90 protein-coding genes, 1 tRNA gene and 2 rRNA genes (1 of these 93 running past the window's edge) are annotated in these 115,343 nt (G+C 63.7%); 41 read left to right on the top strand and 52 right to left on the bottom strand.

All coding sequences use genetic code 11. The features are described from left to right. Window positions 1–316 carry the 3' portion of a lipoprotein LpqH gene (locus DR039_RS04200; RefSeq protein WP_170166845.1) on the top strand. 98 nt of this gene lie to the left of the window's left edge, so 316 of the gene's 414 nt are visible here — the last part of the coding sequence; its start codon lies off the left edge, out of view; it ends in the stop codon at window positions 314–316. Window positions 317–405: 89 nt separating this feature from the next. On the opposite strand, the gene DR039_RS04195 is transcribed toward DR039_RS04200, so the two are convergent. Further along, on the bottom strand, window positions 406–1,377 hold the full coding sequence (locus tag DR039_RS04195) for a diaminopimelate dehydrogenase (protein WP_111836163.1): 972 nt from the start codon (window positions 1,375–1,377) through the stop codon (window positions 406–408). 468 nt (window positions 1,378–1,845) lie between these two features. Here DR039_RS04195 and DR039_RS04185 point away from each other — a divergent pair, with 468 nt between their 5' ends. Together DR039_RS04185 and DR039_RS04180 are read left to right on the top strand one after the other, a co-directional pair. After that, a complete protein-coding gene (locus DR039_RS04185; protein WP_111836161.1) occupies window positions 1,846–2,712 on the top strand; it encodes a sunset domain-containing protein in 867 nt (288 codons plus the stop codon). A gap of 180 nt (window positions 2,713–2,892) precedes the next feature. Next, complete coding sequence (locus DR039_RS04180; protein WP_111836392.1) at window positions 2,893–3,780, top strand: VOC family protein; 888 nt, start codon at window positions 2,893–2,895, stop codon at window positions 3,778–3,780. Between the two features lie 205 nt (window positions 3,781–3,985). Here DR039_RS04180 and DR039_RS04175 read toward each other — a convergent pair whose 3' ends face one another. The 7 genes from DR039_RS04175 to DR039_RS11760 all read right to left on the bottom strand — a co-directional run bounded on the left by DR039_RS04175 (window position 3,986) and on the right by DR039_RS11760 (window position 7,669). Then, a complete protein-coding gene (locus DR039_RS04175) occupies window positions 3,986–4,177 on the bottom strand; it encodes a YegP family protein (protein WP_111836160.1) in 192 nt (63 codons plus the stop codon). A 538-nt stretch (window positions 4,178–4,715) separates the two neighbouring features. Next, complete coding sequence (locus DR039_RS04170) at window positions 4,716–4,985, bottom strand: hypothetical protein (RefSeq protein ID WP_111836159.1); 270 nt, start codon at window positions 4,983–4,985, stop codon at window positions 4,716–4,718. 197 nt (window positions 4,986–5,182) lie between these two features. Beyond that, complete coding sequence (locus tag DR039_RS04165) at window positions 5,183–5,713, bottom strand: GNAT family N-acetyltransferase (protein WP_111836158.1); 531 nt, start codon at window positions 5,711–5,713, stop codon at window positions 5,183–5,185. Window positions 5,714–5,982: 269 nt separating this feature from the next. Then, window positions 5,983–6,249 (bottom strand): Txe/YoeB family addiction module toxin, encoded by a 267-nt coding sequence (locus DR039_RS04160; RefSeq protein ID WP_111836157.1) that lies wholly within the window; start codon window positions 6,247–6,249, stop codon window positions 5,983–5,985. Further along, a complete protein-coding gene (locus tag DR039_RS04155) occupies window positions 6,246–6,488 on the bottom strand; it encodes a type II toxin-antitoxin system Phd/YefM family antitoxin (RefSeq protein WP_111836156.1) in 243 nt (80 codons plus the stop codon). The genes DR039_RS04160 and DR039_RS04155 overlap by 4 nt, the downstream gene beginning before the upstream one ends. Before the next feature lie 519 nt (window positions 6,489–7,007). Next, on the bottom strand, window positions 7,008–7,409 hold the full coding sequence (locus DR039_RS04150) for a type II toxin-antitoxin system VapC family toxin (protein WP_111836155.1): 402 nt from the start codon (window positions 7,407–7,409) through the stop codon (window positions 7,008–7,010). Continuing rightward, a complete protein-coding gene (locus tag DR039_RS11760) occupies window positions 7,409–7,669 on the bottom strand; it encodes a type II toxin-antitoxin system Phd/YefM family antitoxin (RefSeq protein ID WP_407641275.1) in 261 nt (86 codons plus the stop codon). The genes DR039_RS04150 and DR039_RS11760 overlap by 1 nt, the downstream gene beginning before the upstream one ends. A gap of 683 nt (window positions 7,670–8,352) precedes the next feature. Between DR039_RS11760 and DR039_RS04140 the strand changes: the two genes are divergently transcribed. Continuing rightward, complete coding sequence (locus DR039_RS04140; RefSeq protein WP_111836154.1) at window positions 8,353–9,744, top strand: ATP-binding protein; 1,392 nt, start codon at window positions 8,353–8,355, stop codon at window positions 9,742–9,744. A 300-nt stretch (window positions 9,745–10,044) separates the two neighbouring features. Further along, window positions 10,045–10,671 (top strand): hypothetical protein, encoded by a 627-nt coding sequence (locus tag DR039_RS04135; protein ID WP_126622177.1) that lies wholly within the window; start codon window positions 10,045–10,047, stop codon window positions 10,669–10,671. 188 nt (window positions 10,672–10,859) lie between these two features. On the opposite strand, the gene DR039_RS11495 is transcribed toward DR039_RS04135, so the two are convergent. The 4 genes from DR039_RS11495 to ychF form a co-directional block, all read right to left on the bottom strand. Then, a complete protein-coding gene (locus DR039_RS11495; RefSeq protein ID WP_197719053.1) occupies window positions 10,860–11,492 on the bottom strand; it encodes a hypothetical protein in 633 nt (210 codons plus the stop codon). 115 nt (window positions 11,493–11,607) lie between these two features. Next, on the bottom strand, window positions 11,608–11,934 hold the full coding sequence (locus DR039_RS11490; protein WP_197719052.1) for a hypothetical protein: 327 nt from the start codon (window positions 11,932–11,934) through the stop codon (window positions 11,608–11,610). A gap of 169 nt (window positions 11,935–12,103) precedes the next feature. Continuing rightward, window positions 12,104–14,155: an ATP-binding protein gene (locus DR039_RS04125; protein ID WP_111836152.1), complete on the bottom strand. Its 2,052-nt coding sequence runs from the start codon at window positions 14,153–14,155 to the stop codon at window positions 12,104–12,106. A gap of 341 nt (window positions 14,156–14,496) precedes the next feature. Next, the gene (gene ychF / locus DR039_RS04115) at window positions 14,497–15,600 is read right to left on the bottom strand and encodes a redox-regulated ATPase YchF (RefSeq protein WP_111836151.1); all 1,104 of its coding nucleotides are present in this window, start codon (window positions 15,598–15,600) and stop codon (window positions 14,497–14,499) included. A gap of 147 nt (window positions 15,601–15,747) precedes the next feature. Here ychF and DR039_RS04110 point away from each other — a divergent pair, with 147 nt between their 5' ends. Together DR039_RS04110 and DR039_RS04105 are read left to right on the top strand one after the other, a co-directional pair. Further along, a complete protein-coding gene (locus tag DR039_RS04110) occupies window positions 15,748–16,956 on the top strand; it encodes a DNA recombination protein RmuC (RefSeq protein WP_111836150.1) in 1,209 nt (402 codons plus the stop codon). 452 nt (window positions 16,957–17,408) lie between these two features. Continuing rightward, window positions 17,409–18,080, top strand: a complete 672-nt coding sequence (locus tag DR039_RS04105) for a hypothetical protein (protein WP_229116786.1) — start codon at window positions 17,409–17,411, stop codon at window positions 18,078–18,080. Window positions 18,081–18,250: 170 nt separating this feature from the next. Here the strand turns inward: DR039_RS04105 and DR039_RS04100 are convergent, their stop codons facing one another. Next, window positions 18,251–19,309 (bottom strand): 4-hydroxy-3-methylbut-2-enyl diphosphate reductase, encoded by a 1,059-nt coding sequence (locus tag DR039_RS04100; RefSeq protein WP_111836149.1) that lies wholly within the window; start codon window positions 19,307–19,309, stop codon window positions 18,251–18,253. A gap of 58 nt (window positions 19,310–19,367) precedes the next feature. Between DR039_RS04100 and xseA the strand changes: the two genes are divergently transcribed. The 3 genes from xseA (at window position 19,368) to DR039_RS04085 (ending at window position 22,149) form a co-directional block, all read left to right on the top strand. Continuing rightward, complete coding sequence (xseA, locus tag DR039_RS04095) at window positions 19,368–20,657, top strand: exodeoxyribonuclease VII large subunit (RefSeq protein ID WP_407641271.1); 1,290 nt, start codon at window positions 19,368–19,370, stop codon at window positions 20,655–20,657. Between the two features lie 147 nt (window positions 20,658–20,804). Further along, complete coding sequence (locus DR039_RS04090; protein WP_172458355.1) at window positions 20,805–21,080, top strand: exodeoxyribonuclease VII small subunit; 276 nt, start codon at window positions 20,805–20,807, stop codon at window positions 21,078–21,080. A gap of 112 nt (window positions 21,081–21,192) precedes the next feature. Continuing rightward, a complete protein-coding gene (locus DR039_RS04085) occupies window positions 21,193–22,149 on the top strand; it encodes a carbohydrate kinase family protein (RefSeq protein WP_111836146.1) in 957 nt (318 codons plus the stop codon). Between the two features lie 16 nt (window positions 22,150–22,165). Here the strand turns inward: DR039_RS04085 and DR039_RS04080 are convergent, their stop codons facing one another. Both DR039_RS04080 and DR039_RS04075 read right to left on the bottom strand, forming a co-directional pair. After that, window positions 22,166–23,479: a PhoH family protein gene (locus DR039_RS04080; protein WP_111836145.1), complete on the bottom strand. Its 1,314-nt coding sequence runs from the start codon at window positions 23,477–23,479 to the stop codon at window positions 22,166–22,168. 148 nt (window positions 23,480–23,627) lie between these two features. Beyond that, window positions 23,628–24,410, bottom strand: a complete 783-nt coding sequence (locus tag DR039_RS04075) for an isoprenyl transferase (RefSeq protein ID WP_111836144.1) — start codon at window positions 24,408–24,410, stop codon at window positions 23,628–23,630. Between the two features lie 367 nt (window positions 24,411–24,777). Between DR039_RS04075 and trhA the strand changes: the two genes are divergently transcribed. From trhA to msrA, 4 genes are all read left to right on the top strand, one after another. After that, window positions 24,778–25,491: a PAQR family membrane homeostasis protein TrhA gene (trhA, locus tag DR039_RS04070; RefSeq protein WP_229116785.1), complete on the top strand. Its 714-nt coding sequence runs from the start codon at window positions 24,778–24,780 to the stop codon at window positions 25,489–25,491. An 80-nt stretch (window positions 25,492–25,571) separates the two neighbouring features. Further along, a complete protein-coding gene (locus DR039_RS04065) occupies window positions 25,572–26,759 on the top strand; it encodes a PPK2 family polyphosphate kinase (RefSeq protein WP_111836142.1) in 1,188 nt (395 codons plus the stop codon). Between the two features lie 227 nt (window positions 26,760–26,986). Continuing rightward, window positions 26,987–27,487, top strand: a complete 501-nt coding sequence (locus DR039_RS04060) for a GreA/GreB family elongation factor (RefSeq protein WP_111836141.1) — start codon at window positions 26,987–26,989, stop codon at window positions 27,485–27,487. Between the two features lie 85 nt (window positions 27,488–27,572). Continuing rightward, window positions 27,573–28,316 (top strand): peptide-methionine (S)-S-oxide reductase MsrA, encoded by a 744-nt coding sequence (msrA, locus tag DR039_RS04055; protein WP_111836140.1) that lies wholly within the window; start codon window positions 27,573–27,575, stop codon window positions 28,314–28,316. 192 nt (window positions 28,317–28,508) lie between these two features. Here msrA and DR039_RS11640 read toward each other — a convergent pair whose 3' ends face one another. Continuing rightward, window positions 28,509–28,643 (bottom strand): hypothetical protein, encoded by a 135-nt coding sequence (locus DR039_RS11640; protein ID WP_267489821.1) that lies wholly within the window; start codon window positions 28,641–28,643, stop codon window positions 28,509–28,511. 987 nt (window positions 28,644–29,630) lie between these two features. On the opposite strand from DR039_RS11640, the gene DR039_RS04050 reads away from it, so the two are divergent. From DR039_RS04050 to DR039_RS04035, 6 genes are all read left to right on the top strand, one after another. Then, window positions 29,631–30,080 carry a hypothetical protein gene (locus tag DR039_RS04050; RefSeq protein ID WP_111836139.1) on the top strand — a complete coding sequence of 150 codons (450 nt, stop codon included), beginning with the start codon at window positions 29,631–29,633 and terminating at the stop codon, window positions 30,078–30,080. A gap of 550 nt (window positions 30,081–30,630) precedes the next feature. Then, the gene (locus tag DR039_RS04045) at window positions 30,631–32,658 is read left to right on the top strand and encodes a DUF6571 family protein (protein ID WP_318268904.1); all 2,028 of its coding nucleotides are present in this window, start codon (window positions 30,631–30,633) and stop codon (window positions 32,656–32,658) included. A 44-nt stretch (window positions 32,659–32,702) separates the two neighbouring features. Next, on the top strand, window positions 32,703–33,269 hold the full coding sequence (locus DR039_RS11070; protein WP_126622173.1) for a hypothetical protein: 567 nt from the start codon (window positions 32,703–32,705) through the stop codon (window positions 33,267–33,269). A 163-nt stretch (window positions 33,270–33,432) separates the two neighbouring features. After that, window positions 33,433–34,005, top strand: coding sequence for a hypothetical protein (locus DR039_RS04040; RefSeq protein ID WP_126622172.1), 573 nt, complete (start codon window positions 33,433–33,435; stop codon window positions 34,003–34,005). Between the two features lie 163 nt (window positions 34,006–34,168). Further along, complete coding sequence (locus DR039_RS11065; protein ID WP_126622170.1) at window positions 34,169–34,825, top strand: hypothetical protein; 657 nt, start codon at window positions 34,169–34,171, stop codon at window positions 34,823–34,825. 31 nt (window positions 34,826–34,856) lie between these two features. Beyond that, on the top strand, window positions 34,857–36,680 hold the full coding sequence (locus DR039_RS04035) for an ABC-ATPase domain-containing protein (RefSeq protein ID WP_111836136.1): 1,824 nt from the start codon (window positions 34,857–34,859) through the stop codon (window positions 36,678–36,680). Between the two features lie 223 nt (window positions 36,681–36,903). Here the strand turns inward: DR039_RS04035 and DR039_RS04030 are convergent, their stop codons facing one another. The 5 genes from DR039_RS04030 to DR039_RS04005 all read right to left on the bottom strand — a co-directional run bounded on the left by DR039_RS04030 (window position 36,904) and on the right by DR039_RS04005 (window position 42,967). Further along, window positions 36,904–37,461, bottom strand: coding sequence for an NADPH-dependent FMN reductase (locus DR039_RS04030; RefSeq protein ID WP_111836135.1), 558 nt, complete (start codon window positions 37,459–37,461; stop codon window positions 36,904–36,906). A 144-nt stretch (window positions 37,462–37,605) separates the two neighbouring features. Beyond that, window positions 37,606–39,120, bottom strand: a complete 1,515-nt coding sequence (ilvA, locus tag DR039_RS04025) for a threonine ammonia-lyase, biosynthetic (RefSeq protein ID WP_229116828.1) — start codon at window positions 39,118–39,120, stop codon at window positions 37,606–37,608. A 176-nt stretch (window positions 39,121–39,296) separates the two neighbouring features. Further along, window positions 39,297–41,183 (bottom strand): dihydroxy-acid dehydratase, encoded by a 1,887-nt coding sequence (gene ilvD / locus DR039_RS04020; protein WP_111836133.1) that lies wholly within the window; start codon window positions 41,181–41,183, stop codon window positions 39,297–39,299. Window positions 41,184–41,483: 300 nt separating this feature from the next. Further along, the gene (locus tag DR039_RS04010; RefSeq protein ID WP_111836131.1) at window positions 41,484–41,891 is read right to left on the bottom strand and encodes an FKBP-type peptidyl-prolyl cis-trans isomerase; all 408 of its coding nucleotides are present in this window, start codon (window positions 41,889–41,891) and stop codon (window positions 41,484–41,486) included. 113 nt (window positions 41,892–42,004) lie between these two features. Continuing rightward, complete coding sequence (locus DR039_RS04005; RefSeq protein WP_111836130.1) at window positions 42,005–42,967, bottom strand: Bax inhibitor-1/YccA family protein; 963 nt, start codon at window positions 42,965–42,967, stop codon at window positions 42,005–42,007. Between the two features lie 287 nt (window positions 42,968–43,254). On the opposite strand from DR039_RS04005, the gene DR039_RS04000 reads away from it, so the two are divergent. The 4 genes from DR039_RS04000 (at window position 43,255) to DR039_RS03985 (ending at window position 47,498) form a co-directional block, all read left to right on the top strand. Continuing rightward, window positions 43,255–44,190: an ABC transporter ATP-binding protein gene (locus DR039_RS04000; protein WP_111836129.1), complete on the top strand. Its 936-nt coding sequence runs from the start codon at window positions 43,255–43,257 to the stop codon at window positions 44,188–44,190. Window positions 44,191–44,232: 42 nt separating this feature from the next. Then, complete coding sequence (locus DR039_RS03995; protein WP_111836128.1) at window positions 44,233–45,093, top strand: ABC transporter permease subunit; 861 nt, start codon at window positions 44,233–44,235, stop codon at window positions 45,091–45,093. Between the two features lie 102 nt (window positions 45,094–45,195). Next, entirely contained in the window at window positions 45,196–46,785 is a 1,590-nt protein-coding gene (locus DR039_RS03990) for a sensor histidine kinase (RefSeq protein ID WP_229116827.1), read from the top strand. Then, complete coding sequence (locus DR039_RS03985; RefSeq protein WP_267489823.1) at window positions 46,782–47,498, top strand: response regulator; 717 nt, start codon at window positions 46,782–46,784, stop codon at window positions 47,496–47,498. The genes DR039_RS03990 and DR039_RS03985 overlap by 4 nt, the downstream gene beginning before the upstream one ends. Here the strand turns inward: DR039_RS03985 and pth are convergent. The 9 genes from pth to mfd all read right to left on the bottom strand — a co-directional run bounded on the left by pth (window position 47,495) and on the right by mfd (window position 58,235). Then, window positions 47,495–48,085, bottom strand: a complete 591-nt coding sequence (pth, locus tag DR039_RS03980) for an aminoacyl-tRNA hydrolase (RefSeq protein WP_111836126.1) — start codon at window positions 48,083–48,085, stop codon at window positions 47,495–47,497. The two genes, DR039_RS03985 and pth, sit on opposite strands and share 4 nt — an antisense overlap. A 31-nt stretch (window positions 48,086–48,116) precedes the next feature. Then, complete coding sequence (locus tag DR039_RS03975; protein ID WP_111836125.1) at window positions 48,117–48,737, bottom strand: 50S ribosomal protein L25/general stress protein Ctc; 621 nt, start codon at window positions 48,735–48,737, stop codon at window positions 48,117–48,119. Between the two features lie 185 nt (window positions 48,738–48,922). Next, window positions 48,923–49,837 carry a type I 3-dehydroquinate dehydratase gene (aroD, locus tag DR039_RS03970; RefSeq protein WP_170166844.1) on the bottom strand — a complete coding sequence of 305 codons (915 nt, stop codon included), beginning with the start codon at window positions 49,835–49,837 and terminating at the stop codon, window positions 48,923–48,925. A 1-nt stretch (window position 49,838) separates the two neighbouring features. After that, window positions 49,839–50,801 (bottom strand): Ppx/GppA phosphatase family protein, encoded by a 963-nt coding sequence (locus DR039_RS03965; RefSeq protein ID WP_111836123.1) that lies wholly within the window; start codon window positions 50,799–50,801, stop codon window positions 49,839–49,841. 24 nt (window positions 50,802–50,825) lie between these two features. Further along, entirely contained in the window at window positions 50,826–51,371 is a 546-nt protein-coding gene (locus tag DR039_RS03960) for a DUF501 domain-containing protein (RefSeq protein WP_111836122.1), read from the bottom strand. After that, complete coding sequence (locus DR039_RS03955; RefSeq protein ID WP_111836121.1) at window positions 51,368–52,090, bottom strand: FtsB family cell division protein; 723 nt, start codon at window positions 52,088–52,090, stop codon at window positions 51,368–51,370. The genes DR039_RS03960 and DR039_RS03955 overlap by 4 nt, the downstream gene beginning before the upstream one ends. A 180-nt stretch (window positions 52,091–52,270) precedes the next feature. Continuing rightward, complete coding sequence (gene eno / locus DR039_RS03950; RefSeq protein ID WP_111836120.1) at window positions 52,271–53,557, bottom strand: phosphopyruvate hydratase; 1,287 nt, start codon at window positions 53,555–53,557, stop codon at window positions 52,271–52,273. Window positions 53,558–53,698: 141 nt separating this feature from the next. Then, entirely contained in the window at window positions 53,699–54,268 is a 570-nt protein-coding gene (locus DR039_RS03945) for a hypothetical protein (protein ID WP_111836119.1), read from the bottom strand. A 196-nt stretch (window positions 54,269–54,464) separates the two neighbouring features. Continuing rightward, the gene (gene mfd / locus DR039_RS03940) at window positions 54,465–58,235 is read right to left on the bottom strand and encodes a transcription-repair coupling factor (protein ID WP_111836118.1); all 3,771 of its coding nucleotides are present in this window, start codon (window positions 58,233–58,235) and stop codon (window positions 54,465–54,467) included. Window positions 58,236–58,360: 125 nt separating this feature from the next. Between mfd and DR039_RS03935 the strand changes: the two genes are divergently transcribed. Continuing rightward, window positions 58,361–58,978: a Wzz/FepE/Etk N-terminal domain-containing protein gene (locus tag DR039_RS03935; RefSeq protein WP_170166843.1), complete on the top strand. Its 618-nt coding sequence runs from the start codon at window positions 58,361–58,363 to the stop codon at window positions 58,976–58,978. Window positions 58,979–59,064: 86 nt separating this feature from the next. Then, the gene (locus DR039_RS03930) at window positions 59,065–60,330 is read left to right on the top strand and encodes a hypothetical protein (RefSeq protein WP_111836116.1); all 1,266 of its coding nucleotides are present in this window, start codon (window positions 59,065–59,067) and stop codon (window positions 60,328–60,330) included. Window positions 60,331–60,344: 14 nt separating this feature from the next. Here the strand turns inward: DR039_RS03930 and DR039_RS03925 are convergent, their stop codons facing one another. The 3 genes from DR039_RS03925 to DR039_RS03915 all read right to left on the bottom strand — a co-directional run bounded on the left by DR039_RS03925 (window position 60,345) and on the right by DR039_RS03915 (window position 65,624). Next, window positions 60,345–61,331: a glycosyltransferase family 2 protein gene (locus DR039_RS03925; RefSeq protein WP_111836115.1), complete on the bottom strand. Its 987-nt coding sequence runs from the start codon at window positions 61,329–61,331 to the stop codon at window positions 60,345–60,347. 140 nt (window positions 61,332–61,471) lie between these two features. Further along, complete coding sequence (locus tag DR039_RS03920; protein WP_170166842.1) at window positions 61,472–64,738, bottom strand: LamG-like jellyroll fold domain-containing protein; 3,267 nt, start codon at window positions 64,736–64,738, stop codon at window positions 61,472–61,474. A gap of 205 nt (window positions 64,739–64,943) precedes the next feature. After that, window positions 64,944–65,624: a hypothetical protein gene (locus DR039_RS03915; protein ID WP_126622166.1), complete on the bottom strand. Its 681-nt coding sequence runs from the start codon at window positions 65,622–65,624 to the stop codon at window positions 64,944–64,946. 138 nt (window positions 65,625–65,762) lie between these two features. Here DR039_RS03915 and DR039_RS03910 point away from each other — a divergent pair, with 138 nt between their 5' ends. Together DR039_RS03910 and DR039_RS03905 are read left to right on the top strand one after the other, a co-directional pair. Next, entirely contained in the window at window positions 65,763–66,929 is a 1,167-nt protein-coding gene (locus tag DR039_RS03910) for a DUF1972 domain-containing protein (protein ID WP_111836112.1), read from the top strand. After that, the gene (locus DR039_RS03905; RefSeq protein ID WP_111836111.1) at window positions 66,926–68,065 is read left to right on the top strand and encodes a glycosyltransferase family 4 protein; all 1,140 of its coding nucleotides are present in this window, start codon (window positions 66,926–66,928) and stop codon (window positions 68,063–68,065) included. The genes DR039_RS03910 and DR039_RS03905 overlap by 4 nt, the downstream gene beginning before the upstream one ends. Here the strand turns inward: DR039_RS03905 and DR039_RS03900 are convergent. After that, the gene (locus DR039_RS03900) at window positions 68,062–69,402 is read right to left on the bottom strand and encodes an MATE family efflux transporter (RefSeq protein WP_229116784.1); all 1,341 of its coding nucleotides are present in this window, start codon (window positions 69,400–69,402) and stop codon (window positions 68,062–68,064) included. The two genes, DR039_RS03905 and DR039_RS03900, sit on opposite strands and share 4 nt — an antisense overlap. A gap of 470 nt (window positions 69,403–69,872) precedes the next feature. On the opposite strand from DR039_RS03900, the gene DR039_RS03895 reads away from it, so the two are divergent. Beyond that, on the top strand, window positions 69,873–71,351 hold the full coding sequence (locus tag DR039_RS03895; RefSeq protein ID WP_111836110.1) for a sugar transferase: 1,479 nt from the start codon (window positions 69,873–69,875) through the stop codon (window positions 71,349–71,351). Further along, window positions 71,351–71,803: an adenylyltransferase/cytidyltransferase family protein gene (locus DR039_RS03890; RefSeq protein WP_229116783.1), complete on the top strand. Its 453-nt coding sequence runs from the start codon at window positions 71,351–71,353 to the stop codon at window positions 71,801–71,803. The genes DR039_RS03895 and DR039_RS03890 overlap by 1 nt, the downstream gene beginning before the upstream one ends. A 195-nt stretch (window positions 71,804–71,998) precedes the next feature. Here the strand turns inward: DR039_RS03890 and DR039_RS03885 are convergent, their stop codons facing one another. The 4 genes from DR039_RS03885 to DR039_RS03870 all read right to left on the bottom strand — a co-directional run bounded on the left by DR039_RS03885 (window position 71,999) and on the right by DR039_RS03870 (window position 77,277). After that, window positions 71,999–74,812: a helix-turn-helix transcriptional regulator gene (locus DR039_RS03885; RefSeq protein ID WP_170166841.1), complete on the bottom strand. Its 2,814-nt coding sequence runs from the start codon at window positions 74,810–74,812 to the stop codon at window positions 71,999–72,001. A gap of 237 nt (window positions 74,813–75,049) precedes the next feature. Next, window positions 75,050–76,033 (bottom strand): ribose-phosphate diphosphokinase, encoded by a 984-nt coding sequence (locus DR039_RS03880; protein WP_111836108.1) that lies wholly within the window; start codon window positions 76,031–76,033, stop codon window positions 75,050–75,052. A 99-nt stretch (window positions 76,034–76,132) separates the two neighbouring features. Next, entirely contained in the window at window positions 76,133–77,083 is a 951-nt protein-coding gene (locus tag DR039_RS03875; RefSeq protein ID WP_407641274.1) for a bifunctional UDP-N-acetylglucosamine diphosphorylase/glucosamine-1-phosphate N-acetyltransferase GlmU, read from the bottom strand. A gap of 122 nt (window positions 77,084–77,205) precedes the next feature. Continuing rightward, window positions 77,206–77,277, bottom strand: a tRNA-Gln gene (locus DR039_RS03870). Window positions 77,278–77,472: 195 nt separating this feature from the next. Between DR039_RS03870 and DR039_RS03865 the strand changes: the two genes are divergently transcribed. The 8 genes from DR039_RS03865 (at window position 77,473) to DR039_RS03830 (ending at window position 93,554) form a co-directional block, all read left to right on the top strand. Next, entirely contained in the window at window positions 77,473–78,837 is a 1,365-nt protein-coding gene (locus DR039_RS03865) for a glycerophosphodiester phosphodiesterase (RefSeq protein ID WP_111836106.1), read from the top strand. Next, window positions 78,834–79,343 (top strand): hypothetical protein, encoded by a 510-nt coding sequence (locus tag DR039_RS03860; protein ID WP_111836105.1) that lies wholly within the window; start codon window positions 78,834–78,836, stop codon window positions 79,341–79,343. The genes DR039_RS03865 and DR039_RS03860 overlap by 4 nt, the downstream gene beginning before the upstream one ends. A 123-nt stretch (window positions 79,344–79,466) precedes the next feature. Then, complete coding sequence (locus DR039_RS03855) at window positions 79,467–80,129, top strand: TetR/AcrR family transcriptional regulator (RefSeq protein WP_111836104.1); 663 nt, start codon at window positions 79,467–79,469, stop codon at window positions 80,127–80,129. A gap of 158 nt (window positions 80,130–80,287) precedes the next feature. Continuing rightward, entirely contained in the window at window positions 80,288–86,293 is a 6,006-nt protein-coding gene (locus DR039_RS03850; protein WP_111836103.1) for a fibronectin type III domain-containing protein, read from the top strand. A 174-nt stretch (window positions 86,294–86,467) separates the two neighbouring features. Continuing rightward, complete coding sequence (locus DR039_RS03845) at window positions 86,468–87,433, top strand: AAA family ATPase (protein WP_111836102.1); 966 nt, start codon at window positions 86,468–86,470, stop codon at window positions 87,431–87,433. Window positions 87,434–87,490: 57 nt separating this feature from the next. Next, the gene (locus DR039_RS03840) at window positions 87,491–88,765 is read left to right on the top strand and encodes a DUF58 domain-containing protein (RefSeq protein ID WP_229116781.1); all 1,275 of its coding nucleotides are present in this window, start codon (window positions 87,491–87,493) and stop codon (window positions 88,763–88,765) included. Next, window positions 88,762–91,038: a transglutaminase-like domain-containing protein gene (locus DR039_RS03835; RefSeq protein ID WP_111836101.1), complete on the top strand. Its 2,277-nt coding sequence runs from the start codon at window positions 88,762–88,764 to the stop codon at window positions 91,036–91,038. The genes DR039_RS03840 and DR039_RS03835 overlap by 4 nt, the downstream gene beginning before the upstream one ends. Window positions 91,039–91,043: 5 nt before the next feature. After that, window positions 91,044–93,554, top strand: a complete 2,511-nt coding sequence (locus tag DR039_RS03830) for an RDD family protein (protein WP_170166840.1) — start codon at window positions 91,044–91,046, stop codon at window positions 93,552–93,554. A gap of 93 nt (window positions 93,555–93,647) precedes the next feature. On the opposite strand, the gene DR039_RS03825 is transcribed toward DR039_RS03830, so the two are convergent. The 11 genes from DR039_RS03825 to metG form a co-directional block, all read right to left on the bottom strand. After that, window positions 93,648–95,210, bottom strand: a complete 1,563-nt coding sequence (locus DR039_RS03825; RefSeq protein ID WP_111836099.1) for a serine/threonine-protein kinase — start codon at window positions 95,208–95,210, stop codon at window positions 93,648–93,650. Continuing rightward, window positions 95,207–97,450, bottom strand: a complete 2,244-nt coding sequence (locus DR039_RS03820; RefSeq protein WP_111836098.1) for an FHA domain-containing protein — start codon at window positions 97,448–97,450, stop codon at window positions 95,207–95,209. The genes DR039_RS03825 and DR039_RS03820 overlap by 4 nt, the downstream gene beginning before the upstream one ends. A gap of 195 nt (window positions 97,451–97,645) precedes the next feature. Continuing rightward, on the bottom strand, window positions 97,646–98,131 hold the full coding sequence (locus tag DR039_RS03815) for a hypothetical protein (RefSeq protein ID WP_111836097.1): 486 nt from the start codon (window positions 98,129–98,131) through the stop codon (window positions 97,646–97,648). 202 nt (window positions 98,132–98,333) lie between these two features. Further along, window positions 98,334–100,235, bottom strand: coding sequence for an ABC-F family ATP-binding cassette domain-containing protein (locus DR039_RS03810; protein WP_111836096.1), 1,902 nt, complete (start codon window positions 100,233–100,235; stop codon window positions 98,334–98,336). Beyond that, window positions 100,235–101,221 (bottom strand): 4-(cytidine 5'-diphospho)-2-C-methyl-D-erythritol kinase, encoded by a 987-nt coding sequence (locus DR039_RS03805; protein ID WP_111836095.1) that lies wholly within the window; start codon window positions 101,219–101,221, stop codon window positions 100,235–100,237. The genes DR039_RS03810 and DR039_RS03805 overlap by 1 nt, the downstream gene beginning before the upstream one ends. Then, on the bottom strand, window positions 101,218–102,192 hold the full coding sequence (gene rsmA / locus DR039_RS03800; RefSeq protein ID WP_111836094.1) for a 16S rRNA (adenine(1518)-N(6)/adenine(1519)-N(6))-dimethyltransferase RsmA: 975 nt from the start codon (window positions 102,190–102,192) through the stop codon (window positions 101,218–101,220). The genes DR039_RS03805 and rsmA overlap by 4 nt, the downstream gene beginning before the upstream one ends. An 88-nt stretch (window positions 102,193–102,280) precedes the next feature. After that, a complete protein-coding gene (locus DR039_RS11485; RefSeq protein ID WP_111836093.1) occupies window positions 102,281–103,225 on the bottom strand; it encodes a resuscitation-promoting factor in 945 nt (314 codons plus the stop codon). A gap of 133 nt (window positions 103,226–103,358) precedes the next feature. After that, window positions 103,359–104,504: an aggregation-promoting factor C-terminal-like domain-containing protein gene (locus DR039_RS03790; protein WP_229116780.1), complete on the bottom strand. Its 1,146-nt coding sequence runs from the start codon at window positions 104,502–104,504 to the stop codon at window positions 103,359–103,361. Between the two features lie 134 nt (window positions 104,505–104,638). Then, window positions 104,639–105,706, bottom strand: coding sequence for an aggregation-promoting factor C-terminal-like domain-containing protein (locus tag DR039_RS03785; RefSeq protein ID WP_111836092.1), 1,068 nt, complete (start codon window positions 105,704–105,706; stop codon window positions 104,639–104,641). Window positions 105,707–105,862: 156 nt separating this feature from the next. Further along, window positions 105,863–106,801 (bottom strand): TatD family hydrolase, encoded by a 939-nt coding sequence (locus tag DR039_RS03780; RefSeq protein WP_111836091.1) that lies wholly within the window; start codon window positions 106,799–106,801, stop codon window positions 105,863–105,865. 70 nt (window positions 106,802–106,871) lie between these two features. Beyond that, window positions 106,872–108,713, bottom strand: coding sequence for a methionine--tRNA ligase (metG, locus tag DR039_RS03775; protein WP_111836090.1), 1,842 nt, complete (start codon window positions 108,711–108,713; stop codon window positions 106,872–106,874). Window positions 108,714–108,834: 121 nt separating this feature from the next. On the opposite strand from metG, the gene DR039_RS03770 reads away from it, so the two are divergent. Next, window positions 108,835–109,434, top strand: coding sequence for a hypothetical protein (locus DR039_RS03770; protein ID WP_111836089.1), 600 nt, complete (start codon window positions 108,835–108,837; stop codon window positions 109,432–109,434). A gap of 247 nt (window positions 109,435–109,681) precedes the next feature. Next, entirely contained in the window at window positions 109,682–110,491 is an 810-nt protein-coding gene (locus tag DR039_RS03765; protein WP_111836088.1) for a hypothetical protein, read from the top strand. 74 nt (window positions 110,492–110,565) lie between these two features. On the opposite strand, the gene rsmI is transcribed toward DR039_RS03765, so the two are convergent. Further along, window positions 110,566–111,462, bottom strand: coding sequence for a 16S rRNA (cytidine(1402)-2'-O)-methyltransferase (gene rsmI, locus DR039_RS03760; protein WP_111836087.1), 897 nt, complete (start codon window positions 111,460–111,462; stop codon window positions 110,566–110,568). Between the two features lie 137 nt (window positions 111,463–111,599). Here rsmI and DR039_RS03755 point away from each other — a divergent pair, with 137 nt between their 5' ends. Continuing rightward, window positions 111,600–113,570 (top strand): dolichyl-phosphate-mannose--protein mannosyltransferase, encoded by a 1,971-nt coding sequence (locus DR039_RS03755; protein WP_111836086.1) that lies wholly within the window; start codon window positions 111,600–111,602, stop codon window positions 113,568–113,570. Window positions 113,571–113,888: 318 nt separating this feature from the next. Here DR039_RS03755 and rrf read toward each other — a convergent pair. Continuing rightward, window positions 113,889–114,005 (bottom strand): 5S ribosomal RNA (gene rrf, locus DR039_RS03750). 141 nt (window positions 114,006–114,146) lie between these two features. Continuing rightward, window positions 114,147–115,343, bottom strand: a 23S ribosomal RNA gene (locus DR039_RS03745); the annotation flags it as partial.

The following is a 115,343-nucleotide window of genomic DNA, read 5'->3' as shown; positions in this document are numbered from 1 at the left end:
AGAGATAAAGATGGATGCACCAAGCGTCGCTTGCCTGGAGCAGGACGGCGCAACCAGCATCGCCGCCACCCAAGCCAGTAGTGACCTCAGTCAGCTGAACGCCGCCAGCCTCGTCGTTGACGCCGATGGCAAGGCCGGACTCGTCCACCTCCGCAATGGCGACCTAGTTCTCAGCTATATCGCAGGCGGTGGCACGGGCAGTGCGGAGCTGAGTGTTGACGGCAAGAACTACACCGTCAAAGGCGAAGCGCCCGTGCAGGGTGCAGGAGCCGAGAGCGAGCTCAAATCCTATGAGCTCAAGTTCACCTGCCCCTGAGGCCGCGCCCGCGTGCTCCTGAATGCATCGTGCCCCCGTCCCAGCAATTAGCTAGGGCGGGGGCGCGACGTGCAGCAGGCCTTAGTGACTCACAGGTAGTGGGCGCGCAGTTCCTCAGGGCTCTTAGCGGAGAGCTCAGCCAGCGTCACGTCAAAGACGGTAATGGCGCCTTTCTGTCCGCTGGCGGCCTTGCGGGCCACGGCGCGGCCCATCGCGGCGACGACGGAGCCGGTGAACTCCGGATTAGAGTCCAGGGCCAGCTCAAAGTTGATGGTCTCAGCCACCCCTCCAGAGGTGTGTCCGCGGCGAATCACCGTGCCGCCGTGGGGAATGCCCGCGTACTTGGCGGCCATTTCTTCGGCACTGATGAAGTTGACGGTGGTGTCGTAGTCGGCAAAGTAGTTAGGCATGGCCTTGATCTCGGCTTCAATGCGGGCCTGGTCTGCCCCCTCAGCAGCCACCACGTAGCAGTCGCGAGTGTGCATGGAGCGGGTGCTCAGCTCGACGTCGTCGCCGTGCTTTACGGCGGCCACGGTGGCGGGCACGGGCAAGGTGAACTGTTTGGCATCTACGACGCCGTCGATCCGGCGCAGGGCGTCAGAGTGTCCTTGAGAGACGCCGGGGCCCCAGAAGGTGGTGACGGTGGAATCCGGCAGGACGGCCTCCCCCAGGACACGCAGCATGGAGAACAGGCCCGGGTCCCAGCCGGTGGAGATTAGGCAGACGTGGCCAGCAGCCTGGGCAGCGGCATCAACGGCGGCGAAGTACTCCGGGATCTTGGCGTGGGTGTCAAAAGAGTCCACGGTGTTGAAGAAGGCGGCGGCTTGCGGGCCCTGTTCCACCAGGTCGGTGGCGGAGCCGCCACAGTTCAGGCAGACGTCAACCTTGCCCACCCAGGCGGTCATATCTTCTATATGGGCCACGGGAGCACCCTTGGTGGTGACGGTGGCAGGGTCGCGGCGAGTAAAGACGACGACGAGTTCCATGTCCTCGTTCTTGCTGACCGCCTGCTCGGCGCCGCGGCCAAGGTTGCCGTAGCCATTGATTGCGACCCTGATCATGAGACCTCCTGGGTTGATGTGCTTCCGCGCTTATCTGCTTATCTGCCTATCTTGCCGCCCAGATGGTGCTTGGCGCGCCCCTCATCTCAGCGAGCGGACTAGCGCTTGGACTTTGGCCCTTGGGCCTTGGGCCTTGGGCCTTGGGCCTTGGGCCTTGGGCCTTGGGCCTTGGGCCTTGGGAATAGTGAAGCAGAACCTCCCCTCTAGCTAGCCGGCCTGTTGCCGGATAGAGTGGCGAGCGTTCATCGTCGATGACAATGTGCTTGTGTACACCAGAGTTGACAGAACTCCTGTGATTGCATAAATCGCAGCACCGCTCGACTGGAGAAACACCTTGAGACATCTTCGTAAGGCCGCATTCAGTGTCCTGGCTAGCGTGGCGCTACTGGGGGTCACCGCTGCTCCTGCAGCCGCAGACAATACCCCCGCCCCAAACTGACTGCCGAGGCAAGCGCATCCGCTTTCCCCTTGGCACAGCCCATCCCGCGCGAGACCGCAACCGCAGCACCAGCCACGTCCGTTAAGGGCTGGAAGCTGTCCGGCGGGCAATGGTTCTATTACCGCGATGGCGTCAAGCAGACCTCAACTTGGATTGAGGATGGCGGCCACCACTATTACCTCGGCGCTACTGGCGCAATGACGGTGGGATGGACCAAGATCGACAGCGTTTGGTTCTACTTCGAGGGCAATGGCGCCGTGCAGACCAGTCGTTGGCTCAATTCCGGTAATACTTGGTACTACCTGGGTGCCGACGGCGCAATGTTGCAAGACGAGTGGAAAGCTGACGCAGGCAAGTGGTACTACCTGACCGCCAACGGCGCGATGGCTACTGCATGGGCCGCAGATGGCGCCACCTGGTACTACTTTGATGGCCGCGGCGTCATGCAGACCGACCGCTGGATGAGCTCCGGCGGCACCTGGTACTACCTGGGCGGCAATGGCGCCATGTTGGAGAACCGCTGGCTGGCCGACGGCGGCAAGTGGTACTACCTGACCGCTAACGGCGCGATGGTAACCGGCTGGTTTGAAGACGGCGCTAACTGGTACTACTTCAACGGTTCCGGCGCGATGGTTACGAACACTTGGGTTGGTGACTACTACCTGCAGAGTTCTGGCGTCATGGCGGCCAAGGCAGTTGGCGGTAAGCAGGCGGGAGTGCAGCCCAGCGGCAGCGCCTGCCCCACTTGGGCACCGGTAAAGGGCAACCAGAACGGCCGAGGTGAGTGGATCTACCACTCCCCAGGTCAGCGGGCCTACAACCAGACCAAGCCTGAGGAGTGCTTCGCTGACGGGGCCCAGGCGCAGCGCGCCGGCTATCGCGCCGCTCAGAACTAACAGCGCACGGAAAGGCCCTAATCCCGCTGCGGGCTTGCTGGTGGGGGTGCGGAGCAGAAGGCTCCGCACCCCCATCGACGTCTGTAAGCAGGAGCCGGTGAGTGAGGCCGGTAAGCAGAGGCTTGCAGTGAGCAGGCGGCTACCCGCAGGAGCAGTGTGGCCTCCGCTACGCTGCCAACCATGATCTCTACAAACTTTTGGTGCACAGGTGACGTCGACGAGGCCGCGGAATTGTACCTGCGGGCCTTCCGGCAGGCCGAGGTGGTCACTCACGTGGACTACCCCAATTCCGGTCTGCCCGACTTCCTGGAACGCTTTGCGGGCACCACCATGCAGGTGGAGTTAGAGCTGCATGGGCAGCGGATTGGTCTGACCAATGCTGGGACGGACGTAGCCCCTTCCCCTGCCATCTCCTTACTGCTGAACTTCGATCCGGCGGTGTTCCCGGACGCGTGTGAGTATCTGGATCAGGTTTGGGCGGTGCTCAGTGAGGGCGCGACGGTGCGCATGGATCTGGGTGAGTACCCGCACTCGCCGCACTACGGTTGGTTGCAGGACCGTTTTGGGCTGAGCTGGCAACTGATGCTCACCAATCCCGACGGCGATCCCGCGCCCTTTGTGGTGCCCAATGTGCTTTTCACGGAGCCTGTGCTTTGGCAAGCGGGGGTGGCTTTAGAGGAGTGGGTGGCTGCGATCCCGGGGAGCCAGGTGTTACATCGCCAGCCCTGGGCTGGTCCGGGTGCGCCAGAGGGAGCGGTGGCTTTTGCAGACGCGCTGCTAGGTGGGACGCATTTCAGTGTCATGGATTCTGGTCCGGGGCACAGTTTTGAGTTCACTGCGGGTTCGTCCTTTGTGGTGCACTGTGCGGACCAGGCGGAGATTGACCGGGTGTGGCAGGCCTTGAGCGCGGTACCGGAGGCGGAGCGCTGCGGCTGGTTGGTGGACCGCTTTGGGGTGAGTTGGCAGGTGCTGCCTGCCAATCTGGCGGAGTTGTTGCAGCGCGAGGGCGCCTACGAGCGGCTGCTCGGGATGCGGAGCATTGAGATCGCGGAGCTTGAGCGCCTTTAGCGGTGGTCGACGGCGTCGGTGCGCGGTGCGAGCCGTGGTCGCTGGCTAGTGGGGGCTAGGTGCGGGGCGCCGAAGCTTGTGGGGCGGTCGGGTTCTGGGAGCGCAGGGGTTCTGGTGCTGCTGGGCGCGGCGGGCTGAGGTAAGCATCGGGGGCACGGAAGGTTTATTCCGTGCCCCCGATGCTTCGCTTGTGTGCCTGGGTTTCTCAGGCTGGGTTCTCCGTGAGATCTTTGAGAGTGGCCTCTGCGGCTGCCCGCTGCACCGCCTTGGTGCCTTTGACTGCTGCGGCTTTGCTCTCGTAGGCCTGGCCGGTGGCCACGACCTCACCATTGCCTGCTTTCAGGCGGAAGCGGAACTTACCGCTGCTGTCTTCGTAGACCTCGAACTTTCCCGGCATTAGTAGCCCCTCTCGTAGTCGGCAGACTTAAAACCAGTATGACACCGAGCGGGGCGGCATTAAAGGATTTGGGCCAGAGCGCCCGGTTGGCTGCATGCCTCCCGGCTGCCCGGCCAGAGCTGTAAGGACAGGTCGCTTCAGGTGCGGCATGAAGCCGCCATACCCGATCCCACAAGTAGAAAACCCTGGTTTTCCAATGAAAACGTCGGGAAACCTGCCCTAGAACCAAGTCTCCTTGTCGACGACGCGGAGCTGTATGAGCGTGGGCCAGCCGAAAGCTGTCACCCCTTGGCGCCTGAGCATCTGTCGACGTCATCGACACATCCTCGGGACATGTCGAAATTTTGTCGTTTTTTCGACACGTTCTGACGCTCGCACCACCGGGGCAGGACTCAGCAGGCCAATGCCGTCAGACGTTAAACCGGAACTCGCCGACCTTGGGCACGTAGACGGTCTTGTCCTTCCAATCAGCAGCATCGGAGGCGACAATGACACCGTCGTTCTTCGTCATGACGATGGAGTTCAGGTTCGCATTCTTCTAAGCATTGGTCTTCTTGGCGTCGCCGACACTGGCCTTGGAGTCCTCAAGATCGACGTAGGGGTTCTCATACATGCCGGACTGGATGAGCCAGGCCAGGTTGCGAACAGTGGAGTCGGTCAGGCGCCAGTCTTCCCACGTGTCCAGGGGCCCGTTGCCGTTCATGTCCTTGAACGCAAGGGTCCGTCCGCCGGCTTCGACGTCGATGAGTGTGAAGGCGTTCTCCCCTGCCGCAAGGGACAGGGTCTTGCCGTCACCGGGGTTGTCCACGATGGTGAAAGTGGCGGTGCCGTAGGTGGCTTCGCTTGTCGTGTAGGTGTCGCCCGTGTTGCCGGAGGCAGCGGTGCTAGCGGACTGATCCGTGCCTGTGTTTGTGCAGGCGCCGAGGACGAGGGCGCCTCAGCCAGAACTCACATGGATGCGAAGCGCGTAGAACAGAGCTCGAAGGGAAGGGCGCCCTCATTTGCTCAGAGAGCCTTCTCGAAGCGGAACATGTAGTCAGGTTCCTCGCCCGCCTCCCGAGATTTGTGCGGTTCGGGGTGCCCCGGATGAAAGAACTCAACGATGTGGAAGCCGCACTTGTTCACATAGAAGTGAATGTTCCGCTTCTCGAAGTACAGGGTAACCGTCTCCCACAAGCGGACGGAAGGGTAACGTCTCTCGACCGCACACCAAGCAGCCTGGCCGATCCCCTTGCCTTGCGAGGGTTCATCGAGGAAGAACAGGTCAAGGCTGCCTCGTTCCCCGCCCTCGTCGAAGGACAGGACCATCCCTCCCACCGACACACCCTCGTGCATGACCTGGAGGACCTGCGCGCGCGGTGCCCGAAAAGAATCCTCGATGTCCTCGTCGGACGGGATCGGTTCGGACTCATCCCATCCCAATTCCGCGACGGCCGCCGTCAAGAAGGACCTTTGGAGACGCCTCTTGAACTCATCGAGCTCATCTTCTGCGGCAACCCGGAGAATGACCTCCGGCAATCCTGTTGCAATACTCATCGCTCAAGACTATCCGACACAAACGGGCCGTTCTTGAGATGTTGCAGGGGACTCTCTTGTCAGTTGCTGCTCTACGGTCCAACCAGTGCCAGTGGAATCACTGCCACGGCGTCCGAGCGCCGGTAAGTGAGCTCCTTTGTGTGTTTACTGAATTCCTGGTGGCACAGGCAGTCGGGGCAACTGGCCCCAGAGTCGAGTGGGATCCGTATGAGGTCATCACCCCCGATGGCACGACCATCGAATGACCAAACTAGTTCGCTCCAATCCCCTCATTCGTAGTGTGTCCACATACGAAGGACGTGAACGACGTTTTCGTCAGCAAGAACTTCATAGACCAGCCTGTGCTGGATGTTGATGCGGCGCGAATAGCAGCCAGCCAAGTCGCCGACCAGTTTCTCGAACCGAGGCGGCGCACGGAAGGGGTCCTCCTCAATGACGGCAAGGAGCATCTGCGCTTTGGCCTTCAAACCTGCTCCAGCAAGCTTCTTTGCATCTTTCTGAGCCTGGCGTGAGTAGACGATCTTCCACCCACTCACCAGTCGAGCACCTCCGAACCAGCATCCACACCTTCAGCGCGAGCAGTTCGAATGGACTCTGTCATTCCCGGAATCGACACGAGGAAGAGGGTCTCCTGAATCGCTCGCCAATCGTCCTCACCCACCAGGACTGCGTTTCCCCTCTGACCTGTGATCGTCAAAGGTTGTGCATCTTCGTTGACCTGGTCGATCAAGCGATACAGGTTCGCACGGGCAGATGTGACACTGACAGCAACCATCGCTCTCACCTCCACACTGAGCGTACGCTATCCCGTACGCAAGGGCAATGGATATTGTAGAACTTGCAGAGCCCACCGTTGCGAGGCTCAAGGAGGCGCTGCGAGGCGCCGACCAAGCGTTCACGCCCCGCCCTCGTCAGAACGAGGACGCCGCCAGCAGATCTACCGCCCACCCCCTGCTGACTGAGGTCTACAGTCGCCTTACGGCCGTCGCGAGGGAGGGGCAGCCGACTCAGGGCGTTGGCGTCGGCGCAGCCCCAGTGCCTGGGTTGAATGCCAGCAGAAGACGCGTACCCATCCACCCGCAAGGACCATATCCCCTGTGCACTCAGCAACCACACCGAGAATGGATTACATGCTCAGCCCAGCCCATACAAGCGTCGGAGAATCAGGATCAACAGGCATAACCTGCGCCCCTTCGGAGCACAGCTGCGTCAAAAAGATCCTCAGCGAATAACATGCGGCCAGTATCCCAGCACGCGCATTCTGGAACGCCTTGGTCGCGCATTCGGAACGCTCTCAAACGATGACACTCGGGGCGATAACGTCGAGCCCAATGGATCGAGCCGCGTCGGCGAGTGGACGATCGCAGGTCAGGATCGCATCCACATTGAGCCGGATGGCGGCTTCCAAGTGCAGCGCATCGAGAGTGCGCAGGTAGGTCATGGGAAGGAATCCAGCACTGCGATACACGGCGCGATCCAACGCAGCCAAGGAGACCCCGTCGAGGAGGCTTGTCACATCCCTTTGGTCTAGACCCTCACGAACTGCCAGTCGGCGCAGTTCAACCTCGAGAAGATCCGACGACACCAGCGTTGCAGAGGTCCCGTCCAGCCACTCAAGGAGAGCATCACTTTCTGGCTGTTCGACCAGCAAGGCCCCAAGTGCAGAGGTGTCAACATAAACAAGGCGATCAGCCATCACAGACGGTCCTCCCGCAACTCCTCGAGAGTCTCCGGCAGAGGTACGTGTATCGCTTTCCTGGTAATTCCAAGCTCGCGCCAACCGCCGCGACGTCGCGCCGATCTCACGATCACAAGACCAGGTTGGGGAGCTTCCAAAGGAACAAGGCGCCCAACTGATTGCCCCTTGTTCGTGAGGACAAAGGAGTGACCTTCACTCACCGCTCGCAGGACACGGCCAGATTCGTTGCGCAATTCCCTTTGTGACAGGTGCTCCATAGGCGGGTTCACAAGACTCATGCACATGAGCGCAGCACGAGTGCTACCCACGAGGAATCGCGTACCAAGGTCACAGAGCTACCCCCTCCAGCCCCCCTCCAACCTGACTTGACTCATTCTTAGTCAGGTTCTTGCGGCTTCGATGACTGCGCTCACGCGCGGGGATAGTGGCTGAAAGGGCGGCCCGTTGCTACCTGAAGCGAATGTGCGGTAGCACTTGAGAGGATGTACCAGGCGTCACCCGAACCTCACCCCCGTGGGTAATCGAGATCATGCGAGTAGGGAACCGCTCGTTCAGAGGAGCTTTGCCATATCCTCTTTCATGCGCTCTCATGCAGCGTAGAAGAATCTGCCAAGGAAGTAGTCACCCCTCTAGGCCAGGAACCCCCTCTTATCTCAACCTCATGCGCAGAGATTGCGATCCTCGTTCAACTCAGAGTTATCGCATGCAGCTTCTGACATAAATGCCAGGCCTGCAGCTAGTCGAACCTCACCTAATTCTCTTCTTAATACTCATAGAGCTCATGTCTTACCTCCAGGCCTCAGACGTTAAACCGGAACTCGACCGGGTTCTACGACCAATTGTTTCCTGGGGGTGGTTCCACCCGACCAGTCCGATCCCTATTCACGCGTCATGACCCCACGCTCACTGACAACTACTGGAACACTGTTACAGTAGAACTATGAGTTCAAAGGATGTCAACACGGCCTTAGGCAAGCCTGCTGCCCAAGCTGTCGCCGCACTCCTGTCTCTTGACGAGGACCAGTGGTTCGAACGCAAGTCTGGGCGCGCAGCGGTCAAAGACTTGGCACGCCCTATGGTGGCCTTCGCCAATGCCGAGGGCGGCACCTTGGCGATCGGGCTCAGCAACGGACAGATCGATGGAGTGTCACAGCAAGCGGAGAACGAGATCCGACAAGCCCCCATTGATTTCACCGTGCCACCGGTGCGAGCACAGGTCACACGCTTGGACGTCGATGACAAGGCCGTCCTGATCGTCCACGTCGATCCGGGCGACACCATCCACACGACCAAGTCGGGGGACTGCTACTTGCGTATCGGCGATGAATCACGCCGTCTGTCCCTCGCGGAACAGCAAGAACTCGCCTATGACAGGGGCAGCCAGACGTTCGAGGCAACCCCTGCCGATCTCACCGTCAACGATCTTGACGAGACGCTCATGAACTCCTATCGAGTTGCCATCGGCTCGTCCAGCAATGTCGAAATGCTGCATGCTCGCGATCTGCTCAACCGTCGCGGGCAGGTGACGGCCGCCGCTACTCTGCTCTTCGATACTCGCCCGCAGCGAGACTTCCCCAGCGCCTACATTCGAGTCCTCAAGTATGACGATGACGAGCGAGGTGTCGGGTCGGAGATGACCCTCCTCGACGATGTTCGCATCGAAGGCCCGCTCCCCCAGCAGATAGTCGAAGCCGCTGCCGCCGTCGAGCGTCTCACTCCTGCACCGCAGCAACTGACGGAGAGCGGACGCTTCGAACGGGTGCCCATCATCCCCCGCGACGCCTGGCTGGAGGGCGTCGTAAACGCCGTCGTCCACCGCTCCTACAGCATGATGGGCGATCACATCCGTGTTGAGATCTTCCCGCACCGCATCGAGATCACCTCACCCGGACGGTTCCCCGGCTTCGCCGACACCTCCTCACCGTTGACCATCTCGCGCTATGCACGAAATCCACGCATCGCCCGGGTGTGCGCAGACATGGGTATTACGCGAGAACTCGGCGAGGGGATCAAGCGCATCTTCCATGAGATGCACCGACGAGGGCTGGCTAATCCCATCTACCGGCAAAGCGCTTCCTCGGTCACACTCACATTGAAGGCCTCCGACGCCGTGGCCCCCGCAGTGCTCGATGGGCTGACCAAGAGCGCGCGTGTAGTCCTCGACGTTCTACGCCTTCAGAACCGCCCCTTGGGAACTGGGCAGGTCGCAGAACTTGCCGGTATCGCGCGCCCGACAGCGAAGCGTGCCCTGGAGTCGCTGTTGGAGGCCGATCTGGTGCGCTGGGACGGCAAGTCCGACCACGATCCTCGCGCCTCCTGGAGGCTCCTCTGAGCTACTGCAACACATGTTCCAGTAAATGTTCCAGTGGATGTCGCAGTACGGAGCAACCGCCGGTCAGAGCAACACGCTGAACCTGAACCCCACGACGTCGATAACGGACCAAGTTCAAACTGACCCACAGACCTTTTCGCCTTGTTACGCACATCGTAAAGGTCACTGCCCGTCCACGTGGGAGGAGACATAGGAGGAGATACTGGAGCCATGGACAGACAACTCGAAGCCGCCGGACGGCTCCCTCGACAGCCAAAGCCGATACCGCCAGGCAGCTCAGCGACGAGGCTCCCGGACCTGATGCCACCGCGCGAGCGACTCGACGAGCTCCGGCGTCGGCACCTCGATGTCGCAGCACTGACATTCTCCGTGGACGAGGGACGGCTGTACCAGACGGACTTCCTAGTCACGTCGATGGTCCAGCGCAGCTATGGCGTCGTGGACGCCTTGATCGATGCCGTCGACTCCTACAACATCCACGCCGCCGCTCCCCTGCTACGGTTGCAGCTTGACACGCTGTTTCGCGCCCACTACGCCGCCCGCTGCGCTAACGCCGATGAACTATCCAAGGCGCTTCTACGAGGTGAGGAGTTCCGCAAGTTGAAGGACTCCGAGGGCAAGAAGCTCAGCGACGGACGACTGAAGGATCTGGCCGCAGCAGCCCATCCTTGGGCGCCAGACGTCTACGACAAGACCTCAGGATGGGTGCACTTCTCCCTTAATCACATGATCACGACAGTGCAGAGCTCCGGGGAACGCTCGCTCCTCATGAGCGTGCCCCTACAGCCCCACGTGATTCCAGAGTCTCTGTGGCACGAGGTCTACGCCGCCTCGATCCGGGCAACCGAGGAACTCTTCGAATATGTGCGCGCATGGGCCGCATGCAAAGGCATGCCGTCAGGCGAGTTCAGAGAGTTGCCGATGTGACAGGCAGTTCTCAGCCGAGGTCTATCTGTATAACGAGATCGCCGAACTACGGAAAGCGAACATAATCCCCCAGACTGCGACTGTGATTTCATAAAGAAACTCGACCGCCCGTACCCGCTTTATTTCGGTTCTTCGACGAGTATCGGGGTTGTTTCGGGGTCGAACTCATCTGTCGAGTCATCCGACCGCTAGTTCAAGACGTCTCTCACGTCGCGGCTATCGGGCTGCCGTCGACCACGCCCCGTCGGCGACATGAGCCGATCGACGTAGCCGATGAGACTGGTGATCAGCATGAGCACCTGGACACAGTTGCGCTTACTGAACTGACGCGCGGAGACACCGTGCACGCTCGCGTGACGCGAATAGTAGTTCGGCACCTTGTCGCCCCTGTCCTTCCAGAACTGCTCGTGGGCGTTCCAGATCGGCAGCCAGACCATCGCCTCGTGGACGCCCATCTCGTCGATGACGTCCGGCACGTCCGCGCCCTTCTTCCGATTCGTAATGAGTCGTCGGACGGCCTGGTAGGGGTAGAAGCGGTAGATGAGCGTATCGAGCGTGACAGTGAACATCGCCTGGGCCGACCGGAAGTGTCCAGAACGCATCGCGCCGAGCCCATCTAATACGAACTTCAGCTCGTCGCCGATCACGTTGCGTTCTGCCTGCTCAAGTACGGTAGCGCAGTCGTCGGTGATCGACTCGTAACAGTCACCCAGCACCCGTCGACGGCCCGAGCGGCCCTGTGCCCGGAGCAGGCGGAGCGCTGTGCGGCCACGAGGCACCAGGTAGAGCGGGATACCCTCCTGTTCGAGGAACTCGTGCACTTGATAGGCATTGATCTCGTCTGCGTAGCTCCTTAGATTAGGCGGGAGGAGCGCACGGTTGAACCCGCGCAGTATCTGCGAATTGAGGAGGGGCTTTAGAAAGACGCGTAGCCCATCAAGCATCGCCGGAATACTGGCTCGCGATCTGCTTGATCGCTGAGGCGTCTCCAACGCTCTTAAACGCCGGGAAGTCGATCACCGGAATCGTGAACGTCGGCAGGCTCGCCACGATCGACGCCACCTGCGCTTGGATCAGCTCATTGTACGGCTCGAGCGCATTCTTGATCAGCGCGTCGTAGTCAGGCAGCACCGACTTCATCTGCTCCTGAAGGCGTCGATTCAGCGGCTCCATGGTGTCCCACGCGTACGCTGAGGTGTCCGGCAGCATCGCCTTCATACGTTCTCGGATGGGCGCCAGCATCTTCGAGACGGCGACGTTCATGCTGGGCGACAAGGACTGCGCGAACCCTTCCGGCAGCCGAAAGTTGACCGTGGGTGATGAGAGACTGCGTCCTGGTTCGGAGCCCCCCACACTGTCGACCTGCGAGTCTCCTCACCGACTACCTGCCAAGACCCCTCCTCGAGGTCTTCGTCATCGAGCGTCATCTCATCTAGCTCGACGGCAGGCCGAGCTTATCGAAGAAGGCACGGTTGCGCTCCGTCGCGGCGTTGACGAGCCGATCGAAGCTCATGACCTCGACGTAGGCCTTGTATGGTTCGATGAAGCCGAAGTATCCCATTCCGTCATGGGTCATGGTCAATCCAGACAGCTTGCATCGGCTGACCATCGTCGGGGTGAGGTCCGCAACGATATAGCAGAAGGCCGGTGGGTCATCTGCCGAAGGAATCAGTCTCCCCGTAGCCGTCTTGGCGTCTCCGGCTCGGACTCTCGCGACGTAATCCAGGCACTGCTCGATGGGGTTCTTGCCCTCAGTCGCGTCGTCACGCATTGGCCGCTTAAGCTCGACGATGACGATCGACTGTAGGGGCAGCTTTTTGCCCTCGGCGGTGAGCACCGGAGAATCTGGCTCGATGACGCGTGTCGCGAGCACGTCGGGCCTCTTCATCGAATCGTCATCCGCGATGGCGATGCTTTTGAACGCCTTATCGGAGGCGAGGTAGTCGTGGAACACGAGCCGCTCGTCGATAATCCAGAGGTTGGAGGCGTCATCGCCGACCTCTGTCGACTCCTTCCGCATTGGGAAGAGCAGGTTGTGGATGGATTCCTCCCGGGCATACTTCCCGTCGCTGTCGGCCTGGATCAGCTTGTCAAGGATGTCAAGCGTTGTCCGTCGCCGGAAAACATAGTTCGCCAGGTCCGACTGGTTGAGATCCTTCACCGTCTCCAAGTACCTGGCGAGACGCTCGTCGTATTCCTCAGGCTTGTCCCCAGACGACTCTGTGAAGACGGCCTGACCCTCGGCAAGGACGTCCGCCTCGATCTTCTGGCTGCAGCGATGAAGCTCGATCTCCAAGTCCTGATCCTTGATCGACGGGTCGATGGCGATGCCGAGCGACTCGATCCGTTTGATCAGCGGACGATACTTTGGGGCCTTGGTGCTGACGTATCGTTGCATCCGCTCGAGGCCCGCCTGCTGGGCGGACGCCAGTGGCTCCGCGAGGCTCCGGGCGATCTCCGCGAACACGCCCTTCTTGATGTCGTCGAGCGACGGCTCGTCGATCAGGGTGTCCCCGGTAACTCGCTCGGGAAGATCGAAGTCCGTGCGATCAGAGCGGACATGATCGTCTAGGAACGTCGACGACAAGTAGCACACATATGTGAACTCAGCCGATGTCTCGTCCTTCAGCCGACCATACAGCCCTGGCACCTTGCCAGCGATGCTCTCATCCTTGACCACGCGGTTCGCCGCGCACCAGTGCAGCCGGGGGCTGGAGTTGCGCGCTGACGACTTGAGTCGAAGCCCAAGCAAGTCAAACTTCTCCCCCTTGATCTCCAGCGTCGCCAGCGTCGTCTCCGAATATCCCGAGTCGTCGAGCAACTCTCTTAGCGAGATCGGCTCGCCGTCGTCGTCCGAGACGATTACATCCGGCGCTCCGCCAGGACGGAGGAAGTACCAGATGCAGTGCTCGAAAACTTCACGAGAGATGGCTTCCACAGTCTTCGCAGCGCTCTGCTGGTAGGGTTTCTTGAATCCGGTCAGGCGCACTACCGTGCCGGCGTCGACGATGCCCTCAGGGGCGGGGTCCTGTTCGACCTCGCGCGCCACTGAGAACCTGAACTGTCGTCCCTGGAGCGAGCCAGTATCGTCGCGATACGCACTCCGGACCTCAACACGGTCGAACGCCTTGAGCCACAGGAGCCTGCCGACCCCGCGGCACCCGAGCCCGGACTTGAAGTCGCTGTCGAGAGTCTCAAAGGATGCCATGTTCTCCGGGGTGAAGCCGACGCCGTTGTCCTCGACGCTGAAGCCGACGATCGGCTTCAGCGGCACACGCCCCGGTCCTGATGGTGAGAGGTCGAACGCCTCTTGAGGCGCTCGCTCAATCCGCACCCTCACCAAACCGCGCTCAACATCGTCTCCATAACGGGCGTCGATCGCCTGGATGCCGTTGACGACCGCTTCTAGGAGAGGCAGCAGAGCGTGGGTCTTGGGTAGAGTGGTGTTCTGAACTCGACCAGCCAGAGATGTCCTCAACGCCATAGATTCTCCTCCACGTCGACACCCCGAACATTAGAAGGGACCACTGACATTGAGCGCGCGCCGACCGGATCAGTAGTCACTGGCCAGATCCGACTCGTACAGTGCCCTGGCATTTTCAGAGCCGCGGATAGCCTCTCGGACGCGTGGCTTCGTGATGTCGAGGACGCGGAGTGCATCGCCTGTCTCGGCGACGGACTCGACACGGCGGAAGTCATTGGCGAAGCGATCTCGGCTTCCTGGTCAGCGCCAAGTTTCGCGTCCGCCTTGCGCGCTTGCCACAGCAGTTCCGTCAGTCTCGACACGGACAGTGCTCCTTCGTCTTCATCCGCAGTGCGCCCAGGTTATTTCTTATTTCCAGACGTCAGCCCCGTTCGGAACTCGACTACGTCGCCGTCTTGCATGACGTAGTCCTTGCCTTCCATGCGCATTTTGCCGTGGGCGCGCGCCTCAGCGATGCTGCCCTGCGCCATCAGCTCATCAAAAGAGATGATCTCAGCTTTGATAAAGCCTCGCTCAAAGTCCGTGTGAATGACCCCGGCAGCCTGCGGCGCAGTCCAGCCCTTGCGAATGGTCCAGGCCCGCGACTCCTTCTCCCCCGCCGTCAGATAGGTCTGCAACCCCAGGGTGTCAAAGCCAACCCGCGCCAGCTTGTCTAGCCCAGCCTCTGCCTGCCCGTTTTCGTGCAGCATCTCTGCCGCCTCCTCAGGCTCAAGCTCCACCAACTCGGCCTCAAACTGCGCATCCAGGAAGATCGCCTCCGCCGGTGCCACCAGCTTCCGCAACTCCGCCTGCTTAGCGTCGTCGTTCATCCCGGCGTCATCCATATTGAACACGTAGATGAAAGGCTTGGTGGTCATCAACTGGAAGGAACGCAGTGCCTCCGCATCCAGGCCCTGCTTCTCCGCCACGGCGGACAGCAGCGTGCCCTCCTCCAGGATCGCGAGCGCGGCCTTCGCCGTCTCCAGCACGGAAGCGTCTACCTTCTTGCCGCGCACCTCCTTTTCCAGCCGCGGGATGGCCTTTTCCAGGGTCTGAATATCGGCCAACACCAGCTCGGTGGCGATGGTCTCAATGTCACTGGCAGGCTCCACCTTGCCGTCCACATGCACGACGTCGGGGTCATCGAAGGCGCGCGTCACCATGCAGATCGCATCGGCCTCACGGATATTGGCCAGGAACTGGTTGCCCAGGCCCTCGCCTTCACTGGCGCCACGCACAATCCCAGCAATGTCCACAAATGACACGGTGGCGGGCACCGTCTTGACCGAGTGGAACACCTCCGCGAGGCGGTCCAGCCGCGGGTCAGGCAGCGGCACGATTCCGATATTCGGCTCAATGGTGGCGAAGGGGTAATTCGCCGCGAGCACGGTTGCGCGAGTAAGGGCGTTGAACAAGGTGGACTTGCCGACGTTAGGCAGTCCGACGATTCCGATAGTAAGAGCCACGCGCTGAGTCTAGACGCAGCCACCGACACCCACCGGTGCACAGCATCGCCACGACGGCAGATGGCGTGCCCCAGCGATCCCGGTGAGCGCGCCACGAGTCAGAGAGTGTCAGCGATTCATGTCAGACCCTTGTGCCACTGTTGCTTCATGGCATCTGTCTCGCCTTATGTGCTGCTTCTCGTAGGTATCGTCCTGGGCCTGGCTTCCGGGCTGGGCCTGGGTTACACCCTGGCGGTCTTACGCACCACCTCAGCCCGCGTCTCCTGGCGCGATGAGGTGGCTTCCTTGCGTTCCGACGCCGCCGCCTGGCAGGCGCGTGCAGAGGAGTTGGAAGAGCGAGCGCAACTAGCCGAAGAACGCAATGACCGGGACGGCTCCGTGCTGCGGGCACTGGCCCCGGTGCGCTCACAGCTAGAACAGGTGGGGGCCAAAGTTGAGCAAATGGAACGCTCACGCGCCAAGCAGCACGCCACGCTCACTGAGCAGCTGCGGACTGCCGCCCTGGCTGAGAAGGAGCTCAGCCGGACCACGGCCAATCTGGAAGGTGCCTTGCGCTCCCGCTCTGCGCGCGGCCTGTGGGGTGAGGTGGAATTGGCGCGGATCCTGGAGGCTTCCGGGATGCTCCCGCATATCGACTTCTCGGAGCAAAAGCGCATCGGAGCGCTGCGCAAGGATGCGGAGGCGGCGCGGCCGGACGCGATCATCCACCTACCTGGGGGCGCACATCTGGCTCTCGACGCAAAGGTGCCGCTGGACTCCTACCTCAAGGCCTGCACGCAGGCGGACCAAGGTGGAGCCGCTGAGGAGCAGCGCCTCCAGCTGCTGCAGGCGCATGCCAAAGCCTTGCGTTCCCATGTGGATGCCTTGGCAGCCCGCCACTACGAGCGCGCCCTCCCCTCCTCCCCCGAACTGGTGGTGCTCTTCGTCCCCGCTGAACCTGTACTGGCTGCCGCCCTGGAGGCCGACCCCACGCTGCTGGAACACGCCCTGGGGCTCGGCGTCGCCCTGACCTCGCCAGCATCACTGCTGGCCTTACTGCGCACCTGCGCCACCGCCTGGGCCCGCACCGCCGTCAATGACGACGCCGCCGCGCTGCTGGAACTAGGTCGCACACTTTACGAGCGCCTAGCTGTGGTGGCACGCCACGCGGACCAGCTGGGCATGGCACTTCAGCGCAGCGTGCAGGCATACAACCGGATGGCTGGGTCTATGGAGTCCCGCTTACTGGTTACCGCTAGATCCTTCACTGCACTGGCCCAAGACCTACCTGAGCTGCGCGAAGTCAGTCCTGACGCCGCACAGCTCCGCCAGTTCTCTGCCCCGGAGCTGAGTCAGAGTCAAGCACCTCAGGCTTAACCATCAAACACTCACCCCGCTAGCAAGCACACCGCCCACAGCGGTGCCATACAGATCAGGGTCAGCGCTACCATCCCGGAAGCCTGCGCAACCCTACTTTCGTCCGCCGGTCAATATCGGCTGGCCGGATAGCCCAGCCGAGTCAGGGCCTTCACCAGGCTGAGCTCGGCAGATTTGCGCGGCACTCAGCGGATCAAGCCCACACGCCCCCGGTGAAGCGCATGCGGCTTTGCCGCAAGCTTCCAGCGCCACCCACATAACCGCATTGCGCCGCAATGACACCCGCACACAGGAAACCGAGACTTCTTCGTTATCTCAGTAATCACCACGATTCACGAGTTACTAGAACCGCACTTTTCCAGCAATGCGGTCGATAAGCGGTAGGTACCGCAACTTGGCCGAACTAGTGTGATGGTCGAATCAACAACTACTGATTAGGAGGTTCAGGGCAAATGTCCATCAGCGCACCGACCCTCGACCGCGTACCTCGCGGCCTGTTCGGAAGCTCCGCCCCTGAGGCCCCGACGGAGACCCGCTCCGTGCTCGATCGTCTTCGGTCCCTGGCTACTGAGCAGCAGCGTCTCCAGGACGCGCTCCAGGTCCTGCGCAATGAGCGTGACCGTTTGATCCTGAAGGGCCTGTCCTTCGGCGTCAGCTCATCCGAGCTCGCCAACACCTCTCACCTGACCGGAGCCCGCGTGCGCGCCATCGCCGACGCTGCAGCCGCCTCCTCCGCTCGTGAGCGTGTCTCCCAGGCCGTCGCTGGCCTAGTGGCCCACGAACCGCCCATGTGCACCACCTACGGTGCTCTGGCCGACGCCGTCGGCATCGGCTCCGCCAAGGGGGTGGCCTCCTCCCTGGCCACCAACCCTGACGTCACTGGCCGTGAGGGCGCCCGCGTCCTCCTGCTGCGTTGGGCCACCCCGGCGCTCGGCGGCTATGTGATCCCCGAGCACGAGCCGGCCTGGCAGACCCAGGGGGACGACACCGCCTCCCGTCTGGAGTGCCTGCAGGCTGAGGGCCTGGTCATCCAGGTTCACTCCCCTGAGGGCCCGGTCTGGGTTGTGCCCTTCGAACGCGTCTGCGCAGACCCGCGCCGCCTCATCTCGCTGATCAACAAGTAATCAGCACACCAACAACGCAGCGCCGTCGACCTCAAATGGCCGACGGCGCTGCCGTATCTACAAGGCACTAACTAAGCACTGAGCCGCAAAACAACCACGAACGCAACTAAGCACCGCAAACCCAGCCGCTCAACACCAAAGGTGCAAGAACCTCAAGCGCAGGCAGACACTCAGCAGGTGTGGTCGGCGGCAGGTTCACGCCGTCCGTGCTCCGGGGCGACCCCACCAGCCGCAGCCATCAGGTCAGCGCGCAGGTTCTTAGGCAGGGAGAAGGCGATTTTCTCCGTGGCCGTGACGACCTCTTCTACGTCATCGAATCCCAGTTCACCCAGGCGCGCCACCACCTCACGCACCAAAATCTCTGGGACAGAGGCACCACTGGTCAGGCCCACCGTATTCGCGTCCGCCACCCAAGCCGGATCGATCTCACTGGCGTAATCCACCCGATAGGAGGCCCCTGCGCCAGCCTCTAACCCAACCTCCTTGAGCCGCACAGAATTGGAGGAGTTACCCGAGCCCACCACGATCAACACGTCGCAGCGCGCAGCCATGGCCTTCACCGCCCCCTGACGGTTCTGGGTGGCATAGCAGATGTCATCCCCCGGCGGGTCGCTCAGATGCGGGAAGCGCTCACGCAGCAGCCGCACTGTCTCCAGGGTCTCGTCCACGCTGAGGGTGGTCTGGCTGATCCACACCACCTTCTTCGGGTCGCGCACCGTCACCTGAGCCACCTCATGGGGGCCATTAACCACCTGAATATGCTCGGGAGCTTCCCCCTGAGTCCCCTCCACCTCCTCATGGCCGGTGTGCCCCACCAGGATGATGTCGTAGTCCTCCTTGGCAAAACGCACCGCCTGTTTGTGCACCTTGGTGACCAGCGGGCAGGTGGCGTCAATGGTCTGTAGGTGGCGGACCGCAGCCTGAGCATGCACCGCCGGGGAGACGCCGTGGGCGGAAAAGACCACGCGGGCCCCCTCCGGCACCTCATCGGTCTCTGAAACGAAGATGGCGCCCCGCTGGGACAGGGCCTCCACCACGTATTTGTTGTGCACGATCTCCTTGCGCACGTAGATGGGCGCGCCATAGTGAGCCAGGGCCTGTTCGACGGCGTCAACCGCCCGGTCCACGCCCGCGCAGTAGCCGCGGGGCGCCGCCAGAAGCAGCTTCTTGCCGGTGGAGCCAGGGGGCTGGCTGGAGTCGTCGCGGGCAGCGGGAACCGTCTCAGTCACGCCCCCAACTGTGCCACAGGGCGCACGCCTGCCCCACCGGCATGGCACAGTGTTCCCCGTGACAACAGCTGCCCCACCACTCTCGGCACCCGGCCCGGAACTGCCTCAGCTGGCGCGGGAAACCACCCCGGAGCGGCCCTGGCCACTGCGGTTGCTGTCCACCAAGATCAGCGAGTACGTGGACAAGATGACGGGTGTCTGGGTTGAAGGACAGGTGGTGCAATTCAACCGGCGGCCCGGCTCAGGCATGCAGTATCTGACGCTGCGGGACACCGACGAAGACATGTCCATGTCCGTTTCCCTGTTCACCCGCGAACTGGCGGCCATTGAAGCCCGCACCGGGACGCAGTTGCTGGAGGGGGCGCGCGTGGTGGTGCACGCCAAGCCCCGCTTCTGGACGCGGCGGGGCAGTCTGGACCTGCGCGCGGATGACATTCGCCCCGTTGGTGTAGGCGATCTGCTGGCCCGCATTGAGCAGCTGCGGCGGGTGCTGGCCGCTGAAGGACTGTTTGACGCGAACCGCAAACAGCGCCTGCCTTTCCTGCCACGCACGGTAGGCCTGATTTGTGGGCGCAATGCCAAGGCCAAAGACGACGTGCTGGTCAACGCGCGCCTGCGCTGGCCAGGTCTGCCTTTTGCGGTGCGTGAGGTGGCGGTGCAGGGCGCGGCGGCGGTGCGGGAAGTGGCTGCCGCAATCGCTGAGCTCGACGCCGATCCCGCCGTCGACGTGATTGTGGTGACCCGCGGTGGCGGTGCGGTGGAGGACCTGCTGCCTTTCTCCGACGAGGGCTTAGTGCGGGCGGCTGCACGCTGCCGCACCCCGTTGGTGTCTGCGATCGGGCATGAGACGGACTGTCCACTGCTGGATTTAGTGGCCGACTATCGGGCTTCTACACCAACGGACGCGGCTCGCCGCATCGTGCCGGATCTGGCGGAGGAGATGGAGCGCCTAGATTCGGCCCGCGAGCGCATGCGTTTGGTGCTGACGACGCGCCTGCAAGCTGAGCAGCGCGGCTTGGATGAGGTGCGTGCCCGCCCGGTGATGACCAACCCGGCGGTAATGGTGCGTGATCGGCTGGCGGAGTTAGAGCAGGCGCGTGAGCGTTTGCGGCGGGCACTGGCCAACGGCCTCACTTTGGCGGAGGCGCAGCTGGCGGCGGAGCGGGCTAGGTTGACGGCGCTGTCGCCTCAGGGGGTGCTGGACCGAGGCTATGCGATCCTGCGCTTGCCCGGGGGGCAGGTCATTAAAAGCGCGCAGGACCTCAAGAAAGGTGACCTGATTGAGGGTGTGCTGGCCTCGGGCCGCATGGTGGCGCAGGTGGTCGGAGCTACCAAGCCCAAGAATTAGGCCTAGACCTGTCTCCTCTGCCGGGTATTTGGCCTCCAGAGCTGCCGAATTGCGCGGGCGGTGTGCTCATCCCGCTGCCTCAGCACGAAAACGCAATACTCACTGCCAGGCTCACGCAGTGGCGGAGTCCGTGGGACAATTCCCGCCATGACCAGGCCCGCAAGCCCAAGTTCAGCCATGCCCAGCCCTAGCTCAGCCACACCCGCAGACAACTCTGATGTCGCCGCCCTTAGCTATGAGCAAGCCCGTGAGGAGTTGGTGGGGGTGGTCCAGCGCCTGGAGAACGGGCAGGTTCCCTTGGAAGAGTCGCTAGCCCTGTGGGAGCGCGGTGAAGCCCTAGCTGCCCGCTGCCAGGACTGGTTGGACCAGGCCCGCGCCCGCCTCGACGCCGTCGTCAACAATCAGACCCCATCACAAGGCTGAGCAGCTAGCCTCAGAGTCCATGCCGGGTCTGAGCGCCGGACCTCAGCTTCCCCCGCCCCCTTGGCCGCCACGCCTCACCCACCCTGCCACGTTTTTCACCAAGGAGCCCCAAATGCCCACAGCACCCGGCCCAGCAGGACGCGCCCTCGTCATCGGGGAGGCGTTGGTGGATATCGTCGTCAACCCTGACTCTGAGCCCGTGGAGATCCCCGGTGGTTCCCCCGCCAATGTGGCCTTGGGGCTGGCACGGCTTGGCCGGGAGGTGGAGTTGGACTGCTGGATCGGCCAGGATCCGCGCGGCCAAGCTATCCGCAGCCATCTGGAGGCGGACGGCGTCCGGCTTACCTCTGGTGCTGACGGCGCCGCTCACACCAGCACCGCGCGAGCTGTGATTGGTGCAGACCGCGCCGCCACCTATCACTTTGAGTTGGACTGGAACCCGCCCTTCCCCCAGCCCACGCCTGGCGCTACTCCGCTCCTGGTGCACACTGGTTCAATCGCCGCCGTGCTGGAGCCGGGCTGCGCCACTGTGGCGCAAGTACTGGCCGAGTACCGGCCCACCTCCACCACCTGCTATGACCCCAATGCTCGCCCCCAGCTCATGGGCAGCCCCGAGCAGGCGCGCCTCACGGTGGAGCGCCTGGTGGCCCTCTCTGACTTGGTGAAGTGCTCCGATGAGGACCTGGCCTGGTTCTACGGCCTAGACCAGCATGACGATGCCGCCATTGAGGCCGTGCTGAGCAATTGGCTACAGATCGGCCCAGCGGTGGTGGTGGTGACCCGTGGCAAGCGCGGTGCGCTGGCTCTGGCGTCCTCTGGGGCGCGCGTGGAGGTTCCCGCCGACCCTGCCGTCGTTGTAGCGGACACGGTGGGCGCTGGGGACTCCTTCATGGGGGGCCTGGAGGATGGCCTGTGGTCGGAGGGCCTGGTGGGCGGTGCGCAGCGCGCAGCCCTCCGGGAGATTGATTCCGCCACTTTGGAACGGGTGGTGCGGCACGCCTCCGCAATCGCGGACATCACCGTCTCCCGCAAGGGCGCCAACCCGCCCACCCGCGCCGAACTGGGCTGAGCCCCGCCCCTAGCCGTCAGTACTGCGGCACTTCGTCAAGCATTTTGGTGACCAGCTCAGCGATCTCGGAGCGCTCAGTGCGCACTAGGTCAATATGGGCGAACAGGTCTTTGCCTTTAAGAGACTCCACCACGCTGGCCACGCCATCCCAGCGGCCCACACGCAAATTGTCACGCTGGGCGACGTCGTGAGTGAGCACCACTTTGGCGTTGTGTCCGATGCGAGATAGCACCGTCAGCAGCACGCCGCGCTCCAGGGACTGCGCCTCATCCACGATCACAAAGGCGTCGTGCAAGGAGCGGCCCCGAATGTGGGTTAGCGGCAACACTTCCAGCTGTCCCAGGCTCACCACCCGGTCCACCCGCTCCTTGGGCACCACCGAGCACAGGGTGTCAAAAACGGCCTCCCCCCAAGGCTGCATCTTCTCCTCAGTGTCCCCCGGCAGGAAGCCGAGGGTCTGCCCACCAACGGCGTACAGAGGCCGGAAGACCATTACTTTGCGCTGCTCACGCCGGCTCACCACCGCTTCCAGCCCAGCTGCAAGCGCCAGCGCGGATTTGCCGGTTCCGGCGCGCCCACCCAGGGACACGATGCCGATATCCGGGTTGAGCAGGTGGTCGATGGCCACGCGCTGCTCAGCGCTGCGCCCACGCACCCCAAAGATTTCCCGATCCTGAGCCACGAGTCGCAGCTCGCCGTCGACGATGGTGGCCAGGGCGGAACCGCGCGGGGAACTGAGGGTGGCGCCAGTGTGGGCGGGCTGGCCGCTGAGCGCGGTGACGGATTCGAGAGTTACCAGCCCCTCAATACCCAGGCGCTCCTTACCCCACAGGGCAGACATTTCCTCCTCGGTTAGGGAGGCCTGAACCATGCCGGTATAGACCTCCTCACTGGCCAGCTCGTGGCGATACTCGTCAGCGGCCAAACCCACGGAAGCCGCTTTGATACGCATGGGCAGGTCCTTGGACACGACGATGACCTCCGCGCCACCGTTGGCCAGGGTGACGGCGGCGGACAGGATGCGAGTGTCGTTGTCCCCCAAGCGCATACCTGCCGGCAGGACCTGGTCGTCTGAGCCATTGAGTTCTACGCGCAGGGTGCCGCCTTGCTCGTTGAGGGGGATAGGCCGGTCTAGGCGGCCGTGTTGGGCGCGCAGGGAGTCCAGGAGGCGCAGCGCAGAGCGGGCGAAGTAGCCAAGCTCAGGGTGGTGGCGTTTGCCCTCCAGCTCCGTGATGACCACCACCGGCAGGACGACGGCGTGTTCAGCGAAGCGCCGGATGGCGTGCGGGTCAGACAGGAGGACGGAGGTGTCCAGGACGTAGGTGCGCATGGCGCCGCTTCTCCCCGAGGGCCTGTGGCGGTCGCCCCGGCGGCGTCCGCCTGGTACTAGCGACTTTACGACCAATGGAGCTGACCGCGGGCGGACTCGGCGGCCAGTCTGAGGATCGGGCGGGAAGGCGCTGCGCCGCTAACCTGCCTCAGCGCCCCATGCGGCGGTCACGCTGCCCGTAGTCACGCAGGGCGCGCAGGAAGTCGATGCGGCGGAAGGCTGGCCAGTTGACTTCGCAGAAGTAGAACTCTGAGTGCACTGACTGCCAGAGCAGAAATCCGGAGAGGCGTTGCTCCCCGGAGGTGCGGATGACCAGGTCGGGGTCGGGCTGCCCCTTGGTGTAGAGGTGGGCGGTGATGTCTTCCTCAGACAGGCTGGCGGCGACCTCTTCCAGGCTCTGCCCGGCGGCGGCGCGCTCGCGCAGGAGGTCACGCACGGCGTCGGCGATTTCTTGGCGTCCGCCGTAACCGACGGCGATATTGACCTTGACGCGGGTGTCGTCTTGCCCCGGGGTGGTGGGCCGGTCGGTGGAGGCGGCGGCTTGGGCTAGGCGGGTGGCGACGTCGTCGGGAAGCAGTTCGGTGGCGCCAACGATGCGCAGGTTCCAACGGCCACTTGAGGCTAGGCCGTCGATGGCGTCGGCAATGATTTTGAGCAGGGGGGCTAGTTCGGCGGGGTCGCGGGCGAGGTTGTCGGTGCTGAGCAGCCAGAGGGTGACGATGCGGACGCCAACGTCTTCCGCCCAGCTGAGGAACTCAGAGATTTTGTCTGCGCCGCGTTTGTGGCCTTGGGAGGCGCCCATACCAACGGAGCGAGCCCAGCGGCGGTTGCCGTCCAGGATGACGCCGACGTGCCGGGGCACGCTAGTGGGGTCGAGCTGTCCGGCTAGGCGGCGTTCGTAGATCTCATAGATGAGGTTGTCTCTGGCCATTTCGCCTCCGTTCTGCTCGCGTGCCGCTGGGGTGGCCGACCCGGGGTAAGTCCGCCAGGTGTCAAAGGTAGCGCTCAGGTGGGCGGCGGCGCAGTTTAAAAGCAGTCAAAAAGCGGTGACCGCTAGGGCGCTGTTGCCGACGGCGTCGCCAGGGTGCTGGGAGGTGGGCGCGATGCGCGTGGCCCGTGAGGACAGTAGGGGTAACGGCGGGCCGAAGCGCACGGTGACCGAGCGCACTGCCAATACCGAGCTTGGGTATTGGCGACACCACCCAACCTACGGTAGCGTAACTTACGCGACCGTAGGTTATGCCCTGAGGCCACGCAGGCGCTTAGGAGCTCAAACTCAGGAGCTGCAGAGGAGCACCATGACCGTCCGCACCCTGTTCTCCGGCAACCCGCCCGATTTCCTCAAGACTCCACCCAAGCCTCCGGGCTTCACCCGCCCTAAGCTGCGCGGCTGGATCCACACCATCACTGCCCCGCTAGCCATTGCGGCTGGCATCGCCTTGACGATCCTCGCCTACCATCAGCGCGGCAGTCTCCTAGCCTGGGCCTGCGCGATCTATCTGAGCTGCTCCGCCCTGCTCTTCGTGAACTCCGGCGTCTACCACCTGTGCAAGGGACGCACCCCCAAGCGTTTCACCGACGTGCTCCAGCACATCGACCACGCTAATATCTATCTGCTGATTGGCGGCACCTACACCCCCTTGGCGGTAGCCCTGCTCAGCCCGCTATGGGCCACGATCTTGCTGGTGGTGGTTTGGGCCGGCGCCATTGTGGGAATCGCTGCCCGGTTTATCTGGCCACGCACCCCCCGCTGGTTGGGCGCCGTTATTTATGTGGCCCTAGGTTGGGTGGCCCTGGCCTTCCTACCGCAGTTCTGGATCGCCGGCGGCCCCGCGATCGTGCTGCTGCTGGTGGCTGGAGGGGTGCTTTACACGGTCGGCGCGGTGGTCTTTGCGCGCCAGATGCCGGACCCCAACCCGCTGGTCTTTGGCTTTCACGAGATCTTCCATGCCTTCACCGTGGTGGCCTGGGCTTGCCACTGCCTGGCCTGCTACCTGGCGGTTTTGAGCTAAAGCTGCTGCGTCAGGCGGATGCCCGGCTACCCTTGAACTAAGCGTGCACGCACCCCACTTGAGCCAAGGAATGAACACCCATGTCCAAGCAAAGCAAGAAGTCCAAGCAGGCCGACAAGCTCAGCAAGGCTGAGCGCAAGGCCGCTAAAGCCGCCAAGAAGGCTGCTAAGCAGGCCGCCAAAGCGGCCAAGGCTGCACTTAGCCCCAGCTGCTGGACTGCTGACCCTCGCGAGCTGCTGCGAGTCGGTGAGGGCTTCCAGTTGGCCTCCCTCAACCGCGCTGACGCTCCCGGCTGGGACGGTGGTGAGGAGGAAGCACTCGCCTACACCGAGGCCATTACCCCCTTGCTTTCCGAACTCCAGGAGCGCCTCTACGCCGCCTCCAAGGAAGGTTCCACCCGCCGCGTGCTGGTGGTGGCTCAGGGCCTAGACACGGCTGGCAAGGGTGGGATTGCTCGGCACGTGATGGCGCTGGTGGACCCCCAGGGTGTGAGCCTGATGGCCTTCAAGGCACCCACCGAGGAGGAGAAGAGCCACGACTTCCTGTGGCGCATCTGGAAGGCGATGCCCACCGCCGGAAAGATCGGACTCTTTGACCGCTCTCACTATGAGGACATCCTGGTGCCCGGCGTAAACGGTCAGCTGGACGACGCCGCCTTTGACGAGCGCGTGTCCCAGATTCACGATTTTGAGAAGCAGTTGATCGAGCAGGGCACTGCCATCATCAAGGTGGCACTCATGGTCTCCTACGAGGAGCAGGGCCTGCGGCTGCTGGAGCGCGTGGACCGCCCGGACAAGCGCTGGAAGTACTCCCCCGGAGACATGGATACGCGCGCCAAGTGGTTTGACTTCCAGGGCATTTACCAGCGGATGCTCACCGCTACTTCCTTCCCGGAGGCTCCCTGGTACGTCGTGCCCGCAGACAACAAGTGGTATGCGCGCTTGTCCGTCACGGAGATGCTGCTGCGGGAGCTCGCGGAGATGGATATTGACTGGCCTGCCGCCAAATTCGACGTCGCCACTGAGCGCGAGCGCGTCCGCGCCACTGTGAGCGCTGAGGCTCTGGCCGAATACGACCAGAAGATCGGTGACAAGCTGCGCCGGGTGGCGCGCCACGAGGCTGAGCACGATGCCACCACCCAGGCGCTTTCTTCTGCAGACAGCGCCGATCGCGCAGCCGAGGAGACGGCGGAACAGACGGCTGAAGACCAGCGTCTGGCCGACCCGCTCCTAGCCCCGACTCCGGCCACGGTGGAGGAGGGTCGCTGAGGCTGCGGTGCCGGCGCCGTCAGGCTATGGGCCTTAGGCAATGGGCATCCCTGCGCTTCCACTAGCAGCGGATCGCGCGTGAACCTGCTTGGCCAAAGCAGCCCCGCCGGTAGACTCCCGCTTCATATGGCCGCTGGCCGCCAATGATGGTGGCCTGCGGCGGCACTGTTTTAGCCTGCTAAGCAGGCCCCGACGTCGGCGCCGCCGGCACAGCCCAAGGAGGACAAATGGCTACGGAGAACCCTGAGGTCACTGAGCAGGGAACTTGGCTCACCCAGGAGGCCTTCGACCGCCTGACCGCCGAACTGGAGCGCCGTAAGACCACTGACCGCAAGGAGCTCGCCCAGCGGGTGGAGGCAGCACGGCAGGAGGGCGACCTGCGCGAGAATGCTGGCTACCACGCCGCCCGTGAGGAAGCGGGGCTCAACGAGGCACGCATCAACCAGCTGGAGGCCCTGCTGGAGACGGCGCAGATCGGCACGGCAGCTGCGGATGGCTCTGTATCTGCCGGGACGATCGTGACCGCCAAGGTCAATGGCAAGGAGCAGACTTTCGCGCTGGGTGGTCAGGAGATCACCGCGGATGTGCCTGAAGGGGTGAAGGTCTTCTCTCCTGATGCTCCCCTGGGCCGCGCGCTCATGGGCCACAAGGCTGGGAAGAAGGTCAGCTACGAGGCCCCAAACGGCAAGCGGCTCACGGCGGAGATCATCCAGGTCAAGCCGATCTGAGCTGGGCGCGGCGCGGTTTTATTCCCTTCACGCTGCCGGCTGAGTGGGCTGTTTGGCGCCTGCTCAGCCGGTAGCGTCTGCGCGCATGAATACCAGCAGCAGCAACCACGTATCCCCCGCTTCCAGCCAACCTCTGCGCAGCACCGCCCTGCCGGGCATCACTTTTAGCCGCCTGCCTAACCCGGGCATCCACCCGGTGTTGGGCACAGCGATTGATGGTCCGTGGCCACAGGGCGCCCAGATTATCTACCTGGCGGCGGGCTGCTTCTGGGGTGTGGAGCGGATCTTCTGGCGGCAAGAAGGGGTGCTGTCCACGGCGGTGGGCTACATGGGTGGCAACACTCCTAATCCTTCCTATGAAGAGGTGTGCACGGGAGCTACCGGTCATGCTGAGGCGGTGCGGGTGGTCTTTGACCCGGCGGTGGTTGGCGCTGGCGGGGAGGCACTGCTGCGGGTGTTTTGGGAGAACCACGATTCCACACAGCTGAATCGGCATGGCAACGACGTCGGCACGCAGTATCGCTCCGCGGTGTGGACGACGACGCCGGAGCAGGCCGCTGCGGCCCACGCCATCCGGGAGGCCTTCCAGGGTGAGCTGACGCGCTTGGGGCGGGGCACCTGCGTGACCACCATTGACGAGGCGAGTGCGGCCTACGCGGAGTTTGGGGGCCCGTTCTACCTGGCGGAGGACTACCACCAGGCTTATCTACACAAGCACCCACGCGGTTACTGCAACCACGGCCCCAACGGGGTGACCTGCCCGGTGGGGATCGTAAACCTGCCGCCCCAGGTGGAGGTGCTGCCACCTAAGGCCGTCCCGGGCGCCTGAGTGACTCGCGGGGTGGGGGTGGTGTTGGGGGTGGGTGGGTTGTTAGTCTGGGTGGGTTCCTGGTTGTTTTGTGTTGGGGTTTGTTTTGATGCGTTCTTCTCGTGTACGTGGGCTGATGGGTTTGTGTGCTTGTGCTGTTTTGCTTGCGGGGTGTGGGACTAAGCAGCCTGTGGCTGGCTCTAGTGTGCCGCCTTATACCGCCCAGCCCAGCACCTCGGCCTCGGCTAGTGCTTCACCTACAGCCTCTGCCTCAGCTTCGGCTTCGACTGGTGAGGTGCCGTTTACGGCTGAAGACTTGTCAGACCTGGCCAATGACTTCCAAGTCACGGCTGTACCCCAGGGCCTGGACGCCACCTCACAACAGGTAGTCCGCAGCTACATAACCTTCCAACGGGAGGGGTGGAAACTATCCTCTGGAAAATCTAAGGACCGAAGCTCATATCTAGCCAACACCAGCGGCAAGGAACTTCAAAAGGGAGATGCATTCCGAGCTAGGTTGGATAGCAAAGGCTGGCATCTTGGCGGACGCTATTCCACGAAGGTTATGTCGGTTTATAGTTCTAGCGGTATTACAGCAACCGTAGAAGCATGCCAAGACCAGCGGCAAATATCCTACCTGGATGCTGGCGGGACTGATGTGACGGAGGATGGCTCTCGCCATGCTTTCCATAAGGTTTATGTGCTGGAGAGGTCTGAGACGGGGTGGCAGGTAACTGAAGGTCAGATTTCGGGGACAGACGATTGCACAGACTAAACAGGCCATGGGCCACACCGATAATTTTAGCTGGCGCATTATTACTCCCCGGCATATCAACCCCCGCCCACGCACATGGCACTCACGACGAGGTGGTTCCGCCGGTTTCTTCTGGTGGGTTTGTTAGTGGGCAAGAAGTGGTAGCGGTTGCGGTTGATAGTGTGGCGGTTGATGGGGCTCCTGGGGTTGTGGGGCAGGTGGGTGTTAGCTCTCAGGGGGTGGATGTGCATCCGGTGTGTTGGTGGCAGCGTGGTCGCAATGGGGCGCAAATGGCTCAGTGGATTGAGTCTGGAGCTTTGGACGCTTTGAATGCTGATGGCACCACTCGTTCGGACACCGACAAAGCGTTTGTGGGGTGGGATTCTCATCGTGATGACACGGGTGGATATTGGTGGCACACGACGTGTTCAAGAACGTATTTCACCGGCACGCAGCAGGAGTATCAAGACTATGTGCGTGCTTTTGAAGCTGGTGGCACTAACCGGTTCTTACCCCAAGGCCAAACTCCCCCACTCGCACCACTACCAGGCAAAGTAATAGCCCAGGCAGTACGACGGGCTATGCACCTGCCTTCCCCACAGATCAACACCAGCCCAAAACTAGGAGCCAACGGCGCCACAGTAGTGGGCTTAGACACCTGGGTGTGGGCCACTGAAGCCACCGTGCGTTCAGCTTCAGTTAACGCCTCAGTGGGCTCAACCAGCGTCAGCGTGCAAGTAACAGCCAGCGGGCTGCATCTGTCCGCTCCAGACGCAGCCTCCTCCTGCACCGGATGGGGCAGCCCCTGGATACCTGGAGTCAGCAAAGAAGGCGCCACTGACTGCATGACTCGCTTTACTCGCTCCAGCGCACACCTAGGCGGCACCACCCCACTAAAGATCGCAGTCTCCTACAAAGTCTCATGGACCAGCAACGACGGCACCAACGGCCAACTAGACAACATCGAAACCACCAACACCACAAACCTACCCGTAGCCGAAATCCAAACCATCAACATCCCAACAAACTAAAACAACCCCAAACCACCCAAACTACAACCCAAGATCCATGCGCTTTGGCTCTTTGGCGGCTACTTTCGTGTATCGTTCTTGTGTGTGATCTAGCTTGCGACCACCTTGGGTCGCGGCGTCAAGCCTGATGTCCCTGGAGGTTGAGTTTTGTCTCGACGTCGTTTTCGTTTCTGCTTATCAGATGGCGGTGGCTCAAAGGGGCTTCCGCGCCACCTTTTTGTGGGTCATGGTTGCTCGGACTATTCTCCCAGTGCGTCGAAGGTTGATAACTGCAAGCTAGAGGATTTGCGGGAGGTTCGTAGGCAGGTTTCTTGGGCCGAGCTTGCTCTCGGTACGGGAGCCGCTGATGCCGGCACTCAGACGAACGCCGCAAAGTTGACTAGTGGCCTTGGTGGTGACGGGTCTGTGTGGCGTTCACCCCTGGCTAAGGATTTGGCCACGAGCCTGCAGACGTCCATCAAGTCAGTTGATGACGGTTTTAAGAGCGAGGGAGTTTGGTTGGACAGTCTCATTGACAAGGAGCCTGAGAAGGTAGAGTTCACTGACCCGCGTGCCAAGTCGAGAGGGTGAGCTGGTAGTGACTCTAGTTGCATTGGACCCAGATGCGGTTCAGAAGTTGATTAACGGCTTAAATAGTTATAGGGACCGTGCTGAGAGTGAGCGCAAGTCTATAGTCTCTTGTCGAGATCGGCAAGGCTGGTCGGTGTCCTTGTTGTACGTTCCTGCGACAGTAACCAATGCCCTTAGCGTGTTGGATTCGCGTATTGAAGAATTGAAGAAACGTTTAGCGGCAGCTAAAGCCGCTAACGAGGGCGGAATTACTTCTAAGACACCCGATGGTTGGATTCAGTATTATATCCCGGACGGGGAGAATGACACTGTAGATAATGCCACCAAGTATAATCAGGTTGATAAAGTCAATAAGGCTCGTCAGGATGCGGCAGATCTAAAGAACGGTAGTTCTTCACGATCCGCTGATCAGGTGTATCAGGCCATGGCCGCCCATGAGGGCGACCCGGTGTATGCGGCTGCGTTCTGTAAAGCCTACGGGGTAGCCAATATGCTGGAAACTCCCGCCGATAGTGATTCGGATGCAGCATCTCGAAGGAAGATGCTGTGGCGTTTTTCCCGAATATGGAAGGACGCTTCTGAATCTGCCGCATACTCTTTGAGCACTGATATCGATCAAGCGGTTCGCGCCAGCTCTTCAGGTCCGCGCGCGACGGTTATGGATGCGATCCTCACTGCATCTAATCCTGCCGATGGTGCACATACGGTGTTCGGCAAGGACTTCCTGATTGACTTGGCGGAAAAAGTTGAGGACATTGAACCGGGTTTAGAAACCTCATTTGATCCTTATACCGGTGAAGGCAATCAAATCAGGATTAACCCGGGTGTATTGGCAGGTTACACCAAGGATCCTTTAGCTGCCGTATTACACGCGATGGGCTATAATCCTGAGGCCGCCCTTGACTACCTGGCTCCACCGGATCCGGAAACCTTGACCATGGACGGCAGCCAGGAACGCGACGATCAGTGGGCTCCTAGCAATAAGGCTCTGAAGCGCTTGGAGATGCTTAGATCCCGAGCCTGGGGGCCAGTTGCTATGAACGGCTTGACTGCCGTATTCGCTGCTGCCTCCTCTCAGCGGGCTGTGCCCGATCCAGCCAGCGGCACCGTGCGGGCGCTGGGCAATGACAGAGACGAGCGGGCCTCCTGGGCCACCGGACAGGGCCTAAAGATTATAGCGAAGCAGGACTTTCCCACAAACAAGGATGCCGCCGGGAACATAGGAGTCTTGTTAGGCAACTGCGGCCAAGAAATAATCGCACTTGTAGCCGGCGAAAAGCTTATGACAGATGAGAGCAATCCGGCAAGCCCAGTTCCATTAGTCCCTAATGGCGAAGATTACGCGGAAGTAAGATATTCGTTGGCCGAGTTATTTTATAAAGCCTCGGATTCACCAGATGCTGCACCAAAGGTCGTTCAGGGCGTCACTACCTACACTGTAAGCAGTGCCACCAACATCTCCGATCCTGAGCCTAATGATCGACTGAAAAAGATAGCCCGAAGGTATGACAGAGCGGCTGACGTCTTGAAGCTAATGGATGACATCGACAAAGACAATACAGCCTTACGGCAGCGCTATAACGGGGCACTTGCCGCCACACAGGCATTATCAACAGTTCCAGTAGCTGGGACTGCTTTCGCGCTGCTGAATGCAGGATTGACCCTTAGCGGTGAACCGCAGCCCGATTCTGCAATAAACCTAAACGACTTCCCTAATGGACCCGAAGGTCTCATCGCGGCATTCATGACCAACATGATTCACGCCAACCTGGTAGACCCTCCAGAGGGGGAACCGTTCTACCATCCAGACTCACAGGTTATCTCTATAGAGAATAAGGATAAATTGGAAGCATTCAGAACCTGGGCGAGCGGCATATACACCGTGGGTGGGAGTCGGGTGCCGGACGATGTCGCTCAAACTATGAGCAAACTCGGCTCAAGCCCAACTGTAAATAAGTATACTTCCGCAAATACTTTCAAGAATTACTATGGGGGTGAGGACTGGTGAGGCCTAGTTGGCGCAGGTCGCTGAGTCTGGTGTTGGTGCCAGCTGTGCTATTCAGTCTATCTGGTTGTGGACTATGGGGCTCTGGTGAAGAGGATTCTGTACCGCAGACTTTCTGTTACGACCTTGACAAAACCACTGTAGAGACCATCACCGGATATCACGTATTCGTAGTCACGAACACAAAATTATCTCCACCACCGCACTTTGACCAAGTTTATGGCTGCATTATTGCCTTAAAAGAATTTGGCAATATCCGAATCTCCTACAACCCAGAGCCAACCTTTTATAATTCTTGGTCAGATTTTCTGGACGCGAGAGAAGCTCGCGAGAAATGGTCTAAGGATAAAACTTTCGAGGAACTAGACCTAGGTTTAGAAGGCGTAGCCTACTATCACTCATACGATTCAATACTGGCCGATGCGGCTTGGTTTGCGCCTAACAACTCCACCCTACAAGTTGAGCTCATAAGTAATGACGTCCCCAACCTCACGGAAACAGAGGTAAGGAAAGTCGTGGTAGGCATAATGCGCTACGTCTCCAGCATCTATCCCAAGACCTTCCCACCACCACCAACACCTACACAATCAGCCACACCCACCCTACAACCATGACCTCAATACGCATTAAGAGAGCAAACCAGATCGGGAGTGAGCGCGGCTCGTTCCCGATAGACTCCGGTTTCTCTTGGACGGAAGATTTTAAGAAAGCCTATGGGGGTGAGAACTGGTGAGGCTGGGTTGGCACAGGTCGCCGAGTCTGGTGTTGGTGCCAGCTGTGCTATTTGGTCTGTCTGGGTGCGGGCTATGGGGCTCTGATGAAGAGGATTCTGTTCCGCAGACTTTCTGTCATGGTCTTGACAAAACCACTGTAGAGACCATCGCTGGACATCCCGTATCTGTAGTCTCGAACGAAGAGGTCTATCCACCTCCCGACTTCACCCAAGATTACGGTTGTGGCATTTACTTCAAAGAGTTTGGTTTCATTAAGATTTCTTATCACCCCTACCCAAAGTTCTACGATTTCTATAAAGGCTTTCTTGACAAGGCCAAGATTCGCGAACAATGGTCTAAAGATAAAACTTTCGAGGAACTCGACCTAGGCCTAGAAGGCGTAGCCTACTACCACTCCTATGGTTCCTTACTAGCCGACGCGGCCTGGTTTGCTCCCAACAACTCCACCCTACAAGTTGAGCTCTCCGACTACGACGTCCCCAACCTTACCGAAGCAGAGGTAAGGAAAGCTGTGGTAGGCATAATGCGCTACATCTCCAGCATCTACCCCAAGGATTTTCCACCACCCTCACCTCCACAATCAACTACACCCAGCCCCCAAGCCACGCAGCCATGACCTCAACGCGCATTAAGAGAGAAAACCAGCCCGGGAGTGAGCGTGGCTCGTTCCCGGTCAACGCCGCTTTCTCTTCGGCGGAGGATTTCAAGAATTACTATGGGGGTGAGGACTGGTGAGGCCTAGCTGGCGCAGGTCGCTGAGTCTGGTGTTGGCGCCAGCTGTGCTATTCAGTCTATCTGGGTGCGGGCTATGGGGCTCTGATGAAGAGGATTCTGTACCGCAGACTTTCTGTCATGGTCTTGACAAAACCACTGTAGAGACCGTCACCGGACATCTCATATTTTTAGTTGCAAATGAGGAAGTCTCACCACCGCCACACTTTGATCAAGTTTACGGCTGCTTTATTGACTTAAAAGAGTTTGGCAATATCCGAATCTCCTACAACCCGGAGCCTACCTTTTATAATTCTTGGTCAGGTTTTCTGGATGCTACCGAAGCTCGCGAGAAATGGTCTAAAGACAAGACTTTCGAGGAACTCGACCTAGGTCTAGAAGGCGTAGCCTACTACCACTCCTACGGTTCCTTACTAGCCGACGCGGCCTGGTTTGCTCCCAACAACTCCACCCTACAAGTTGAACTCATCAGTAACGACGTCCCCAATCTCACTGAAACAGAGGTGAGGAAAGTTGTGGTAGGTATGATGCGCTACGTCTCCAGCGTCTATCCCAAGACCTTCCCACCACCACCAACACCTACACAATCCGCCACACCCAGCCCCCAAGCCACGCAGCCATGCCCCCGCAGCCCACACTCACCTAGTGCCACACCTACCGAGGCAAGCCAGCGGCCCAAGAGCGCACTTGGCTCGTCCTGTTAATCGGCAGACTCGTCTGTGTCAGGATCAGCCCATGAATCAGCGTGAATCGCGGTCGGGTGGCCGCAGCAGCTATCGGGGGCCGGGGCGCCCGCACCGGGACTATAACGACGAGCCGCGCCACGGTGCCCTGGCCGATCTAATCGGTCACCTGCATGCCCTGGACAACCGCTCCTACGCCGCCTATCGCGCCATCGTGGGCCGCTACGAGGCGCCAGAGGGCTGGGTCCTGCACATTGATCGGGTCCAGCCTGACCCCTATGCCCCACCCACCGCAGCGCACGTGGACGCGCCTGTAGACCCGACCCTCCTGCCGGAACTGAAGGCACTGCTGGATGAAGCGCTCCTGGAGACAGCGGATCGGCGTCTGGCGGTCAGTGACTTCCTGGTCCGTGAGCTGCACGCAGGTTTCAAGGGCACAGCCCTCTCCATTGCCGCACCCGGGCAGGAAATTTTGGAGCGCTCCGCCGTAGTTCTGCGCCCCAGCGCCGCCTGGTCCCCAGATTCGCCGGGCACCTCCAACCAGCCCACCAACTGGACCATTGAGCTGCGCCTGCGCATCAGCTTGCCAGCACAGGGCCGCTCCATCCAGGGGCACGAGGCCGCACGGATCATCGGCCGCGACCTAGTGCGTGAACTCGGCACAGCCCTGGACCTGCGCGGCGAGCGGCTAGAACGCCTGCGCGCCCACGTCGCCGCCCTGGAGGACCACCGGGCCTTAACCGCCGCGCTAAAGGCCCAGCAGTGGGTGGCGTTCCTGGCTGACGGATCTTTGCTGCCGCGCCGCTCCGGCGTCTCCGACGAGCCCATGCGCGCGGGCGCCGTCGCCCTTAAATCCCCAGACTCCCTGGCCGCCACCGTCACCCTCCCCCACGCGGGTCAGGTACGTGGTACCGCCATCGGGCCAGGCGTGACGCTGATCGTTGGCGGCGGTTACCACGGCAAATCCACCTTGCTCAGCGCCATCACCCGGGGCGTCTACCCGCATGTGCCCGGAGATGGCCGCGAGCTGGTAGCGACCGTCCCCGACGCCGTCAAAGTGCGCGCAGCCGACGGCCGCGCAGTCACCGGCGTGGACCTAAGCCCCTTCATCTCGCACCTGCCTGGCGGGCGGGACACCCGCGCCTTTTCCACAGGCAATGCCTCCGGCTCCACCTCTCAGGCCGCCAGCATCGTGGAGGCCGTGGAGGCCGGGGCCTCCGCCTTACTGCTCGACGAGGACACCTGCGCCACCAACCTGCTGATCCGTGACTCGCGCATGCGCGCCCTGGTGGCCGCCGAACGTGAACCCATCACCCCTCTGGTGGACCGAATTGGGGCGTTGGCACGGGAGCAGGGTGTGTCCACACTGCTGGTCATGGGTGGCTCCGGGGACTACCTGGACGTGGCTGACCGAGTCCTGCTCATGGATGCCTACCACCTGCTGGATGTCACCGACCGGGCCGCGCAGGTCGCTGCCGAGCACCCCCGCGAGACCACTGCCCTGCCGGATTTCCCGCAGGCGGAGGCGCGGATACCTTTGCCGCTGGCAGAGCGAAGCCGGCGCGGCCCAGTGCGCACGCGCTCGCGCGGCACCGTCGCCCTGGTGATTGACCGCGAGGAAGTCGACGTCAGTGACGTGTCTGGGGTGGTGGACCCCGGGCAAGCCGAGGCGCTTGCGCATGCCCTGAGGGCCTTGTTGGAGCAGCGCTTCGACGGCGTCTCCCCGCTGCCTGAATGCCTGGCTGACCTGGAAGAGCTGCTGGATGAGGAGGGCCTAGACGCCCTAGATGGGCGCCGCCCAGCCTTCTTGGTGCGGCCCCGGATGGTGGATGTTGCGGCGGCGGTAAATCGCTACCGCTCCCTGGCTCTGGCTTAACTTCGCGGCACTGGCGGCAGTCCACGACGCCCGCTAAGCAGCGCCCTGCACTGCCAGCCCCTCGCCCTGCCGACGCCGTCAGGCCCACAGCCCGCACCGCCGCTAAGGCCCCAGAAACGACGGCAGACCCGCCAGCCCACGGTGGTGGGTGGCGGGCCTGCGACGTCGTCGCCAGGCAAATGCTGTGGCCAAATGGCCTGGCGGAGCCGTGAGGCGCGGGACCTCAGCGCATAGTGGCCAGGGCGCGGTCCTGGGCCAGGATCGCCTGGACCATGGCGGGGACCTCGTCCTCGTGGAAGGCTGCGGGCTTGAAGACGCTCATGTTCTCGAAGTCGCTGGCCAGGTGCAGGTTGATCTCCGGGCGCACCACGCCGGTGGTGAAGTTGGCGAAGATGTCACGCATATGCGCAATCTGGCGGTGGCCAGAGGAGAAGGAGTAGCCCACCAGGCCGATAGCGCGGTTAGCCAGGACGGAGGGGGTGATGAAGTCGATGGCGTTCTTCAAGGCGCCGGAGACGGAGAAGTTGTACTCCGGGCTGACAAAGATGAAGGCGTCAAAACCGGCCAGGGCCTGGTTCCAGGCGACGGCGGCCGGGTCCTTGGCGGGGGCAAAAGCCGGGGCCATCTCCTCTGCGAAGAACGGCAGGTTGAAGCTGGCGATGTCCAGGATGCTGGCCTCCACGCCCTCCACGGTGTTGGCCTTAGCGGCCACCCACTCGGCTACTCCCGCGCCAGCGCGGTTGGGGCGGACAGAGCCGAGGACGACGGCGATCTTGGTCATGTGTTCTCCTGTGTGGGTCGAAAACGAACTTACTTGATTCGTTAACTACTTTAGGGCAAAAGCCCCAAACTCGCCAGCATCAGCCCACATGCCGCCCCTCACACCCCGCCTCAGCGAGCCAGGAACACCAGCCTCCAGAGAGGCTCAGCGAGCCAAGAAGAACCGGGCAGAGGGGTCATCCGTCTCCTCGCGGTAGGCATAGCCCAGGCGATCCATATGCGCCGTCAGCTCTCCCTCCGGTTCCCCCGCGCGCATCTCAAAGGCCGTCAGGATGCGGCCATAGTCGGCGCCGTCAGTGCGGTAGTGGAACAGGGTGATATTCCAGCGCGTCCCCAGCACCTCCAGGAAGCGGGTCAGCGCGCCCGGCGCCTCCGGGAACTCCAGACTAAACAGCCGCTCGGTCAAGTTTTCCGGCGCACGCCCACCAATCATTGAACGCACATGCACCTTGGCCAGCTCATCCTCCGTCAAGTCCACGACGTCGTAACCAGCCGCCTCCAGGTCCGCCACGATCTCGCAGCGTTCCTCCCGACCACCGGTGAGCCGCACCCCCACGAAGATCCGGGCGGGAGCTTCCGGCGCAGCCGAGGCAGACACCCGGTAGTTGAATTCGGTGACTGCACGCCCACCCAGCACGCGCGCAAAGCGCAGGAAGGCCCCCTGTTCCTCCGGGATCGTTACCCCCAAGATCGCCTCACGCTGTTCACCCAGCTCTGAGCGCTCAGAGATGTAGCGCAGCTGGTGGAAATTGAGGTTCGCCCCGCTCAGCACACAGGCGAGCCGCTCCCCGCTCAGCCCATGGGCCGCAACATACTGTTTCAGCCCCGCCAGCGCGATGGCTCCGCTGGGCTCGGGCACCGCCCGCAGGTCCTCAAAGAGGTCGCGCACAGCGGCACTGGTCTCATCCGAAGAGACGGTGACGACGTCGTCAAGCAGCTCGGCACACAGCCGGAAGGTCTCATCCCCGATGCGCCGCACGGCCACACCTTCTGCGAAGAGCCCCACGCGGTCCAGGGTTACGGGTTGGCCAGCCGCAATCGCAGCAGTAAGGCAGGCGGATTCCTCATGTTCCACGCCAATGACCTGCACCTGCGGCATGAGTTGTTTGCTGAGCACAGCAATCCCGGCTACCAGGCCACCACCGCCTACGGGCACAAAAATGCGATCCAACTCCGCGTCCTGCTGGATAATCTCCATGCCGATGGTGCCTTGCCCCGCAATGACGCGCGGATCGTCAAAGGGCGCGATGTAAGTAAGAGCGAGTTCTTCAGCTAGGCGGAGGGCTTCAGCCTTGGCGGCGTCAAAGTTCTCCCCGTGTAGCAGCACTTCCCCACCGAGCGCGCGCACGGCGTCGACCTTAATCTGGGGGGTGACGGTGGGCATGACGATCACTGAACGCACCCCCGAGATGGCGGCGGAGCGAGCTACTCCCTGGGCGTGATTGCCTGCAGAGGCGGTGACGACGCCGCGAGCGCGCGCCTCCTGCGGCAGGTTGCGCATGGCGTTGTAGGCGCCGCGAATCTTGAAGGAGTGGACGGCTTGTAGATCCTCGCGCTTAACCTCGACTGTATTCCCCAGCCGGGCAGAAAGCGTGGGCATGACCTCCAACGGCGTGTGCTCGGCGGCCTCGTAGACGGGGGCGCGCAGGATGGCCCGCAGATAGGTGGCGTTGTCCCAGGTGCTATCCCCAGCTGGGCCTGTGGCGCCGTTGACCGGAGCCGCGGGGCCATCGCTGGGCGAGCGGGTTTCGGCGGGCTTAGTTGACTGACCGTCGGTGGCAGGCTGATTCACGCGGTCAGCCTAGAGGAGCCGACGCCGCCTGTGGGCCAAGCACTTCAGTAGCGGGGCAGCAGGCTGGTGTCCCGCACCGCGCCTAGGTCCGCACTGGTGGCGAGCATGGCGTAGGCGCGTAGCGCGGCACTGACCTTGCGGGGCCGCTCCACATGCGGCGACCAGGCTGCGTCACCGCGGGCTTCCTCGGCGGCTCGTCGCCGGGCGATCTCCGCCTCATCCACCATGAGTTCAATGCGCCGTGCGGGAATATCTATCTCGATCCGGTCGCCAGTGCGCACTAGCCCGATCAGGCCACCGGCGGCAGCCTCCGGGGAGACATGCCCGATGGATAGCCCGGAGGTCCCGCCGGAGAAACGCCCATCCGTGAGCAGGGCACACTCCTTACCCAGGTGCATCGACTTGATGTAGGTGGTGGGGTACAGCATCTCCTGCATGCCCGGCCCGCCGCGCGGCCCCTCATGGTTAATGACGACGACGTCACCCGCCTGCACCTTCCCGCCTAGGATTCCTTCCACCGCGTCCTCCTGCGACTCAAAGACCACGGCAGACCCAGCGAAGGTGAGGATGGAGGCGTCCACCCCTGCGGTTTTTACGATGCAGCCTTTCTCAGCGATATTGCCGAAGAGCACGGCCAGGCCGCCGTCGGCGGAAAAAGCGTGGGCACGGTCGCGGATAGCGCCGGTGGCCCGGTCAGTATCGAGTGACTCCCAGCGGGAGGACTGAGAGAACATCTCAGTGGTGCGCACTCCGGCGGGGGCGGCCAAGTAGCGGGTGCGGATGGCCTCGGTGACCTCGGAGCCAGGCGCACCGTCGGCACCGGGGCGGGCAATGTCATAGGCGGACAAGGCTTGCGCGAGAGTGCCGCGCAGGACATTGCGAGTGCTGGTGTCCAGTAGGCCGCAGCGGTCCAACTCACCGAGGATCCCCATAATGCCGCCGGCGCGATGCACGTCCTCCACGTGGACGAGATTGGTGGAGGGAGCCACTTTGCACAGCTGTGGGACCAGGCGGGAGAGGCGATCAATGTCAGCCATATGGAAGTCCACGCCGGCCTCCTGGGCGGCGGCCAGCAGGTGCAGAACGGTGTTGGTGGAGCCGCCCATGGCGATATCCAGGCTCATGGCGTTCTCGAAGGCCGCCTTGGTGGCGATGGCACGTGGCAGGACACTCGGATCGTCCTGCTCGTAGTAGGCCTTAGTAATGGCGACGATCTGGCGACCGGCCTCTCGGAACAGTTCGCCACGATCGGAATGAGTGGCCAGGAGCGTGCCGTTCATGGGCAGAGCCAGACCGAGGGCTTCAGTCAGGCAGTTCATGGAGTTAGCCGTGAACATGCCGGAGCAGGAGCCGCAGGTGGGGCAGGCTAGGCGCTCAATGGCGCTAATGGTCTCCTCAGTGACGGTGGGGTCTGCGGCGTCCATCATGGCGTCGATGAGGTCCAGTTTGCGGCTGGTGCCGTCGGCGGCGGTGAGCTTGCCGGATTCCATGGGGCCGCCAGAGATGAAGATCGTGGGGATGTTCAGGCGCAGGGAGGCCATGAGCATGCCGGGGGTGATCTTGTCGCAGTTGGAAATGCAGACCAGGGCGTCAGCGCAGTGCGCGGAGGCCATGTACTCCACCGAATCGGCAATCAGGTCGCGGCTGGGCAGGGAGTAGAGCATGCCGTCATGCCCCATGGCGATGCCATCATCCACGGCAATGGTGTTGAACTCTTTGGCGATACCACCTGCAGCCTCAATCTGTTCAGCCACTAGGCGGCCAACGTCGCGCAGGCCTACGTGCCCGGGGACGAACTGGGTGAAGGAGTTGGCGACTGCAATGATGGGTTTACCGAAGTCCTCGTCTTTAACACCGGTGGCGCGCCACAGGGCACGGGCACCCGCCATATTGCGGCCAGTGGTGGAAGTGGCACTGCGGTACTGCGGCATCTGGGCTCCTTGGGAATGCGTGACGGCATCTGCCGAGACGGTTCATGCCTCAGGTTAGCGGGCAGCACGTCATCTCCGCGGCGCTGCACACTGGGCGGTGGCACAAAATGCAGCAATTTCAAGCCCAGCTGCCCTACCAGCCACTTCCCTACCTGAGCGAAACCTTGATATTGCAACACTTCGACCGCGTCCTTACGATCGCCCCACCAGTGTCATTGCTGAAAGTGCTGCATTTCTGGACAACTTGCGCCCAATGAGCGCAGAAAACCCGCGGCCGATGTAGCCGCGGGTTTTCGGTGCTCACATAACGCCGAGGATCTCCGTGACGAAGACAAGCGTGTCCCCGCCCTTGATACCGGCCTGCGGGACGCCACGGTCCCCGTAACCCAACTCAGCGGGAATGGACAGCAGCACACGACTGCCTACCCGCTGCCCCACCAGCCCGTCATCCCAGCCGCGGATCACCATGCCCACACCAACCTGGAAGTTCAAGGGCTGGCCACGGTCATAGGAATTGTCAAAGACATTGCCGTTCCAGGTCTGCCCCAGGTAGTGGCACACAATCGTGTCACCGGCCTCAACCTCCTGACCGGTCCCGGCGTCAAGCACCTGGACCTGCAGGCCCTCAGGAGCCTCATCGGCAGGGAAAGTCAGTACGGGCTTGGTGCCCTTGGCGCCTGCAACGGTCGGCATATTCGCGTTAATCATGCCCCCAGGCTACGGGAGTGAAAGCGCCTGCCACCACTGTGACGCCGTGTGGCGCGTCAGTGGTGGCAGGCGAAGCTTGGGATATCAGTGCCCGGAGCTAAGTCCCGGCAGCCTCAGTCCTCTCGGAAAATGGCCAGGATGCGCAGGAACTCCACGTACATCCACACGATGGTCAGCACCAGGCCGAAAGCACCCGCCCAGGCGTAGCGGGTGGGCAAGCCCTGCTCCACCCCACACTGGATGGCGTCAAAGTCCAGCACCAGGCTCAGGGCCGCCATCACCACGGCCAGCAGGCCGATTACCAGTCCCAGCGGAATGCCGGCAATGGTGATGCCGCGCAGCCCCCACGGATCGGTGACTACACCCGTGAGCATCAGCCCAAAGTTAACCAGGGAGAACACCAAGTAACCGCCCATGGCGATCAGCAGAATCTTGCTGGCCTTGGCGGAGAGGCGGAATCCGGCCCGGGAGTAGGCTAGGAGCATCACCCCAAAGGTGGCGGCAGTGGCCAGCACAGCCTGCAAAACAATGCCGGGGTAGGCCCGCTCCATAATGGCGGAGAAACCTCCCAGCATGGCTCCTTCAAAGACGGCGTAGATCATGATGAGCACCGGGCTGGGCTCACGCTTGAAGGTGTTCACCAGTCCCAGAATCAGCGCGCCGATTGCGCCAATTGCCACGGCTCCTGCACCCAGGCCAGCCAGCCTGGTGTCAGTGGTGGAGACCAGCGACCAGGTCACGGCACCAACCGCCAAGATCACGGCGAAGATACCTGCGGTGCGCATAACGACGTCGTCTATGGTCATCCGCCCCCGGTCTACGTTGGCGGCCGACGGGGCGGCGTACTGCTGCTCCAGGGCGCTGAGCTGCTCGGAGCCCACCTCGGCATAGCCCTGGGAGGGTGCCTGCATAGTCTGCGTGCCGTAGGCCCCGTACTGCGGATATTGGTTCATCGGGGCGGCCTGCCCGTACTGCCCTACCTGATAACCGGGCATGGTCGGGTAGCCAGCAGGCGTGGTGGGCGCTGCAGCGCGGCCATTAAAAGCCGGGTTCTTGCTGAAGAAGGGGTTGGACATCTGCTCTCCAATTCCGTGTTCGGCCAGGGGCACCAGTGGAACAAGCCCATTGTGCCAGGCATTCCCGACGCGGAGTCGAGCCCCTGGAGGCTTCCGGACCTGAGCCAAAGCTTATCAGCAGATAACCGCGGCTCCCTCCTCCCAGAGGATGAGCCTCCCTCCACCTGACGGGTCCTGCCGGGGCCGCGCCGATCTCATCTGCAAGGCCGATCCTCCCCGCATAGCCAGCTACCTACTATTTCTGCGTAACCCAGGCGGATATCGCCTAAATCTTGAAAGGCCCGACCGTGATCGAAGCAGTTGACCTCACAAAGCACTACGGCAGCAAAGTCGCCGTAGACCACATCTCCTTCACCGTGCAGCCGGGCACCGTCACCGGCTTCCTGGGCCCCAACGGCGCCGGCAAATCCACCACCATGCGTATGATCATGGACCTAGACACGCCTACTTCCGGCTCTGTCAAGGTCAATGGTCGCCCCTACCGCGCCCTCAAAGCACCTCTGTGTGAAGTTGGCGCTCTGCTGGACGCCAAGGGCCTGCACGGATCCCGTTCCGCCCGCGCCCACCTGACTCAGCTGGCAGTTTCCAACGGCATCCCCACCCGGCGCGTAGGTGAGGTTTTGGAGATCACTGGCCTGACCAGCGTGGCCAAGAAGCGGGTCAAGGACTTCTCCCTGGGCATGGGGCAGCGTCTAGGTATGGCTGCCGCCATGCTGGGGGACCCACAGGTATTGATCTTTGACGAGCCCGTCAACGGCCTAGACCCGGAGGGTGTGAAGTGGGTCCGCGAGACCTGCCGCGACCTGGCCGCCCAGGGCCGCACGGTGTTCATCTCCTCCCACCTGATGAGCGAGATGGCCCTCACCGCAGACCACTTGCTGGTGATTGGCCGCGGGCGCATTCTCACGCAGGGACCGGTGGCGGACGTGATCTCGTCGGCCACCACCGACCGGGTGCGCGTTGCTTCCCCCAATGCAACCGACCTGGCCTCCGCCCTGGCTGCGCGCAATATTCAGGCCACCGTAACCGGCCCCGGCGTCATGGAAACGACGGCGGCGAGCGCTGCGCAGGTTGGCGAAGCCGCCGCTGCCGCCGGAGTGGTGCTGCACGAACTGACCACCGTCAAGTCTTCCCTGGAAGAGGCCTACCTGGAGTTGACCGCTGGCGAGGTGGAGTACACCACCGGAAGGGTGGGCGAGCCCACGCCCGCTAACCGCGCCTGACCCTCGCCACTATTGACCTTTAGCCAGAAAGAAGACAGAGCCATGACTACTTCCACTGCATCTCCCGTACCAGTCCCTTCCACCAAGGGGTCAAAGGGCCGCCTGCGCATCGAAGGCCACCAGACCTTCCTGCGCGCCGTGCACGCCGAGTGGGTGAAGCTCCGCACCCTGCCCTCCACCTGGATCACCGCTGTCATCGCGGTGGCCATCACGGTGCTCTTTGGTGCCGGTGCGGCTATCGGCTATGGCACCTCGTCGGAGCCTGAGCTCATGCGCGCCGCAAAGCACATGATCGTGGCGGGGTCTGCCTTTGGGCAGATCGTCTCGGCCGTCCTGGGAGCCCTGATTATTACTGGTGAGTACTCCTCCGGACAGATCCGCTCCTCCCTAGCTGCAGTGCCCTCCCGCGGACGTCTGCTAGCTGCCAAGACACTTGTGGCCAGCTTCCTGGCCTTTGTGGTGGGAGCCCTGTCCGCCTTGCTGTCCTGGGCGGTCTCCGCGCCCTTCATAAAAGACAATGCTGGCTCGCTGGCGGACCTTGAGTACCTGGGCTACGTCTGGGGCACCGGCCTGAGCTTCGTCACCATCACGCTTATGGCACTCGGTCTCGGCTTCCTCATGCGCAGCACCGCTGGCTCCATCACCGTGGTCATGGTCCTCATGTTCGTGGTGATCATTCCGCTCGCGATCATGGCAGAGAAGTGGAAATGGGCCTCGAACCTCCCGGGTCTCCTGCCTTCAAAGGTCGCCCAGGCGGTTGCCGACCCCTTCAGCCTCAGCCACACCTGGGGTGGCGATGGGATGTCGTTCCTAACCCACACGCAGGCCGTACTCGTATGCGTCGCCTGGGCAGTGGTGCCGCTCCTGATCAGCTGGGTGGTATTCCGCCGCCGCGACGCCTGACAGCTGAGTAGAACTCGGCAGCAACGGTGGGGCCTGGCACATACTGCCAGGCCCCACCGTCGTACATTCGCCCCAGTTTCCGGTTCAATAGCCGGTGTGAGCATGCCTGAGGAGCACATTGACCATGCGAGGACGACCGTGAGTGTCCCGGTGGGGATCATGCGGGCGCTCGCTTGGCGAGACGCCCACCCGACAGTGGCTGATGTCAGCGTTTCCCTAGGGGCCATGCTCCTGGGCTGCCCGCTGGGCCTGATCCTGTTTCCAGCCGATCTCCCCTCTAACCCAGCCCTGTGGGTTGGAGTTGCACTAGCGGCCTGCACGGTCGGCCTCGCACTGGTATTCCGCCACCGTTCCCCCGTCTCCGTATGGGCGGTGGTGACCCTGACCATGCCAGCGGCAGTGCTCGTGACGGCCCGGCAGTTAGAGCTCAACAGCGAGCAAGCCAGGTACATGTTCAGCCTGCTCACCGGTCTGACCTTGCTGGCCGTTCCCCTGACAATCGGCGCCCTGGCGGCACGCCGAGATATGCGCCTATGCGTGGGCGCCTACCTCGTATCAACCATGCTAGCGGTGGCTACCGAGACTGCCGTATACCCACTGCATAACCTGCGGGCCAGGCTCCTGGCAGCCCTGCCCTTTGCGGTGATCAACCTGCTGGGATTGCTGGTAGGCACCCTGCTGCGCGTGCAACGCCAGAACTTGGCTGAGGTACGGGCCAGCGCCGCCAGGTCGGTCCTGGCTAGCGAGCAGCGGGCACTGCTAGCCGCCGCCAGCGAACGCAGCCGCATAGCCCGGGAAATGCACGACGTCATCGCCCACTCCCTGACGGTGATGATCACTATGGCCGACGGCGCCACCGCCACAATCGACCGCAACCCCCAGATGACCAAAGAGGCGCTCAAGGTCCTAGCGGAGACAGGCCGCTCTGCCCTAGCTGACACCCGTCGTCTAGTTGGGGTGCTACGCGAGGACCCGAGCACCTCCGCCGTCGACACCCCAACCGCAGACGCCGCTGACGCCGCACCCCGCCTGGCAGGCTTCACCGCGGCGGCTCTCTCTGGCAGCCCGGCAAGCACCCCAGGCCGGAAACGCAGCGGCACCTCTGGCCGTGAAGCACGGGATGAAGGCCCCAAGGTGCGTGATCTGCCAGTGCCTGAGTTCGCCCCGCCTGGCACCGTCGTGCCCGTGGAACCTTCTGCCCGTATCGCCGACCTGCGCGCCGCCGCCACTGCTGCCAAAGATGCCTCCGCCGATGCCACTCCCACCGCCCCCGCCCCCGAGTCAGGGGATCTAGAGGTGCTGGTGCAGCGCTTCAAAACCGCTGGAGTCCCCATTACCTACACCTGGAATGGGAGCCCGTTGCCAGATGACAAGAGTCTGCAACTGACGCTCTTCCGAATCGCCCAGGAGTCCCTGACCAATGTGCTGCGCTACGCCCCCACCACCCGCGATGTGCAGGTCCAGGTGGACCGCTACACCGGCACCGTGGTTTTAGTGGTGCGCAACGACGCCGCCCCCGGCTCAACCGCCATGCACGGCTCCGGGAAGGGGCTGATTGGCATGCGCGAGCGCGCCGCCGTCTATGGTGGTCAAGTGCAGGCCGGACCGACGCCGCAAGGTTGGCAGGTTAAAGCGGTCTTGCGCTGGGAAGAGACCGATGAGAGGAGCAGCTCGTGGCAGATGCCTTCATAAGCCAGCCAGGCCAGGCGGAAGCGCCAGACCCGGCTCCCACCGCAGCACCAAACCCAATCAGGGTGGTGTTGGCTGACGACCAGGCCCTGATGCGCATGGGCTTCCGCATGGTGTTGGAAGCCGAGGAAGGCATTGAGGTAGTCGGCGAGGCCTCCGATGGCAGCTCCGCGCTGGCACAGGCCCGTGCCCTGCGCCCAGATGTCATCTTGATGGACGTGCGCATGCCCGGCATGAACGGCATCGAGGCCACCAAGGAAATCACCTCGCAGTACCCCGCCACCAGGGTCCTCATCCTGACTACCTTCGACCTGGATGAATACGCCTTTTCAGGCCTGAAGGCCGGGGCGGCTGGCTTCCTGCTTAAGGACACCCGCCCGGCAGACCTCGCAGAAGCGATCCGCACCGTCGCCAACGGGGAGTCGGTGGTCTCGCCGCGCATCACGCGGCGAATGCTGGAGATGTTCGCCGCTCGTCTGCCGGACTCTGGCAGCACCGTCCAGGTGGAGGACCCGCGGCTGGCGGCGCTGACCCCCAGGGAGCGGGAGATTCTGGTGCTGATGGCGCAGGGTCTATCCAATGCGGAGATCGCTGCGCATTTGGTGGTCTCAGCCACCACGGTCAAGACTCACGTCGGCAATGTGCTCGCTAAGTTCAATGTGCGCGATCGCGTACAGGCAGTGGTAGTTGCCTATGAGAGCGGCCTAATGTCCTAAAGGCCTCTGGCTTGGGCGGCCTCGAAGCCCAGGGTGAGCACTGCTTTGACGGCGTCGGCCGCCCGCTCCAGGGTCACGCCTAGCTCGTCACGCTCCCGCGCCGGGAAGTCGGAGAGCACAAAGTCGGCGGGGTCCTGGCGACCCGGAGGCCGTCCGATCCCCACCCGTAGCCGCGCATAGTCGCGCGTGCCGCACGCTGAAGAGATGGAACGCAGGCCGTTGTGCCCGCCTTCGCCGCCCCCACGCTTGAGCCGTAACTGGTGGGCGGGCAAGTCAAGCTCATCATGGATGACCAGCAGCTGCCTGGCCGGGTCCACGCCATAGAACTGTGCCAGGGCCTTCACCGGCCCACCGGACAGGTTCATGAAGGTGGCTGGCTTAGCCAGCACCGCACGGGGACCGGGGACTCCCCCGGGAAGCAGGCCCAAGCGGACCTCAGCGACCTGTGCACGAGCCTTGTGGCGGCTAAGCCGAGACCCGGCACGCCCCGCCAACACGTCAATGACCATTTGGCCGACATTGTGGCGGTTCTTGGCGTACCGGGCCTCTGAGTTCCCCAGCCCAATGACGAGCCAGGGTGCGCTCATGGAGTCTCCTTATTTGGGCGCCGCAGCGGCGTCACTTGGACTCGGCGTCAGCAGCCTCAGCTGCGGGGGCCTCGGCCGCGGCGGCCTCAGGCACCTCCTCGGTGACGGCGTTCTCGTCAGCCACGTTGACCACGCCGGTCTCGGCCTCGGCCAGAGCCTCAACGCCCTTGGGCAGCTTGAGGTCAGCAACGGTGATCATGGTGCCACCGGCCACGCCAGTGACATCCACCTCGATGGCCTCGGGGATGGCGATGGCGGGGGCGGAGACGGACAGGTGGGCGGACTCAATCATGTGGATGGTGCCGGGCGCAGCCTCACCGATGACGGTCACGGGGACCTCAACGTCAACGCGCTCGTTGCGGTTCACCAGCAGGAAGTCAACGTGCTGCACGCCGGGACGGATGGGGTGGCGCTGCACGGCCTTGGCCAGGGTCAGCAGCTTCTCGCCGTCGATGTCCAGTTCGATCAGGGCGTTCTCGTTGCCGCGCAGAGCCAGGGAGGTGGCGTGGCCGGGCAGCAGGAGGTGGCGGGGCTCAGAGCCGTGGCCGTAGACGACGGCGGGCACGAGGCCAGCGCGGCGGGCCTGGCGGGAGGCGCCCTTGCCGAAGTCGGTGCGGTTCTGGGCAGTGAGTTTGAGGGCTTCGTGAGCCATGCGGTTCTCCTCGGTTTGGCGGGGAGTTGGCCCCGCGGTGGTTGGTGGGCCCGGGGCGCGTCAACGCGCAGCACCTTGCAGGCACCACCACGTCGATAACGGATGCACGCGCTAGGCACGTGTCCCTCGCCGGGGCAACGGTTAGAGTCTAGCGGATGCGGCCCAGCTCCTAAACGCGAGCCTGCTCACGCCAAGGTGCCGCTGGCATCCCCGCTAGCCCCGCGCTTCCCGCACTCGCCGCCATCTGCGGAGTCGGTTTCAAAAGCAGCCCGCACGACGGCGACGGGTAGCTGCCCCGGCGCGGAAGCCCCGGCACCAGCGGTGGCAAAAGTCAGGGCTGAGCCCATGCGCCAACCCTGGAGCCGGGTTAGGGCCCCTACCTCCCCCATGCCGATAACCACCACCGGAACTTCCAGGGCAGCACGAGCCTTAGCTGTAAGGGCCATTAGGCGCGCCACCTCTTGCGGCTCCTGGGGCATAACAGCGACCTTTGCCGCCTGGGCACCTGCGGCCTGCATCTGCCGCATCCGTTCTAACAGCACGGCATCGGCGGGCACAGTTTGGAAATCGTGGCTGGAGCCGAGCGTTGCCAGGCCATGGGCCGCAGCCAGCCGAGCCAGCTCAGGCAGACAGCCGCGCGCTAGTTCAAGGTCGATGGCGGCAACGGCGGTGTCGGCGCCCGCCAGCTCGTCCAGCACTGCGGCAAGCAGCGCCGCATAGGCGGCGTCGGCGATCTGTAGGCCGCCGCCCTCGGCACGGGTGCGGAAGGTGAGCAGCACCGGCAGCGTGCCATTGGTGGCAGCAGTTACCGCCTGGGCTGCCTGCAGCGTCTCTTGGACCAGCACCTCGGGCGCGCTCACGTGAGCACAGGCTGTCAACAGGTCAGCCCGCAACTCCACTAGGTCTGCCCCAGCGGCCTGCGCCGCCTGGGCTTGCGCCGCGCAGGCGACGGCGTCGGCAGCAGTAGTGGCCACCGCAATCACCGGCTTGGGGCCGCCTAGAAGCAAGCCGCCCCAAGAGCTGGGACGTGGGCAGGCGGGCGAGCCCGGCCCGGGCACACCCGGAACTCCCAGCTGCCCGCAAGCACTCCCCTGTTTCATATCAGACAATCCGCTGCGCCAAGTCCAGGGCAATGCCATCCAGGATGTCATGCGTGGAGGTGACGGTTTCAGTCACCGGGTGGCTGGTGGCGGCGGTGGCCTCCACTACCCGCTGGACCACCTCACTCCAGATGAGGGCACCTGCGGCGATGACATCGCGCCGCCCCACGGATAGGAAAGTCATGGCCTCGCGCTGCCCAGGGGTGGAGTGCAACAGGGCCTCACAGGAAGCCAGCACCTGGTTGACCGGCAGCACTGCACCAGAAACTCGCTCTGGTTGCCAGCCCTCACAGCCCAGGGCGTGGGAGGTGACGGTGGTAATGGTGCCAGCCAATCCCACCAGACTGTGTGCAGCTGACAGGTCCACCACCTGAGCAGCCTCATCGAGTAGCCCGCGCACCTCGGCGCGCGCCGCCGCCTCAGCCGCCACGGAGACGCCGCTGGTTAGGAAGCGTTCGGTGATGCGCACGGAACCGGTGTCCAGGCTAATCGCGGCTTGCGGTGCTTCCAGACCGAGCACCAACTCGGTGGAGCCGCCACCTAGGTCCACCACCAGGCGGGGGCCGTCAGCGGGAGCGGCCCCCAGCAGCGAGCCGGAGAAGGAGAGGCGCGCTTCCTCCTGGCCACTGATTACCTCAGGTTCTACCCCCAGCTGCTCGCGCACACCTGCGATGAACTCTTGGCGGTTGCGGGCATCGCGGGTGGCGGAGGTTGCCACAAAACGGCGGTGTTGTGCGCCAAGCTCCTCGCATCTGCGAGCAAAGCCAGCGACGGCCTGCAGGGTGCGCTCCAGGGCGTCGGGGTCGAATTGGCCGGTGCGGTCCACGCCCTGCCCTAGGCGGACAATCTGGTTGCGCCGGTCTATGGGCTCAAGCAGGACCTGGCCTTCAGCGGTTCTGGTGGCCTCAGCGATCAGCAGACGAATGGTGTTGGTGCCACAGTCGATTGCAGCTACCCGGGTCATGGGACTCCTTGGGGTGCAGGGGATTCAGCAGGTGCAGCGGGTGGGGTCCCAGATGCCGCGGTCTTTCAGGACTTCCAGGGTGCGGTCCCCGATTGGGTTAATGCCCGGCCCAGCGGCCAGAGCGTGCCCAAGTAGGGCGTGTAGGCATTTGACGCGGGTGGGCATGCCCCCGGCGCTGACGCCTGCAATCTCTGCGGGACTGCCGAGCTCGGCGCGCTGGCCCAGATAGTGCTGGTGGGCGCGGGCGTAGGCGGCGGCGAGTTCGGCTTCCTCCGCCAGCGCGGTGTTGAACTGGTCCATGAGGTGCTCTGCTTCCAGGGTGGAGCAGCCTTTCACGGCGGCGGGGTGCGTCAGGTAGTAGGTGGTGGGGAAGGGGGAGCCGTCAGGCAGCCGGGGGGCGGTGCGCACTACCGTCGGGCGACCGCATACACAACGCGCCGCAATGCCGACGACGCCGCGTGGCACTCGCCCCAGCTGCTCCTGGAGCGCCTGCAGGTCCGCGGCCGAGACCTCGGCATGGTTTGCAGCCCGGACTGTAGCGCTGGTGTCGGGGCCCGGGGTGGCGGTCACGGCGTCTCCTGAGGGTTTGGGGCTGGTGTGGGGGCCTCTGTAGCAGTGGTGCTTGGTGCGGTGGGCGTCGTGGGCGTGCCGCTGGGGCCTGAGCTGGGGGTGGTCCTTGGGCTGGCTGTGGGTTGGGGACGGGCGGCCAAGCGCACAGATTCAGTGAGGGTCTGGTACCAGGGGCTAGCCATCTGGCTAGGGACGGTGGCAGCGCCAGGCTTCTGCTTGGTCTCCAGTTCTTCTGCCCCCACGACGACGTAGCTGGTTTCCCCTGGCATCACGTAGCCCAGCCGCTCCCGAGCTTGGGAGCGGGCGTAGGCGTCGTCGTCCCACCTGGCGAGTTCCTGCTGCAGGGCCGCCTGGGTGGCCTGAGCCTGAGCGAGCTGTCGCTTGGCGTCGGCTAACTCAGCGCGATGGACCAAGAACTGACGCGCGGCGGGCCCCGCGAACACGATGGCAAAGGTCAAAACGGCCACTATGGCCAATAAACCGTATGAGATGGAGAAGCCCTTATCTCCGCCGATTTGCCAGCGCGATGACCGCCCGGGGTCCTTGGTGGTCTTGATGGCAGGGGGCGTGGTCTCTTGCTTGGGCGCGGTGCTGTTCAGCCGGGAGGCGGTTTCACGGCGGGCCGGTTTGACTGTGGGAGTGGCCTTGGCGCCGGAGGCACGACGGCCTGCTCCCGGGCGGTTGCCGGGGCGGGCTGGTGCTGGGCGGCGGGGGCTCATGGGTCGATACTGCCTCACCTCAAGGTTGCCTGCATCAGCTGCTTGGGCGCGTCGTCTTGTGGGGCTGGTGACGCGAGGGGGCGCATAAGAAACCGGCCGGTCCTCGCACTTGGCGGGGACCGGCCGGTCCAGGCTGTGAATCAGCAGCTCAACGCTACGGCTTCACAGTTGCTTTTGGGCTCAGGCCTTGAAGCGGGGGAAGGCGGAGGCGCCGGCGTAGACAGCGGCCTCACCCAGGGTCTCCTCAATGCGCAGGAGCTGGTTGTACTTGTTGATGCGCTCGCCGCGGGCAGGGGCACCGGTCTTGATCTGGCCGGAGTTGGTGGCAACGGCCAGGTCCGCGATGGTGACGTCCTCGGTCTCGCCGGAACGGTGAGAGGTCATTGACTTGTAGCCCGCGCGGTGGGCCATCTCCACGGCCTCAAGGGTCTCGGTCAGGGAGCCGATCTGGTTGACCTTGACCAGGAGGGCGTTGGCGGCGCCCATCTCAATGCCCCTGGCAAGACGCTCGGGGTTGGTGACGAAGAAGTCGTCACCAACGAGCTGCACGCGGTCGCCGACCTTGTCAGTCAGGGCCTTCCAGTCCTCCCACTCGTCCTCAGACAGCGGGTCCTCAATGGAGACGATCGGGAAGTCGGTGATGAGCTTCTCGTAGTAGTCCACCATGAAGGCGTTGTCGCGGGCCTCACCCTCGAAGTTGTAGGTCTTGGTCTTCTCGTCGAAGAACTCGGTGGAGGCCACGTCCATGGCCAGGGCCACGTCAGCGCCGGGCTTGTAGCCAGCCTTCTCGATGGCCTCGACAATCAACTCAAGGGCCTCACGGTTGGAGTCGAGGTTGGGGGCGAAGCCACCCTCGTCACCAAGACCGGTGGACAGGCCGCGGCCCTTCACGACGGCCTTGAGGGAGTGGTAGACCTCAGCACCCATGCGCAGGGCCTCGCGGAAGGTCTTGGCGCCGATGGGGGCAATCATGAACTCCTGAATGTCCACGTTGGAGTCAGCGTGGGAGCCACCGTTCATGATGTTCATCATGGGGACGGGCAGGACGTGGGCGTTGGGGCCACCGATGTACTGGAACAGGTCCAAACCGGCGGACTCGGCGGAGGCGGAGGCGGCAGCCAGGGAGACGCCGAGGATGGCATTGGCGCCGAGCTTGCCCTTGTTCGGGGTGCCGTCCAGGTCAAGCATGAGCTGGTCCAGGCCGCGCTGGTCAGCGGCGTCGAAGCCAATGATCTCGGGGGCGATGACCTCGTTGACGTTGGCAACAGCCTTTTCAACACCCTTGCCGAGGTAACGCTGCTCATCGCCGTCGCGCAGCTCCACGGCCTCGAAAGCGCCGGTGGAGGCGCCGGAGGGGACAGCGGCGCGGGCGGAGGCACCGTCCTCAAGCAGGATCTCCACCTCAAGGGTGGGGTTGCCGCGGGAATCGAGGATTTCGCGTGCGTGAACGTCTTCAATGAGGGCCACTTGGTGCTCCTTGCTGGGTCGGACCTATTGCGGTCCAAGCCTACCGGCACTGCGCCAATGCCACGAGGGCCATGGTCCCTGGGCAGTGTTCACCACGGGCGAGCGAGGACAAGCCGGGACGTTTCTGCCACCAAATCAGCCTCAGTTCCCGCGCTGTGGCAGCTGCTGGCCAGCCCCCTGCGGAGTCATCACAATCCAAGGACGCTCGGTGTAACGCGGCGAGATCTCGTGCTTGGAATGCAGCCGCACCTCCTGGAACTTGGCCCTAACCCGCTGCATCTGCTCAGGCTCCAGCGTCTTGAACCTATCTGCCAGGGCCAACTGCTGCATCACCTGCTTTGCGGACACGGAGAGCTTAGGAACGTGCTGTCCCACAGAATCAAAGAGGTTCTTAGTGAAAGTCGTGGCCTCCTCCTCGGAGATGGTCACGCCCTCAGACTTCATCACGTCCTCCAGCACCGGACGGTCAAGCAGGAAGCTGAGCACCACGTTCCGGTCCATCTGCAGTGCCGAGAGCTCCGTGACGGCGTCGGAAATATCTTGCTCACCCACTGCCAGAGAGATCGGCTGACCACTGGAGTCCGTAAAAGACTCAACAGCTGCCACGCCAGGGTGAATGCCGCAGCCTCCCAGGAGGGCCAGGGCTGTCAGAATGGCCCCGGCGGGTCGGATCACCCGCGAAAGCGAGGTTTGGGCGGATCGAGAGATCACTTTTTCTCCTCTGGGCTCCGCCTTTGGGCGGCGTGTCAGGCTCGGTGGTTTTCTGCCACCCACGGGCGACATTGGCTGCCAGATATGCTATCGCGGCACGCAAGCCCTGCCAGTCAGGGCACCCAAGCTATGGCTAGTTCAGGCCACCTCAGGCCAATTCACGCCAGCACAACCCCCAGCGAGCCTGCCACTGCCCTCAGCGCCGCTTGCGGTATTTGGTGGCCTCCAACTCATAGTCCGCTTCCCCAGCCACAACTGCCCGCAGCAGCACCTCAGCCCATCGCAGCAACTCCTCCCCCTCCACGGCTCCCCCACCCATCCGGGCCGAACCCGGGGCCGGCACCACAATGGTCCGAGTAGCGGGCTTGAGCACGGTCCCCGGGTACAGGCGGGTGGCACGCATGCGAGCAGACTCAGCCAGCGTCACTGGCGCGAAGCGCACGGAGCGCCCCTGGGCGACAATCTCGCGAACCCCCAAGCTGGCCGCAAGCGCCCGCAGGCGCGCCAGGGCAGCCAGTCGGGAAACCGCCTCCGGCACCGGCCCGTAGCGGTCAGTGAGTTCCTCAAGCACATCGGCCACATCGGCCTCGCTGCGAGCGGCAGCGAACTTGGTGTAGGCCTCCAGACGCAGGCGCTCGTGGGGCACATAGTCCTCGGGGATGGTGGCATCCACCGGCAGTTCAACGCGCAGTTCCTCATCAATCCCTGCCTCAGCACGCCCGACCGCCAAGGCGGCGTCGTCATCCCCCTCAGAATTGGCACCCACGCGCAGGGCCTGCTTGTAGGCAGTCACCGCCTCCGCCACCATGCGGACGTACAGGTCAAAGCCCACCCCAGCGATATGCCCGGACTGTTCCCCACCCAGGAGGCTGCCAGCGCCCCGAATCTCCAAGTCCTTCATCGCCACCTGCATTCCGGCGCCCAGGTCCGTGTTGGTGGCAATGGTGCGCAGGCGCTCCAAAGCGGTCTCTGTGAGGGGCCGGTCAGCGGGGAAGAGGAAGTAGGCGTAGGCGCGCTCGCGGCCTCGCCCCACCCGGCCGCGCAACTGGTGAAGCTGACTCAGGCCCATGCGGTCGGCGCGATCCACAATCAGGGTGTTGGCGTTGGAGACATCCAGGCCGGTCTCCACAATGGTGGTGCAGACCAGCACGTCGATCTCTTTGTGCCAGAAGTCGTCGATTACGCGTTCCAGCTGTCCCTCATTCATCTGCCCGTGGGCGGTGGCGATGCGCGCCTCGGGGACCTGCTCAGCCAAGCGCGCGGCGACGGCGTCGATATCCTCCACCTTGTTGTGGACGAAGAACACCTGGCCGTCACGCAGCAGTTCGCGGCGGATGGCGGCGCCCACCTGTTTGGCTTCGTAGGCGCCCACGTAGGTGAGGATGGGGTGGCGGTCCTCCGGCGGGGTGGCCAGGGTAGACATCTCGCGCAGGCCGGTCACCGCCATCTCCAGGGTGCGGGGGATGGGGGTGGCGGACATGGAGAGCACATCCACGTCAGTGCGCAGGGCTTTGAGAGTTTCCTTGTGCTCCACGCCGAAGCGTTGCTCCTCATCGATGACCACCAGGCCCAGGTCTTTGAAGCGCACCTGCCCGGTGATAAGGCGGTGTGTGCCAACGACCACGTCGATGCTGCCTTTGACTAAGCCTTCCAGCACCTCCTGGGATTCCTTGGCAGTCTGGAAGCGAGAGAGCTGGGCCACGCGCACAGGGAACCCGGCGTAGCGTTCCGAGAAGGTCTCCGCATGCTGACTCACCAGCAGGGTGGTGGGCACCAGCACGGCCACCTGCTTGCCGTCCTGCACTGCTTTAAAGGCGGCGCGCACAGCAATCTCAGTCTTGCCGTAGCCGACGTCTCCGCAGATAAGGCGGTCCATCGGCTTGGTGGATTCCATGTCCTGTTTGACGTCTTCAATGGTGGCCAGCTGGTCGGGGGTCTCCGTGTAGGGGAAGGCCTCCTCCAATTCGGCTTGCCAGGGAGTGTCAGGGCTGAAGGCATGGCCGGTGGCAGCGGAGCGAGCCGCATAGAGGCGCACCAGCTCAGCGGCAATCTCCCTAACGGCCTTGCGGGCTTTGGACTTGGTTTTCTGCCAGTCCGCGCCCCCCATTTTGTTCAGGGCGGGAGCTTCCCCACCCACGTATTTGCTGACCTGCTCTAGGGAGTCGGTTGGGACCAGCAGTCGATCGCCGGGCTGACCGCGTTTGGAGGGGGCGTATTCAATGACCAGGTATTCGCGGCTGGCGGTGGAGTTGGCGGAGCCCACGGAGCGGCGCATTAGTTCCAGGAAGCGGCCGACGCCGTGCTGGGCGTGGACCACTAGGTCGCCAGGGCGCAGGGACAGGGGATCCACGCTCTTGCGGGAGCGACGCGCAGGCATGGATTTGCGTTCGCGGGGACTGGTGGCGGCTCGGCCGGTCAGGTCTGACTCAGCTAAGAGGGCCAGGTGGGCGCCGGGGGCTATGAAGCCGTGCCCGGCGGTGGCTTGGGTGACACGGACGACGCCGTCGGAAGCATTTGGGGCGGCGTCGCCGCGGTGGCCGTCAAGACTGCTGGTTCCGCGCAGCTGGGCGGGTTCGGTCAGCTCAGTGACGATGCGGGCAGGCACCTCGCCTTCGCCAAGCAGCTGCGCCATGCGGCGGCCTGGGCCGGGGCCGTCGGTGGCCACCACCACACTCCAGCCTTCGCGGGCGAGTCTGCCTAGGTCCTGCACGGCCTCCTCTAAGCGACCCCGGTAGGAGGTGGGGTCGCGCAGGGGCAGTTCGGTCATCTCCGGGGAGGCTTTTAGGGCGGTGAAGGCCCACCAGCCACGGTTGGTGGACAGGGCGAGGGCGCGGGCTTCTGCCAGGTGGGCAAAGGCGGCGGCGGAGAGATCCACGGGGGCTTGGCCGCCGCTGGCGGCACTGGTCCAGGCGGCGGCCAGAAACTCCTTGGTGGTGGCTACAAGGTCTTCTGCGCGTTTGCGCACGCGCTCAGGCTCGCTGAGTACCACGAGCCGCTCCCCCACCAGGTCTAGCAGCGGCACCATTTGGTCCACGAGCACTGGGGCCAGAGATTCCATGCCCTCCACGCTCTGCCCTTGGGCAATTTTCTCCAGCATATCGGCGGCGCCGGGCACCTGCTTGGCTAGCTTGGCGGCACGCTGGCGCACGGCGTCGCTAAGGCGCAGTTCGCGGCAGGCGGTGGCGGTGACGGAGGGCAGCGGCTCGATGCTGCGCTGGTCGGTGACGGAGAAGGAGGAGACCTCCTCGATTTCATCACCAAAGAAGTCCACTCGGACTGGGCGGCGACTGGTGGGTGGGAAGAGGTCCAGGATGCCACCGCGCACCGCGAACTCGCCGCGACTTTCCACCATGTCCACGCGGGTGTAGGCAGCTTCGGCTAGGCGGCGGGTGGTTTCTTCCAGGCTGGTGGCCACCCCGGGGGCCAAGTAGATGGGTTCGAGCTCTCCCAGGCCCGCGATGATGGGGGCCAGCAGGGCGCGCACGGGGACCACTAGCACACGGATGGGGCCGCAGTCAGCAGTGGAAGGGGCAGTGGCGTTGTCTGCGGGCTGTGGGGCTTCCTCCGGGTGAGCTAGGCGCCGCAGCACGGCCAGGCGGGTGGCCACGGTGTCGGCACGGGGAGAGAGGCGCTCGTGGGGCAGGGTCTCCCAGGCGGGAAAGACAGCGATGTCACGCTGCGGCAGGTAGCAGCTCAGGGCGGCGGCGAGTTCCTCCGCCTCCCGGCCGGTGGCAGTGACCACGAGCAAGGGAGTGCCATCGGCGGTTGTCTGCTGACCGCTGCCCGCCTCACTGGCGAGCTGGGCGACGCCGTCGCTGCCAAGGGCCATAGCCGCCAAGACAGCCGGCCGGGCCCCCGGCGCAACCACCACGGCCCGGTCTGTGCGGGCTGGGCGGGCGGAGGCAGCGAGCAGAGAGGAGACCTCTGGGTCTTCTAGCAGCAGGGGAAGTAGGGCGGTCAGACGCACATGCGGGAGTGTATGGGCCGGGCAATCCGGTGGCGAATGTCTCCCGCAGTAGCGCCGCAGCCCGCCGCATGCGGGGCTGTTCCCAGGTTAGCGTTGTGCTAATAACACTCCCCCGGAGGTCTCCCTTGGAACCGGAACTCATCATCGAGGCGCTGCGGCGACGCTTCATCCTTATCGTCGCACACGTCGTAGTGGGCATTGCTGCAGGTGTCGCCCTGGCAGTCTTTGGCACGCCGGTGTTCTCCTCTTCGGCCACGGCAATCGTGGTGGCGGAATCAGATGGCTCCAGCAACAACGTCTCGGGCTCGCAGCTAATCGTGGCCTCCATCATGCCCACGATCGTTCAGCTGGGATCTTCCCACAGCCTGCAAGCACAGGTGGCACAGGACACTGGCCTGCCGCTGTCACAGGTTGAGGGGCGCATCTCTGTGGCCAACCCCACCACGACTTTCATGGTGGAGATCACCGCTGAGGGAGCCACCGCCGCACAGGCGCAGCAGCTTGCCGACGCCGAGGTCAAGGCCATGCGCAAGCAGATCACGGGCATGTCGGTGTCTCTTTCCGGCAAGCCAGCACAGCTCTCTCTGTCTGATGTTGACGCCGCCAACCTGCCTACCGCCCCCATTGGCCCATCCAAGCTGCGTTACGGCATTGTTGGCGCTGTGCTTGGCTCCACCCTGGGTGTGTTGATCGCGCTGGCTCTGGACTCCCGTCTGGGCGGACGCCGCAGCTCCACGCGATGACCAGTTTTCAAACCTCGGCGATGGCGGGAGTGGACTCTCCCTACAGACGGGTGCGGCAGACTTTTCGCCGTTGGAACCGCCCGGATGTGTCAGCCAGCGAGTGGTGGTTTGCCGTCATCCTGTTGGTGCTGATTGGCCTGCGCCTGAAACTGCCTGGCGGGGTTAACTTCGGCAATGTTCTAGCCGTCCTGGCCCTGCCGATCACTTGGCAGACAGTGCGCCGCTCCAAGCTGTTTACCATCCTGTCCACGCTGACCATCATCGCTCTGCTGTCCGGTTTCGTACTGCTCATGTTGCACCTGCATTGGGCGACCTTCGTGCGTTCCGAGATGATCACCTCGATTTTCCTGGTGACGCTGTTTCCCGCGGTGGCGGCAGCGATTGCCTGGGGGGCTGAGCGCCTGACCTTGCCGATGGCTGTGGCCGCCTATTCAGCTGGGCTGACTTTCATCGGGGTGCGCAACATCCCCACCACCCCTAATCCGTGGAAGTACGTATTGGGGTATCCGACGACGGTGCTAGTGCTGGCGTTGGTGGACCGTAGCCCTCGCTGGGTGCAGCTGCTGGCCCTGGTCGGTCTGGCGGGACTGTGGGCAATCAACGACTCGCGCTCTATTTTGGGTTATATGGCGATGATCATCGCCTTGCTAATTTGGCAGTTCCTGGCGGAGAAATTCGTCATCAAAGCGCGCACTCCCCGTTTCCTGGCGGCCTTCCAGGTGAGCGTGCTGGGCGCCTTAATGACCGTGGTAATGATTGCAATCGTGACGGCGGCCGCCAGCGGCTTGTTGGGTGACTCCGCGAAAGCGCGCACCCAGGCCCAGGCCTCGTCGTCGACAAATGTGGTGCTCTCAGCCCGGCCTGAGGCCGCAGCCACCTGGGGCTTACTCAAACACCGCCCGGAGGGCTTTGGCCTAGGCATCAAACCTGGCTACGACGACGAGCGTGCCGCCATGTACGAAATGCATGGCATCGAGTACGACCCCGAGAACGGCTACGTCTACAACTACATCTTTGGTCATGGTGTGGAACTGCACTCCTCCACCTCAGACCTGTGGGCGGCGACCGGCATACCCGGCATCGCGCTGGCACTGTTCTGCTTCTGCCTGGTGATTGCGGCCTTAGTGCGCAACCTCGGGTCTTTCCACCTATCACCCTGGCTGTTCTTTGTGGCAATCGGCGCCCTCTGGGATACCTTCTTCAGCCCGCTGATTACTTCTGCGCCAGGCATTGCCGTAACTATCGGCGCATTATTGGCTATGCGCCCACTTTCCCAGCAGGCCGACCTAGTTCGCGGCACCGGCCCGCTGCGCGACGACATCAAGTTCAGCCGGATCCGCCGCCGTTCCTGAAACTGGCCAGCGCTTCAGTGGCCGTGCGGCTTGGACTTCTTACGGGAGTACTCCCGCACGTCAGCCCCAAAGGCACCTAGGACCATGCCCAGGCCACCCGCGCCATTGACCTCGTGACGGGCTCTTGCTGGCAGGTCCCGACGCAGCAGGCTAAGCCCTGCCAGCGTCCCCCCTACGCCCGCCTTGGCCAAGCCTTTGACGGCAAATTTGAGGCGCAGGGGCAGGCGAGCACCGGTCTTGGTGTCCACCCGGACCCGTGACCAGGAGGAGCCGGCCCGGAAAGCTCGCTGCAGCGACCAGCTGCGGTTGGCCCGTGAAGGCGGGACGCGCTTAGTCACCACGGCTTTGGCCGCAAAGCAGAGTTTGCCGCCGCCCAGGGTGAGTTGGCGGGTGAACAGCGAGTCTTCCCCGCCTGAGAGCCCGTAACGGGGATCAAAGGCAAGGCCCAGGCGACGCACCGTGTGCAGGTCCAGCAAGAGGTTGCCGGTATCGGCTGATCCAACCACCTGGCCGTCAGGGTGGTCCCAGGAATCAAAGATGCCACTCGCAGCGACCCAGGCGTCCGGCTTGCGTTCATAACGCGGCGGGGTGGGGCCGGTGACGGCGTCGGCGCCAGTGCTTTCGCGGGTGGCCAGCAGCGCCGCCAACCAGCCTGGTTCAGGTAGTTCGTCGTCGTCAATGAAGGCTAGGAGGTCGGAAGCCTCTGACTCCTTGAGAGCTCGGTTGCGCGCGGCCACAATGCCCGGCTCCGGCTCGTGCACATAGACGACGTCAACTGGGGTGTCCGCCTCCTGCGCTTGGCTGGCCGCCTGAGCGACCGTGTCTGCAGCCCCGCCTTCAGGATCGTTGTCGATGATTAGTACGCGCGCCTCTACGGCTGGATGGCCTTCGCCAGCGGCCCTCACGCTGGCAGCCTCCCGCACCAGCAGGGGCAGCACCTCCGTGAGGTAGGTGTTGCGGCGGTAGGTGAGCATAGCGATGGTCAGCCTGATTGGCTGCATGGTGCACGTCCCTGGGTGTCTAGGCTCGCCTGGCTGGCGCTTGCGCTGGCGAGCATACCGGCAGCGTCGCTTGGCGAGTACAAAAGCGGTGGGCCGCTGACCCGAAGGTCAACGGCCCACCGCTGAGGTTGATCAAGCGATCACTTGACGGCCATCTCATCCACCGCGATGGTCACGGGGATGGTCGAGCTGCCGAGGTAACCAGTGACAGCTACACCACCGGGAGCAGTCATCGGGTTGACGCTGTCCTCGTAGGAAACGTTCCACTCCTTGGGCTCGGCGTCGCCGGTCCAGATACGGGCGTTGACCTTAGTGGTGCTGGTGCCGATGGCGGACAGGCGCAGGTGGATGGTCTCGCCTGCATTGACCTTAGGCAGCTGAGTCTCCTTGAGCCAGTACTCGGTGCCGCCAATGAGCTTGAGCAATTCAAGCTTGCCGGTGCCATCGGAGCGGACCTGCAGCTTGACGCGGTAGGCGCCGGCGTCAGAGACACGCACATCCTGATCGAGGTACAGCTTGCCAGCATCCGGGAGGGCGTCAATCTTGAAGCTGCTGGTCAGGTCAGCGTCAGCCTTGGCCAGCGGGGAGCTGACCACGCGGGAGCCGTAGCCGCCGCGTGCCAAGGTCATGTTGCCAGCGCCGCCGGAGACGGACAGGGCTGAGCCGCCCCAGGAGGCCTTCCAATCGCCGCCCTTGTCCGCGCTGCCCCAGCCAGAGGCGACATCTTTGTTGAAGGAAGCCAGGAAGGCGACATCACCAGGCTGAGCCGGCTGCGCCTGGTTCTCCGGCTGGGCGGGCTTGGCGGCCGCCTTGACGGTGACAGCCTGCTCCGCAGAGGCGGTTGCCCCGGCGTTGTCAGTGACGGTCACGCGGACGGTGTAGGTGCCAGCAGCGGCGTAGGTGTGCGTGGCGGTGGCTGCGGTGGTGGTTTCCTCCGCAGTCTTGTCGCCCCAGTTCCACTTGTAGGAGGCGATCTTGCCGTCCTCGTCCTTGGCCGCAGAAGCGTCGGCGGTGACCGCTAGGTCAGCCGGGGTCACGGTCAGGGCGGCTACCGGAGCGCGGTTGGCCGGAGCAACATCTGCCCCCAGGGAGTAGTGGTTGACGACCTGGTCGGCGCTAAGTGCGGTGGAGTAGACGGCAGCCTCGTCGATGTCGCCGTCGAAGTACTTCGAGCTGGGGCGGCCGGGCCAACCCCTCAGGGTCTCACCACCAACGTGCCAGTAGCCCTTGAAGTTCTGGGCCTTGGTCATGCTGGCGTCCTGCGCGGCAACCTGGCCGTCAACGTAGAGCACGGACCCGGAGTCGGAGGTGGTGGCCACAACGTGGTGCCACTTGCCGTCGTTCACCGGCTGACTGCTAGTGATCGTGCGGAAGTCGCGGTCGTAGATGCTGTAAACCAGCGTCCCGTTGTCGCGCATGTACAGCATGAGGTCCTGGTTAGAGGAGCTGGCGCCAGTGGAGGAACCAAAGCCCATAAGCGTGCCACCGGAACGGGTAGTGGTGCGGAACCACAGTTCCTCAGAGAAGGTCTTCGGAGCGCTAACGCGCCGCTGGGCGACCATGTAGGAGCTACCGCCCAGGCTCACAGAGCGGCCTTCCTTGACGGCGGGCTTGCCACCGCGCTGCCAAGTCCAGCCGGACAGGCGCCCGTCGGCGTTGCCGAGGCTGTCTTTGACAGTGGAGCCATCGGTCTCGTCCATGCTCCAGACGTTGCTGGCGCCGTCGACGGCAGCGGCCCGCGCCTGGGCGTTGAAGCCCACGCCGTTCTTAGCGGTGACGGTTAACCAGTCAGTCTGGGTCTTGGCGCCGTGCTTGTCCGACACGCGGATGCGGTAGCGGTGCTCGGTGCCCGGGTCCACGAAGTCCGTGGCGGTGAGCTGGGGCAGGTCCCAGAAGGTGGAGGCCACCTTGCGGGTCCACACCGGCTTGCCGTTCATGTTGTCGCGGAAGATCTCGTAGGTGAGCATCCGGTCGTCGCGGTCCCAGTTCGCTGTCCAGTTGAAGGAGATCACACCGGCGCTCGGCGAAGTGGCGCTGAACTTGTAGGCGCCGCCCTTGTTCTCAGCGCTGACCTGGTTTGGCGCGATGCTGCGCTTGGCGAAGCGCACCAAACCCTGCTGCTGCATGCCATTGATGGCGGTGAACTCGCCGCCGTAGACGACGTAGTCCTGGTTGCCTTCAACCGTCCAGGTGGCCTGGTGGGCGCCGGTGTAGGTACCGGCGGTGAAGCGGGGGAAGAAGCTCAGCAGCTTGGTGGCAGGCTGGCCCTGGAAGTCGGTGTAGCCCCTGTAGGTATTGCGTCCGACGGTGCCGACCGCCTGGTTCTGGACTGCGGTGCCGTTGTGGTAGATGTGCCAGTCGTTGGGGAACTGGCCCACGTTGGAGCAGTCGTGCTCGTGGGAAGAGATGTAGACGACGTCACCGGAGGGGAAGGTGTCGTAGGAGTCACCGTGGCAGTCGAGCATCCACTCAAGCTCACCGGAGCGCCAGTTGAGACGCGCCACGCCCTCGAAGGTGCCGGACTGTGAGTACATGGCGGGGTAGATACCGCGCGAGTCGGCGCTAAGACCCCAAACAGCAGCCCGGCTACCGGAGGCGCCGATCACCGAGGCCACTCGGTTGTTGCGCAGCTGCCCGCTGCCGGCCTCCAGAATCGCGATGCCCTTGCCGGGATTGGTGGAGCCGTTGACCTTGGTGAAAGCGCCACCAATGACCACACCGGAGCCGCCCGGCTCAGTTGCCACGGCGTGCACGTAGTAGTTGGGAACACTGGCGCGGAAGGAGGTCAGCGAACCGCGGTTGAGGTCGAACTCGAGGATCCGCTGACGCTCCTGGTTATTGGCCGCAGTGAAGTACCCACCTGCGTAGAGCTTGGAGCCGTCGGAGGAGATCGCAATGTCGTTAACACCGGAGTTCAGGTGCAGGTTGATCGGACGTACCGCACCGCTGCGCGGGTCCACGGAAGCGATGTGGTCAACTCGCTGCCCGTTGACATATTCGAATACGCCACCGATGAAAACGGAGGCGCCGTCAGGCGTAGCGCTGACGGTGCGCACCACGGCGTTGGCGGAGGGGGCCCAATCCAGCAGAGCACCGGTGGTGATGTCGTAGGCCAGAGCGTTGTTGCGGGTTACTGGGTTACCGCCGGGGGTGGTGGCAGTGGTGAACTCACCAACAGCGTAAACAGTGTTACCCACAACCTCCTGGTCCCAAACAACACCATTGACAGATGGTGCCGGGAGCGGGTCAGCGGAAACGGTCTCATAGGGGTCGTCAACACCGAGGTCCTGCTCAGCAGCACCAGCACCTGAAGAGAGGGTGATGGCTGGCAGGACGACGGGCGCCAGTGCAACTGAGACGGCGGCAATTGCCACCGCCCCAACGCGGCGCAGGCGGGTGATCTTCACGAGTCCTCCGGGAATCATCGGGGTCAGCTGGGAAAACAACTGATTGGATGGACTCAGTATGTGCACGCAACAGGCCTGCGATAGTTCGCGCACGGGCATTCTGCGTGCCCCTTACGGGCCGTCTGCGGACCCCGCAAGCTGAGTTGCAGGTCCGCTAGCAACCCCCAACTAACGGTCGGCTAATAACCCCAAACGTCACCAAGATTCAGGCAGCGGGCCCAGCACCCTCAAACACAGCGGTTTTCTGGGAGGCGCTCAGGTCTACAACCACCCGCATGTGGCCGCGCTCCTCAGCAGGAACCCGGAAGGCGAAGGTGACGGTAGTAGAGCCGCCCGCCTCCAAGCTGGTCGCTCCCTGCTCCGACGCCGAATGATTCGGTGAGGCGATCTGATTACTCTCCCCGTAGTAGCAGTTGACCACCAGGGACTCCAAAGAGATCGCTTCCGCGCCAGGGTTGGTCACCGTAACCGGCACTAGCACGCCAGGTCCCGCCACTTCGCCAGGGAGCTTGGAGCTCAAGCTAGTGGAGGTAAGCGCGCCTAGGGAAACGGTGACGCCTGACTCCAGGACAGCAGGCTGCTCGATCGGGCCGGCGGGCATACGGCGGCTCTCCTCGGAATCTCCTGCACCGGCGGATCCGGGGTCCGCGGGCGCAGCTGAATCCTGCCCCGCTTGCGGCTCCGGGGTGGCACCATCTGTGGCCTGCTCCAGGGGCGTGGAGGAAGGAGCCGGACTCTCCGTCGCCGCGCTAGCAGCAGCGGTGGCGGTAGCACTGGCGGAGGACTGCCCCGCAGGCTTGTCCCCCTTGGCGCAGCCTCCCAGCAGAAGAGCGGCGCTAAGCGGCAGGACGATGAGGGCAGTGGTGGTGGTTCGCATGGACTTCACAACGTGCAGCATATAGCGGTGCTAGGACGCGATAAGGCGACACCCTTGAAACGGTCTCGTTCCGATGAAGCCAGGCTCCTATTACGCATGTAACCTTGCGGGACCACGTGAGGTGGCTGGACATATGGAGGAAATGGGATGCGCCCAAGCGATCCGAGCCGTCTGAGAATCGCGATGATCGGTACCCGCGGGGTACCTGCCCGCTACGGCGGCTTTGAGACCGCAATTGAAGAGGTCGGCCAGCGTTTGGCCGCACGCGGGCACCAAGTGCTCGTCTACTCCCGCAACCCTGACCCAAATACCCCGCTGCCCAAGCTGCATCTAGGCATGCGGGTGGTGGAGTTGCCTGCGATGCGCAAGCGCTCATTGGAGACTCTCTCCCACACCGGCCTGTCCGTGGCACACCTGCTCCGCCGGGTGCACCCCGACGTCGCCCTGCTGTTCAACGCCGCCAACTCCCCCTTCCTGCCAGCGCTTCGCTCGGCGGGCATCCCGGTGGCCACGCATGTAGATGGCTTGGAGTGGCGCCGAGGCAAGTGGGGCCCCACCGGGCAGAAGTACTACCGGGCAGCTGAGGCCGCCGCCGTCCGCTGGTCAGACGCCTTGATTGCGGACGCGCAAGGCATTGCTGACTACTACACCCAGGAGTTCCAAGCTCCTACCTGGCTGATCGCCTACGGCGCCCCACACCTAGTCACTGGCGCGGACCGCTTGGCGGAACTCGGCCTGGAACCCAAGCGCTTCCACCTAGTAGTGGCGCGCTTTGAGGTGGAAAACCACGTAGATGTGATCGTTGACGGCTACGTCCGCTCCCAGGCCAAGCTGCCGCTGGTAGTGGTGGGTTCTGCCCCCTATGCCAATGAATACACTGCCAAGATCCAGTCCCTTGCGGACCAGCGGGTAATGCAACTGGGCGGCTTGTGGGATCAAGACCAGCTCGACCAGCTCTACGGCAATGCCCTGGTCTACTACCACGGCCACTCCGTGGGCGGCACCAACCCCTCTCTGCTGCGCGCAATTGGCGCAGGCAGTGCCGTGGATGCCTTTGACGTCTCCTTCAATCGGGAGGTGTTGGAAGAAGCTGGCCGCTACTGGCAAAACGCTGAGGAGGTCGCCGCGCTGGTGGAGTCCGCAGAAGCAGACCCGGCCGCCCACACGGCCCGCGGCGAACTTTCCCGCCAACGCGCAGCCCTTTACGACTGGGATGAGGTCACCGACCGCTACGAGCAGTTGTGCCGCACCCTGGCTGCCGAAGGCCCCCGCCAGAACCGCCCCTCTGGCCGCCGCACCGGAGCCTGTTCATGAGCACGATCCTGGTGGCCCACCCCTCCCCTGACCTCTACGGCTCTGACCGCCAGCTGCTGGAAACCGTTGCGGGCCTGCGAGAGGCAGGGCACCGAGTCCTGATCGCCCTGCCGGAACACGGCCCGCTGGAGCCGGAGATGGAGGCATTAGGAGCGAAGGTGGCAGTGCTGCCTTTTACGGTGCTGCGCAAGGCTCTGCTGAGTCCTCGGGGCCTGGTAGGGCTGGCAGCCCGCACGCCTGGAGAACTGCTGCGGCTGCGCCAGGTGATCCGGGCCGCAGCGGCGGACCTAGTGCTGGTTAACACGGTTACCTTGCCGTGGTGGGGCCCTGCGGCTCGCGCTGCCCGGGTGCCGGTGTTGGCGCATGTGCATGAGGCCGAGGATTCCCAGCCGCTGCTGCTGCGGGCGGGCCTCAATGCCCCGCTGCTGTCTGCCAATCGAATTGTGGCCAATTCAGGTGCTGCCCGAGATGCGCTGTTGCAGGCCCAGCCACTGCTGGCGCGCCGGGTGACGGTGGTGCACAACGGCGTGCCGGGACCAGCGCAGGCACCCACGCCGCTGCGCGCGCGAACCGCAAAGGCCCCCTTGCGCGTGGTCATGGTGGGACGCCTGTCTCCCCGCAAGGGGGTGGACGTGGCGCTCGACGCCGTCGGCCTGTTGCGGCAGCAGGGGGTGGATGCTTCCCTGCGTGTTTGCGGCTCAATCTTCCCGGGCTACGAGTGGTACGAGGAGCAGTTGCGCGAGCGCGCGGCCCAAGCGGACCTGGCTGGCCAGGTGGAGTTGCTCGGCTATGTGCACCCCACCTGGCCGGAGTTGGATGCTGCCGACGTCGTGATTGTGCCGTCTCGGGCTGAGCCTTTTGGCAACACTGCGGTGGAGGCGATGCACGCTGGTCGACCGCTGGTGGCTTCCCGGGTCCAGGGTCTGCAGGAAGTGGTGCAGGACGGTCTGACAGGTCTGCTGGTTGCGCCTGATTCGGCTCAGGCGCTGGCTCAGGCGCTGGCGAGCTTGGCTGCGGATCCGCAACGGGCTCGTGAGCTCGCGGCTGCGGGGCAACAGGATGCCGCGGAACGCTTCACTGTGGCGCGTTACCGCCAGGATCTAGCCCGCGAGGTGGAGTCTCTGCTGCGCGCCTAGGCCGCTGCCTGTGCGCGCCGACGCCGTAGGTCACGCCGCACCCACCAGCCGTAGGGAAGCAGTTGACAGAACAGGATGGTTAGGGCGGAGCCCAACAGAGGGCCAGCTGCCCCCAGCGGCGCGATTAGCAGGTAGGACAGCGCCAGGTTGGCCGGTATCAACACGAACACGGGCCACATCTGGAATTGCAGGCCCTGCGGTGAGGTCATGTACATAGTGATGGGCTGCTTGGCGGCCTCTACCACTACGTTGAGCACCCAGGACGCAATCAGCACGGCTGGAATAGCTATGAGCCCTTTGGAGAGTTTGTTTGCCGCCCAGGGAGTTAGAGCGGCCATGGCCAAGGCAGCCAGCAAGCCACCGATGGCAAAGACCAGGGTGGGCTTAAAAGGTGAAACGACGCGGCCTTGGGCGCGGGCTTTGGCGAACTGCGGCCACATGGCGTTGGCGGTGGTGAAAAGCGTCTGCGTGAGAAGTTGGAACAGGCTGGCGGCCAGGGTGTACTGGGCTAGGTCCTGACTGCCACCAAAGTGGGATAGCAGAAGGCGATCGGTCTGGAATGCGAGCGGGATAGCCAAGGTCTGGATGAACTGGGGAGCAGCCGTGCCCGCAATGGGTACGCCTGGAACCGTGCGGAAGCGCAGCACATCCTGGGCAGCTTCACGCAGCAGTGGGCGGGTGGCGCGCCAGGCCACGATCACGCAGATGATGGCCACCAAAGAGTTGGCCAGATAGGACATGATCGACAGCTCATTGCCTGCGTCTAGCCGCAGCACGATGGCCAGAACGAGCATGGTGGAGAAGGCGGGTGAGACGATCCCCTGACTTAGCACCTGGGTTGCGGCGCGTCCCATGCCGACGACGACGCGTTGGCCGATCGTGAGCGGAAGCGCCGCCGCATACACCAGCAAACACAGGGTTGCCGTGATCCCACCGCCCGGCATGACTTTGGCACCCAGCAAAGTTGGCCAGAGCCCTAACAAGCCGATGACTATGCCGATGCTGGCGATAACCAGCGCCGATCCCAGCAGGACGCGCATGGCGGTGGTGAGTGTGCGACGCAACTGCGAGTCACTGGAGAGCTCGTCGGAGCTGGAGACGGCGTTGATGACCACCGCCCCGATGCCCAGGTCGGCGAAGGGGATCAGGTTGGGAAAGGTGGCTAGCAATCCGTACTGGGCATAGGCGTCTGCACCAAAGTGCCCGATTATGAGCCGGGTGTTGATTAGGCCGAATACGCCCGCCACGCCCATGACTGCGATCTTCGCGAAGGCGGTGCGTCCGACGACCTGCCACATACCCGAACCACGGAGGACCCCCTTGGCTTTGCTGCTCATCAGGGCCGCCTCCCGATCTGCCTTTCGGCCTGTCTAGCGCCGAGTTACCGCCTCGGCCTTGCGTATGGCACAGCTGGCGCTACGCCCGGGCCACTCTAGCCGCCACGCACCCCGCTTGCGGATTCCAAAAAGACCGCAGTACTATTATGCGGACCTTGCGGCCCTGGTCTAAGCAAACCTTTCGACACCCTCAAGCAAGAGCTAACAACCCTGGAATTATCGCGCAATCGCCCCACAAATTACCGACCGCCGGTAGCGCACGCGGATCCACGCAAGCTTTGCGGTTTCCTCGCAACCCCACCGCATGCCCACCGCAGGCACCCGAAGGCTGTGCCTCCAGCCACGGCTGATCAGAACCAAAGACGGCACACTCGAATCACACCGAGCCGCGGTCAACACAACCGCCCTACCGGTCCACCTCGCTTCCCACCCTGGAAGCAAGGTCTTGAAGATTTCTACGAAAGCCGCGTATGTCTCTCCTCCTGGCCCCCCTCCCCGTCAAGACGGTTAGCTCGAGCACCTATGAGTACTCGCGCACTGCCGCCGACCGGGCCAATGTTCACGCGCGCCGCCCTTGGAACAGCTACCGCCGAATCCTGCGCACCTGGCTCGTGGGCCAGGACCTAGTCCTCGCCGCCTCCACTGCCGCGGTAGTAGCCGCCTTTATGGACGCGCCTCAGGCCCTGTGGCTGCTTAGCACCAATGTGCTTCTAGTCGGCATCGCCATCTTCTCCGGCTCACTGAGCGAGCAGGTCCTTGCTGAGGCTGCCTCTGGCTGGCGCCGAGTGTTGTCTGCCCTGCCCACCACTGTGCTCATTACGCTGCTCGTGGCGCAGGTCATGCGCCTGCACGTACCGCTGGGCGCCACCTTGCTGGCCGCCCCCCTGGGCACCGTCGCCATGATCCTCGGCCGCGCAGCCGTTAAGGCTCGCCTGCGCCGCACCCGGATGGACGGCCACGGCCTGCGCCGCGCACTCGTCGTCGTGGGCGAGGGGGCTAACCCAATCCTGCGTGGCCTGCGCCAGCACCCCGGAGACGGCTTCCTGCTGGTTGGCTCCATTGCTTCCACCTGCACCCCTGACGCTGACACCCGGATGCCGCGTGTTCTGGGCTCCATTGACGAGCTGCACCAGATCGTCGTGGACCACAAGGTTGACGTCGTGCTGTCCGTGGGTGCTGTGCATCCGGATGACCAGATCAAGGCCCTGCGCGGCATCGAAGGCACGGACGCCCGCTTCGTCATGATGTCCGGCCTGGCCTCCGTGGCCGCCCCCCGCATCCACGTGCTGCCCTCTGCCGCCGGTTGGACTGGCGCCGTCGAGGTGGACAAGCGCCGCGAGCGCCGCCTGGGCAAGCGAGTCTGCGACCTGCTGGTCGGCAGCCTGCTCACCCTGATCGCCCTGCCGATCATCGGCATCGCGGGCATTGCCGTTAAGGTCACCGACGGCGGCCCCATGTTCTACACGCAGACCCGCGTGGGCAAGGATGGGCAGACCTTCAAGATGTTCAAGCTGCGCTCCATGTATGTGGATGCCGACGCCCGCCGTGCCGCCGTGATCGCCGAGCGCGCGAACGCTGGCCAGGGCAACGAGGTGCTCTTCAAGAGCGCCAACGACCCGCGCATCACCCCGGTCGGCAAGATCATCCGGCGTCTGTCCATTGACGAGCTGCCGCAGATTTTCAACGTCCTCCTGGGCGATATGTCCCTGATCGGCCCCCGTCCGGCCCTGCCGGAAGAGGTTGCCACCTACGACGCCGAAGCTCGTCGTCGTCTCCTGGTCCGTCCTGGCATGACCGGCCTGTGGCAGGTCTCCGGCCGCTCTGACCTGTCCTGGGAGCGCTCGGTCGCTATCGACCAGCACTACGTGGACAACTCCTCGTCCCTGCTTGATGTACACATCACGGCAGCCACCTTTGGGGCTGTCCTTGGCGGAAAGGGTGCCTACTGATGCAGGGCGCAAACACACAGGACCAGCTGGTTACGGGCTACGTGCCCGGCGGCTTCGACATGTTCCACATTGGTCACCTCAACATTCTCAAGGAGGCCGCCAAGCGCTGCGACCGCTTAATCGTGGGAGTGGCCACGGATGAGTCCCTCATTGAGATGAAGGGCCGCGCCCCCATGATCGCCTTCGCGGAGCGCCGTCAGATCGTCGAGGCCCTGGGAATCGTGGACCTGGCCGTAGCGGACCACAGTCAGGACAAGCGCCGCGCCTGGCAGGACAACCACTTTGACATCCTGTTCAAGGGCACGGATTGGCAGGGCACCGCCAAGGGGGAGCGCCTGGAAGCGGAGATGGCAGAGGTCGGCGCAGAAGTTGTCTACCTGCCTTACACCCTCTCCACCTCTTCCACCATGATCCGCAAAGCCGTGCACGAAGTGGTTGCCGCCACCGCCTGAACTCGGTTAGCCCAAATTGTGCGCCGCGCCCCGCAACCTGCTGGTTGCGGGGCGCTTGCTGTAGGCGCTCGCCATTAGGGGCTCACCCCAAATGAGTTCTCACCTCGGAGGGCGGCGGGCACCCAGAGAGGTGGCCGCGCAGGCGGTGGTTGCCGCGCAGGCGGTGACTCTATGTAGCCAGAGCCAGGACCGGGCCTACTTCTCCAGGAGGCCACACTCGATTAGGCGCGGAGCCAGATCCTTGCGCGAGGAGATATTCAAGGCCCGGTAGACGCCGGTAAGGCGCAACTCGACGGTGCGCACCGCCATGTACAGCTCACCGGCAATATCCTTGTTGCGCCAGCCCTGCGCGGCCAAGCGGGCCACCTGCAACTCCATCTCCGTGAGCTGGGGGGCTTCCACTGGACCAACAGGATCACTCTCCACCATGGCGCCGGTGTCTTTGCGCAACAAATCTATGGCCGTGATCCAGTAGGCCATCTCATTGGTGACTGCCAACTCATGGGCGCGGGCGCGCAGCACCTGGGAGCTGGAGACCGCGTCTTCACCAATGCCCAGCCCGGCCATGGAGAGCGTCGGGGACATAAACAGGCGGGCTGCACAAGCCATATTCGCGCGGATCTGCCAGATGGCGGCACCCGAGACCACCGCATCGAGCACTAGGCGAGAGATCAGGCCGGTCGCCTCAATATCGTCGGCTAGGAGCACTTCCAGGATGCGGTCATCTAAGCCCAGCACCCGGTCATCACGGTGTTCCGCGGTGGACTCGTCTAGGCCCACCTGCACCCAAGAGCGCAGCCCGGGCACGCGGTCCAGCATCTCCGGCGCGATGATGAGCATATCTACCACTGAGGACCACACGGCATCCAGGTACTTGCGGGGCACCGGCGCGGAAACGGCGGGCCCCAGCACCAGCGACGCCAGGGTGGAGTCCCCGGAAACCAGGCGGGAGGAAGCTTCCAGGATTGAAGCCCACAACTGCTGGGGGGCGGTCCAACCACCGGCGGCGTCGATGGTCATGGCGTTGTACCAACGGCTGAAGGCAACCGTGTCACCAAAGAGGAGGGCAGCCTGGGCCGCCAGCACGGAGCCGCGACCTGCCAGTGCCGAACGCACCGGCACCTGCGCCTGCTCGGACTCCAGCCGCTCACGCATCTGCGCGGTCCAGCCGCGGCGCTCGTCAAGCACGGCCCGCAGAGCCACCGCCTGGGCTTCCAGGTAGGGGGAAACATCTGAGAGGCGGGAGAGGAATGACTCTGCCACCGCGGAGGATTGCTGCCCACCGTTAGTGACGGTTAGGTAGGCGCGGATTACCAGTTCGCCCCAGTCGAGCAGGTCCAGACGCCCCATGTCCGGCGGGACGCCTAGGAGGAAGTCGTTCACGCGGGCGGCCCCCTCGGAGGCCCCATCAAGGCGACGACGCAGCTCACGCAGCACGATTTTGACGGGCTCTGTGTCCTGGGCGGCGTCTACCCCGGCGAGCAGTTCCTCCGCTGCATCCAGATGTGCCAGGGGGCTGTTGGTTTCACCGACCAGGATCTCCTGAGCTGCCATGTAAAGGAAGCAGCGGGCCGTCTCCAAGGGAGCCTTTCCGGCCAGGGCACGCAAGCGGGCGGCTATACGCCGGTCAGAGTGGGCGTTGATGTCCTCGCCGTCACGCACCGAGATGAAGCCGGTGATGGCCAGCAACTCGTCCGCAGGTTTAAGGGACTGGGATTCGATCAGCTGCAGGAAACGAGTAGAGGCAGATAGCGCACAGCCCAGGTGGAGGGCCAGCACGGCAGTCAGGAAGGTGACCTGAATGCGGTGCCCCTCTTCCAGGTCCCGGGGCTCCAACTCAGAGAGGATCCGCCAAGTCAGGTCCAAACTGCCCCGGGAGAGCTCATGCCGGGCAGCCTCCACCAAGGTGGCGACGTCAGCAGAGGTGGCTTCACCGGCCAGCAATTGGTACCAGGCACGCTCGCGCGATCCCTGCGCGGTGGCCTCAGCTAGGCGCAGGGCTAGGTCCCGGGGGCTGTCGCCATGTGCGAGCACCGCCAGGCGGGTTACCGCGCGTGGCGCGGGGTGGGCGAAGACTTCAGGAGAGGGTGAGAGGTTCTCCACCACCCGCACCGGCCGGCACCCCACCACGCGCTCCACTACGACGTCGTCCTGCACTAGCTGCAACTGGGAGGCGATCAGCGCCTCCGCCTCTTGCGGCTTGAGCTGGGAGAGCTTGTCGGAAACCATCCGCTGGGTATCCGCGGAGAAGGGCAGGTCGTATGGGAGTAGCTCGCGCCCGGCTAGAGCACCAGCGCTGAGGCTGGAAGCCGCCACAGCGATATCCGCAATGCGCCCCCCGAAGGCCCGGGCCAGCCAGCTCGCTACGACTGGCTCCACATAGCCGCGGGTCTCGGTGCGGATCAGGTCGCGGGTGTCTTCCAGCCCAAGGCGGCTGATGGAGGAGGTGTACAGCGGTGGGACGGTGGCGCCCGCGGCGGTTCCGGGAGGCAGCATGATCAGCAGTGCCAGGGGGAAACCGGAGACATAAGACGCCATGCGGCGCATCTCGGCCAATGTGCGCTCGTCCACCTGGGAGACGCCCACCACTACGAGTACCAGCGGTCCAGCCGCGGCCGCAGTGGCACAGAAGCGGGCTGCGGCCACGGCCCTGCCGGACAGGGAGGTGGCCGAATCCACCGCATCGCGCTGAAGCCGCAACTCATCGCGCAAAGCATCCAGGCTGGGCTCGAAGCGCAGGTGCTCAAAGATCTGAGTCACGCCGGAGACGAGCAGGGCATCGGAGATGCTGTGGTCGTCCCCATAGGAGCTACCGGTGGTGTCAGTGCCGTCAATCTCAAGGATGCGGGCGTCGCGGACCCGCTCGGCGCATTCCACGGCCAGCCTGGGGCCAAGGGACCATGATCCCGCAGCTACTGGGGCTGACACGAGAACAACCGAGCCCCTGCCGTTGCGGAGTCGCTCCGCAATCTCTCGGGTGAAGAGGCGTCGCTGGTACAGCGCGTACACCGGTCCTCCCATGCGCGATATCGCGGTCCGTCTCTGCGAGCGTGTGCGCAAGCAGTGCGAATGCGCCCAAGGAACCGAAAGGGATCGGACCACGGGGCATCCGCATGCGGTTCTGCACGGTCACACTAGCAGAGTTTTTGCGCTCGCCTGCGGTTTTTGATAACCCGCATGATGCAGGCCAGTTCAACGGAAATACTTATTTATCGCACCGGGAGAGGCGGCGAGGTTCCTGTGAGCTCAGACCGTGCCCTCTTCGAAAAGCGAGGTCACTGAACCATCATCAAAAACAGCCTTGATGGCACGGGCAAGTAAGGGCGCGATGCGCAGCACTGTTAGCTGCTCGAAACGCTTAGCCTCGGGAATAGGCAGTGTATCTGTGACCACCACCTCACGCGCACCGCAGGTGGACAGACGCTCTACGGCCGGCCCGGAGAGCACCCCGTGGGTGGCAACGATGATGACGTCCTTGGCACCGTTATCCAACAGCACCTTGACCGCCTTGGCGATGGTGCCACCGGTGTCGATCATGTCGTCCACCAGCACGCAGGAGCGGCCCACCACATCACCAACCACGCGGTTGGCCACGGACTCGTTGGGGCGGGTGACGTCGCGGGTCTTGTGCACAAAGGCCAATGGGGTGCCGCCAAGCTGGTTTGCCCAGCGCTCGGCCACGCGAATGCGGCCGGCGTCCGGGGAGACGACGGTGGTGGTGGCAGGGTCCACGCGAGTGCGCACGTAGTCCACTAGTACGGGCTGGGCCCACAGGTGGTCCCAGGGACCGTCAAAGAAGCCCTGTTCCTGGGAAGAGTGCAGGTCCACGCTCATGATGCGATCGGCCCCGGCAGCCTTGTACAGGTCAGCCACCAGGCGCGCGGAGATGGGCTCACGCCCCAGGTGCTTCTTGTCCTGGCGGGCGTAGGGGAAGAATGGGGAGACCACCGTGATGCGCTTGGCGGAGGCGCGCTTCAGGGCGTCCACCATGATCAGCTGCTCCATGAGCCAGTCGTTTACACGGTCACCATGGGATTGCAGGACAAAGACGTCGCTACCACGCACAGACTCGTTAAAGCGCACATAGGTCTCGCCGTTGGAGAAGTCGTAGGCCGTGGAGGAGAGCACCTCGATGCCCAGCTCCTTGGCGACGTCCTCGGCGAGCGCGGGGTGCGCGCGACCGGCGACTAAGACGAGACGCTTTTCGCCGCTGGTGATGATGCCCGACATGCGTAGTTTCCCTTCCTTTGGCCTGTTGGCCTGGTGTCCGACTGGTCAGTGCTTGGAGCTTTAGTAGTTCCGGCCCCTGCCCGGCCGGAAGGCTCGGGTTCAGTTGCTTGCGGTCACGTGGCTAAGTGGCTTAACCACCGCTCCGGCTGGGATCTGGGCGTCGTCTAGGACGCTGTGGGCGCCGATCACCGCCCCCTGGCCCACACGGGTGGTGCCGTGCAGGATCGCGCCGGGCTCAAGCTGGACGTCCTGCGCCAGAGTGACGGTGACATCTACCCAGGTGCTTGCAGGGTCGGTCACACCAACACCCTGTTCCATCCAGCGGGCCAGGATGCGGCGGTTGAGCTCGGCACCCAAGGAGGCGAGTTGGGCGCGGTCATTGCAGCCCTCTACAAGCCAGTGGTCCGTTACCGCGAGCGCGGAGGTGGATAGGCCAGCGTGGTAGGCATGGGCGACGACGTCGGTGAGATACACCTCACCCTGGTCGTTATTGGTCCCCAGGGTGGCCAGGGCCTGGCGCAGGTGAGCGGCATCAAAGACGTAGACCCCAGCGTTGACTTCCTTAATGGCCAGCTGCTCCGGGCTGGCATCACGGTGTTCCACGACGCCGGAGACGGCACCCTCAGCGGTGCGGAGCACCCGCCCATAGCCGGTGGGATCGTCCAAAACGGTGGTGAGCAGGGTGACGGCGTCACCGCGCTCCGCATGCTGGGCCAGCAGGGTCTCAAGGGTGGCGGTGTCCAGCAGGGGCACATCCCCGGAGGTGACAACCACGGCGCCGGTGGCTGCCGCGGGGAGGGCGGCCAGGCCACAGGCGACGGCACGGCCAGTGCCGGGAACTTCATCTTGGTCGGCGGGCACGGCGTCAGGCGCCACCTGTGCCAGATGAGACACAACAGCGTCACGCTCATGGCGAACAACGACCACCAGGCGTTCAGGGGAAAGTCCACGGGCTGCGGTTACGGCATGGTCCAGGAGGCTGCGGCCGCCAATTCGATGCAGAACCTTGGGTGTGGCAGAGCGCATGCGGGTGCCCTTGCCTGCGGCCATGACGATTACAGCGGTCGGTTTGGTGGTGGGGGCCACGGGTCCTCTTCTCAGCGTTTGGGAATCCGGACGGGGCAATCCTACGACGCCCCAGGGAGGCTGTAGCCCCCCCATCCACACATCCGCTCCGCCCCCAGGATTCGAACCCGGGCCTCAAGGCTCCAAAGGCCTGCGTGCTGCCACTACACCAGGGCGGATCGCATTTCAGCCCGGCGGGGCTGAAGCACCGGGCAAGTGTCTCATGAGTTGCAAGTCGAGTACGCCTCTAGGTTTCTAATACGCATATATGTTTAAATGACCGACGTCTGTTACGACCGCAAATATGGTTAAAGCCCATCTCAGCCAGGGATGGGACGACCCACGCATCCAAGCGCTCCCAGGAAGGCGCCCACATGATAAAGGTCCGCGAACAGTCCCATGCCACCGCAAGATCCGGCAAAGGGACCTCTCTAGAAGTAACCGCGCAGAAGGGCGATGTCCTGCTGTTCGTGCTCTCCTCACAGTGGGGCACAGTCGGCAGGAAGACCGTGCCCGCTGGCTGGCAGCACGTCTATGCAGATGGCCCTGCAACCGCAGGTCGTTCGGGCTTCATCGCCTGGACCCGAGCCACCCAGACCACCAAGGTGCGCCTAGACCACTGGTGGGGCGAGGTTGACACCTATGCAGCACGCCAGAACGGCCTACTACTGGCTATCAGCGGGGTAGCTGAGGGTGCGGAGCCGATCACCGAGGGCTGGGTCAAGAACCCGCCCACCCAGGTCGGTCCAGGTCTGGTCATCACCCAGCAGCACGCCTCGCGTTGGAACCCACTCGACGAGTTCACCGTCAGCAATGGCCAAGTGATCTGGGCTGGCGAGGCTTCCAAGGAACTCGCCTGGTCCTCCCTGCGCGCTGTGCTCAATAACACAAGCGGCACCGTTAAGCAGGGGAAGGCTGGAGCCACCGTCATCTGGGCCACGATTGGCTTGGAGCCCGCGGGTCCAAACGTCGATGTGGCTGTAGCTAATCCTGACGGCACGGCCATAACCCCCACCGCCTCACCACTGCGCAGCACCACGCCGGAGACGGTGGAGTCCCTGCTGGCCCGCAAACGCTGGATGATTGCGCACCGCGGCGGTTCTGCAGACTGGCCGGAGATGAGCTTGCGGGCTTACACCGAGTCCGCCCGCCGGAAGGTCTCCGCCCTGGAGTTCAGCTTCTCCATCACCAAGGACGACGTGATGCTGGGCCTGCACGATCAGACCCTCAAGCGGGTGGACTCCTCCGCCCCGGACACGCCGATCACGCAGATGACTGCGGCGGAGGCCCAGAAGTACCGCACTTTCGGGCAGCCCCTAATCAAGTTGCAGACCCTGCTCACGGCCTTCGGCAATGACAAGGTCTTATTTGTGGACCCGAAGTACTCCCCCACGCGCCACCAGCTGTACCTGCCTTTGCTGGACCCCAAGCGCACGATCATGAAGTACTACGGCGATGCCACCTGGCTGGCCACGATTTGGCGCAATGCTGGCTTCAAGTGCTGGGGCTTCATGTACCCCGAGGAGATTCTTGATGGCCGTGGCGCCACCTGGGCGCCTTACTGGGACTTGGTCGGTGTGCCGTGGTACGCCGACAAGAAGGTGTGGGAGATCGCCCGGAGCTACGGCAAACCTCTGGTTGGTCACATCTGCCCGGATCAGAAGGCCATTGACCGCAGCTTTGAGATGGGCGCAGTGGGAGTCATGTGCGCCAAGATCGATGGGATGGTGCTGAGATGAGCAAGGCTCTTGACAAGGCGATGGAAGCCCCAAGCTCAGGCGTGAGTCGGCGCAGTTTTGGACTGCTAGCTGGTGGTGCCGCGACCCTCATGGTGGTCGGCCCGACGCCGTCGGCCGCAGCGGCCACCACCTACCAGAGCGTCGCCCAGAACCCAAAGCTGGTGGTTGTGGGCCCGGCGGCTGTCTTCGGGCAGCAGACCGTGGTGCGGGTGACTTCAGGCAAGACCGCTGCCTCTGAGTTGGAGGCCGTGGGCATGCTCGGCACCAACGGCTCCCTAAGCAAGGATGCGCGCCTGCTGGGGGTGGAGCAGGGCCAAGCGGAGGCTCCGGTGGCCTCTCCGCCTTATGTCCGGGCGACTTCCGCGCAGGCGACGGCAAAAGAGACCTACCTGGTCTTCCCGATGGTCGCCTCAACCAGCACCGTGACCCTGATGCTGCCGGGCTTCGGCGTCGTAGACAACGTGCCGGTGGTGCCTGCAGCGCAGGCGCCCTTCGTGGTCTCCTGAGGCCTAACACAGCCCTGCGGCCGCCGTCGGAGCCTTGGCGCTTCCGACGGCGGCCGTCGTTTGCGCCTATCTCGCGCGCGGAGCCTGCTGCCCTCGCCAGGGTCAGGCGGCATGATAGAGAGCATGCGTTCCAAGCCTTCCCAGCGGGCCAAACAGCCAAGTAAACGCACCCGCATGAGTGCCAGCGAGCGGCGTGAGCAGTTAATCGATGTGGCCCGCACGCTTTTCGCGGAGAAGGGTTTTGAGGCGGCTGCCATTGAGGAGATCGCGCAACGCGCCAAGGTATCTAAGCCGGTTGTATACGAGCACTTTGGTGGCAAGGAGGGGCTGTACGCCGTCATCGTGGACCGCGAGCTGACCACGATTTACTCGACGATCACGGCGGCCCTGTCCTCCTCCACCTCCGCCTCCTTGATTGTGGAGCGCGCAGCCCTGGCACTGCTGGGATATATCGAGGACTCTCCCGATGGCTTCCGGATCTTGTCCTCTGGCAACGATCGGGGCAACGGCACGTATTCGACCTTGTTGGCGGACGTGGCGATCCAGGTCTCCGGGATCCTCGCCTCCCAGTTTCAATCCCATGGTTTGGACCCGCGGACCGCCCCGCTGTATGCGCAGATGCTAGTCGGAATCGTAGTAATGCCCTCGCAATGGTGGATCGAGAACCCGGCGATGAGCAAGGAGGACGTCGCCTCCCACATGGTTAACCTGGCCTGGAACGGATTGCGGGCCCTAGAAGCAAAACCCAGCCTTCGCGAAGACCCCAGCGCCCCTGCCCACCCCTAAGACCCACAGGCCCCAGCCTGCAAGCGTTTTGAGACAGACCTGAAATCCCTATCAACAGTAAGGCCAGGTACTCTCCATAGCACAGTGAAGGCCTGGGCGCTCCCTGAATCACCCAGCGCCGTGCGAGTCTCGTTTGTCAGGATCTTGGGGGGAAATCCGTGCCGTCGAACCCATTTGCGCGTATCAGCAACCGCGCGCGTCGTAGGGTCTCAGCCCTGACCGCCACCGCAGTCACCCTGGCTTTTGCCGGAGCGGCCTGGGCTTACCCAGGCGTCTCCCAAACCGATCTTGAACTCAACGACGGCGGGGTCTGGGTCACCTCCGCCGCACAGCACCTGGTGGGACGAGTCAACTACCCCTCCCGGCAGATCGACTCCTCGGTGCGCACCGCCTCCTCACACTTTGACGTCACCCAGGTGGCCTCCGAAGTCCTAGTACACGATGCCGACGCCGCCTCCGTAGCCTCCGTAGACCCAGCCTTGGTGGAGTTCACCTCCCCCACCAACCTCTCCCCCACCGCCAAGGTCGCCCAGGGCGGCAACCGCGTAATCGCCTACGACCCGGAGGAAGGCACGGTTCGCGGCACACGCACCAGCGAGCTGGGCGCCCTGCCCTCTATGCGCCCACTGCTGGAGAAACTCCCCAACGTAGCGGCCACGATCGGCCAGGATGGTTCGGTTTACGCCGTCTCCAGCTCCGGGGAACTAGCCACCGTGGCGGTTGCCAGCCAGGGTTGGAAAGAACCCAAACGCCAGCAGTTGGAGCTGCCCGCGGGCGGGGACCTGGCTATCACCGTCGTCGGTGACCAGCCGGTAGTGCTGGAAACCGGCACCGGCGTGCTCCACCTACCCGGCGGTGCCAAGACCGAGCTAGGTAGCGGTGGCTTTGTGCTGCAGCAGCCTGGTCCAGCGTCTTCTACCGTGCTAGTAGCCAGCCGCACCGGCCTGCTCACCGTCCCCTTGGAGGGTGGTGCACCCAGCGACGTCGTCCCCCAAGACCAGCTCTCCGGCGCCCAAGGCGTTGCCGCCCAGCCAGTCCTCCTGCGTGGCTGCACCTACGGTGCCTGGAGCTCCTCCGGGCAGTTCATCCGCCAGTGCGCCGGTGAAGCCCCGGAAGTCAAAACTGATTCCAATCTGGCCTCTGCCCAGAATCCGGTCTTCCGCGTCAACCGGGACGCAATCGTCCTGAACGACACCATCAAAGGCAATGTCTGGCTGCCCGAGGACAACCTAGTCCTAGTGGACAAGTGGGTGGACGCCACCGCCCAGGCAGATGACAACGCAGACCGGCAAGACAAATCCGCCAAAACCACCCAGTCCAAGAAGACCAAGCCGGACCGCACCCAGGAGAACCACGCCCCCACGGCCTACGACGACAACTTCGGGGTGCGCCCAGGACGCTCCACCGTGCTAAACGTCCTGGCCAACGACGTCGACACTGACGGTGACATCCTCACCGCCACCTCCGGATACACCGGCAACCTGGGCACTGTCACCGCCGGCCAGTCGGGCCGCACCCTGCAGATCAACGTCCCAGCCAACGCCACCGGTTCCACGGCCATCCCCTACACGGCCTCAGACGGGCGCGGGCAGGCAGACTCCGCCGTCGCCACCGTGACCGTCCACGACTGGAACGTCAACAGTGCCCCCACCCCCGGCAAGGAACAGCAGAGCCTGTCCATGGCGCAGGGGGGCACGATTTCCGCTTATGTGCTGGGTGATTGGCAGGACCCCGACGGTGACCCCGTCTTCCTAGCCTCAGCCTCCGGCACCGACGTCGAGGTGCAAACCACTCAGGAGGGCACCATCACCGTGCGGGACACCGGCGCAGGCCCCGGCACCCGCCGCATTGAACTGCTGGTTTCTGACGGCCGCGAGACCACTGCGGGCACGGTTTTCGTGGAGGTAATCCCCACCGACCAGGTCAGCCCCATTGTCAATGCCGACCACGTGCGCGTGGTGGCAGGCTCCACCATCACCGTCTCCCCGCTGGCCAATGACATCTCCCCCACGGGTGAGCCGCTCAAGCTGGCGCAGCTGCAGGAAGCCCCAGCTGGCACCAAGATCGACTTGGACCGCCGCGCCGGCACCTTCACCTTCTCCTCTGATGTCCCTCAGACCTACTACCTGGACTATGGGGCTATCGGTGGCGCTGCTCTAGCCACCTCAGTGATCCGCATTGACGTGGTGGAGAAGTCTGACCCGAGCGTGCCGCCGGTGGTGGAGAACGACACCGCTCTGCTGCGCAATGGCGGCTCCGTGACCGTGGCGCCCCTGGCCAACGACTTCGATCCAGCCGGAGGCGTGCTAGTGCTGCAGGATATTTCCCTGCCCGCCACCCCTGGGATCACCGCGACGGTCGTGGACCACGCCTATCTGCAGGTGAACTCTACGGACCAGGTGCCAGACAACCTGACGATTACTTACAACGTTTCCAACGGCACCTCCACCGCCACCGGCACTGTGGCTGTGGTCCGCGCTGCCCAGGACGACACGCAGCCACCCGTAGCCCAGGGCGATACCGCAATTGTTGGCGCCGGGGACATCATCACCATTCCGGTGCTGAAGAACGACTACTCGCCCTCCCGCCTGCCCATCAAACTGGCCTCTGAGGTCAACACCGTCGGGGAGTCCCTGGGCACCGCCTGGATCAGTGACAAGACCCTGCGCTTTAAGGCTGGTGCCACCCCCGGCCCCACCACCCTGACCTACACCGTCACCGACGACCACGGCCAGCGCGCCACCGGCACAGTAAACCTGGAAGTGCGCGCCACCACAGCGGAAACTAACGCGCCCCCGCATGCGGAATCCATTGAGGCCCAGACCGTGGCTGGCCAAGAGCTCCGCATTCCGGTGACCCTAGACGGCATCGATCCCGACGGCGACTCGGTAACCCTCAAGGGCCTAGACCAGACCCCCAAACTGGGGGCCGCCCAAGTGGAGTCCACCTGGATCACCTACACGCCCGCCGCCAGCGTCACTGGCACGGACACCTTCACCTACACGGTGGAGGATCGCTACGGTGCCAAAGCCACCGGCACGGTGCGCGTGGGCATTGCTCCCGCCGCCACCACCAACTCCGCTCCGGTGGCCGTTGACGACGTCGTCACCGCCAAACCGGGCCGCACCATAGCCGTGGACGTGATCTCCAATGACATTGACGGCGACGGCGACGCCCTGACCCTGGCAGAAGACCCCGTCAGTGACGACCCCGCCCTCAAGGTAGGGGTGCGGGCTGGGCGCGTGGTAGTCACCCTGCCGGATCAGGAAGGCGTCCACACGCTGCGGTACACCGTCACCGACTCCCGTGGTGGCTCGGACACCGGCACCGTCACTTTCCAGGCGCTTAACGCCGCCCCGCTGCTCGCGCCCATCGGCGTCGACGACTATGCCCAGGTCGATAAGGCGGAAGCCAATGGCACCATCATGGTCCCGGTGCTGGACAATGACCGAGATGACGACGGCAGTCCGTGGGCTCTGAGCGTCTCCACTAATGACCCGACCGCCGCCGTAGTAGGCACTGATGTGCGGGTGACCATGCAGGACCAGCCGCATCTGGTGCTCTACACGATCACGGACCAAGATGGCCTGTCTGGCAATGCAGTTATCCAGGTGCCAGGCAAGTCCTCCACCCCACCGCGCATCGACCCAGCCACCGTGCCGGTGCATATCACCCAGGACCAACCCAGTGATGTACAGCTGGCCGGGCATGTGATTACCCGTTCCGGCACCAGCCCCACCCTGGTTGAAGGCACCAGCCCCCGGGTGACCCCGGGCCTGTCTTCCGCAACCGCGCAGGACGGCAACACGGCCCTGCATTTGGTGCCGGAGGCTGGCTTCTCCGGCACCACCTCAGTGACCTTTGAGGTTACCGACGGCGCCGCCGCCAACCCTTTGCACTCCACCTTGACGATCCCTGTGGTGGTGGACTCTTCCACCAACACGCCACCGGTCTTCACCCCCACGCAAGTGACAGTAACTGCGGGCGGACCATCTGTAAGCGCTGACCTGGCCGCCATGACTCGCGACAATGACGCTGGTGACCTGGCCGCCATGACCTACACCATTGGTGCTGCCCCGACCGGCTTCACCGTATCCCAGGCGGGCTCACAGGTAACGATCTCCTCCCCCCAGGGCACTGCCAATGACACTCAGGGCACCCTGTCCGTGACTGTCTCTGACGGCAAGTCCAATCCGGTCACGGGCTCACTGCCACTGCGGGCGGTAACGGAGGAAGACAACCAGCCCCTGCCCACGGCCCTGTCCACTTCCCTGGAATCTAATGGCCGCCCGGTGTCCGTGGATGTCAGCAGTTTGGTCTCCACCACCCTGCCCAACCCGCAGATCGCCTTGGTAGGTTCCCCGGCAGTTACCTCCGGTCAGGGCAGTGCCTCGGCCTCCGGCAACTCTGTGACCATCAGCCCCGACGCCGGCTTCCACGGCCGCATCGTGGTGTCTTTCCGAGTTACCGATGACCCGCAGAAGCCCAACCGCACAGCCTCCGGCACCATTGTGGTGGCGGTAACTGGCGTACCCTCCGCCCCCACAGGAGTACAGGCCTCGGCCAATTCGAGTTCCTCCGCGCTGGTGTCTTGGGCTGCTGCCGGTGACAACGGCAGCGCGGTGACCGGTTACACGGTCACCGAGGTCGGTGGGGCTGGCTCCTGGAACTGCAACAGTTCACCCTGCTTGGCCAGTGGTCTGCGTGCGGGCGGCAGCTACTCCTTCCGAGTGGTGGCGCACAGCGCAGCCGGCGACTCGGCCCCCTCTGCGCCCTCCGCTGCGATAAACCTAACCTTGCGGCCGCAGACGCCCGCTGCCCCCAGTCTGGTTGGTGGCAATGGCACCCTCACGGTGTCCTGGACGGCGGTGCCCGCCATCCCCGGCGGCGTGACCTACCAGGTCACCTTGAGCCCGGAGGTGACCGGAGCGAACCCCGTATCGGTGCCGACCGCCTCCACCTCGGCCACCTTCTCCTCCGATCAGATCAAGGTTGGTGTGCCTTACCACGCCACCGTCATGGCGATCCCGAACGATCCCAACGGCCAGAAATCCGCAGTTTCTGCGTCGTCGGCTTCCGCCACCGCCTATTCCGCCCCCGGTAAGCCGGGCACCCCTTATGGGGCCTTCAACTCCAATGATCAGATTGATCTCCAGTGGGCTGCGGCAGCTCCCAACGGCTCACCGGTCACCTACTCGGTTGCCGTCTCTGGGCCAGGTGGCCCCGCCACCTACGACACCAGCTCCCGTACCTCCCTGCGCGTTAACGCCTCCGACCGGGGTACCTACACCTTCACGGTGACGGCCACCAACGCCGCCGGTTCCGTCAGTTCCGAGCCTTGGTCTGTGGCCCACTCCACCGTGCCGATGGCTCCCACCGTGCCGGCGCTCAACTCGAATCAGGTAAGCGGCCAGCTCCAGCTGGCAACCGCCTCCACCCCGGTCTCTGGCAAGGGTTGGAGTGCAGCTGAGCTCTCCATCGAGTACGAGATGGCGCAGGTTGGTGCCACGGGCAACCCCTGGCCGGTGCCCGCAGGTGGTGGGGTCTTTACTGGCCTGACCAACGGCAGAAGCTATGTGTTGCGGGCGCGCGCAGTGGGAGTTGACGGCACCCGGTCACAGCCCTCCAGCTGGTCCTCCCCCGCCATACCGGTTACCACGCCCCGCAAGGGACAAGTCAGCTGCAGCACCCAGGATCGCAGCATCGTCTGCACCTGGAGCGCCGATACGGATACCGGCTTGCCCACCACTTACAGCGTGACCGCCAACGGAGAAGCCATCAGCTCCAACGCCACCGGCAGCACCAAGAAGGAATTCTTGAAAGAGTCTGGCAGCTTAGAGGTCTGCGTACGCACCGCCAACCAGCTGGGTACTAACCAGTCCTGCGGCATCGGCCAGATTGCGGCTCCGCCTCCGCAGAACGACACCCCTTGGGCCAAGTGCACTCTGGACGGCAACACCGCCACTTGCAAATGGGACGTTACCTGGCCTCACACCCACGGCGTCGTCTACGAAGTCCTCGACTACGACACTGGCGTCCAAATCGCCTCCACCCCCACAGGAACATTGCAAAGGACCTTGACCCGGCAGCACCCAACCTTCGGTATCTGTGCAATCCGCTCGGTGCCCTACGGGCGGCCGTGCAGTTACGTCAGGCTGCCATAGGAATGACCATGAGGCCTTCGCTCACTCCTGCACGCAGGAGCCCACACGCTGGCATACCCGCCTAGACCTTCCAGCCGGAAAGGCCTCTGGGCCACCGCCCGCCAAGACTGACCTGTAAGCGTCCTGGTTCCTTTGAGAACCAAGGCATAACCCATTCAAGGAGAACCGCCCCATATGGCAATGACCCAGGAGAACGCGACTGAATTCGCGTCCAGCTTCTCCCGTATTGTTGACAATGTTGGTTTGGCGTTGCTGGGCAAGACGGACATTATCCGCTTGGCGCTGACCACCATGCTGGCTGAAGGCCACCTGCTGTTGGAAGACGCCCCCGGCACCGGTAAAACCGCCCTGGCCCGCGCTTTAGCAGCCACCGTGCAAGGCACCCATTCGCGTATCCAGTTCACCCCCGACCTGCTGCCCTCCGACATCACGGGTGTGACCATTTATGACCAAAAGACCGGCTCTTGGGACTTCCACCCCGGTCCGGTGTTTGCCTCCATTGTGTTGGCTGATGAGATTAACCGGGCTTCGCCTAAGACCCAGTCAGCGCTGCTGGAGGTCATGGAGGAGTCCAAGGTGACCGTCGATGGGGTGCGCCATGAGGCGGGCCGGCCGTTCATGGTGATCGCTACGCAGAACCCGGTGGAGCAGGCCGGTACTTACAAGCTCCCCGAAGCCCAGTTGGACCGCTTCTTAATGAAAACCTCCATCGGCTACCCCGAGCGCAGCGCCCTAACGGAAATCCTGGCGGGTTCAGCCGCCCCGGACCGTTCTAAGACCCTCTCCCCGGTGGTCTCCAGCGCGCAGGTCACCACCATGTGTGACCTGGCAGCGGAGAACCACGTAGGTACCGCCGTGCTGGACTACATCGGCGCCCTAGCTGAATCCACCCGAGACTCGGAGTCCACCCGTCTGGGAGTCTCCACCCGTGGTGCAATCGCCATGACTCGGGCCGTCAAGGTTTGGGCCGCTGCGCAGGGACGCTCCTACGTGCTACCCGACGACGTCAAGGACCTGGCTGTGGTGGTTTGGGCGCACCGCCTGGTTATGGACCCCGACGCCGAATTCAGTGGTGCCACCGCCCAGGAAGTGGTCAACCAGGCGCTCGCCGCCGTGGCCGCACCAACGTCACGCTCCTAAACCACAGCTCCTAACCGCCGCCAAGGATTACCACCCACCTGTTCAACACGGAACCAGATGACGACTTCCACTAATCCGCACACCACGCTCTCAACCACCAGCACGACGCGCAGCACGCTGCCGCTGGCGGTTGCCGTGCCCACCTGGTCTGAGCGTCTGCGTGCCTTCCTGTTGCAGGTGCTGAAGGTTGCCAAGGTCATCATGCCGGCTGGTTGGACCGTGTTGGCGCTGTTGGCCTTGGCGCTTATAGGTACGTTCTTCCTGGGCTGGAGAGAAGCCGCAGTGCTCGCCATGGTCCCGGGCATCGTCTTTGCGACCTGCCTGGTCTGGCTGATCCCACAGGGAGGGCACCAGGTGGAGCACGAGCTGCTGGAGCCTCGCATGCAGGTGGGAGACCGGGCAGTCATCCATGTGACAGTCAAGAACCCCACCCACCGGCTGCTTATGCCCACCCGGATGGAGATGCGGGTAGGCAAGGGTCAGGCCGTATTCGTGGTGCCAGCGCTGGTACCTGAGGCCACCAATCAGCGCGGCTTCATCCTGCCCACCAAGAGACGTGGCGTCGTCGACGTCGGCCCCGTGCTCACGGCTGACCAGGACCCCCTGGGTTTGATGCGCCACGAGCGACTGCGCACCCGGCCACAGAGCGTTCATATTTATCCGCGCACAGTCCACCTGGGCATCCAACTCAACGGCACCATGCGAGACGTAGAGGGCGCCGTCACCCAAGAACTGTCCTCCTCTGACGTCTCCTTCCACGCCCTGCGCGACTACATTCCCGGCGATGACCGCCGCAACGTCCACTGGCGCTCCACCGCCCGCACCGGCCGCCTCATGGTGCGTCAGTTTGAAGAAACGCGTCGCGCCAGTCTGGTAGTGCTGCTGTCCACCCGCTCAGAGGACTACGCCACGGAAGATGACTTTGAGACTGCGGTTTCCTCCGCCTGCTCCTTGGCTTTGGATGCCCTGGCCTCCAACCGAGAGGTTCACGTGCTGACCCAAAACGGCCCGCTGCCAACGGCCACCCCCCAGCGGCTGCTAGACGCCTCCTGCCTGGTAGAGGCCACCAGTGAGATCGGTCTGGATGACCTAGCAGGCCAAGCAATCCGTGCTTTCCCCGCCCTGTCCGTGCTGGCAATCGTCACCGGGCAAGCCACTGAAGCCGCGGTGCTGGGCAAGGCCCACCGCACTATGCCGCTAGCAATTACCTCCTTTGCTGTGCAGTGTGGCGCCAAATCCCTCAGCCGCTCCCATATTGGGCAGCTGCCGGTGGTGGATGTGCACGAGCTCCAGGAATTGCCGCGCGCGATACGAGCGATGGTGCCCGCATGACCACTCAAACCCGCGAGCGCATCCCTTCAGCGCTCTCCTTCATGACCTTCCTGGACCTTGGAATGGTGCTGCTGGCACTGCTCCTGGGCACGGTCCACTTTGCTCCTGCGTGGGGTGGCGTGATCGGTCCTGTCGCAGCTGGGGTGGGGGCCGTTATCGGCTTGGCTATCGGCTGGATCAGCAGCGCCAGACGTTGGGGTCCACTGGCCACCTTGCTTGCAGTGGTGGCGGTGCACCTGGGTCTGGCTCCGTGGATCCTGCCTGACGTCGGGGAGGGCCTAAGCGCGATCACCGCGGTGGCTACCTCTTCCTTGAGCGTGTGGCGTGACGCGCTGACGCTGTCGCCTCCGCTCACGGCCTTCACGGGGATGACCGTGTTGCCTTGGCTGACCGGCCTGCTGACCGGGGTACTTGCCACCCGGCTGGTGCTGTCTGGCTACGCGCACTTGGGCGGCTTGGCCTGCCTAGTGATGCCCTTTGTGGCTCTGCTGTGGGGCACGCGCGCGCCTTTCCTGCCGGCTTTGACCTGCCCGCCCTTGGCTGCGGCGCTGCTGCTGCTTTGGGCGATGCACGCCCGACGCCGTAGCCGTGGCTCAATTGCGGAGGCCATGGAGATTGGCGACGACGGCGCAGCGCGCACGGACCGTCGCTCTGGCCTCATGGGGGTCGCGGTGGTGGCCGCAGCGATGGCCATTGCGATGGCCGTGAACCCGGCAGTTCCTGGAGCGCGCATGCTGCTGCGTGACCGCTTCACCCCGCCGCTCGATCTGGCGCAGTATGCGACGCCTTTGTCTCTGGTGCGGCTGCTGGAAACAGAGATGGTGGATACCGAGCTGCTCAAGCTCAGGGAAGCGCCTGCAGGGGTGCGGCTGCGGATCGCGGCCTTGGATTCCTACGATGGGACTGTGGCCTCCATCGGTGAGGACGCCACGGGCGTGGCCCGTTTCAGGCCGGTGGGCGATGGCACCCTGCTCAACGACCTTGACCGGGATGCTGTGCGGACCGTGTCTCTGGAGGTAACTGGTTACAACTTCGCCTGGGTTCCCACCGTCCGCGATGTGCGTTCCACCTGGGTCACCGGACCGCGTCAGCATGACTTGCGTGGGACGCTGTACTTCGACGCACTTTCAGGAACCCTGCTGACCACTGCCAGCACCGCCACTGGCGATGTGTTTACCGAAGAGGTGGTTCCTAACCAGGTGCCTAGCGACGCCACGCTCAGCACCTTGGAATTGGACAAGGACGCCCCCGGCAAGGTGGCCGACGTCCCGGTGGTCATCGCTACGCGTGCGGCCACGCTGATCGGTTCTGAGGCCACGGACCTGGGCAAGATCAGGGCTCTGCAGCAGGCGCTGCGAACCGGCTACTACTCGGACGGCACCAAGAGCCCATCCACCCCTGGTCACGGAGCAGCCCGGCTGAGCACCATGGTGGAAAACGGCGCCCTGATCGGTGACGCGGAACAGTACTCCGTGCTCATGATGCTGATGTGCCGCTCTCTGGGCATCCCGGCGCGCGTGATCATGGGCTTTGATCCCGCAATCGACGGCGATGCCACACAGGTCACCGGCACCGATGTGACCGCCTGGGTGGAGATCCCCTTTAAGGGCGTGGGGTGGGTACCTTTTGACGTCACCCCCGATCGCGACAATCTGCCGCAGCAGCAGACTGAGGAAAGAGTTTCCAATCCGCTGCCACAGGCGCTGCAGCCGCCTTTGGCTCCGCAGGATCCAGCCGAGCTGCCGCCTAACTATCAAGACGAGCAGAAGCCCAACGATGACGACGAGCCTGAACAGCCTCGCTCTTACCTGGCGCTAGGCATTGCGGGCGGTGTGCTGGCCCTGCTGTTGCCTTTCGCGCTGATCGTCTGCCTTAAGGCCTGGCGGCGACGGCGACGGCAGCGGCTGCGCTCCGCAATTGACCGGGTGGAGGGCGCCTGGGACGAGGTTTTGGACCGCGCCCGAGACCTGGGCGTGCAGAGTGTGGGTGGCCGTACGCGGCACGAGACGGCCACTGATCTGGATTCCAGCTTCCCCGATGCGGGTCTGCTCAAGCTCTCGCGGGATGTAGACAAGTCCGTATTCAGTGAGGCTGACCCCGCAGATGACGATGCTACCGGCGTTTGGCGCGCTGTGGAGGCTAGTATTCCTGCGATGGGCTTCTGTAGAAGCCGGTTCCAACGTGCCCTGGCACGGGTCTCGTTGGCGTCCCTAGTCCATCCGGCTGGCCGCGTTTCTCGTGGTCGCCGTACTTCCAGGAGATACCCACGATGACGCTCTTGAGCGTAACAGACGAGACCATGGTCAACCCCTTGCGGATACCTGCCACCACAGGTGCGCGCGCCCGGGCTGTCATCATCGACGCCGTCCTTATAAGCATCCTGGCCGTGGCACTGATGGGCGTGTCAATTCTAGTGATGGATCGTCCCAACCTGGCACTGCTGGGCGCAATCCTGGCGGTAATTTTGCTGCTCCGGGAAGCAGATCTGACTCTCACCGGCTACAGCGTGGGTGGACGCATCGCCGGTGTGCGTTGGGTTGACGCCCGCACTGACAACCGGCCCGGGATCGGCATGTTCTTCCACGCTGACCTGGTGCTTATTACGATCGTCCCTACGCTTGGTTTCGGTTCCCTGCTGCTTTTGAGCTCTGCGTCCAAGGACAAGAACCTGCGCGGTTGGCATGACCGTATTTCTGGTCTGATCGCCGTGAGCACCAAGGACCCGCTAGCTGACGAGCTGGAGGACTTCGACGAGACCTCCCTGCTGTCTAGGGGCACTCTGGAGGAGGTGCCGGAGGAGCTTTACCGAGCTGACGCGGAGGACCTGGAGCAGGTGGGCGTAAGTGAGACGCCGGTGAGCCGCTCGGTGTATGAGTCGAGCCGCAGCGCTCAGGTGAGCAGCGCAGAGCAGGCTAAGGTCGAGAGCGAGGCACCGGTTTTTGCTTCTGTTGCTGCCGCATCGGGGACGGTGCTGGAGTCGTTGACGACGGCGCCCCGACCGGAGCCGGTAGCCGAAGTGGCGCCTGAGCTGGAACTGGCGCCTGCAGCCCAGGCGAAGCCGACACCTGAGACGACGCCGGAGGCTGAGGCTGCCACCGAGATTCTGCCCGTCACCGAGCCGGAGACGGCTGCTGAACTCAAGCCGGGGCTGGAGTCGGTATCGGCTCCTGCCTTTGAGCCAGTTGCGGCAGTAGCGCCGGAGGTCGAGGCGAAGCCGGAGGTTGACCCAGAGCCCATGACGCAGGCGGCACCTGAGGCAGAGGCAGATGATGCCACTGAGGTCTTGCCCGTTACTGCGCCAAAACCAGTAGCGGCCCCCGAACCTGTAGGCGAGTCTGCGGCGGTTTCTGAGCCTGCGCCTGTGGTGGAGGCTGCAGCCGAGCTGGCGCCAGAGCCAGTGGAGGAGCCGAAGGCCGCACTGGAGCCTGCTGCCGAGCCGCAGGACGCGGTTGAGACCGCACCGGTGCCTGAGCCTGAAAACGTCTCCTCCCCGGAGCCGCAGCACAAAACTGCAGCCAAGGTGAAATCTGCGCCTGAGGCTCCGGCCACCAGCCCGAAGAAGCCAGTCGCGGAGCGGGCTGAGCACACCGCCGACGAGCCAGAGAGTGCCCCCAGCCCCGAAACACCCGCTATCGACGCTGATGCCGCCCAGGAAGCAGCGGAGGAGGACTCGTCCTCGCCAAAGCCCGAACTCGCAAGTGTTCCAAGGCGCGCAGACGCGGAGGCTGAGTTCGAGCAGGTGGCCCAGAGCATTCTGGCCACAGCAGAGCCGACCGAACCCACTGAGGCTGAAGCCGAGGCTGCCGAGGCCGCATCTGAGCAGAGCGATGCCGCCTCCCAGGCCCAGGCGGTCGTGCCCCCAGTTTCCAAGGGCTCAGCCAAGTTGAACGAGTTCAAGCCCTTCAACACTGTGAGTGACGCTGCCGCTGAGAACGGTTTCGTGGCTGTGAGTGCGCAGGAGGAGTTGGACGCCGACGAATCCTCTTCCTTCGGCGTCGTTCCGCCAGTCAAGGAACTGATCGGGGCTCCCCGATCGGCGCCTTCGCCGTCGGAGCACGATGACCACTACGAACTGGTCCAGGAGGTCTTCGCTCGCCGGGCAGCCGCTCGCGCCGCCAAGGCCGCCGCCAGTGCCTCCTCCGGCCCGAGCATTGCCACCTTTGATGCCGAAGACCCGGTTAGCCCGGAGCCTCAGCCTAAGGAGTCCACGAGCCCGGCCTCGGCTTCAGAGGTCGTCGATGACACCTTGATTGACGCCAACCTGGTGGATGGTCAGACCACGGATGAGCCGATGATTGAGGTGCCCGAAGGAGAGTCGCTGGACAGCTACTTCGCGGAAGCCCTGCTCAATGACGACGACGCCATCTCCGAGGAGTCCACCTCGACGGATTCCACAGAGGATGGTTTCCCCGCTGGCACCGAAGGCCCCGCCCCGGCCTTCGTTGACGACCGCTCGGAACCCGTCATGCGCCTGATGCCCTTCACCAACGCAAGCAAGGCGATCCACATTTCCGGACCTACGATTATTGGCCGGGCCCCGCTGAACACCTCCCGCTACCCGGAGGCCAAGCTGGTCGCCCTGGGCGACTCTGCACCTTCCGTATCCAAGACCCACGCGGCCATGATGCCCACCGAACACGGCATCTTGGTTACTGACCTGGGCTCTAGCAACGGCACTCGGGTGGTGCGTGCGGGCAAAGCTCGCCGTATTCCTACCGACGTCGCTGTGATGGTGCACGAGGGTGGCGTGGTGTTGCTCGGTCAGACCGCCTACCGCGTCCAGCGCTGAAAGCGGCTACCGCAAGCAGCCACTGCGACAAAAGCGCCCGGTTTATTGGCTTCAGGCCAAGGAACCGGGCGCTTTCGCGTGTTGTTAGTGTCTCTAGAAGCTACTGCCGTTTCGCTGCTTGTCAGAACTGGGGGCAGTCCCCTGCGCCGCAGTGTCCACGCAGGCCGTAACCGGCTGGGAGGCTTTGCCATTGGGCTGGACCGCCCGGACCTCCAGGCAGGTGCGTACAGGCTCAGCATCCACCACTGCCTGGGTCTGGTTAGCCTGCAGCAGTCCAGGCTGCTCACCGGGCCGATCAACGCCGTAAAGGTAGCTGCCCTCCCAGGAGTCAGTTGGTGGGCTCCAAGTGAATGTCACCCGTCCGTCTGCTCCCAGGCTGCCTTTGAGCGAGCGCGGTGAGGGCACGTTATTGCCCACCGCACCGCCCGGTCCGGGGGCAATGGTGGACAGGTTGGAGTTGGTGCGCCCTGTCTTGGAGGCACCCCGCTCGTTGAGCAAGAACACTCCGGCACCCAAAGCCACCACTGCGGCAGAAACTCCCAATATGACGCCTAGGCGGCGGAGACCAGGAAGACGCAAATCGCCAGGTGAATCGTGCTCTACGATCTCGTAGCCCTCGTGGCGGGTGGAATCCTCCGGGGCATCCCGGTGAGTGTCTGTACGTGGTTTGCTGTTGGAATCGACGTCGATTACGTCGTAGACGCCAAAGCGGGTGGTGCCGCCGTCGGTGTCATCCGCAGTGTCATCTTCCTTGGCCGCCTGGGCCTCAGCGGAAGTGGAGGCGCGTAGCACGTCGATCGTGGTGATCGGCAGGCTGAGTTCGCTCTCCACCTGCTGCAAGGCGCGCGCGAAGGCCAAGGCATTGGGGTAACGGTTGTCTGGCTTCTTGGCCATAGCCGTTGCCAGTACGCGCTGTAGCGACGGCGGGACGTCTTCCCGCACGATCTGTGGCAGTGGGGCCTTCACGATGCGTCGTGACAACTCGTAGACGCCGTTGTCACCACCGACCACCTCGTAGGGGCTGCGGCAGGTGAGCATGGCGTAGGCGGTGGCACCCAGAGAGTAGATGTCACTGGCGGGCACCGGTACACGGGAGCCGAGCAGCTGCTCGGGTGGCGCCCAGGGCACGCTCATACCGCGCAGCTCAGAGTCGCCATCGGGGTCTGAGAGCGCAGAGATGCCGAAGTCTGAGAGCACCGGGCGGCCATAGCTCGTGAAGAGGATATTCGCGGGCTTGATGTCGCGGTGGACGATGCCTGCGCGGTGCGCGGTCTCGACGGCGCCAGCGATCTGAATGGTGATATTCAGGGCCTCAGCGACGCTAAGTGGATCCTTTTCGATGATGGCGCTAAGAGCTGGTGGGGGGCAGTACTCCATCACCAGGAAGGGGCGGCCATCGGAGGTCTCCCCCACCTCGTTGATTGTCAGAATCGCGGGGTGGGTGGAGACGCGGGCCATAAGGTTGGCCTCGGACTCAATGCGGGCTTTTGCACCGCTGTTGCCGCCAGCATCTAGGACTTTGACGGCGACCTGCCGCCTAGGCATCTGCTGCTCGTATAAGTATACGTGCGCAGACCCTCCGGTTCCGATCTCCCGGAGGTAGGTGAAGCCAGCAATCCCCGGGGGAACGCTGGCTTCTGCCTTAGGCTTGGTCACGGAAGATCCTCGAAGACCAAGGATTGACCGTCGCCAAGCACAAGCTCGTCACCGTTGCGGATCAGCACTGAGGTGCCAGGAGCCATGCGCACCGGGTCTTCGCCGTCGCGACACAGGATGGTGCCGTTGCGGGTGGCCAGGTCCTCGACCAGCACCGCCCACTCCTCGAGCATGATGTGCACGTGGTTGCGGGAGATGAGGCGCTCCGGGCTGGGCACCACGACGGCGAGCGGCGGCACGTCGCCCATCGCGAAGGAGGTCACGTCAGGCTGGCGGCCGACCACCAGGTCACGGTCCAGGGAGATGACCTCACCGGAGGACATGGTGACGGTGCCCAGGGCGGGGCAGACCATGCGCTGTGCGGGTAGGACTAGGTCCTCACCACAGACGCGGCACTTGCTGCGGCTTGTGGGGTTGGCGTGGCCCTTGGGGCAGGGGCAAGCCAGCACGTAGCGGTCTTCGTAGAGCTCGTCAGTGCTGGGGGCACCCAGGTCAACGCCGAACTCGGCGTCGAGCTCCGCGAGCAGGGCCTGCGGGAGGTCCTGGTCCACCGTGTGGGAAATGATTGTGGAGGAGACGGCCTCGCTGTCCTCGTCAGCTGCCTGGGGCTCCTCGGATTCCTCGTCCTGAGGTTCCTCAGCTTGGGCTGCCGGGGCGGTGGGGGTGACGACGCGCACCTCACCCTCATCAAAGTCGTCCACGACGTTCATGCCGGGTTCGAGTTCGAACTCGTACTCGATCTCTTCGTCGGGGAACTGCGCGTTGGGGGTCTGGTCCTTGGAGAAGGCAGCAGCCTCCTCGGCCAGCTCGGCGGCAGGCTCGTCCTCGACGGCCTCCGCAGATGCCTCTGCCTCCGTGGGCTCAGCGGCCTCGACGGCGTCGGACTCCTCAGCGTCATGCTCGGCGTCAGCCTGGGTCTCTTCCGCTTTGGCGGCGGGAGCCTCCGCCTCATCCTTGCCCGCGGCAAACTCGGCGAGGTCCTCAGCCTCCTCTGCTGCCTCGGCCTCTGCGGACTCATGCGCGACGAGGGCGGCGGCTGCAGCGGCGGCAGCCTTCACGCGCTTGCCAAAGCGACCCCGGCCACGGGTGGGCTTGTCAGTCTCAACTGCCTCTGCAACAACGGCGTCAACCTCAGGGGTCTCAACTGCAGCAAGGTCTTCAGCCCGGTCGGCCTCGTCAGCATCAGCCTTGGGGGCTTCTACCTGGTCCTCCGGCTCGTCCGCTGCAGGAGCCTGAGCGTCGGCGGGGGAAGCCACCTCAGGCTTGTCAGCCTCGTCAGTCTCCTCCGCCTTGTCCTCAGCTTCGTCAGCGGAGTGGGCGGACACCGCTGCCTCATCGGCAGAGGCAGCGGACTTGGGGGACTCGGCGGAGGGGCTGGACTCGGCGGAAGCCTCGGCCTCAGCTGCGCTCTGCTCAGCATCAGCGGCCCGCGCGCTCAGCTCGTCAACCTCGTCAATCTGCTCACCGGAGAGGGCAGCCTCGACGGGCTCAACGTCGGCAGCGCTGTGAGCGGAGACTGCGCTGGTCTCCTCGGCCACCTCGGTGGCCTCAGGTTCTTCGTCGAGGCTGATCTGGGGCGCCATGATGGTCTCATCAGCGACCGGCACGTGCTCCTCCACCAGTGCCGGGGCGGGCACCGGAGCGTCAAGGAACTCGTCCTTCGCCAGCGGCTCCGCAGCGCCAGCCTTGTCAGCCACCTCGACGTGTTCCGCCTCGGCAGACTCCTTAGCCTCAGCGGCCAACGCCACTGGCTCTGGTGCCTTGGGGATGATGCCGTCGTCGATCTTCCCACCACCCAGCAACAGGGCAGCGGCGGAGACGATCGCGTCGACGACGGGGCGGGTGCGTCCGTGCAGCTCCTCAGGAGCGATCACCCGGATGTCCTGGCCCGATTCAAGGGTGGTCTCGTACCAGGTCTCGACGCCGTCGCAGTTCAGCTTCGTGCCGTCAACAAAGATCACCGGGCGGCCACGCACCATGACGTGCATGACCTCAGCCTCGCCCGACAAGACGGCTGCAAACTCGGGCAGGGAACCAATGTGACCACCTGAGCTGCTGAGCAGGGCGTCCATCAGGTCCACCATTGAGGTGCCCTCAGCCCGCAGCAGCTCCCACAGGTCGGTGACTACGGCATCGTCTGCGGTTGGTGGCAGCAGCATCACACCACGGGGGGTGACCACAGCCACCCAGCTACCACCGACCCACTGGACGGCGCCAGCAGAGGTCAGACCTGTAGACATCCGGTACTCCTTCAACAACTGGACAACATCCGGTCAGTCCTAATGAATCCTGACCACACTACCGCAGAACCAGTCGGCCAACACATTGAGAACTAGCGTCGGATTGGGCTCGTAATCGCCATGATTTCTTGTGCGATTCTGCCCAGGCTAGCCTCCGCGTGACCGACCGGTCCTGCGGGTTTTAACGTATTGCTCTCAGACCTCGTCCACGGCCACAGCGGCGGTGCGCTGGTCGCCCAGGCGCACAACCGAGGCGGCGACGACACCGTCGACCACCGGGCGCATGCGGGCGCCGGGGGCCTCGTGGACGCGCACCTGCACTGAAGAGGGAGCGGGGAGCACGGTCTCGCACCAGGTGGACACGGCGCGAGCGTCAACGATCTCGCCGTCGACCTCAAGGGCCGGCACGCCACGCAGAGCCAGGTGCACATCGCCGTTGTCGCTCAGCAGCAGCAGAGCGAAGTCCGGGATGGAGGCGATGCGGCCACCCTGAGCCACGAGCAGCTCGTCGAGCACATCGGTCATGGTGGCGCTACCGGAACGGAGGAGCCTCCAAACCCGGTTGACAAGCTCGTCAGAGACCTCTGGGGGAAGGAGCATGAGACCGTTGGGGGTGACGACAGCGGTCCAGCTGCCCTCAGCCCACTGGACAGCGGTGCCAGCAGTAAGACGTTCAGACATCCAAATACTCCTTGGATTCCCCGCGATAACGCGGGAGTCGGAAGATGAAGCGATTGAAACGTACCCCACTAACCAAGCCCTATTTAGGGCCCGTGCGGGACTCATGCGGAGACTGGTCAAGCCCTGCGGAAGCGTGCGGCACCCGTGGGAACCCACACGCCAGCCGCAATCACACATGGGTGTTATTTAGCGCCGTATAAGTCTAGGCGTCGAGTAGCTCCGCTGCCGACAACCATTCGTCTTCAAGTGCGTCTCGCTCCGATTGCGCTGCCGCCAGTTCCCGGCCGAGTTCAACCAGCTCACTGACCTTGTGGGGGTCAGCTGAGACCGCTTCCATACGCGCGTGGATCTGTTCAATCCGCGCGTCCGCCCGCTCTAGTTTTCGCTCGATCCGGGCCACGTTCTTGGTCGCCTCACGCCGCTGTGCGCCGCTCAGCCCAGCCGCGGCGCCATCTCCCTCAACCACAGCTCCCCCGGCGCTCTGTTCCGCTTTGCCGGAGGCTTCCGCCGTAGCCTCGTCAAGCGCCGCGCGGCGCAACTCCAGGTACTGCTCTACCCCACCGGGCAGGTTACGCACCGTGCCATCACCCAGCAGCGCTACCTGATGATCGGTAACTCGCTCCAACAGGTAGCGGTCGTGGGAGACCACCACGAGCGTGCCGGGGAAAGAGTCCAAAATATCCTCCATCGCCGCCAGAGTGTCGGTGTCCAGGTCGTTAGTAGGTTCATCCAGCAGCAGCACATTGGGCTCAGTCATAAGCAGACGCAATAGCTGTAGGCGACGCCGTTCCCCTCCAGAGACCTCCCCCACCCGGGTCCAGGCGCGCTGGCGGGTAAAGCCCAGGCGCTCCACCAGCTGGGAGGCGCTGAGTTCCTTGCCGCCCACGGTGACGTGCTCCCCCACCATTGCGACGGCGTCAACCACCCGTTCTTGAGACAGCGCATCCAACTCATGGGTGGACTGGGACAGGGCGGCCACCTTGACGGTTTTGCCGCGCACCACGCGGCCACCGGTGGGCTCCTGAGTGCCCTCCAGCAGACGCAGCAAGGTGGTCTTGCCGGCACCGTTCACCCCCACGATGCCAACGCGCTCACCGGGAGCCAGTCGCCAAGTGACCTGACGCAGCACCTCCCGCCGCGCAGCCTCCGCACCTAGCCCCGGCAGGGGGTAGGCGACTGAGACCTCCTCCAAGTCAATGACCTTCTTACCCAGCCGGGCAGTAGCCATGGCCGTCAGTTCCACCGAGTCACGCGGCGGCGGCACATCGGCGATGAGGGCCTCGGCAGCGTCTATGCGGAAGCGGGGCTTGGAGGTCCGGGCGGGAGCACCGCGCCGCAGCCAGGCCAGTTCCTTGCGCAGCAGATTCTCTCGCTTTTGGGCCTCTACTGCGGCCTGGCGCGCACGCTCAGCCCGCGCCAGCACATAGGCCGCGTAGCCGCCGTCGTAGGTTTCGATCCTGCCGGGCACCTGCGGGCGACCACCGCCCGGGTCAACCCCGGGCACAAGCTCCCAAATATTGGTGCAGATGGCGTCCAGGAACCAGCGATCGTGGGTGACCACCACCAGCGCCCCTTGGTCGCGACCTCCAGCCCCCAGGAAACGACGGCGTAGGTGCCGGGCCAACCAGTCAACGCCCTCAACGTCCAGATGGTTGGTGGGCTCATCTAGCACCACCACGGCTGCGCTGGAGGTGAGCACAGCCGCTAAGGCCACGCGGCGCCGTTGCCCGCCAGACAGGGTGACGACGTCGGCGTCTAGGGGCACGTCGGCTAGCAGGCCAGCGTGAATATCCCGCACGGCCGGGTCAGAGGCCCAGACGTGTTCGGGGAGGTCTGGATGCACGGTCTGCAGCACGGTGTCGCCGGGGTTGAAGTCATCAGCTTGGGTCAACATGACTACCTGAGTGCCGCGCGCCCGGGTAACCCGACCCCCCTCGGCCTCACGCAGGCCCGCCAGGGTGCACAGGAAGGTGGATTTTCCGGCACCATTTGGGCCCAGCACACCCACGCGGGTGCCGTCCTCGATCCCCAGGGTGACGTCATCTAGGAGAATCCTGGAACCGACCATCAGGCGCAGGTTCTCCACGCCTAGGAGATGTGCCATCAGCGCACCACCCGGGCACCGGCCACCGGCGCGTCTGCCCGCACGGTGCCAGCAACCATGGGCAGGGTTTCCAGAGCCCGAGCCACGGTGGCCGCGCCGGAGTCTGGTACTAGGGCCGCGATGGTGGGGCCGGAGCCGGAGACGATGGCCCGCAGGGCCCCGGCAGCTTCCGCTGTGGCGATGATGCTCTCCAGCTCGGGGCGCAGGGAGAGGGCGGCGGGCTGCAGGTCGTTGTGCAGACCGGCGGCCAGCGCCTCCACGTCCCCCGTGCGCAGTGCAGCGGTCAAAGACTCGGGCACGGGAGCGGGCTCGCTAGCGCCGGTGCGGCCGGGGAGCTCGCCTGCCGCCAACAGCTTGTCGAAGCGCTTGAAAACGTCCGGGGTGGACAGGCCCCACTTAGCCAGGGCGAAAACCCAGGTGAAGCGGCCTTTAGCCATGAGGGGGCTGAGTTGATCCCCCCGCCCATGCCCCAGGGCGGTAAAACCAGCCAGGGGGAAGGGCACATCGGCTCCCAGCCGGGCCGCCAAACCAATCAGCTCCTCCGAGTCCAAGCCGGTGCCCCACAAGGCGTTACAGGCCAGCAGGGTGGCGGCAGCATCCGCAGAACCACCCGCCATGCCCCCGGCCACTGGGACGCGCTTGCGCAGCAGCAGATCCACGCCTTCCGAGACGCCCGCATGCTTGGCTAGCAGGGCGGCGGCGCGCACTGCCAGATTGCTAGCGTCCAGGGGGACGCGAGGATCTGGCTCTTCCAGGCTCAGGGTGATCTGACCGACGGCGTCGGCGCTCTGCCTCCGGGCGGTGACGCGCTCAATCAAGCGCACGGCTTGGAAGACGGTGATTAGGGGGTGGTAGCCGTCGGGGGCGGGAGCACCACAGGACAGGTATAGGTTGACCTTGCCCGGCGCCTCAACTCGCACTGAAGTCAGTGAGCCGCGGCGCTCCGGGGAACCAGAGTCGGCAGGGACGACACACAGGTGGCTCATAGCTGAGTTTCCTCCTGATCGGGGCGGGCAGACTCGGCAGCAGGCGGCGACGCCGACAGGGCCCCGGCGGCTACCAGGGCCTCAGCAATAGCCGCGAACGCCCCCACCTCCAAGGTCTCCCCGCGAGCACTGGGATCCACCCTGGCAGCACGCAGAGCGGCCTCAGCTTGATCGGCGCTTCCAGCCAAGGTCGCCAGGGCTTTGCGCAGGGTCTTGCGGCGTTGCGCAAAGGCGGCGTCCACGACGGCGAAAACCTGCTCCCGGCTAGCACTGGTGTTTGGGGGCTCACGGCGTACTAACTCCACCAGGGCAGAATCCACATTTGGCACGGGCCAAAAGACCGTACGGCCAATGGTGATAGTGCGTCGGGCTGCGGCATACCAGGCAGCTTTGACAGAGGGCACGCCGTAGGTGCGACTGCCCGGCCCAGCGGCCAAGCGGTCAGCGACCTCAGCCTGAACCATCACGGTTACCGTGCGCAGGCTAGGCAGCGCCGCCAGCAAGGTCAGCAGCACGGGCACCGCCACGTTGTATGGCAGGTTAGCCACCAGCCGGGTAGGGGCCTCCCAGTCTGCGGGAAGTTCCAGGGCGGCAAGACTGGTGATGGTCATGGCGTCAGCCGGGAGCACGCGCAGGCGATCAGCCGCCGGGGGCATGCGCTCCGCCACGGTCACCGGCAGTGCCCGGGCCAGCGGTGGGTCAATCTCGACGGCGACCACTCGGGCGCCGGTCTCTAGCAGGGCGAGGGTCAAGGAGCCCAAGCCCGGGCCGATCTCCAGGACTGTGTCCTGCGCGGTAACCCCCGCGCTGCGCACAATGCGGCGCACCGTTCCCGCGTCATGCACAAAGTTCTGCCCGAGGGTCTTGGTGGGGCGAATACCCAAGGCGGTGGACAGCGCCCGGACGTCTGCGGGCCCCAGCAGGCCGGAGGGAGTGGCGTCCAAGCTGGCGCAGGTCTGACTGTCGGGCATGGTGAAAGCGTAACGGGAGGTGCTGACAAGAACCTGGCACCACAGGCGCAAGCCCTAGGTAGCAGTGGCAGGCTCAGCTAAGGCCAACTCAGTGGCTGCAGCCCCACTGCCCCCAGCCGGAGCGGGCCTGGAGGATCTTGGCCCGCTTGAGCTGCTCCTCGGGGCTGGCGTCGATGGGATTGCCGGTACCGCCCACGGAGGCCCAGGTAGCTAGCGAAAACTGGTAGAGGCCGTAGTAGCCAGCTGGGTTCACCGCGCGGGGGTTGCCCCCGGACTCGCATTGGGCGAGTCGCGCAAAGTCGTCATCCAGGCTGCCGTCGTCGTTCGCGGGTGCCTGCGCCGCGGCGGCCGAAGCACCGGAACTGCTGGTGGAGCCTGCCTTCTTCTCGCGGGTGCCTACGAGCACCACCTCATCCACCTTGGCGGAAGCAACCACCTGAGAGGCAATCTCGCGGCCCAACTCCTGGCCACCTACAGTGCGCACGGTGTAGGTGGTGCGGACAAGGCCGTCTTTGCCTTCGGTTTTGACCTTCTTCTCGCCCTTGTCGAGTTGGTTGCTTTCCTGCTCCACCGTGCCATGAGGATCCTTCTCCTCCTTGGCCTCGGTGCTCACGGTGACATGGTTGACCGTGATGGTCTGGCCTGCGGCGGGGGCAGCGTCGAGAGGCTCAGAGACGGTATCGCCGTCGGCAGTGCTTACGCCCACCCCAGCGGCCAGCAGGGCAGCACCCCAGGTGGTGGCGGTGGTGCTCTCGGAACGGATTTGACCATCCACCACCAGGGTGTACTCCACAGCGTTGGCACCGGCAGGGGACTCGCCAATCCCTAGCAGGGCGGCTCGCTCAGCCACAGCTGTGCCTTCAGCGGGAGCCGGGGACTGGGCCTGCAGCGTGGCCGCGTAGGCGGCACCAGACACTGCCATGGCAACGGCGACGGCGACCGCGCCAGCGCGCAGCATGCTGCCGCGCAGCAGCCCGTTGCTGGCATGCCTTGCCTCAGCAGCCGACTGGTTGTGCTGGCGGGAGTCAGTCATTCCAGGCCCTTCCTGTAAAGCATTCACACAGGACGATACTCGGATGCCGTCACCTTGGCGCCACCATGGGGCGCAAATCACGAGCAGGCGCGCAGCTTAGATAAGCCGCGCGCCTGCTTATAGGACTGAGGTATCAGTACCAGCCGGTTGACTGGGAGTGGGACCAAGCCCCGCAGGGAGAACCGTAACGACCCTTGATATAACCCAGTCCCCACTTGATCTGGGTGGCCGGGTTCGTCCGCCAGTCAGAGCCAGCGGAGGCCATCTTGGAACCGGGCAGTGACTGTGGAATGCCATAGGCGCCGGAGTACGGGTTGGCGGCCCGGTAGTTCCAGCCGGACTCTCGGTTCCACAGCGCCACCAGGCAGGAGAATTCGCTCTCGCCCCAACCGTAGGAGGACAGCATGGCCTTGGCTGTGGCCTGAGCTTCGCCCGCGCTGGTGCCCGAGGCGGCGTAGTTGGGCGTCGGGGCAGAGGAGTTCCCGGAGCCGGAACCGCCGGATGAGCCAGAGCCGCCCGAGGAACTGGAGCTACCAGAGGAACCAGAGCCGCTCTGCTCGCTGCTGGACTGGGACTTAGAACTGCTGCTCTCAGCCTTCTTCTCGCGGGTGCCTACGAGCACCACCTCGTCGGTCTTGGTGGAAGCGACCACCTGGGAGGCAATCTCGCGGCCCAACTCCTGGCCACCTACAGTGCGCACGGTGTAGGTGGTGCGGACGACGCCGTCTTTGCCTTCGGTTTTGACCTTCTTCTCGCCCTTGTCGAGTTCAGCGGTCTCCTCTTCCACCGTGCCGTGAGGATCCTTCTCCTCCTTGACGTCGGTGGTCACGGTGACGTGGTTGACCGTAACGGTCTGGCCTGCGCTGGGGGCGGCATCAAGCTCGACGTCGACCTGGTCACCTGCGGCGGTGTTGACGCTGACACCCGCTTCCAGCAGGGCACCACCCCAGGTGGCAGCCTCAGAGGAGACCTCCTGGCTCTGTCCGTCCACCACCACGGTGAAGGTGACGGTCTTGGCCTGCGGCGCGCTAGTGGACTCACCAATGGCAGGAAGCCTGAGGGCCGCCTCGGCGGAGGAGGCCACCTGGGTCTCCGGAGCTGACTTAATGGCTGCCGCGTAGGCGACGCCGGAGACTGCCATGGAGATAGCGGCAGCTACTGCGCCTGCCCGCAGGGCGGTAGAAGCGAAGGAGCGAGTACCTGCACCCGTGCGCGCAGGGGTGCCGCTTGGGTCCTCATAGTCGTGGTCCAACTTGTCCGTTTCCCGCTCGTACGTCATATGACCGTCCTTCGTTTCGGGGCGTGCTCATCTATCCAACAGCCAACGGCCGCCGGTTGGTTTCAGTGCTTGTAAATCCTCCAGGTCTACCGCACCCAAGAACAGGTCCATAGCCAGAGGATTGGCGCCGCGGCTCAGTACCAGCCGGTCGCCTCGGAGTGAGCCCAGGCCCCGCAGGGGGAACCGTAACGACCCTTGATGTAGCCCAAGCCCCACTTGATCTGAGTGGCCGGGTTGGTCTGCCAGTCTGCACCGGCGGAAGCCATCTTGGAAGCTGGCAGCGACTGCGGAATGCCGTAGGCGCCAGAGGAGGGGTTGATGGCTTTGTAGTTCCAGGTGGACTCGCGGTGCCACAGGCTCACCAGGCAGGAGTATTCACTCTCACCCCAACCGTAGGAGCTCAGCATGGCCTTGGCGATGGCCTTGGCTGAGTTCGGAGAGGTGCCGTCGCCAGCCTGGGCGACAGCCACGTCCTGCGGGCTGCCGGTCCCCACCAGCACCACCTCGTCAACCTTGTTGCTTACCTGGGTGGAGGAAACGGCCTCGCGGCCAACCTCTTGACCGCCAACGGTCTTGACCTGGTAGGTGGTGCGGGTGACGCCGTCGACCCCAGCGGTTTCGACCTTCTTCTCGCCTTTAGCCAGGGTGTCGGTCTGCTTTTCCACGGTGCCGTGGGCATCGGTGGTGTCAGCGGTCTGAGTGCTGGTGCCTACGTGCGCGACAGTTACGGTGGCGCCTTCAGTGGGAGCGTCAGTGAGAGGCACGGAGACGGTGTCCCCAATATTTCCGTCAACGCTTACACCTGCACCCACCAAGGCTTCACCCCAGCTAGCGGCGCTGGTCTTAGCTTGCGTGGTGACGCCGTCGACCACCAGCGTGAAGCTGACGGTCTTTCCCTGACCGCCCTGCTCGGTGGTGGCGGCGTCGAGGCCGTTGAGGTCTAGCGCGGCGCGGGCGCGGTTGTTGAGTGCCTGCTGCCCACCTTCATTCTGGACTGCCGCGTAGGCCACCGAGGAGATGGCCAGGGAGACGGCTGCGGCCACCCCACCGGCACGGTAAACAGACTGAGGGACTACTACTTTGGCTGGTGCTGCGACACGACGCCCGGTGGCGGGAGCGCGGTGGAGGCTCGATGCTACGGCTGCGCCGAGATCGCTCAGGGTAGAGCCTAGGCCTGCGCTGCTCTGGGAGTGACGACCCACTGTGAGACTTCCTAACGGTCGGTAGTTGCCATGCACGCTAACCGACAATTCCCTGCCGAGACAATGGAGTCCATCACACTCTGCGGGGTCATTCAGATCACCTGCGGGCACCCATTTTTGACTCAAATCGCAAGCAAAAGTGACCCAGACAACCCCTTATGCCGTTCGCCAGGAGCCGTATACAGCAGTTGTGTTGCTGTTCAGAAGCGCGCACGCATCATGTTCTGCTAGTCCCCTAGCTTCGGCCAGGAACCGCACCGTTCCAGGCATGAGGTAGGAAGCATTGGGCCGCCCCCGCCAGGGCACCGGCGGCAAGTAGGGGGCGTCAGTCTCTACCAACAGAGCCTCGTCCGGCAGCTCCCGCACGGCTTCACGCAGATCAGCGTTAGCCGGATAGGTGATAGGTCCAGCAATTGAGGCGTACCAGCCATGCTCCCGGCACACGCGCGCCAACTCAGCGTCGCCACTAAAACAGTGGAAGATCGTGCGCGCGGGAGCGCCGTCCGCCAGCAGCACCTGCACGCAGTCCGCGTGCGCGTCACGGTCGTGAATCTGCAGGGGCAGGTCTAGCTCCTTGGCCAGGGCGATATGCGCCCGGAAAGCCTGCCGTTGCACCTCCTGACCACGCTCGCCGGTGCGGAAGTAGTCCAGCCCGCTTTCCCCCACAGCCACCACTGCGTTCCGATTGGCTCGTATCAAGGCCTCCAGCTGCGCCATGGCCTCGTCCAGGGGCACGGCGTGGTGCGGCTGTGGCTTCGGCTCCAAGCCGTCGGGTCCGACCTCCCGCACTTTTGCGTGCAGCACCGCCTCATTGGGGTGCACGGCTAGGGCCACCCGCACTCCCGGCAGCGTCTGGGCTAGACCGATGCTGCCTTCCCAGGTGGGCACCTCACAGGCGGAGGTGATGATGCCCGCCACCCCGACGGCGGCGGCACGCGCCACTAACTCAGCGGCGTCCAGGGGCGCTTCGCAGCCGGGTCCGCTCTCTTCCACCCCTGGCACCGGCAGGTGGGTGTGGTTGTCCACCACCGTGCCCGCCAGTGGGGCGACGGCGTCGGCGGGCGGCCAGGAACGGTCGCGATGCTTGCGGCCCATTAGTCCTCCTCAAAATGGTGCCGGCGCCGCCTCCCGCAGGAAGTGGCGCCGACCCTTGCAGCTTTGGCGCTCAGGCGCCGGTGACGTCGTCGGGGCGGGAGCTGGCGTAGCGGGCCAGTTCCTCCTCCACGATGGCCTCGTCAAGCTTGACGAATACCGGTGCCGGCTTGGCAATCGGCGTGCCTACCTTGATCTTGTGACGGCCCCAGGTGGGGGCGGAGGTGTAGTCGCCGGTGATGATCGGGTAACCCTCACGTCCGTCAAAGGCAGCGGGCAGCACTTGCGGGTCCAGCTCGGTGACCTCTTCAATGTGCGGCATGGGGGCGATATCCCCGGTGCCCCCCATGACGCGGTCCACGTCGTTGGCGGCGTGCGGCAGGAAGGGGGAGAGCAGGAGGTTGAGGTCCGCTACCACCTGCGCCAGAGTGTGTAGCACGGTGCCCAGGCGCGGCAGCTGCTCCTCACTCTTGAGCTTGAAGGGCTCGGTCTCGGCCACATATTTGTTGGCCTCACCCACTAGGCGCATGGCCTCAGCCAGAGCAGCCTTCTGGTGGTGGTGACGGATCTGCTCACCAACGGTCTCAAATCCCTTGGCGACGGCGTCCAGGAGTGCGCGGTCAATCTCCTCTAACTCACTGGGTGCGGGGATCTGACCGAAGCGTTTGTGGATCATATTGGCGGTGCGGTTGACCAGGTTGCCCCATCCGGCCACCAGCTCACCGTTGGTGCGGCGCACGAACTCCGCCCAGGTGAAATCGGCGTCGGCATTCTCTGGGCCGGCAGCGGAGATGAAGTAGCGCAGGGCGTCAGCCTGATAGCGGGTCAGGAAGTCGCGCACGTAGATGACGATGCCGTGGCTGGAGGAGAACTTCTTGCCCTCCATGGTCAGGAACTCGCTGGAGACGACCTCTGTGGGCAGGTTGAGTAGCCCCAGTTTGCCGGTGTTGCCGCCCTTGGCGCCTTGGCCGTTGTAACCCAGGAGTTCGGCGGGCCAGATCTGGGAGTGGAAGACAATATTGTCCTTGCCCATGAAGTAGTAGGAAAGGGCCTCAGGGTCGTTCCACCATTTGCGCCAGGCTTCGGGGTCGCCGCTGCGCCGGGCCCACTCGATTGAGGCCGAGAGGTAGCCGATGACGGCGTCGAACCAGACGTAGAGGCGTTTGGTGGGCTGGTCCTCCCAGCCGGGCACCGGGATGCCCCAGTCAATGTCGCGCGTCATGGCGCGGGGGCGGATTTCCTTGAGGATGTTTTGGGAGAAGCGGATGACGTTGGGGCGCCAGGAACCGGACTCCTCGCGCTCATCCAGCCAGGCGGACAGGGCCTCAGCCAGGGCAGGCAGGTCCAGGAACCAGTGGGCGGACTCCACAAACTCGGGGGTTTCACCGTTGATGCGTGAGCGCGGGTTGATCAGTTCGGTGGGGTCCAGTTGGTTGCCGCAGGCGTCACACTGGTCGCCGCGGGCGCCCTCGGTGCCGCAGATGGGGCAGGTGCCCTCGATGTAGCGGTCCGGCAGGGTGCGGCCGGTGGAGGGGCTGATGGCGGAGCGGGTGATTTGCTCGACCATGTAACCGTTGTCCCGTACCGCAGAGAACATGTCCTGCACCACGTGGTAGTGGTTGCCTGCGGTGGTGCGGGTGAATAGGTCGTAGGACAGTCCCAGAGCTACCAGGTCCTCGACGATGAGGCGGTTGTTGCGATCTGCGAGCTCGCGGGCGCTGATGCCTTCCTCGTCGGCAGCCACCAGGATCGGGGTGCCGTGCTCGTCGGTGCCCGAGACCATGAGGACGTCGTGGCCCGCCATTCGCATGTAGCGGGAGAAAACGTCCGAGGGGACGCCAAAGCCTGCGACGTGTCCGATGTGGCGGGGGCCGTTGGCATAGGGCCAGGCGACCGCGGAGAGGATGTGGGTCATGGGGTAACCCTATCCGTTTCAGCAATGTGGTCTTAGCGTAGATACTGACTGGGGCATCATCTTGTTAGGAGCCCAACCTCCCGGTGGTCTCCCGCTGGGCCGACACCTGCGAAGGAGCATCATGTCAAACGCACAGTTCCCAACTAATCCAGGCCCGGGAGCCTGGCAAGGTCAGCAGTACTACGCCCCGGGGCCAGCGCCCGTCGGTGCCCCGTTCAACCCGCAAGCTCCGAATGGTCCGCAAGCCAAGCGGGGCCGGGGCCCAGCCGTGCTGATGAGCATTGGGGCACTGCTGTTGGTGGGCGCCATCATCTCGCTAGTGATGTTGGTGGTTTTCGCTTCCAACACCACGAAGCTCACCCCTTTGAACAATGGGGTGGCTACAGCCTCCTTGGACTCCAGTAAGAGTTACGGCCTGTACAACATGCAGGGCAGGGCTCGCTGCTTAGTCCAGGGCCCCCAGGGCGAGCAGCTTGAGCTGGCACCTCCCACTTCCAGCTTCACGGTCAATAACAAGGTGCTGCTGGCAACCTTCACGCCCAAGAACTCTGGCCAACACCAGATCTCCTGTGATGCCGATGATTTTGTCTACTACGGCGATGCTCATGGAGCCGGTGCTGTCTTCGGCATGGTGGGGCTGATGGGCATGATGATCTTGGGGGGCATAGTGGGCCTTCCGCTGCTGATCGCAGGGATCGTCTGGCGGGTCGCAAGACGCTAATACCCGAAACACACCGTCAATTACCAGGGGCGGTAGGGGACCGCTATCCGTCCTCAGGCCCAGGCCGGGGACTTATCTCAACGTACGCTTGGCTTGTGCCGTAGATGGTTGACCGCTTGCCCGCTCGCCAGGCTGTGGCTGGCGGTCCGTCTGGTCCCCTGCCTGCCCCTGAAACCTTCTGACCCCAGTTCAGTTTGTGATTGGCCCTATGAAACCGAAGTCTTCAACTCAAACTCCGCCGAGCCTCGTGAAGCCGTTGCTGCTCACTAGCTTCGGTCTGCTGCTGACCGTCGTCTACCTGGTGGTGTTTCTGGTGACGTTGAATATGGCCACTGGCCCCAGACCTGGCACACGCACCGTTCTGAACTCAACTCCCCAGTCGGTCAAGCTCACGGTGGATGAGTGGGGGATCTACAGCGACGATCCCAATACGAGTTGTACCGTCACGGCCGCAGACGGGTCAGCGATTAGCCTCAAGGAAGCTACTAAGCGCACCTACTCTAAACCGGAGCAGTTTCTCTCCTTTGAGATTGTGACTGAGGGGGAATATCAGGTCGCTTGTACCGCTTCACTGCCTGCAGAGCTGAACCTATCTGCCCTTGATGACGACTACCAGCGCAGTTACACGATGTTTCAGCTCTTGCCGCCAACCATGATTATCGGCCTGGCTTTCCTGGTTCCTGGCTGTGTCTGGCTGTTCCGGGCGAGGCGGGACCGCAGACTGTACCGGGCAGCGCGCACTGCTTTTCTCTCTCATGGCGGAGACCCGGCGGCCTTCATCTGGAGTGGCGGGGCGGCCCCAGCAGCGATGCCTCCCTTGGGTGGCGTCCCCGCAGCGCAGCCTTTCGTAGCGGGTTATGGCGAGCTGGCCTCAGCGGGTCCAGCAGCTTCCGCGCCAACCGCAACTGGCCTGCAGCTCCCTAATGGTTCAGGGGGGCAGCTGGGCTGGAGCCAGCCGGGCGGAGGCCAGGCTGAGAGCGCCCAGTCCGGCCCTTACGGCATTGCCCCGAAGCAGGTCATTTACCGGGCGGTGCCAACTCAAGATGACGCTCCGTAGGCCTTGAGGGGCGCGGCGCGCGGGGCTGCCGCCCGCAGGTTTCTGCTTTAGTGTGGGCTTTAAGGGCGCTGTACCTAGTTTCGAACTGCGATTGCCGCCCGGTAGACGTCATTGGTGCGCAGCCCGCGCTGTTGCGCAATTTGTGCGGCTGCTTCCTTGAGGCGTATGCCGCTGTCGGCCAGGGCTAGGGCTTCCTGGGCCGCTGTTTCTGGGTCGACGGCGCTGCCGGTGGCTCCGGCAACGACTAACACCACTTCTCCGAGCACCTCGGCCTGGGTGCTGGCCACCAGTTCCGCCAGGGTGCCACGGCGGACTTCCTCATAGGTCTTAGTGAGCTCACGGCATATGGCTGCCGGCCGTTCCTCCCCCAGGGCACCGGCCATACGCAGCAAAGTCTGGTGCACCCTGCGCGGGGATTCAAAGAACACCATCGTGCGCGGCTCGTCTGCCAGGGCGGCTAAGCGGCGTTCTTGTTCCCCCGCGCGACGGGGCAGGAAGCCTTCAAAGCAGAAGCGGTCCGAGGCCAGTCCGGATAGCGCCAGCGCCGTAAGTACTGCGGAGGGACCAGGGGCAGCGGTTACGGGCACACCCGCTGTCATAGCGGCTTCAACGACCCGGTAGCCGGGGTCGGAGACGGACGGCATTCCCGCGTCAGTTACCAGCACGACGGCCTGCCCAGCCTGGGCGGCGGCGATGAGCTCTGGGGCGCGCTGCCGCTCATTGTGCTCATGCACGGCCAATAGCCGACCGCCCACCCGCACGCCCAGGCGGCCTGCAAGCGCCAGCACCCTTCTGGTGTCCTCGGCGGCGACGACGTCGGCGTGCTGCAAGGCGGCCAGCAAGCGCGGTGAGGCGTCGAAAGTGTTGCCGATCGGGGTGGCGGCTAGGGTGATAGCGCCTTTGTGAGGCCTGGCCGCTGGGTCAATTGGCTGTGGAGTTGCACTATGGGGAGAACGATCGGTGCTCGTCATGAGCGCCAGTATGGCCTGCGGCCTAGACTCGAAGGGTGACTACGACGAGCCCAGACCCTGCTGGCCCTGCCGCAATCGACGATTCCACTGCAGATGCAGGAGCACCATGGAGGTTACCTAGTGCTGATGATCCGGCAATGAGCGCGGTTCCCCATGAGGAGGCGGGCTACGGTGTCGCGGCGCAGGCGGCGCATCCGGTGGACAGTTCAGGGGCGGATGCGCAACTGGCGGATGCCTTGGTGGCGGAAGACTCTGTTGCAGCAGGCGCGGCGTCTGGTGAACAGTTGGCGAGCGAGCAACTGGCGGCGGCACGCAGCGAGAACGGCTTGCGTAAGGCACTGCATCTGTTGCCTGTGAATACGGCGCCGTCGTTGCTGGCCTGGCGTGCAGGCTGGGTGGTTACGGCTTTGGTGACGCTTTTTGCCGCGGTGTTGCGCCTAGTTGGCTTGAATCACCCCAAGGGCCTCATGTTCGACGAGATCTATTACGTCAAGGACGCCTATGCCCTGTGGCATAACGGTTATGAGTCTCAGTGGCTCGATGGTGCTGACAAGCTCTTCGCCACAGGTAATTTCTCTGCGCTGACGGAAAAGCCTGCCTTTATCGTCCACCCGCAGTTAGGCAAGTGGCTGATAGCTCTGGGCATGCAGTTGATGGGGACGGGTCCGGTTGGTTGGCGTTTTGCTACGGCCATTGCTGGAACCTTGACCGTGCTGCTGCTGATCCGCCTGACCCTGCGGCTTACGCGGTCGGTCACGCTGGCTGGGGTTGCGGGCTTTCTCTTGGCGATCGACGGCGTTGGCCTGACTGAGTCGCGTATTGGCTTGTTGGATGTGTTTATTGGCCTGTTTGCACTGTTGAGCCTCTATTTCCTGGTGCGGGACCGGGAGTGGATGCGAGCCCGGATCGCCCAGCAGCTTGCGGGCACTGAGCCAGGTCAGCGTCCGCGCTTGGCTTGGTTCCGGCCGTGGCTATTGGCCTGCGGCATCAGCTTGGGACTGACTTGTTCGATCAAGTGGTCGGGGATTTACCTGCTGGCTGTTGTGGGGATCCTGGTGGTTATTTGGGACTTCACTGCTTTGCGGAATGTGGGGGCAGCCCGAGCCTGGCCCGGGTGGCTGGGGGGCGCAGTGGTGGACTTTGTGCACCTGGTAGTGGTCGCGGTGCTGGTGTACGTGGCTGGCTGGTGGTCGTGGTTCACCCACCCGGGGGCTTATAACCACGGTTGGGCGGCTGGGAAGCGTGCTGCGCAGGGTTTTGTGGCGCGCGATTGGCTGCCGGATGGGCTCAACGACTGGATTGAGTACCACTTGGTCATGTGGAACTTCCATGTGAACCTCAATTCGGATCATCCCTATAAGTCAAAGCCGGAGTTCTGGCTGATTCAGGAGCGTCCGACTTCCTTCTACTGGCCTGGTGAAGATGGGCTGAGGGAGCTGGGACAAGCTAATGCTTGCGGTAGCAACAAGTGCGTGCAGGCGATCACTTCGGTGGGCAATATTCCGATTTGGTGGTCTGCGATCATCGCTTTGGTGGTAGTGATTGGCCTGCTTGTTGTCGCGCGGCGCGACTGGCGGGCCTGGGTGCCGTTGGCTGGTTATCTGGGCTTGTATGCGCCGTGGTTCCTCTACCGGGAGCGGACTATTTTCACTTTCTATACGGTGGCTTTTGTGCCTGTAGTGGTGTTGGTCTTGGTGCTGGCTCTCGGCCTGGCCTCAGGACTGATGCCCTTCTTGCCGGGAAGTAAGTACGTGGCTTTTGGTTCGCGTAGGCCCAGCTGGTATCCGGTAACACCGGCGAGGATGCCGATTTTGAACCGTTCTGGTGCTCCTGCTGGTATCAATCGGCCGCGCTTTGATGAGACCAGTGGCGATGGCACGGTGATTGTGCCGCCGGCTCGCTCTGGACAGACGGTAGGCGCAGTGGCCTCGCAGGTCGGGGCTGATGACGTCCCTGAGCCGCAGGTACATGTGCTTGGCTTGCTGCTGCTGGTGGTAGTGGTGTTGGCAGCGCTGGTCTTTGCGGTGCTCTGGTGGCCGCTGTGGACGGGCCGGACCATCTCTATGGACTTCTGGCGTTGGCACATGTGGTTCCCAACTTGGATCTAACCGGCAGCCGCGTTCTCTAGCAATTACGACGGCGGAGCCGGGCGTAAATGCGAGTGCGTACTGGGTTCAGTGAGCACTCTGAGCGCTGGATAGGTGACGTGAGTCCGGGCTTTGGCTCGTTTCGCGCTGCCCCTAGCTAAGTGCATGAAGGGCTCAGTCCGCTTTGGCTCCGTTTCCGATTCCCGCATGCGCTGTGTGATTGGTGAGCGGTATGGGAGCAGGATGCTCCAGGCATGCTGCGGCGCCTTAGCGTATGAGGGTGGCGAATATGTGGGGAGGCCCCCAACCTGTGGTTGGGGGCCTCGACCCTGGGTGTGTGCTCGGCGGTGTCCTACTCTCCCACACCCTGGCGGGTGCAGTACCATTGGCGCTGGGAGTCTTAGCTTCCGGGTTCGGAATGGGTCCGGGCGTTGCCTTCCCGCTGTGACCACCGAGACGTTTATGTGGGGCCCAGTGCGTGTGTTGGGCCGTATTGTGTGTTGTGTTTGTGTTGTGTGTTTGGTGTGTGGGTTGGTGGTGGACCGTATAGTGGACGCTTGCGTGTTTGGTTCTTGTTCCCCACCTATGTGGTGGGGGGTGTTGTTTGTGTTTGGCCTATTAGTACCGGTCAGCTTCAACCCTTACGGGTTTTGTACTTCCGGCCTATCTACCCAGTGGTCTGCTGGGGGCCTTCCACCCCACGAGGGGGTGTGGATACCTTATCTTGAAGCTGGTTTCCCGCTTAGATGCTTTCAGCGGTTATCCTTGCCGAACGTAGCTAACCAGCCGTGCCCCGGGCGGGACAACTGGCACACCAGAGGTTCGTCCGTCCCGGTCCTCTCGTACTAGGGACAGGTCTTCTCAAGTATCCTGCGCGCGCAGAGGATAGGGACCGAACTGTCTCACGACGTTCTAAACCCAGCTCGCGTACCGCTTTAATGGGCGAACAGCCCAACCCTTGGGACCTGCTCCAGCCCCAGGATGCGACGAGCCGACATCGAGGTGCCAAACCATGCCGTCGATATGGACTCTTGGGCAGGATCAGCCTGTTATCCCCGGGGTACCTTTTATCCGTTGAGCGACGACCCACCCACTCGGGATCGCCGGATCACTAGTTCCTGCTTTCGCACCTGCTTGACCTGTCGGTCTCGCAGTCAAGCTCCCTTGTGCACTTGCACTCAACACCTGGTTGCCGACCAGGCTGAGGGAACCTTTGAGCGCCTCCGTTACTTTTTAGGAGGCAACCGCCCCAGTTAAACTACCCACCAGGCACTGTCCCTAACCCGGATCACGGGCCGAGGTTCAGGCGCACGCTATGGCCAGAGTGGTATTTCAACGATGACTCCACAATCACTGGCGTGACTGCTTCACGGTCTCCCACCTATCCTGCACAAGCCACAGCGGGCGCCAATACCAAGCTATAGTAAAGGTCCCGGGGTCTTTCCGTCCTTCTGCGCGTAACGAGCATCTTTACTCGTAATGCAATTTCGCCGAGTTCATGGTGGAGACAGTAGAGAAGTCGTTACGCCATTCGTGCAGGTCGGAACTTACCCGACAAGGAATTTCGCTACCTTAGGATGGTTATAGTTACCACCGCCGTTTACTGGGGCTTAAATTCACCGCTTCACCCCAATGGGGGTTGACAGCTCCTCTTAACCTTCCAGCACCGGGCAGGCGTCAGTCCGTATACATCGCCTTGCGGCTTCGCACGGACCTGTGTTTTTAGTAAACAGTCGCTTCTCCCTGGTCTCTGCGGCCCTCACCCCTAGCCCGCGTGGGGCTTCAAGGCTCGGG

Origin of the sequence: Actinomyces bovis (genome assembly GCF_900444995.1) — a bacterium.
GTDB classification, from domain to species: Bacteria; Actinomycetota; Actinomycetes; order Actinomycetales; family Actinomycetaceae; genus Actinomyces; species Actinomyces bovis.
Note: the sequence above shows the minus strand (reverse complement) of the source record. Positions and strands in the feature narration are given on the sequence as shown.

Bases quoted from the DNA above. Each gene is read 5' to 3' on its own strand.
- DR039_RS03890 (WP_229116783.1), top strand. From the start codon at position 71,351: ATGCAGGGCGCAAACACACAGGACCAGCTGGTTACGGGCTACGTGCCC.
- DR039_RS03995 (WP_111836128.1), top strand. From the start codon at position 44,233: ATGACTACTTCCACTGCATCTCCCGTACCAGTCCCTTCCACCAAGGGG.
- DR039_RS04180 (WP_111836392.1), top strand. From the start codon at position 2,893: ATGATCTCTACAAACTTTTGGTGCACAGGTGACGTCGACGAGGCCGCG.
- metG (WP_111836090.1), bottom strand. From the start codon at position 108,713: ATGACCCACATCCTCTCCGCGGTCGCCTGGCCCTATGCCAACGGCCCC.
- DR039_RS04075 (WP_111836144.1), bottom strand. From the start codon at position 24,410: ATGGCCAGAGACAACCTCATCTATGAGATCTACGAACGCCGCCTAGCC.
- DR039_RS04110 (WP_111836150.1), top strand. From the start codon at position 15,748: ATGGCATCTGTCTCGCCTTATGTGCTGCTTCTCGTAGGTATCGTCCTG.
- DR039_RS11485 (WP_111836093.1), bottom strand. From the start codon at position 103,225: ATGACTGACTCCCGCCAGCACAACCAGTCGGCTGCTGAGGCAAGGCAT.
- DR039_RS04010 (WP_111836131.1), bottom strand. From the start codon at position 41,891: ATGATTAACGCGAATATGCCGACCGTTGCAGGCGCCAAGGGCACCAAG.
- DR039_RS11490 (WP_197719052.1), bottom strand. From the start codon at position 11,934: ATGAACGTCGCCGTCTCGAAGATGCTGGCGCCCATCCGAGAACGTATG.
- pth (WP_111836126.1), bottom strand. From the start codon at position 48,085: ATGAGCGCACCCTGGCTCGTCATTGGGCTGGGGAACTCAGAGGCCCGG.
- DR039_RS03865 (WP_111836106.1), top strand. From the start codon at position 77,473: ATGATAAAGGTCCGCGAACAGTCCCATGCCACCGCAAGATCCGGCAAA.
- trhA (WP_229116785.1), top strand. From the start codon at position 24,778: ATGACCGTCCGCACCCTGTTCTCCGGCAACCCGCCCGATTTCCTCAAG.
- DR039_RS04150 (WP_111836155.1), bottom strand. From the start codon at position 7,409: ATGGCTGATCGCCTTGTTTATGTTGACACCTCTGCACTTGGGGCCTTG.
- DR039_RS04175 (WP_111836160.1), bottom strand. From the start codon at position 4,177: ATGCCGGGAAAGTTCGAGGTCTACGAAGACAGCAGCGGTAAGTTCCGC.
- DR039_RS04065 (WP_111836142.1), top strand. From the start codon at position 25,572: ATGTCCAAGCAAAGCAAGAAGTCCAAGCAGGCCGACAAGCTCAGCAAG.
- DR039_RS03840 (WP_229116781.1), top strand. From the start codon at position 87,491: ATGACGACTTCCACTAATCCGCACACCACGCTCTCAACCACCAGCACG.
- rsmA (WP_111836094.1), bottom strand. From the start codon at position 102,192: ATGCCCGACAGTCAGACCTGCGCCAGCTTGGACGCCACTCCCTCCGGC.
- DR039_RS03895 (WP_111836110.1), top strand. From the start codon at position 69,873: ATGTCTCTCCTCCTGGCCCCCCTCCCCGTCAAGACGGTTAGCTCGAGC.
- DR039_RS03900 (WP_229116784.1), bottom strand. From the start codon at position 69,402: ATGAGCAGCAAAGCCAAGGGGGTCCTCCGTGGTTCGGGTATGTGGCAG.
- DR039_RS03855 (WP_111836104.1), top strand. From the start codon at position 79,467: ATGCGTTCCAAGCCTTCCCAGCGGGCCAAACAGCCAAGTAAACGCACC.
- DR039_RS03790 (WP_229116780.1), bottom strand. From the start codon at position 104,504: ATGACGTACGAGCGGGAAACGGACAAGTTGGACCACGACTATGAGGAC.
- DR039_RS03770 (WP_111836089.1), top strand. From the start codon at position 108,835: ATGTCAAACGCACAGTTCCCAACTAATCCAGGCCCGGGAGCCTGGCAA.
- DR039_RS03815 (WP_111836097.1), bottom strand. From the start codon at position 98,131: ATGTCTGAACGTCTTACTGCTGGCACCGCTGTCCAGTGGGCTGAGGGC.
- DR039_RS04140 (WP_111836154.1), top strand. From the start codon at position 8,353: ATGAGTTCAAAGGATGTCAACACGGCCTTAGGCAAGCCTGCTGCCCAA.
- DR039_RS04125 (WP_111836152.1), bottom strand. From the start codon at position 14,155: ATGGCGTTGAGGACATCTCTGGCTGGTCGAGTTCAGAACACCACTCTA.
- DR039_RS04030 (WP_111836135.1), bottom strand. From the start codon at position 37,461: ATGACCAAGATCGCCGTCGTCCTCGGCTCTGTCCGCCCCAACCGCGCT.
- DR039_RS03880 (WP_111836108.1), bottom strand. From the start codon at position 76,033: ATGTCGGGCATCATCACCAGCGGCGAAAAGCGTCTCGTCTTAGTCGCC.
- DR039_RS03820 (WP_111836098.1), bottom strand. From the start codon at position 97,450: ATGTCTACAGGTCTGACCTCTGCTGGCGCCGTCCAGTGGGTCGGTGGT.
- DR039_RS04080 (WP_111836145.1), bottom strand. From the start codon at position 23,479: ATGCGCACCTACGTCCTGGACACCTCCGTCCTCCTGTCTGACCCGCAC.
- DR039_RS03810 (WP_111836096.1), bottom strand. From the start codon at position 100,235: ATGGCACATCTCCTAGGCGTGGAGAACCTGCGCCTGATGGTCGGTTCC.
- DR039_RS04060 (WP_111836141.1), top strand. From the start codon at position 26,987: ATGGCTACGGAGAACCCTGAGGTCACTGAGCAGGGAACTTGGCTCACC.
- DR039_RS03805 (WP_111836095.1), bottom strand. From the start codon at position 101,221: ATGAGCCACCTGTGTGTCGTCCCTGCCGACTCTGGTTCCCCGGAGCGC.
- DR039_RS04090 (WP_172458355.1), top strand. From the start codon at position 20,805: ATGACCAGGCCCGCAAGCCCAAGTTCAGCCATGCCCAGCCCTAGCTCA.
- DR039_RS04005 (WP_111836130.1), bottom strand. From the start codon at position 42,967: ATGTCCAACCCCTTCTTCAGCAAGAACCCGGCTTTTAATGGCCGCGCT.
- DR039_RS03965 (WP_111836123.1), bottom strand. From the start codon at position 50,801: ATGACCCGGGTAGCTGCAATCGACTGTGGCACCAACACCATTCGTCTG.
- ilvD (WP_111836133.1), bottom strand. From the start codon at position 41,183: ATGCCGCAGTACCGCAGTGCCACTTCCACCACTGGCCGCAATATGGCG.
- DR039_RS04165 (WP_111836158.1), bottom strand. From the start codon at position 5,713: ATGAGTATTGCAACAGGATTGCCGGAGGTCATTCTCCGGGTTGCCGCA.
- DR039_RS04085 (WP_111836146.1), top strand. From the start codon at position 21,193: ATGCCCACAGCACCCGGCCCAGCAGGACGCGCCCTCGTCATCGGGGAG.
- DR039_RS04105 (WP_229116786.1), top strand. From the start codon at position 17,409: ATGTCCATCAGCGCACCGACCCTCGACCGCGTACCTCGCGGCCTGTTC.
- rsmI (WP_111836087.1), bottom strand. From the start codon at position 111,462: ATGACGAGCACCGATCGTTCTCCCCATAGTGCAACTCCACAGCCAATT.
- DR039_RS03925 (WP_111836115.1), bottom strand. From the start codon at position 61,331: ATGCAGCCAATCAGGCTGACCATCGCTATGCTCACCTACCGCCGCAAC.
- DR039_RS03755 (WP_111836086.1), top strand. From the start codon at position 111,600: ATGAGCGCGGTTCCCCATGAGGAGGCGGGCTACGGTGTCGCGGCGCAG.
- DR039_RS03910 (WP_111836112.1), top strand. From the start codon at position 65,763: ATGCGCCCAAGCGATCCGAGCCGTCTGAGAATCGCGATGATCGGTACC.
- DR039_RS03975 (WP_111836125.1), bottom strand. From the start codon at position 48,737: ATGGCTCACGAAGCCCTCAAACTCACTGCCCAGAACCGCACCGACTTC.
- aroD (WP_170166844.1), bottom strand. From the start codon at position 49,837: ATGAAACAGGGGAGTGCTTGCGGGCAGCTGGGAGTTCCGGGTGTGCCC.
- DR039_RS04035 (WP_111836136.1), top strand. From the start codon at position 34,857: ATGAATCAGCGTGAATCGCGGTCGGGTGGCCGCAGCAGCTATCGGGGG.
- DR039_RS03780 (WP_111836091.1), bottom strand. From the start codon at position 106,801: ATGGGCCGCAAGCATCGCGACCGTTCCTGGCCGCCCGCCGACGCCGTC.
- DR039_RS04155 (WP_111836156.1), bottom strand. From the start codon at position 6,488: ATGGTTGCTGTCAGTGTCACATCTGCCCGTGCGAACCTGTATCGCTTG.
- DR039_RS03835 (WP_111836101.1), top strand. From the start codon at position 88,762: ATGACCACTCAAACCCGCGAGCGCATCCCTTCAGCGCTCTCCTTCATG.
- DR039_RS11760 (WP_407641275.1), bottom strand. From the start codon at position 7,669: ATGGAGCACCTGTCACAAAGGGAATTGCGCAACGAATCTGGCCGTGTC.
- msrA (WP_111836140.1), top strand. From the start codon at position 27,573: ATGAATACCAGCAGCAGCAACCACGTATCCCCCGCTTCCAGCCAACCT.
- DR039_RS03955 (WP_111836121.1), bottom strand. From the start codon at position 52,090: ATGAGCCCCCGCCGCCCAGCACCAGCCCGCCCCGGCAACCGCCCGGGA.
- DR039_RS03875 (WP_407641274.1), bottom strand. From the start codon at position 77,083: ATGGCCGCAGGCAAGGGCACCCGCATGCGCTCTGCCACACCCAAGGTT.
- DR039_RS04195 (WP_111836163.1), bottom strand. From the start codon at position 1,377: ATGATCAGGGTCGCAATCAATGGCTACGGCAACCTTGGCCGCGGCGCC.
- DR039_RS03905 (WP_111836111.1), top strand. From the start codon at position 66,926: ATGAGCACGATCCTGGTGGCCCACCCCTCCCCTGACCTCTACGGCTCT.
- DR039_RS04135 (WP_126622177.1), top strand. From the start codon at position 10,045: ATGCCACCGCGCGAGCGACTCGACGAGCTCCGGCGTCGGCACCTCGAT.
- DR039_RS03860 (WP_111836105.1), top strand. From the start codon at position 78,834: ATGAGCAAGGCTCTTGACAAGGCGATGGAAGCCCCAAGCTCAGGCGTG.
- DR039_RS03990 (WP_229116827.1), top strand. From the start codon at position 45,196: ATGCCTGAGGAGCACATTGACCATGCGAGGACGACCGTGAGTGTCCCG.
- DR039_RS04050 (WP_111836139.1), top strand. From the start codon at position 29,631: ATGCACCTGCCTTCCCCACAGATCAACACCAGCCCAAAACTAGGAGCC.
- DR039_RS03845 (WP_111836102.1), top strand. From the start codon at position 86,468: ATGGCAATGACCCAGGAGAACGCGACTGAATTCGCGTCCAGCTTCTCC.